103 protein-coding genes and 1 tRNA gene (2 of these 104 running past the window's edge) are annotated in these 112,652 nt (G+C 66.3%); 47 read left to right on the top strand and 57 right to left on the bottom strand.

The window, feature by feature from the left end; genetic code table 11:
• Window positions 1–203, bottom strand: partial view of an NUDIX domain-containing protein gene (locus AC5LXK_RS04480; protein WP_493390497.1) — the 5' end (the start) only. It extends 397 nt beyond the left edge of the window; only the first 203 of its 600 coding nucleotides appear in the window; its start codon is at window positions 201–203; its stop codon lies beyond the left edge, outside the window.
• Window positions 204–284: 81 nt separating this feature from the next.
• Here AC5LXK_RS04480 and AC5LXK_RS04475 point away from each other — a divergent pair, with 81 nt between their 5' ends.
• The 3 genes from AC5LXK_RS04475 (at window position 285) to AC5LXK_RS04465 (ending at window position 2,321) form a co-directional block, all read left to right on the top strand.
• On the top strand, window positions 285–1,040 hold the full coding sequence (locus tag AC5LXK_RS04475; RefSeq protein WP_493390496.1) for a DeoR/GlpR family DNA-binding transcription regulator: 756 nt from the start codon (window positions 285–287) through the stop codon (window positions 1,038–1,040).
• A gap of 130 nt (window positions 1,041–1,170) precedes the next feature.
• Entirely contained in the window at window positions 1,171–1,782 is a 612-nt protein-coding gene (locus tag AC5LXK_RS04470) for a chromate transporter (protein WP_493390495.1), read from the top strand.
• Entirely contained in the window at window positions 1,779–2,321 is a 543-nt protein-coding gene (locus tag AC5LXK_RS04465) for a chromate transporter (RefSeq protein ID WP_493390494.1), read from the top strand. The genes AC5LXK_RS04470 and AC5LXK_RS04465 overlap by 4 nt, the downstream gene beginning before the upstream one ends.
• Window positions 2,322–2,350: 29 nt before the next feature.
• Here AC5LXK_RS04465 and scpB read toward each other — a convergent pair whose 3' ends face one another.
• From scpB to AC5LXK_RS04450, 3 genes are all read right to left on the bottom strand, one after another.
• The gene (gene scpB, locus AC5LXK_RS04460; RefSeq protein ID WP_493390493.1) at window positions 2,351–3,160 is read right to left on the bottom strand and encodes a methylmalonyl-CoA decarboxylase; all 810 of its coding nucleotides are present in this window, start codon (window positions 3,158–3,160) and stop codon (window positions 2,351–2,353) included.
• Window positions 3,157–4,380 (bottom strand): CaiB/BaiF CoA transferase family protein, encoded by a 1,224-nt coding sequence (locus AC5LXK_RS04455; RefSeq protein WP_493390492.1) that lies wholly within the window; start codon window positions 4,378–4,380, stop codon window positions 3,157–3,159. Before AC5LXK_RS04455 ends, scpB begins: the two co-directional genes overlap by 4 nt.
• Before the next feature lie 62 nt (window positions 4,381–4,442).
• Window positions 4,443–5,765 carry an MFS transporter gene (locus tag AC5LXK_RS04450; RefSeq protein ID WP_493390491.1) on the bottom strand — a complete coding sequence of 441 codons (1,323 nt, stop codon included), beginning with the start codon at window positions 5,763–5,765 and terminating at the stop codon, window positions 4,443–4,445.
• A gap of 171 nt (window positions 5,766–5,936) precedes the next feature.
• Here AC5LXK_RS04450 and AC5LXK_RS04445 point away from each other — a divergent pair, with 171 nt between their 5' ends.
• From AC5LXK_RS04445 to AC5LXK_RS04435, 3 genes are all read left to right on the top strand, one after another.
• Entirely contained in the window at window positions 5,937–6,866 is a 930-nt protein-coding gene (locus AC5LXK_RS04445; RefSeq protein WP_493390490.1) for a LysR substrate-binding domain-containing protein, read from the top strand.
• A 126-nt stretch (window positions 6,867–6,992) separates the two neighbouring features.
• Window positions 6,993–7,334 (top strand): DMT family transporter, encoded by a 342-nt coding sequence (locus AC5LXK_RS04440; RefSeq protein ID WP_493390489.1) that lies wholly within the window; start codon window positions 6,993–6,995, stop codon window positions 7,332–7,334.
• A 108-nt stretch (window positions 7,335–7,442) separates the two neighbouring features.
• Window positions 7,443–8,072, top strand: a complete 630-nt coding sequence (locus AC5LXK_RS04435) for a LysE/ArgO family amino acid transporter (protein WP_493390488.1) — start codon at window positions 7,443–7,445, stop codon at window positions 8,070–8,072.
• Between the two features lie 3 nt (window positions 8,073–8,075).
• Here the strand turns inward: AC5LXK_RS04435 and AC5LXK_RS04430 are convergent, their stop codons facing one another.
• Together AC5LXK_RS04430 and AC5LXK_RS04425 are read right to left on the bottom strand one after the other, a co-directional pair.
• Window positions 8,076–9,236 carry an enolase C-terminal domain-like protein gene (locus AC5LXK_RS04430; protein ID WP_493390487.1) on the bottom strand — a complete coding sequence of 387 codons (1,161 nt, stop codon included), beginning with the start codon at window positions 9,234–9,236 and terminating at the stop codon, window positions 8,076–8,078.
• Between the two features lie 285 nt (window positions 9,237–9,521).
• The gene (locus AC5LXK_RS04425; protein ID WP_059904985.1) at window positions 9,522–9,866 is read right to left on the bottom strand and encodes a cupin domain-containing protein; all 345 of its coding nucleotides are present in this window, start codon (window positions 9,864–9,866) and stop codon (window positions 9,522–9,524) included.
• Window positions 9,867–10,169: 303 nt separating this feature from the next.
• Here AC5LXK_RS04425 and AC5LXK_RS04420 point away from each other — a divergent pair.
• Window positions 10,170–10,244, top strand: a tRNA-Gly gene (locus AC5LXK_RS04420).
• Between the two features lie 238 nt (window positions 10,245–10,482).
• Here the strand turns inward: AC5LXK_RS04420 and AC5LXK_RS04415 are convergent.
• Window positions 10,483–10,815, bottom strand: coding sequence for a hypothetical protein (locus AC5LXK_RS04415; RefSeq protein WP_493390486.1), 333 nt, complete (start codon window positions 10,813–10,815; stop codon window positions 10,483–10,485).
• A 253-nt stretch (window positions 10,816–11,068) separates the two neighbouring features.
• Here AC5LXK_RS04415 and uraD point away from each other — a divergent pair, with 253 nt between their 5' ends.
• Complete coding sequence (gene uraD / locus AC5LXK_RS04410) at window positions 11,069–11,677, top strand: 2-oxo-4-hydroxy-4-carboxy-5-ureidoimidazoline decarboxylase (protein ID WP_493390485.1); 609 nt, start codon at window positions 11,069–11,071, stop codon at window positions 11,675–11,677.
• Between the two features lie 191 nt (window positions 11,678–11,868).
• Window positions 11,869–12,636: a tRNA (guanosine(46)-N7)-methyltransferase TrmB gene (gene trmB, locus AC5LXK_RS04405; RefSeq protein ID WP_493390484.1), complete on the top strand. Its 768-nt coding sequence runs from the start codon at window positions 11,869–11,871 to the stop codon at window positions 12,634–12,636.
• 111 nt (window positions 12,637–12,747) lie between these two features.
• Here the strand turns inward: trmB and AC5LXK_RS04400 are convergent, their stop codons facing one another.
• The 3 genes from AC5LXK_RS04400 to AC5LXK_RS04390 form a co-directional block, all read right to left on the bottom strand.
• Entirely contained in the window at window positions 12,748–13,578 is an 831-nt protein-coding gene (locus tag AC5LXK_RS04400) for an undecaprenyl-diphosphate phosphatase (RefSeq protein ID WP_493390483.1), read from the bottom strand.
• An 81-nt stretch (window positions 13,579–13,659) separates the two neighbouring features.
• A complete protein-coding gene (locus AC5LXK_RS04395) occupies window positions 13,660–14,241 on the bottom strand; it encodes a DUF1439 domain-containing protein (protein WP_493390482.1) in 582 nt (193 codons plus the stop codon).
• A complete protein-coding gene (locus tag AC5LXK_RS04390; protein WP_493391184.1) occupies window positions 14,238–14,552 on the bottom strand; it encodes a YkgJ family cysteine cluster protein in 315 nt (104 codons plus the stop codon). Before AC5LXK_RS04390 ends, AC5LXK_RS04395 begins: the two co-directional genes overlap by 4 nt.
• Window positions 14,553–14,723: 171 nt before the next feature.
• On the opposite strand from AC5LXK_RS04390, the gene hemN reads away from it, so the two are divergent.
• From hemN to ureG, 16 genes are all read left to right on the top strand, one after another.
• Entirely contained in the window at window positions 14,724–16,115 is a 1,392-nt protein-coding gene (gene hemN / locus AC5LXK_RS04385) for an oxygen-independent coproporphyrinogen III oxidase (RefSeq protein ID WP_493390481.1), read from the top strand.
• A gap of 74 nt (window positions 16,116–16,189) precedes the next feature.
• Window positions 16,190–16,447, top strand: coding sequence for a hypothetical protein (locus AC5LXK_RS04380; RefSeq protein ID WP_174931116.1), 258 nt, complete (start codon window positions 16,190–16,192; stop codon window positions 16,445–16,447).
• Between the two features lie 104 nt (window positions 16,448–16,551).
• Complete coding sequence (locus AC5LXK_RS04375; RefSeq protein WP_493390480.1) at window positions 16,552–17,208, top strand: protein-L-isoaspartate O-methyltransferase family protein; 657 nt, start codon at window positions 16,552–16,554, stop codon at window positions 17,206–17,208.
• Window positions 17,209–17,222: 14 nt separating this feature from the next.
• Window positions 17,223–17,546 (top strand): rhodanese-like domain-containing protein, encoded by a 324-nt coding sequence (locus AC5LXK_RS04370; protein ID WP_493390479.1) that lies wholly within the window; start codon window positions 17,223–17,225, stop codon window positions 17,544–17,546.
• A 342-nt stretch (window positions 17,547–17,888) separates the two neighbouring features.
• Complete coding sequence (urtA, locus tag AC5LXK_RS04365; protein WP_493390478.1) at window positions 17,889–19,196, top strand: urea ABC transporter substrate-binding protein; 1,308 nt, start codon at window positions 17,889–17,891, stop codon at window positions 19,194–19,196.
• A 154-nt stretch (window positions 19,197–19,350) separates the two neighbouring features.
• A complete protein-coding gene (gene urtB, locus AC5LXK_RS04360) occupies window positions 19,351–20,970 on the top strand; it encodes an urea ABC transporter permease subunit UrtB (protein WP_493390477.1) in 1,620 nt (539 codons plus the stop codon).
• Between the two features lies 1 nt (window position 20,971).
• Window positions 20,972–22,159 (top strand): urea ABC transporter permease subunit UrtC, encoded by a 1,188-nt coding sequence (urtC, locus tag AC5LXK_RS04355; protein WP_493390476.1) that lies wholly within the window; start codon window positions 20,972–20,974, stop codon window positions 22,157–22,159.
• Complete coding sequence (gene urtD, locus AC5LXK_RS04350; protein ID WP_493390475.1) at window positions 22,156–23,013, top strand: urea ABC transporter ATP-binding protein UrtD; 858 nt, start codon at window positions 22,156–22,158, stop codon at window positions 23,011–23,013. Before urtC ends, urtD begins: the two co-directional genes overlap by 4 nt.
• A 4-nt stretch (window positions 23,014–23,017) precedes the next feature.
• Window positions 23,018–23,710, top strand: a complete 693-nt coding sequence (gene urtE, locus AC5LXK_RS04345; protein ID WP_493390474.1) for an urea ABC transporter ATP-binding subunit UrtE — start codon at window positions 23,018–23,020, stop codon at window positions 23,708–23,710.
• Between the two features lie 173 nt (window positions 23,711–23,883).
• Entirely contained in the window at window positions 23,884–24,759 is an 876-nt protein-coding gene (locus AC5LXK_RS04340; RefSeq protein WP_493390473.1) for an urease accessory protein UreD, read from the top strand.
• 236 nt (window positions 24,760–24,995) lie between these two features.
• The gene (locus AC5LXK_RS04335; protein ID WP_006491064.1) at window positions 24,996–25,298 is read left to right on the top strand and encodes an urease subunit gamma; all 303 of its coding nucleotides are present in this window, start codon (window positions 24,996–24,998) and stop codon (window positions 25,296–25,298) included.
• Window positions 25,299–25,306: 8 nt separating this feature from the next.
• Window positions 25,307–25,612 carry an urease subunit beta gene (locus tag AC5LXK_RS04330; protein WP_493390472.1) on the top strand — a complete coding sequence of 102 codons (306 nt, stop codon included), beginning with the start codon at window positions 25,307–25,309 and terminating at the stop codon, window positions 25,610–25,612.
• A gap of 31 nt (window positions 25,613–25,643) precedes the next feature.
• A complete protein-coding gene (gene ureC, locus AC5LXK_RS04325; protein WP_493390471.1) occupies window positions 25,644–27,350 on the top strand; it encodes an urease subunit alpha in 1,707 nt (568 codons plus the stop codon).
• A 17-nt stretch (window positions 27,351–27,367) separates the two neighbouring features.
• Window positions 27,368–27,973, top strand: a complete 606-nt coding sequence (gene ureE, locus AC5LXK_RS04320) for an urease accessory protein UreE (RefSeq protein WP_493390470.1) — start codon at window positions 27,368–27,370, stop codon at window positions 27,971–27,973.
• Window positions 27,960–28,640, top strand: coding sequence for an urease accessory protein UreF (locus AC5LXK_RS04315; protein ID WP_493390469.1), 681 nt, complete (start codon window positions 27,960–27,962; stop codon window positions 28,638–28,640). The genes ureE and AC5LXK_RS04315 overlap by 14 nt, the downstream gene beginning before the upstream one ends.
• Before the next feature lie 16 nt (window positions 28,641–28,656).
• On the top strand, window positions 28,657–29,304 hold the full coding sequence (gene ureG / locus AC5LXK_RS04310; protein ID WP_124449119.1) for an urease accessory protein UreG: 648 nt from the start codon (window positions 28,657–28,659) through the stop codon (window positions 29,302–29,304).
• Window positions 29,305–29,370: 66 nt separating this feature from the next.
• Here the strand turns inward: ureG and waaA are convergent, their stop codons facing one another.
• The 4 genes from waaA to AC5LXK_RS04290 form a co-directional block, all read right to left on the bottom strand.
• A complete protein-coding gene (waaA, locus tag AC5LXK_RS04305; protein WP_493390468.1) occupies window positions 29,371–30,729 on the bottom strand; it encodes a lipid IV(A) 3-deoxy-D-manno-octulosonic acid transferase in 1,359 nt (452 codons plus the stop codon).
• A 37-nt stretch (window positions 30,730–30,766) separates the two neighbouring features.
• The gene (kdoO, locus tag AC5LXK_RS04300; protein WP_493390467.1) at window positions 30,767–31,651 is read right to left on the bottom strand and encodes a Kdo hydroxylase KdoO; all 885 of its coding nucleotides are present in this window, start codon (window positions 31,649–31,651) and stop codon (window positions 30,767–30,769) included.
• A gap of 24 nt (window positions 31,652–31,675) precedes the next feature.
• Window positions 31,676–32,671: a lipopolysaccharide heptosyltransferase I gene (gene waaC / locus AC5LXK_RS04295; RefSeq protein ID WP_493390466.1), complete on the bottom strand. Its 996-nt coding sequence runs from the start codon at window positions 32,669–32,671 to the stop codon at window positions 31,676–31,678.
• 175 nt (window positions 32,672–32,846) lie between these two features.
• Window positions 32,847–34,241: a phosphomannomutase/phosphoglucomutase gene (locus AC5LXK_RS04290; protein WP_493390465.1), complete on the bottom strand. Its 1,395-nt coding sequence runs from the start codon at window positions 34,239–34,241 to the stop codon at window positions 32,847–32,849.
• 255 nt (window positions 34,242–34,496) lie between these two features.
• On the opposite strand from AC5LXK_RS04290, the gene AC5LXK_RS04285 reads away from it, so the two are divergent.
• Genes AC5LXK_RS04285 through AC5LXK_RS04265 form a run of 5 tightly spaced genes read left to right on the top strand, consistent with a single transcriptional unit; the run spans window position 34,497 to window position 39,925 of the window.
• On the top strand, window positions 34,497–35,753 hold the full coding sequence (locus AC5LXK_RS04285; RefSeq protein ID WP_493390464.1) for a lipopolysaccharide biosynthesis protein: 1,257 nt from the start codon (window positions 34,497–34,499) through the stop codon (window positions 35,751–35,753).
• Window positions 35,750–36,574 carry a glycosyltransferase gene (locus AC5LXK_RS04280; RefSeq protein ID WP_493390463.1) on the top strand — a complete coding sequence of 275 codons (825 nt, stop codon included), beginning with the start codon at window positions 35,750–35,752 and terminating at the stop codon, window positions 36,572–36,574. The genes AC5LXK_RS04285 and AC5LXK_RS04280 overlap by 4 nt, the downstream gene beginning before the upstream one ends.
• A 42-nt stretch (window positions 36,575–36,616) precedes the next feature.
• The gene (locus AC5LXK_RS04275) at window positions 36,617–37,753 is read left to right on the top strand and encodes a glycosyltransferase family 4 protein (protein ID WP_493390461.1); all 1,137 of its coding nucleotides are present in this window, start codon (window positions 36,617–36,619) and stop codon (window positions 37,751–37,753) included.
• 15 nt (window positions 37,754–37,768) lie between these two features.
• The gene (galE, locus tag AC5LXK_RS04270; protein WP_493390460.1) at window positions 37,769–38,791 is read left to right on the top strand and encodes a UDP-glucose 4-epimerase GalE; all 1,023 of its coding nucleotides are present in this window, start codon (window positions 37,769–37,771) and stop codon (window positions 38,789–38,791) included.
• Window positions 38,792–38,818: 27 nt separating this feature from the next.
• On the top strand, window positions 38,819–39,925 hold the full coding sequence (locus tag AC5LXK_RS04265) for an MraY family glycosyltransferase (RefSeq protein WP_493390459.1): 1,107 nt from the start codon (window positions 38,819–38,821) through the stop codon (window positions 39,923–39,925).
• A 92-nt stretch (window positions 39,926–40,017) separates the two neighbouring features.
• On the opposite strand, the gene AC5LXK_RS04260 is transcribed toward AC5LXK_RS04265, so the two are convergent.
• From AC5LXK_RS04260 to AC5LXK_RS04245, 4 genes are read right to left on the bottom strand one after another with little or no spacing between them, the layout of a single operon-like run.
• Window positions 40,018–41,892, bottom strand: a complete 1,875-nt coding sequence (locus AC5LXK_RS04260; RefSeq protein WP_493390458.1) for a polysaccharide biosynthesis protein — start codon at window positions 41,890–41,892, stop codon at window positions 40,018–40,020.
• Between the two features lie 12 nt (window positions 41,893–41,904).
• Window positions 41,905–42,921: an MraY family glycosyltransferase gene (locus AC5LXK_RS04255; protein ID WP_493390457.1), complete on the bottom strand. Its 1,017-nt coding sequence runs from the start codon at window positions 42,919–42,921 to the stop codon at window positions 41,905–41,907.
• Between the two features lie 5 nt (window positions 42,922–42,926).
• Window positions 42,927–43,892 (bottom strand): UDP-glucose 4-epimerase family protein, encoded by a 966-nt coding sequence (locus tag AC5LXK_RS04250; RefSeq protein WP_493390456.1) that lies wholly within the window; start codon window positions 43,890–43,892, stop codon window positions 42,927–42,929.
• On the bottom strand, window positions 43,889–44,749 hold the full coding sequence (locus AC5LXK_RS04245) for a glycosyltransferase family 2 protein (protein ID WP_493390455.1): 861 nt from the start codon (window positions 44,747–44,749) through the stop codon (window positions 43,889–43,891). The genes AC5LXK_RS04250 and AC5LXK_RS04245 overlap by 4 nt, the downstream gene beginning before the upstream one ends.
• Here AC5LXK_RS04245 and AC5LXK_RS04240 point away from each other — a divergent pair.
• On the top strand, window positions 44,711–47,377 hold the full coding sequence (locus tag AC5LXK_RS04240; protein WP_493390453.1) for a glycosyltransferase: 2,667 nt from the start codon (window positions 44,711–44,713) through the stop codon (window positions 47,375–47,377). The genes AC5LXK_RS04245 and AC5LXK_RS04240 overlap by 39 nt on opposite strands.
• A 72-nt stretch (window positions 47,378–47,449) precedes the next feature.
• Here AC5LXK_RS04240 and AC5LXK_RS04235 read toward each other — a convergent pair whose 3' ends face one another.
• From AC5LXK_RS04235 to rfbB, 10 genes are all read right to left on the bottom strand, one after another.
• Complete coding sequence (locus AC5LXK_RS04235; RefSeq protein WP_493390452.1) at window positions 47,450–49,351, bottom strand: glycosyltransferase family 2 protein; 1,902 nt, start codon at window positions 49,349–49,351, stop codon at window positions 47,450–47,452.
• Between the two features lie 55 nt (window positions 49,352–49,406).
• Window positions 49,407–50,771: a glycosyltransferase family 4 protein gene (locus AC5LXK_RS04230; protein WP_493390451.1), complete on the bottom strand. Its 1,365-nt coding sequence runs from the start codon at window positions 50,769–50,771 to the stop codon at window positions 49,407–49,409.
• A gap of 35 nt (window positions 50,772–50,806) precedes the next feature.
• The gene (locus AC5LXK_RS04225) at window positions 50,807–52,108 is read right to left on the bottom strand and encodes a glycosyltransferase (protein ID WP_493391183.1); all 1,302 of its coding nucleotides are present in this window, start codon (window positions 52,106–52,108) and stop codon (window positions 50,807–50,809) included.
• Window positions 52,095–53,189, bottom strand: coding sequence for a DegT/DnrJ/EryC1/StrS family aminotransferase (locus AC5LXK_RS04220; protein ID WP_493390450.1), 1,095 nt, complete (start codon window positions 53,187–53,189; stop codon window positions 52,095–52,097). The genes AC5LXK_RS04225 and AC5LXK_RS04220 overlap by 14 nt, the downstream gene beginning before the upstream one ends.
• A gap of 128 nt (window positions 53,190–53,317) precedes the next feature.
• Window positions 53,318–54,631, bottom strand: coding sequence for an ABC transporter ATP-binding protein (locus tag AC5LXK_RS04215; protein WP_493390449.1), 1,314 nt, complete (start codon window positions 54,629–54,631; stop codon window positions 53,318–53,320).
• Entirely contained in the window at window positions 54,621–55,427 is an 807-nt protein-coding gene (locus tag AC5LXK_RS04210; protein WP_493390448.1) for an ABC transporter permease, read from the bottom strand. The genes AC5LXK_RS04215 and AC5LXK_RS04210 overlap by 11 nt, the downstream gene beginning before the upstream one ends.
• Before the next feature lie 76 nt (window positions 55,428–55,503).
• Entirely contained in the window at window positions 55,504–56,400 is an 897-nt protein-coding gene (rfbD, locus tag AC5LXK_RS04205) for a dTDP-4-dehydrorhamnose reductase (RefSeq protein ID WP_493390447.1), read from the bottom strand.
• Window positions 56,397–56,945: a dTDP-4-dehydrorhamnose 3,5-epimerase gene (gene rfbC / locus AC5LXK_RS04200; protein ID WP_493390446.1), complete on the bottom strand. Its 549-nt coding sequence runs from the start codon at window positions 56,943–56,945 to the stop codon at window positions 56,397–56,399. The genes rfbD and rfbC overlap by 4 nt, the downstream gene beginning before the upstream one ends.
• Window positions 56,930–57,823, bottom strand: coding sequence for a glucose-1-phosphate thymidylyltransferase RfbA (rfbA, locus tag AC5LXK_RS04195; RefSeq protein WP_493390445.1), 894 nt, complete (start codon window positions 57,821–57,823; stop codon window positions 56,930–56,932). The genes rfbC and rfbA overlap by 16 nt, the downstream gene beginning before the upstream one ends.
• 11 nt (window positions 57,824–57,834) lie before the next feature.
• On the bottom strand, window positions 57,835–58,896 hold the full coding sequence (gene rfbB / locus AC5LXK_RS04190) for a dTDP-glucose 4,6-dehydratase (protein ID WP_493390443.1): 1,062 nt from the start codon (window positions 58,894–58,896) through the stop codon (window positions 57,835–57,837).
• A gap of 343 nt (window positions 58,897–59,239) precedes the next feature.
• On the opposite strand from rfbB, the gene AC5LXK_RS04185 reads away from it, so the two are divergent.
• Entirely contained in the window at window positions 59,240–60,079 is an 840-nt protein-coding gene (locus AC5LXK_RS04185; protein ID WP_493390442.1) for a symmetrical bis(5'-nucleosyl)-tetraphosphatase, read from the top strand.
• Window positions 60,080–60,111: 32 nt separating this feature from the next.
• On the opposite strand, the gene AC5LXK_RS04180 is transcribed toward AC5LXK_RS04185, so the two are convergent.
• The 8 genes from AC5LXK_RS04180 to AC5LXK_RS04145 all read right to left on the bottom strand — a co-directional run bounded on the left by AC5LXK_RS04180 (window position 60,112) and on the right by AC5LXK_RS04145 (window position 66,715).
• A complete protein-coding gene (locus AC5LXK_RS04180; RefSeq protein WP_493390441.1) occupies window positions 60,112–60,969 on the bottom strand; it encodes a lysophospholipid acyltransferase family protein in 858 nt (285 codons plus the stop codon).
• A gap of 19 nt (window positions 60,970–60,988) precedes the next feature.
• Window positions 60,989–62,275, bottom strand: a complete 1,287-nt coding sequence (locus tag AC5LXK_RS04175; RefSeq protein WP_493390439.1) for a dihydroorotase — start codon at window positions 62,273–62,275, stop codon at window positions 60,989–60,991.
• Window positions 62,276–62,327: 52 nt separating this feature from the next.
• The gene (locus AC5LXK_RS04170) at window positions 62,328–63,359 is read right to left on the bottom strand and encodes an aspartate carbamoyltransferase catalytic subunit (RefSeq protein WP_006476735.1); all 1,032 of its coding nucleotides are present in this window, start codon (window positions 63,357–63,359) and stop codon (window positions 62,328–62,330) included.
• Window positions 63,360–63,432: 73 nt separating this feature from the next.
• Window positions 63,433–63,945, bottom strand: coding sequence for a bifunctional pyr operon transcriptional regulator/uracil phosphoribosyltransferase PyrR (pyrR, locus tag AC5LXK_RS04165; RefSeq protein WP_493390438.1), 513 nt, complete (start codon window positions 63,943–63,945; stop codon window positions 63,433–63,435).
• The gene (gene ruvX, locus AC5LXK_RS04160) at window positions 63,932–64,381 is read right to left on the bottom strand and encodes a Holliday junction resolvase RuvX (RefSeq protein ID WP_006476737.1); all 450 of its coding nucleotides are present in this window, start codon (window positions 64,379–64,381) and stop codon (window positions 63,932–63,934) included. The genes pyrR and ruvX overlap by 14 nt, the downstream gene beginning before the upstream one ends.
• Window positions 64,378–64,956, bottom strand: coding sequence for a YqgE/AlgH family protein (locus AC5LXK_RS04155; RefSeq protein WP_006491354.1), 579 nt, complete (start codon window positions 64,954–64,956; stop codon window positions 64,378–64,380). Before AC5LXK_RS04155 ends, ruvX begins: the two co-directional genes overlap by 4 nt.
• 182 nt (window positions 64,957–65,138) lie before the next feature.
• Window positions 65,139–66,440, bottom strand: coding sequence for a FimL-related protein (locus tag AC5LXK_RS04150; protein ID WP_493390437.1), 1,302 nt, complete (start codon window positions 66,438–66,440; stop codon window positions 65,139–65,141).
• Window positions 66,441–66,544: 104 nt separating this feature from the next.
• On the bottom strand, window positions 66,545–66,715 hold the full coding sequence (locus tag AC5LXK_RS04145; RefSeq protein WP_004186709.1) for a rubredoxin: 171 nt from the start codon (window positions 66,713–66,715) through the stop codon (window positions 66,545–66,547).
• Window positions 66,716–66,969: 254 nt separating this feature from the next.
• Between AC5LXK_RS04145 and AC5LXK_RS04140 the strand changes: the two genes are divergently transcribed.
• Window positions 66,970–67,836 (top strand): hydroxymethylpyrimidine/phosphomethylpyrimidine kinase, encoded by an 867-nt coding sequence (locus AC5LXK_RS04140; RefSeq protein ID WP_493390436.1) that lies wholly within the window; start codon window positions 66,970–66,972, stop codon window positions 67,834–67,836.
• Window positions 67,837–68,022: 186 nt separating this feature from the next.
• On the opposite strand, the gene groL is transcribed toward AC5LXK_RS04140, so the two are convergent.
• The 4 genes from groL to AC5LXK_RS04120 all read right to left on the bottom strand — a co-directional run bounded on the left by groL (window position 68,023) and on the right by AC5LXK_RS04120 (window position 71,802).
• The gene (groL, locus tag AC5LXK_RS04135) at window positions 68,023–69,663 is read right to left on the bottom strand and encodes a chaperonin GroEL (RefSeq protein ID WP_493390435.1); all 1,641 of its coding nucleotides are present in this window, start codon (window positions 69,661–69,663) and stop codon (window positions 68,023–68,025) included.
• A gap of 46 nt (window positions 69,664–69,709) precedes the next feature.
• Window positions 69,710–70,003 carry a co-chaperone GroES gene (locus AC5LXK_RS04130; protein ID WP_059235800.1) on the bottom strand — a complete coding sequence of 98 codons (294 nt, stop codon included), beginning with the start codon at window positions 70,001–70,003 and terminating at the stop codon, window positions 69,710–69,712.
• A gap of 669 nt (window positions 70,004–70,672) precedes the next feature.
• Window positions 70,673–71,455 carry a response regulator transcription factor gene (locus tag AC5LXK_RS04125; protein WP_493390434.1) on the bottom strand — a complete coding sequence of 261 codons (783 nt, stop codon included), beginning with the start codon at window positions 71,453–71,455 and terminating at the stop codon, window positions 70,673–70,675.
• 119 nt (window positions 71,456–71,574) lie between these two features.
• Entirely contained in the window at window positions 71,575–71,802 is a 228-nt protein-coding gene (locus AC5LXK_RS04120) for a hypothetical protein (RefSeq protein WP_493390433.1), read from the bottom strand.
• A 208-nt stretch (window positions 71,803–72,010) separates the two neighbouring features.
• Here AC5LXK_RS04120 and AC5LXK_RS04115 point away from each other — a divergent pair, with 208 nt between their 5' ends.
• Window positions 72,011–72,694, top strand: a complete 684-nt coding sequence (locus AC5LXK_RS04115) for a GntR family transcriptional regulator (RefSeq protein WP_493390432.1) — start codon at window positions 72,011–72,013, stop codon at window positions 72,692–72,694.
• Between the two features lie 233 nt (window positions 72,695–72,927).
• Here the strand turns inward: AC5LXK_RS04115 and AC5LXK_RS04110 are convergent, their stop codons facing one another.
• From AC5LXK_RS04110 to AC5LXK_RS04100, 3 genes are all read right to left on the bottom strand, one after another.
• Window positions 72,928–73,836 carry an EAL domain-containing protein gene (locus tag AC5LXK_RS04110; protein WP_493390431.1) on the bottom strand — a complete coding sequence of 303 codons (909 nt, stop codon included), beginning with the start codon at window positions 73,834–73,836 and terminating at the stop codon, window positions 72,928–72,930.
• Window positions 73,827–78,500: a YadA-like family protein gene (locus tag AC5LXK_RS04105; protein WP_493391182.1), complete on the bottom strand. Its 4,674-nt coding sequence runs from the start codon at window positions 78,498–78,500 to the stop codon at window positions 73,827–73,829. The genes AC5LXK_RS04110 and AC5LXK_RS04105 overlap by 10 nt, the downstream gene beginning before the upstream one ends.
• Before the next feature lie 712 nt (window positions 78,501–79,212).
• Complete coding sequence (locus AC5LXK_RS04100) at window positions 79,213–79,512, bottom strand: H-NS histone family protein (protein ID WP_493390430.1); 300 nt, start codon at window positions 79,510–79,512, stop codon at window positions 79,213–79,215.
• A 488-nt stretch (window positions 79,513–80,000) separates the two neighbouring features.
• On the opposite strand from AC5LXK_RS04100, the gene AC5LXK_RS04095 reads away from it, so the two are divergent.
• Window positions 80,001–80,711: a response regulator transcription factor gene (locus tag AC5LXK_RS04095; protein ID WP_493390429.1), complete on the top strand. Its 711-nt coding sequence runs from the start codon at window positions 80,001–80,003 to the stop codon at window positions 80,709–80,711.
• 5 nt (window positions 80,712–80,716) lie between these two features.
• Here AC5LXK_RS04095 and AC5LXK_RS04090 read toward each other — a convergent pair whose 3' ends face one another.
• From AC5LXK_RS04090 to AC5LXK_RS04075, 4 genes are all read right to left on the bottom strand, one after another.
• On the bottom strand, window positions 80,717–81,160 hold the full coding sequence (locus tag AC5LXK_RS04090) for a hypothetical protein (protein ID WP_493390428.1): 444 nt from the start codon (window positions 81,158–81,160) through the stop codon (window positions 80,717–80,719).
• Between the two features lie 3 nt (window positions 81,161–81,163).
• The gene (locus tag AC5LXK_RS04085) at window positions 81,164–81,313 is read right to left on the bottom strand and encodes a hypothetical protein (RefSeq protein WP_493390427.1); all 150 of its coding nucleotides are present in this window, start codon (window positions 81,311–81,313) and stop codon (window positions 81,164–81,166) included.
• 316 nt (window positions 81,314–81,629) lie between these two features.
• Window positions 81,630–81,767, bottom strand: a complete 138-nt coding sequence (locus tag AC5LXK_RS04080; RefSeq protein ID WP_493390426.1) for a hypothetical protein — start codon at window positions 81,765–81,767, stop codon at window positions 81,630–81,632.
• A 175-nt stretch (window positions 81,768–81,942) separates the two neighbouring features.
• Window positions 81,943–83,493, bottom strand: coding sequence for a tetratricopeptide repeat protein (locus AC5LXK_RS04075; RefSeq protein WP_493390425.1), 1,551 nt, complete (start codon window positions 83,491–83,493; stop codon window positions 81,943–81,945).
• A gap of 927 nt (window positions 83,494–84,420) precedes the next feature.
• Between AC5LXK_RS04075 and AC5LXK_RS04070 the strand changes: the two genes are divergently transcribed.
• From AC5LXK_RS04070 to AC5LXK_RS04045, 6 genes are all read left to right on the top strand, one after another.
• Complete coding sequence (locus AC5LXK_RS04070) at window positions 84,421–85,887, top strand: carbohydrate porin (RefSeq protein ID WP_493390424.1); 1,467 nt, start codon at window positions 84,421–84,423, stop codon at window positions 85,885–85,887.
• A gap of 77 nt (window positions 85,888–85,964) precedes the next feature.
• Window positions 85,965–87,098, top strand: a complete 1,134-nt coding sequence (locus AC5LXK_RS04065) for a hypothetical protein (RefSeq protein ID WP_493390423.1) — start codon at window positions 85,965–85,967, stop codon at window positions 87,096–87,098.
• Window positions 87,099–87,109: 11 nt separating this feature from the next.
• A complete protein-coding gene (gene efeB, locus AC5LXK_RS04060; protein ID WP_493390422.1) occupies window positions 87,110–88,408 on the top strand; it encodes an iron uptake transporter deferrochelatase/peroxidase subunit in 1,299 nt (432 codons plus the stop codon).
• A 65-nt stretch (window positions 88,409–88,473) separates the two neighbouring features.
• Window positions 88,474–89,508 (top strand): iron ABC transporter substrate-binding protein, encoded by a 1,035-nt coding sequence (locus tag AC5LXK_RS04055; protein WP_493390421.1) that lies wholly within the window; start codon window positions 88,474–88,476, stop codon window positions 89,506–89,508.
• 2 nt (window positions 89,509–89,510) lie between these two features.
• Window positions 89,511–91,109 (top strand): ABC transporter permease, encoded by a 1,599-nt coding sequence (locus AC5LXK_RS04050; RefSeq protein WP_493390420.1) that lies wholly within the window; start codon window positions 89,511–89,513, stop codon window positions 91,107–91,109.
• 28 nt (window positions 91,110–91,137) lie between these two features.
• Window positions 91,138–92,187: an ABC transporter ATP-binding protein gene (locus AC5LXK_RS04045; RefSeq protein ID WP_493390419.1), complete on the top strand. Its 1,050-nt coding sequence runs from the start codon at window positions 91,138–91,140 to the stop codon at window positions 92,185–92,187.
• Between the two features lie 13 nt (window positions 92,188–92,200).
• Here the strand turns inward: AC5LXK_RS04045 and AC5LXK_RS04040 are convergent, their stop codons facing one another.
• The 5 genes from AC5LXK_RS04040 to AC5LXK_RS04020 all read right to left on the bottom strand — a co-directional run bounded on the left by AC5LXK_RS04040 (window position 92,201) and on the right by AC5LXK_RS04020 (window position 98,783).
• Window positions 92,201–92,716 carry an SRPBCC family protein gene (locus AC5LXK_RS04040; protein ID WP_493390418.1) on the bottom strand — a complete coding sequence of 172 codons (516 nt, stop codon included), beginning with the start codon at window positions 92,714–92,716 and terminating at the stop codon, window positions 92,201–92,203.
• 44 nt (window positions 92,717–92,760) lie between these two features.
• Window positions 92,761–93,393 (bottom strand): LolA family protein, encoded by a 633-nt coding sequence (locus tag AC5LXK_RS04035; RefSeq protein ID WP_493390417.1) that lies wholly within the window; start codon window positions 93,391–93,393, stop codon window positions 92,761–92,763.
• A 277-nt stretch (window positions 93,394–93,670) separates the two neighbouring features.
• The gene (locus AC5LXK_RS04030) at window positions 93,671–96,166 is read right to left on the bottom strand and encodes a beta strand repeat-containing protein (RefSeq protein ID WP_493390416.1); all 2,496 of its coding nucleotides are present in this window, start codon (window positions 96,164–96,166) and stop codon (window positions 93,671–93,673) included.
• Between the two features lie 525 nt (window positions 96,167–96,691).
• On the bottom strand, window positions 96,692–97,936 hold the full coding sequence (locus AC5LXK_RS04025) for an NAD(P)/FAD-dependent oxidoreductase (protein ID WP_493390415.1): 1,245 nt from the start codon (window positions 97,934–97,936) through the stop codon (window positions 96,692–96,694).
• 67 nt (window positions 97,937–98,003) lie between these two features.
• A complete protein-coding gene (locus tag AC5LXK_RS04020) occupies window positions 98,004–98,783 on the bottom strand; it encodes an ABC transporter substrate-binding protein (protein WP_493390414.1) in 780 nt (259 codons plus the stop codon).
• 381 nt (window positions 98,784–99,164) lie between these two features.
• Between AC5LXK_RS04020 and AC5LXK_RS04015 the strand changes: the two genes are divergently transcribed.
• The 5 genes from AC5LXK_RS04015 to AC5LXK_RS03995 all read left to right on the top strand — a co-directional run bounded on the left by AC5LXK_RS04015 (window position 99,165) and on the right by AC5LXK_RS03995 (window position 104,503).
• Entirely contained in the window at window positions 99,165–100,127 is a 963-nt protein-coding gene (locus AC5LXK_RS04015) for an ornithine cyclodeaminase family protein (protein ID WP_493390413.1), read from the top strand.
• Window positions 100,124–100,918, top strand: coding sequence for a helix-turn-helix transcriptional regulator (locus AC5LXK_RS04010; protein ID WP_493390412.1), 795 nt, complete (start codon window positions 100,124–100,126; stop codon window positions 100,916–100,918). Before AC5LXK_RS04015 ends, AC5LXK_RS04010 begins: the two co-directional genes overlap by 4 nt.
• Before the next feature lie 183 nt (window positions 100,919–101,101).
• Window positions 101,102–101,833: a DsbA family oxidoreductase gene (locus AC5LXK_RS04005; RefSeq protein ID WP_493390411.1), complete on the top strand. Its 732-nt coding sequence runs from the start codon at window positions 101,102–101,104 to the stop codon at window positions 101,831–101,833.
• 130 nt (window positions 101,834–101,963) lie between these two features.
• Window positions 101,964–103,403 carry a DHA2 family efflux MFS transporter permease subunit gene (locus AC5LXK_RS04000; protein WP_493390410.1) on the top strand — a complete coding sequence of 480 codons (1,440 nt, stop codon included), beginning with the start codon at window positions 101,964–101,966 and terminating at the stop codon, window positions 103,401–103,403.
• A gap of 311 nt (window positions 103,404–103,714) precedes the next feature.
• Entirely contained in the window at window positions 103,715–104,503 is a 789-nt protein-coding gene (locus tag AC5LXK_RS03995) for a sulfite exporter TauE/SafE family protein (RefSeq protein WP_493390409.1), read from the top strand.
• Window positions 104,504–104,574: 71 nt separating this feature from the next.
• On the opposite strand, the gene AC5LXK_RS03990 is transcribed toward AC5LXK_RS03995, so the two are convergent.
• The 5 genes from AC5LXK_RS03990 to AC5LXK_RS03970 form a co-directional block, all read right to left on the bottom strand.
• Window positions 104,575–105,012: a hypothetical protein gene (locus AC5LXK_RS03990; protein ID WP_493390408.1), complete on the bottom strand. Its 438-nt coding sequence runs from the start codon at window positions 105,010–105,012 to the stop codon at window positions 104,575–104,577.
• Window positions 105,012–105,569: a nucleotidyltransferase domain-containing protein gene (locus AC5LXK_RS03985; protein ID WP_493390407.1), complete on the bottom strand. Its 558-nt coding sequence runs from the start codon at window positions 105,567–105,569 to the stop codon at window positions 105,012–105,014. Before AC5LXK_RS03985 ends, AC5LXK_RS03990 begins: the two co-directional genes overlap by 1 nt.
• A gap of 278 nt (window positions 105,570–105,847) precedes the next feature.
• Window positions 105,848–107,683 carry a S10 family peptidase gene (locus AC5LXK_RS03980; RefSeq protein WP_493390406.1) on the bottom strand — a complete coding sequence of 612 codons (1,836 nt, stop codon included), beginning with the start codon at window positions 107,681–107,683 and terminating at the stop codon, window positions 105,848–105,850.
• Between the two features lie 612 nt (window positions 107,684–108,295).
• The gene (locus AC5LXK_RS03975) at window positions 108,296–110,386 is read right to left on the bottom strand and encodes a D-(-)-3-hydroxybutyrate oligomer hydrolase (protein ID WP_493390405.1); all 2,091 of its coding nucleotides are present in this window, start codon (window positions 110,384–110,386) and stop codon (window positions 108,296–108,298) included.
• Window positions 110,387–110,524: 138 nt separating this feature from the next.
• A complete protein-coding gene (locus AC5LXK_RS03970) occupies window positions 110,525–110,890 on the bottom strand; it encodes a BON domain-containing protein (protein ID WP_122944612.1) in 366 nt (121 codons plus the stop codon).
• 437 nt (window positions 110,891–111,327) lie between these two features.
• Between AC5LXK_RS03970 and AC5LXK_RS03965 the strand changes: the two genes are divergently transcribed.
• A protein-coding gene (locus tag AC5LXK_RS03965; RefSeq protein ID WP_493390404.1) for a TAXI family TRAP transporter solute-binding subunit crosses the window boundary here: on the top strand, window positions 111,328–112,652 show its 5' portion. The gene runs 121 nt beyond the window's last position; the window shows 1,325 of its 1,446 coding nt (coding positions 1–1,325); it begins with the start codon at window positions 111,328–111,330; the stop codon falls past the right edge of the window.

Raw genomic sequence — 112,652 nt, 5'->3', positions numbered from 1 at the left:
TGCCGCGTCAGCAGCACGTCGCCCGTGCCGGCATGGCGCAGCAGGATCGTCGCGCCGTTGCCGCGATCGTAGGTCTCGCGGCTCATGCGCTGCCACGTCCCGTCGCGGCGCAGGAAATCGAACGTCACCTTCTTCAGCACATACCAGTCGTCGGACAGCACCGTCGTATCGACGATGCGAACCCGGTCACGCGTTGCAGCCATTGCAGCCTCCCGTTCGACAAAGGACGGCGCCCATGGTAACGTGCATATTCGTGCAATTTCAAGAATTTTCGTGCAACCACGATGCTGACGACACAACGCAAGAAGGCGATCCTCGATGCACTCGCGCGCGACGGCCAGGTGCTGGCCGTCGAGCTGAGCGTGCAATTCGGCGTATCCGAAGACACGGTGCGCCGCGACCTGCGCGAGCTCGCGGCCGAAGGCCTGCTGCAGCGCGTGCATGGCGGCGCGTTGCCGGCGTCGCCGGCTGTCGCGCCGTTCGCGCAGCGCGAGGCGCTGGAGACGAACGAGAAGCGGCGCATCGCGCGACGGGCCGCGGAGATGATCGCGCCCGGGCAGGTGGCGATCGTCGACGGCGGCACGACCTCGGCGCTGCTCGTCAGCCAGTTGCCGGCCGACCTGCGCGCGACGATCGTCACGCACAGCCCGAGCGTCGCGGTCGCGCTGGCCGCGCATCCGTCGATCGACGTGATCCTGATCGGCGGGCGGCTCTACAAGCATTCGATCGTCGCGGTCGGCGCGGCGGCGATGGAGGGCATCGCGCGCATCCATGCGGACCTTTACTTCATGGGCGTCACGGGTGTCCATCCGGTCGCGGGGCTCAGCACCGGCGATTTCGAGGAAGCGGCGATCAAGCGCGCGCTGGCCGAACGTGCGGCCGAGACCGTCGTGCTCGCATCCCAGTCGAAACTGCGCGCGGCATCGCAGTTCGTGATCGGCGAGATCACGCTCGCGCAGACGGTCGTCGTCGAGCAGGAAACCGACCCCGCGCTGACGAAGCCGATCGAGGCCGCGGGCGTGACCGTGGTGCGCGCGTAGCGGCATCGCATTCGTGCCTGCCCAATCGATGACGGGTGTCGTTACGCCGGCACCGAGCCCATGTCAGCATGCTGACAGGCACCGCTTGCTAACATGAGCGATCGCCCGCTCGCCACGCGCTACCCGCCCGATGCCCCCGCCCTCCGTCACGACTCCTCCGGCCCCGCCCGCGGGCGATGCGCCGCCACCTGGCGTCTTCGCGCTATTCGTCGCGTTCTCGCAGATCGGCCTCACCAGCTTCGGCGGCGGCCTCAGCGGGCGGATGATGCGCGACTTCGTGTACGAGCGGCGCTGGCTCGACGAAGAGGCGTTCCTCAACGGCCTCGCGCTGTCGCAGGCGTTGCCGGGCGTCAACGTGAAGAACCTCGCGATCTGGATCGGCTACCGGCTCGCCGGATGGCGCGGCGCAGTCGCCGGCTTCACCGGCATCATCGCGCCGCCGGCCGTGCTGATCGTGCTGTTCGGCATCGCGTTCTCGACCCTCACGCGCTTCCCGCTCACGCATGTCGCGCTCGCCGGCGCGGCGGCCGCGGCAATCGGGCTGTCGATCTCGATGGCGATCACCGCCGTGCGCCGGCTGCCGCGCCGCATCCTCCCGTTCGCGGTGATGGCGCTCACCTTCGTGTCGGTTGCCGTGCTGCACTGGCCGCTCGTCTGGACCGTGCTGATCGGCGGCACGCTGAGCGTCGCGCTCGAATACCGCCGCGCGGCCGCCCCGCCGGCCGGGAGCGACGCACGATGACCACTTCGGCACGCTACGCCGCACTGTTCGGCGTGTTCGCGCCGCTGTCGATCGCGACGATCGGCGGCGGGCAGGCGATCATCGCGGACATCCAGCGGCAGGTCGTCGATGTGCATCACTGGATGACCGCCACGCAATTCGTGAACGACTTCGCGATCGCGCGGATGGCGCCGGGCCCCGGCTCGCTGCTGGCGACGCTGATCGGCTGGCAGGTGGCCGGCTTCTGGGGCGCGGTGATCGCGACGCTCGCGCTGTTCGGCCCGACCGCGTTCCTGATCTACGGCGTCGCGCACCTGTGGCGGCGCCACCAGGGCGCGCGCTGGCAGATCGCGCTCGAAACCGGCCTGCGCCCGGTTGCGGCCGGCATGATCCTCGCGTCGGTGTGGGTACTGCTGCAGGCGCTCGACGGCGGCTGGGCCGCGCGCGCGATCGCGGTTGCGTCGACGCTGTGCGTGATCTACACGCGCCTTCATGCGCTGCTGCTGATCGCGATCGGCGCGTTGCTGCTCGTCGGCGTGCATGCGCTCGGCGGCATCTAGCGCACGCCACCGCCGCACGCCAGATACCTCTAGACGCCGCGAAACTGCGGCGCGCGGCGCTCCGCGAATGCGCGCAGCCCTTCGTCGAAATCCGCGCCTTCGCACGCCTGCCGGCGCAACTCGGCAATCCGCTCGAACGCGTCGGCCGGCAGCGGCCGCGCATCCTGCAGCACACGCAACTGCTCCTTCACCGCATGGACCGCGAGCGGTGCCTTCGCGGCGATCGTGCGCGCAACGTCGAGCGCCGCGTCGTCGACACCGCCCGCGTCGGCCAGCCGGTTCACAAGCCCGTGATGCGCGGCACGTTCCGCATCGAGCGGCTGCGCGCAGAAGAACATCTCCTTGAGCACGTGGATCGGCAGGTTGTCGTAGAAGCGCAGCAGGCCGCTCGTCGAATACGGCAAGCCGATGTTCGCGGGTGTCATCGCGAAACGCGCGTCGCGCGCCGCGACAACAAGGTCGCAGCTCATCGCGAGATCGACCGCCCCGCCCCACGCCGACCCGGCCACCGCCGCGATCACCGCGCCCGGATAGGTCCGCACGCGCCGCAGCGCGCGTTCGAGCGGCTTGCCGTATGCGAGCGGATCGCGGTCGTCGGCCAGTTCGCGCAGGTCGTGCCCCGCACTCCACACGTCGCCGCTGCCGTCGTTCGACAGGATCACGACGGGCGGCGGGCGGTGTTCGGCCAACGCATCGAGGCGCGCAACCAAAGCGTCGAGCAACGGCGCGTCGAGCGCGTGCCGCCGCGCAGGATTCGAGAAGCGCACGCGCGCGATCCGCTCGCCGACCATGTCGACCGTCACGGCCGACGCGCTGTCGTGTTTCGTCACGTCGGTCATTGCACGGCCTCCGCCACGGCTTCCGCCTGGAAGATCGCACGCCCGGCCAGCAGTTCGTCGATCGCGTCGCCGCCGTAGCCCGCTTCGCGCAGCACGTCGACCGTATGCTCGCCGAGCAGCGGCGGCGCATGGCGCGTGCGCGGCGCCGGCACGTCGTCGCCCATCCCGCCGAGCGGCGTGACGACCTGGCGCAGCATGCCGAGCGTCGGATGCGCGACCGGCTCGACCAGCCCGCAATGCGCGAGCTGCGGATCGGCGAACACTTCGTCGAGCGTATTGATCGGTCCGGCCGGCAGCCCGGCTTCGACGAAACGCTGCGTCCATTCGCGCTTGCCGCGCGTGCGCAGCCGGCTTTCGAGCAACACTTTCAGTGCGTCGCGGTGCTCGACGCGCGCATCGTTGGTCGCGAAGCGCGGATCGTTCGGCAGCTCGGGCAGATCCAGCAACTGGCACAGCCGCAGCCACATGTCGGTCGTGATCGGCGCGAGGTTGAGCGGGCCGTCTGCCGTCTGGAACACGCCGTACGGCGCGATCACCGCATGCGCATTGCCGGTGCGGCGCGGCACGTCGCCGAGGCTCAGGTAGCGTTGCCCGTGCACGCTCAGCAGCGAGACGAGGCTTTCGAGCAGCGACGTGCCGACATGCTGGCCGCGCCCGGTACGCTCGCGCTCGAACAGCGCGGCCATCACACCGGTCGCCACCCACATCCCCGAGCTGAGATCGCCGATCGCGGTGCCCGTGCGGGTCGGTTCGCCGTCCGGAAAGCCGGTGAGGCTCATCAATCCCGCATAGCCCTGCGCAATCTGGTCGAAACCCGGCCAGTCGCGCAGCGGGCCGCGCGGGCCGAACGCGGTGACGCTGCCCATCACGAGCCGCGGATCCTGCGCGCTCAGCGCGGCATAGCCGAGCCCCATCGCGTCCATCGTGCCGGCCTTGAAATTCTCGATCACGACGTCGGCCTGCGCGATCAGGCGCCGCACGACGTCGATGCCGGCCGGCTGCCGGAAGTCCACGCAGATGCCGCGCTTGTTGCGGTTGCAGGACAGGTAGTACGTGCTCACGCCGCGATCGAACGGCCCCCATGTACGACTCATGTCGCCGTTGGGCCCCGACTCGACCTTGATCACGTCGGCGCCGAGATCGGCGAGCACCATCGAGCAGAACGGCCCCGACAGCGCGCGACTCAGATCGACGACCTTGATTCCCTTCAATGCCTGCATTCCGGACTCCTGATATGGATGACTGGGTATGGCGTGTGCGCGAACGCGCGGCGCGGTGCCGCTCATTCGGGCAGCGTCTGATGGCGCGTTTCGACCGCGAACGGCAGGATCAGGATGCCGAGCCCGAACACGGCCGCGGTCCATGCGATCGGCACGCCGAGCGATCCGTAGCCGTGAATCGCGGCGCCGAGCAGGAAGTTCACGCCTGCGCCGATGAAGCGGCCGACCGACGCGTTGAACGCGAACGCGGTGGCGCGCACACGCGTCGGGTACTGCTCGGGCAGCCACAGCGAGAAGATCGCGAAGTTGCCGCCGAAGAAGCCGAGGAACGCGAGCGACACCATGAAGGCCGTGAGCCCGTTCGGCTGGTAGAACGCCCAGCCGAACGCGAACACGATCGATGCGGCCATCCCGGCGAAATACACGCCGAGCGCAGTGCGCCGGCCGAGCCGTTCCGACAGCCACGGTGCAATCAGGCAGCCGGCGATCGTCGCGCACGACAGGATCGCCGCGCCGATGGACGCGAGCCGCAGCGCACCGACGTGATCAATGCCCGCGCGCGCCGCCAGCGTGCTGACCGCGCTCGCCTCGTAGACGGAGCCCGCCCACAGCCCGACGATCGCGACGCCGACGAGGCTCGCGCTCGTCAGCGTGCGGCGCCGGAACGCCGGCGCGAAGATCTCGCGCAGCGGATGTGCGCGCCGCGCGTCGGCCACGTTGCCGTCGCGTGCGTCGTGCCGGCGCCACTGCCCCGGCTCTTTCACGCGCATCACGGTGAACACCGCGAGCAGCGCGGGCGCGAGCCCGCACAGGAACATCGCGCGCCAGCCGTAGGTCGCGCCGACCGTGTAGTTCAGGCAGGCCGCGATGAAGAAGCCGAAGTAATAACCTGTCTGCAGGTAGCCGGCGCCCATTTTGCGGCGGTCCTCCGGCCAGCTCTCGGCGACGTAGGTGCCCGCGAGCGCCCATTCGCCGCCGACGCCGATCCCGGCGATCAACCGGCACGCGGCCAGCGCCCATACGTCGTGCACGAACGCGGCCGCGCCGGTGAACACCGAATAGATCAGGATGCTCGCGGCAAGCGTACGCACGCGGCCGAAACGGTCGGCGAGCGGCCCCCAGATGAACGACAGCCCCCAGCCGATCAGGAACAGCGCGAACAGGATCGAGCCGTACATCCCGAGATTCGCCGGCGTCGCCGCGATGCCGGAGGCCGGCAGCAGTTCGGTCAGTGCGGGAATCAGCACGAGCGCGTAGATCACCGAATCCACGCCGTCGAGCACCCAGCCCGCGTAGACGGCCCAGAAGCCCTTCACCTGCTCGCGCGTGAGCGGCGTACGCCGCGGCTTCGCGCCGGCCGCCGGCGCGTCGATCGCCTTGAACATCTTCGTCTCCTTGCCGGCGTGAACCGGCACGTTCGCCGCGTCCGGTCCGGGATGGCCGGCAGTCGGGCTCTTTTGTGAGACGAGTATAGAAACACCATCGATCGCAGAAAAATATGATATTCATCTTGCTCGATCGGATTTACTTATGGCTTGAAACGGGAGACGGCGGCGATGGACTTGAGACAGTTGCGCTATTTCGTGAAGGTCGTCGAATGCGGGAACGTCACGCATGCGAGCGAGGCGCTGCACGTCGCGCAGCCGGCCGTCAGCCAGCAGATGCGCAATCTCGAGCAGGATCTCGGGATGCAGCTGCTCGAGCGGAGCGTGCGCGGCGTCGCACCGACCGCCGCCGGCCGCACGCTGTACCAGCACGCGCTCGAACTGCTGCGCCAGGCCGACGGCACGCGCGAGCTGCTGCGGCGCGACGCCGATACGCCGCAGGGCCGCGTGACGGTCGGCATGCCGTCGAGCACCGCGCGCGTGCTGGCCATTCCGCTCGCCCGCGCGGTGCGCGACCGCTATCCCGGCATCATGCTGGAACTGATCGAGGCGCCGAGCGCCGATCTCGACACGCTGCTCGAACGCACGCGGCTCGATCTCGCGATCGTCGTCGACGCGGTCGACACGCGCGGCATCGCGATCCACCGGCTGCTGACGGAAACGCTGTACCTGATCACGTGGCCCGGATTCCCGGTGCCGGACGACCCCGTGCCGCTCGACGCGATCGCGCGGATGCCGCTCGTGCTGCCGAGCGCGCCGAACACGATCCGCAACCGCGTCGACTGGGCGATGCGCGAGGCCGGGCTGTCGTACGAGATCAGCTTCGAGGCGAGCTCGACCGGGCTGCTGTTCGCGGCCGTGATGGCGCAGCTCGGCGTGACGATCCTGCCGTGGACGGCCGCGCACGTCGAGATCGAGGAACGCAAGCTCAAGCTGTCGACGGTCGCGCACCGGCTGTTCGCGCGCGACCTGTCGCTGTGCCGGCACGATACCGCGCTCGTCAGCAACGCGGTGCAGAAGGTCCAGGCCGAGATCGTCCGGCTGTTCGACACGCTCGGGCAGCGGCCCGAGTGGGCAGCCGGGAATGCCGGGCGCGCGTGACCTGCGCAGCGCGGCGTACCTTGTGCCGGCCCGCGGCGCGGACTAAGCTCCTTTCATCCTGGGTACCGCTGACACCTCCACTTCTCCTCGCCGCTCGGTATAAGCGTCGGGGGAAGGAGGCCGTTCGTGTCCCCGTTCCAGTCTGCCTGGCTTCTGCTGGGCGTCAGTGTCCTCGCCGAAGTGCTCGGCTCCGTCGGCCTGAAATTGTCGGCCGGTTTTTCCCGTCCGCTGCCGTCCACGATCACCGTCGTCTGCTATGCATGCGCGGTGTGGCTGATGGCGCTCGCGACGAAGCGGCTCGAAATGGGGCTCGCGTATGCGAGCTGGGCCGCCGCCAGCACGGCGGCCACCGCGGTGATCGGCATCGTCTGCTTCGACGAATCGGTGTCGTCGCTGAAGCTCGCCGGCATCGCGCTGACCGTCTGCGCGCTCGTCGCGCTCAATCTCGGCGAGGCGGCAACCCGGTGAGCGGTGCGCGGGTGCCGGGGGGGGCATTGACAACGCCCCCCAGCGCCCCTTAACGTTGCTCGCATCGTAACCATCACCGGTTCAGCTTAAGAGGTTGTCGGCCCGCTCGTGCTCGACACCTCCGCCTTCCTCGAAGGCCTGCTGCTTGGCGCCGGCCTGTTCACGTCGGTCGGCCCCAAGGACGCCTTCGTCATCAAGCGCTCGATCTCGAGCCCCCATCTGCTCTCCATTGCCCTCGTTTGCGCAGGCAGCGACGCGCTGCTGATCGTGCTCGGCGCGCAGGGGTTGTCGTCTTTGCTGTCGCGGCATCCCGCCGTGGTGTCGGCCGCGCTGTGGGCCGGTATCGCATATCTCGCCGGTTACGGTCTGCTCGCGTTGCGTTCGGCGATCGTGAGGCAGCAGCCCGGGTATGTCGACGGTTCACGCGCACGCAGCGACGAGCCCACGCTGTCACGCACCGTGCTGGCAACCGCCGCCGTCTCGCTGCTCAACCCGTATGCGTGGATCGATACGGTGCTGCTGATCGGCACCGTGATCGTGAGTCACACGCCCGCGGCTCGCGCGCCGTTTGCGATCGGCGCGATCACTGCTTCGCTCGTCTGGTTCCTGATGCTCGTCTATGGCGCCCGCGCGTGCCGTGCGTGGTTCGCTCGTACGATCGCGTGGCGGGTGCTCGATGGCTTTGTTGCGGTGATGATGCTGGGGTTCGCGGTGCGCTTCGCGATCGACGCGCTTTAGGCGTCAGCGGCCCGATATCGCCTGGAATGTGTCGTACGCCTGGGTATGCAGTTCGAAACCGATACCCGGCGCCTGCGGCACGCGTGCGTATCCGGCGTCGACGGCTTCGCCATCGGCCAGCCCGCTGAACGGACGAAACGCGAACGGACTGACTTCCGCACCGCCAAGCCCGAGCGCCGCGACGACGTGCAGCGAGAACAGATGGCCGCCGTGTGGCCAGAACGCGTCGCGCCGCCAGCCGCGCGACACGAAGTGATCGACGATCTGCAGATAGCCCGGCAACCCGTAGCAATGCACGGGATCGAACACGAGCACGTCGCGATCGTTACGCAGTCCGCCATAGCGGTCGAGCAGCCTCGCTTCCGCGAGCGAGAACAGCGCTTCGCCGGCCGCGATCGGCGGCGCGTATCGCGTCGCGACGTCTGCCTGGAGCGGCAGGTCGAGCGGGTCGCAGATGTCCTCGAACCACCAGAGATCGAACGGTGCGAGCATCTTGGCAGCTGTGTGGGCGGTCGTCGCATCGTATGTGTTCATCGCGTCCACCGCGAGATGCGAAGCGCCCGCAAGATGCGCGGCAGCGGTTTCGATACGGCGCCGGTCCTGGTCGAGATCAGCGCCGCCGATCTTGATCTTCGCATGCGTGTAGCCGAGATCGACGATACGGCGCATCTCGTCCGACAGGCGCGCGAGATCGTCATGCGGATAACGGTAGCCACCGCCCGCGTACACGCGCACGCGTGGGGCTGCCGTGCGTCCAAGCCGGTCGGCAAGAAAACGATGAAGCGGCAGGTCGGCGATCTTCGCGGCGGCGTCCCAGATCGCCATGTCGAGCGTGCCGACCGCGACGCAGCGTTCGCCGTGTCCACCGGGTTTTTCGCCGGCCATCATCGTGCGCCACGCGCGGAACGGGTCGAGGTTCGTGCCGGCTTCATCGGCGAGCGTGTCGGCCGCGGCCAGCAGGCGCGGCGCGAACCGTTCGCGGATCAGGCCGCCCTGCGCGAAACGGCCGATCGATGCGTAGCCGTAGCCCGTCACCGGACGGCCCGCGCGCACGACATCGGTCACCACCGCGACGACACTCGTCGTCAGGCCGCCGGACGAAATCGCCGGATCGGCATAGCGGGAGACGGGGATCGCTTGCTCGCGGATCGCGGTGATGCGCATGGTCGGGGTTCCGGGAAAACATGCGGTGTTCGCAGGCCATGCGCGCATGACGGCCAGCGCGACTGGCGGATCGTCGCATCATAGGCGCTTGCGCGATGTCTTGCCGGCCCCCGGCGCGATCGCGCGGCATGGCGGAACCGGCCGGGCGTGCGACCACGCTCGGCGAACTGCTTCCGAACCGGAACGAGTTTGATTGAGCCGGAATCGCTCGCATGACCTCCCGGCTCCGTGACCCGGGAGGTATCGAGCGACGAAGGTATGCGTGGATCGAACCCGCAGGCTCGCTCAGGCAAAGACGAAGTACTTGCGCACCGTCTCCACCACTTCCCACGTCCCCTTCATGCCGGGTTCGATCACGAACACGTCGCCGGCCTTCAGGTGCACCGATTCCTCACCTTCCGGCGTGATGATGCAGTAGCCGTCGAGGAAGTGGCAGTACTCCCATTTCTCGTAGTTCACCTCGAACTTGCCCGGCGTGCAGATCCAGGTACCCATGATCTTGCTGCCGTCCCTGGAAAGGTACGCATTGAGGTTCACGGTATGCGGATCGCCGCCGATGCGCTTCCACTTGGTCGCGTCAAGGACCGGCGTCGGGCAGGTTTCGCGCAGAACGGTGATGAAATCGGACATGTCAGCTCCAGACTAACGAACGTATGAGAGGCTTGTTACGTTAGTTCGAAAGCGTTGTCGGGACTTGTATGCGTCCGACACCGACTCGTCTATTTTCGACACCGGCTTGTGTGCAGCAGGCGCGCCGCCAGCGCGTTGCATTCTGCCTCGGCGCTACGGCGCCGCCTTGCGTCACGGTCGATCCGTTCGCGGAGCCTGCGCATCGAGACGGGGCACCATCGGGAAATGCGAAACCCGTTTGCCAGCAGCCCCAAACGCCTCACTTGCAACACCGCCGCCAAACCCTGTAGAATTAGGCGTTCTGCGGGCGTCGTATAATGGCCATTACCTCAGCTTCCCAAGCTGATGACGTGGGTTCGATTCCCATCGCCCGCTCCAGTCTTTCTCAAACCCTTGCCGCGCAAAGCTTGCAGGGTTCCCAGGCAGTCACTGCCGCACTCCCAGCAATATCCGTCTCGAATGTGTGCCATCGCGCATGTCCGTCGCGTGCTCGTCTCAGGATCGCCCGATAGATCGCCCGCGACGAGAAGTCCGGTACCTGCTCCATCCGCAACTCGCTTCAGGCCGCCCTCGCCCGACCGCATGCGAAGGCCGCCCCATGCACGCAGCGCCTCCCTCATGCCGCCCGCAACATCACGATGACGAGGGGCAGGCACAGCAAGCCGTGAAGCACGATCGCGCAATACGCCGGCATCGCATTCGCTCCGGCGTCGCGGTTCGCATTCAGCAACGCACCGATCGCCCAGACGAGGCCGCCGAGCGAAACGATGCCGCACAGGACGACAACTGCCAGCGCGGTACCGATCGCACCGAATCCTGACGCCCCGGCAAACGCCTCCGGATTATTGAAGATCGAGATGCCGACGATGCCTGCGATCACGCACTCGGCAAGCGCAAGCGTCACCGGTCCGCTGCCGATCTTGCGACGGTCGGAAGTTGTGTCATTCATGGCTTTTCTCCCCAAAGGCCATTGGTCGTGGATCGCGCCGACGCGTCATTCCTCACTCAAGTTGCGAACGCAACCACATGTGGAACATGAAGCGTCATAGCGGCCGTCATCGTTTCTTGTCGTTCTGGCCGCGAGCAACCGGAACGAAACGCGCACTGTTCATTGTCGTCACGTTGCGCACGCGTCTCGCACATCCGGTCATGCCGGCTGCGTCGGCGATTCTACTCAATCACCCGGCAGCAGCGCATCACCCTTGCAATCGCGAACCGGGCACTCGCCGGACGTCGCCGAAGAAGCCTGGGCCGCGCGCCCGTTCGATTCGGTCGACGCGCTGCACGCCGCGATGATGGCCAACATCCGCTCCCGCGGCATCGACGCGAAGAAGGCGTTCTTCGACCGTCACCCGGAACTGTCGGCACAGGCGGTATGTGGTGGCGGGCTGACGCATGCATCGGTCAGCGAACAGACGAGCGCCGGCCTCGACGCGCTGACCGACGACGAGGAAATCCGCCTGCAGCGGATGAACCGCGCGAATCGCGAGCAGCACGGCTTCCCGTTCATCATCTGCGTGCGCCACTATACGAAGGCCGGCATCTTCTTCGAACCGGAAAGCCGCGTGTCGCGCGAGACTGCATTCGAACTCGACTACGCGCTGAACCAGATCAAGGCGATCACGCGCCGCCGGCTCGACCAGCGCGTCGCGCGATGCACAACGCATCCGTTCGCTGAAACGAGGGCCGAAGCGACATCCGCTTCGGCTCTCTCCATATGGTCCTCAACCCGGCGCACGTCGGCGCCGGGCCAACGGCGGCGCGGCCGCCGCCCGCCGCAACCTTGCCAGTCCGATCAAACCAGTCCATAATCCGGCTCTTTCCGGTTGGCTGAACGGGAAATCCTTAAGGATCAACGGCTTGACGGCGTATCGCCGCTCCCGTCGCCACGTTCCGCAACCGCGCGCCCAGCCGCCTCGTCGAAGGCGGCTTTTTTGTACCGCGCTGGCGCGTCCCGCGCGCCCGATGCCCTCGCCCGCAACCGAGCCTTTCTCTGTCACCGATGATGCACGACGATCCGAACGAAGCCGGCCTGCCGCCGCACGACGACGCCATTCCCGACGAAGCCGCCGAAGGCGCCGACGCAGCCAACTCGCTGCACCACCGCCGCATCCGCAGCTTCGTGACGCGCGCCGGCCGCGTGTCGACCGGCCAGCGCCGTGCGCTCGACGATCTCGGCCCGCGCTTCGTCGTCCCGTATGCGCCGGAGCTGCCCGACTGGGATGCCGTGTTCGGCCGCAGCGCACCGCGCATTCTCGAGATCGGTTTCGGGATGGGCGCATCGACGGCGGAAATCGCCGCACATCGCCCGGGCGACGACTTCCTCGGCGTCGAGGTGCACGAGCCGGGCGTCGGCGCGCTGCTGAAGCTGATCGGCGAACAGAACCTGCCGAACATCCGCATCATCCAGCACGACGCGGTCGAGGTGCTCGAGCACATGCTCGCGCCGGAAAGCCTCGACGGCGTGCACATCTTCTTCCCCGATCCGTGGCACAAGGCGCGCCACCACAAGCGCCGGCTGATCCAGCCGCTGCTCGTCGCGCATCTCGCGTCGCGCCTGAAGCCCGGTGCTTACCTGCACTGCGCGACCGACTGGCAGAACTACGCGGAGCAGATGCTGGAAGTGCTCGGCGCGGAGCCGACGCTCGAGAACACGGCCGCCGATTACGCGCCGCGCCCCGACTACCGCCCGGTGACGAAGTTCGAACGGCGCGGGCTGCGGCTCGGCCACGGCGTGTGGGACCTGGTGTTCCGCAAGCGCGCAGGCTGAGCCACGTCGCTGCGGCGGCACGCGCCGCCCTGCTCCAGATAAGGAAAAGCCCGACCGGCATCTGCCGATCGGGCTTTTTTCATTTGGGACGCGGTGGCCTGCCTGCCGGCTTCACGACCAGTTCAGCCAGCCGCTGTAGCCGACCAGCAGCACGAACAGGCCGAACGCGATCCGGTACCACGCGAACACCGTGAAATCGTGCGTCGCGACGTAGCGCAGCAGCCAGCGCACGCACACGAACGCACTGACGAACGCCGCGACGAGCCCGAGCGCGAACAGGCCGAGCGAATCGACGGTGAACGCCTGCCAGTCCTTGACGGTTTCGTAGAGCGTCGCGCCGAAGATGATCGGAATCGCGAGGAAGAACGAGAATTCGGTGGCCACGCGCCGGTCGAGGCCGAACAGCATCCCGCCGATGATCGTCGAGCCCGAGCGCGACATGCCGGGCACCAGGGCGAAGCACTGCGCGATACCCACCTTCAATGCGTCGAGCGGCGTCAGTCCATCGACCGACATCACGCGCGGCGGCTCGCTGCGTTCGCGCTGCCGCGCCTCGGCCCACAGGATGATCGCGCCGCCCACGACGAGCGCGAATGCAACCGGCACCGGCGAGAACAGCACGGCCTTGATCTTCTTCTCGAACAGGAGGCCGAGCGCAACCGCGGGAATCGTCGCGATCACGACGTTCAGCGTGAAGCGCCGTGCGTCGGGCCGGCTCGGCAGCCCGGATACGATGGAGGCGATCCGCTGCCGGTATTCCCAGCACACCGCGAGGATCGCGCCGAACTGGATCACGACGTCGAACGTCTTCGCGTGCGAATCGTTGAAATTCAGGAAGCTGCCCGCGACGATCAGGTGGCCGGTGCTCGACACCGGCAGGAATTCCGTCAGCCCCTCGACGACGCCGAGGATCAATGCCTTGCAGATCAGGATCCAGTCCATTCGTGGCCCAACTCCGAAATGGTCGAAAGGAATGGGCCACTCTTTCCACGCGCGGCCCGCCCGGCCACGCGTGGTACGTCGTCATTTTTCGACGATCGCCACGCGTATGCCGTTTGTAAGAATCGTAATTGTACCGGGTTCGTAGTTCACCCCGGCAAATTGCAGCTGTTCGGGCTTGAACGTATAGATCGGATAGTTGGTCAGCAGCTGCGTCGCGAGCAGGCCCGCGGCCGCGCCGACCTGCTGCGCGTACATCTGCGCGTCGCCGTCGAGCACGAGGCTGTCGACGGCGGGCGCCTTCAGCACGACCGAGCGGCTCGACGCGTCGTACGCGAGCTGGCCGGACACCGTGAACTTGCCGCTGACGGGTGCACGCAGGAACGGGCTCGCGAAATGCGCATCGAGCTGCACGGCGACGCGGTTCTGGTCGGGCAGCAGGTTGACGGCCGGGTTTGCGAGCGACACGTCGACGACCTGCGCGACCGTCTTCTGGTAAGGAAACTTGCGTGCGACAGCCTTCTGCACGTCGCCGCGCGAGAACGTGTAGTGGTCGGGAATGAACGGGAACGTCGATGCGCAGGCGGCGAGCGATACGCACACGCCGACGGCGCCGAGGGTGGCAGCGAGAAAACGGCGCCGGCCGGGCGCGCGGGGTGCGGTCATGCTGAATTCTCTCCTGGATGCGCGGGCCGCGTCGCGGCCTCGAGGCGCGTGAGCCATGCGAGCGCGTCGTCGCGCGACGCGCCGCACATGTCGGCGGACGGCTGCAGCCCCGAGCAGCACGCAGGGCGCTCGGGCCGGCCGAAGATCATGCAGCGCAGGTCGTCGCCGAGCTGCACGCAGCGCACGCCGGCCGGCTTGCCGTCGGGCATGCCCGGAATCGGGCTGGAAATCGACGGCGCGATGCAGCACGCGCCGCAGCCCTCGCGGCACGCGTGCGGCGGAACATCGGCACGCGCCGGGCGGACAGGTATTTCGACGGACACTCGGCTCTCTCGACGAACGACAAAAACGGTGCGGCAACCGGACGCGGCGTCCGGTAGCCCCACCCCGCATTGTGCCATCGCCAGATGCGACGTTATTACACAATGCAGCCGAATCGCGCGTTTATATACTCGAAAGCATCTAAAAAGAGCGAGACCGTCATGAGTTCTGGTTCTGCCGACACAATGTTCCGTCCCGATTTGCTCGCGAAATACGGCGCGAACGGGCCGCGCTATACGTCGTACCCCACCGCGCTGCAGTTCCGCGACGATTTCGACCCGGCCGACTACGTCCGCGCGGCCGGCGACCCCGGCGCGTCGTCGAGCGATCTGTCGCTGTATTTCCACATCCCGTTCTGCAACACCGCATGCTTCTACTGCGGCTGCAACAAGATCGCGACCAACAACCACCGCCGCGCCCGCCCGTATCTCGACCAGCTCAAGCGCGAGATGGCGCTGCAAGCGGCGCTGTTCGACCCGTCCCGCCCCGTCACGCAGCTGCACTGGGGCGGCGGCACGCCGACCTTCCTGTCCGACGACGAAACCGCCGAGCTGATGGCGGCCACCCGCGAGCACTTCGCGCTCGCGCCGGACGCCGACGCCGAGTTCTCGATCGAGATCGATCCGCGCACGGTCACGCCGGCGACGCTCGTCCACCTGCGCACGATCGGCTTCAACCGGCTGAGCCTCGGCGTGCAGGATTTCGATCCGGCCGTGCAGCAGGCGATCAACCGCGTCCAGCCGCTCGCGATGACGGCCGACCTGCTCGGCGCCGCCCGCGCGACGGGCTTCCATTCGGTCAGCGTCGACCTGATCTACGGGCTGCCGCACCAGACCGTCGCCGTGTTCGCGCGCACGCTCGAGACGATCATCGAGCTCGCGCCCGACCGCCTGTCGGTGTTCGGCTACGCGCACATGCCGCACCTGTTCAAGATGCAGCGGCAGATCGACGAAGCGACGCTGCCGCCGCCTGAAACGCGCATCGCGCTGCTCGGCCTCGCGATCGACATGCTGACGTCGGCCGGCTACGTGTACATCGGGATGGACCACTTCGCGCGACCGTCCGACGAGCTGGTGCGCGCGCAGCAGAACGGCACGCTGCAGCGCAACTTCCAGGGCTACAGCACGCGTGCGGACACCGATCTCGTCGGCTTCGGCGTGTCGTCGATCGGCAAGGTCGGCGACGTCTATGCGCAGAACGCGAAGGATCTGCCCGCCTACGGCGCCGCGCTCGACGCGGGCCAGCTGCCGATCGCGCGGGGCGTGCGGCTCACGCCGGACGACCGGCTGCGCCGCGACGTGATCACGCAGCTGATGTGCAACCTCGACCTGCCGTTCTCGCATGTCGAGGCCGCGCACGGCGTCCGCTTCGCCGACCATTTCGCGCGCGAACTCGACGCGCTGCGCCCGTTCGAGCGCGACGGGCTGCTGACGATCGCCCGCGACCGCCTGACGATCCACCCGGCCGGCCGGATGGTCGTGCGCAACATCGCGATGGCGTTCGACGCGTACCTCGGCCAGACGCCGCGGCAGCGCTACTCGCGCACGGTCTGAGCGCCGCGCCGGCCGCACGCGGGCGGCCGGTTTGATAGAGTGTGAGGCTTACCTCCGCTCCGCCAGCCTCCAAGATGCGCACCACCAAAGCGACCCACGCGGTCGAACGCCTGAAGACCCGCTCCGGCAACCCGCAATTCGCGGCCGTCGCGATGGCGGGCGGCCTGTTCTATCTCGTCGACCGCTCGGGCGGCACGACCGAGAAGCGCTGCGAGCCGCTGCCGCTCGACGAGTTCGTCAGGTTCGTCGACGAATTCGGCCCCAAAAAGCCGCGCAAGGCGAGCAAGCTCGATCTCGCATTCGAGGCGCAGATCAAGAAGAGCAAAGGGTAAAGGTCTGTTGCAGGCCGCCTGAAGGCTTCGCTGCCGCGCCGTTTGGTACAATCACGAAGTTTCTCTATCCCCGCTGATGGCCGACCAGGCTGCGTGACCACACCATGAATATCGAAAACGCGCGTTTCAACATGATCGAACAGCAGATCCGTCCGTGGGACGTGCTGGATCTGGATGTCCTGGGCCTGCTGTCGATCGTCAAGCGTGAAAACTACGTTCCCGCCCAATACCGCGATCTCGCGTTCGCCGATCTCGAACTGCCGCTGCCCGGCGGCGCCACCAAGATGCTGTTCCCGCGCGTCGAAGCGCGCGTGCTGCAGGAGCTGACGGTCAAGAAGCACGAGAACGTGCTCGTGATCGGCGCGGGCTCGGGCTACCTGGCCGCACTGTTCGCGCACCGCGCGCAACACGTGACGGCCGTCGAGGTCGATCCGGCGATCGCGAAGTTCGCGGAAGACAACCTGCGCAACGACGGCGTGACCAACGCGGAAGTCGTGCTCGGCGACGGTTCGCGCGGCTGGGCGGCCAAGGCGCCGTACGACGTGATCTGCGTCGCGGGCGGCCTGCCGGTCGTACCGCAGGAAATGCTCGAGCAACTGAAGATCGGCGGCCGCCTGTCGGCATTCGTCGGCGGCCGTCCGGTGATGAAGGCGCAGATCATCACGCGCATCGACGACAAGCAGTACCGCGTCGCCGACGTGTTCGAAACCTATGTCGACCACCTCGCCAACGCGATCGAGCCGTCGCGCTTCAAGTTCTGAGCGGCGGAGCCACCATGCAGATCCTGACGCCCGCGATGCTCGCGGAATGGCTTCGCGATTCGGCGCGCCCCGCGCCGGTCGTGCTCGACGTGCGTGAGCCGTGGGAAATCGCGACCGCGCAGATCGCCGGTAGCGTGTCGATCCCGATGCAGCAGATTCCCGCACGTAGCGAAGAGCTCGACGACGAAGCGGAAATCGTCTGCGTGTGCCATCACGGCATGCGCAGCGCGCAAGTCGCGATGTTCCTCGAATCGCGCGGCTTCACGAAGCTGTACAACCTGCAAGGCGGGATCGACGCGTGGTCGCGCGACGTCGACCCGGCCGTGCCGCGTTACTGATCTTTCCGGCGGCGCATCACGCGCCGCCTTGCCGACCGGCACACCGCCGCCGGCCGCACTGATTCGCCGAACGGGCACGCATCGCGTGCCCGTTTCTCTTTTCCCCGCTCCGTTTCCTTCGGTACGACCCCGACGCACCGTCGTGCACCATTTGCGCACGCGCCCCTGCACCGCAACGGACCGCGCATGCTGCACGACGCATCATCCGCACCACCCCGATGCCCGCCGACACCCCGCACAGGCACGCGGGGCGTGCATTCACGTGACTGGCACATGCCTTGCGTTACACGATGGCCGGCGCCGCCACGGCGCACGCACATCCAACACGACAAGGGGATCCCGATGAAACGTCGCAGTCTGTTGAAGTTCGGTTCGATGGCCGGCGCGCTCGCGCTGGCGGGCAAGAGCCCGTTCGCGCAAGCGGCCGATGCGGGCACCGGCCCGATCAAGGTCGGCATCCTGCATTCGCTGTCGGGCACGATGGCGATCTCGGAGACGTCGCTGAAGGACACCGCGCTGATGACGATCGCCGACATCAACAAGAACGGCGGCGTGATGGGCCGCAAGCTCGAACCGGTGGTGGTCGATCCCGCGTCGAACTGGCCGCTGTTCGCCGAGAAGGCACGCCAGCTGCTCACGCAGGACAAGGTCGCATGCGTGTTCGGGTGCTGGACGTCGGTGTCGCGCAAATCCGTGCTGCCGGTGTTCGAGGAGCTGAACGGGCTGCTCTACTACCCGGTGCAATATGAAGGCGAGGAAATGTCGCGCAACGTGTTCTACACGGGCGCCGCGCCGAACCAGCAGGCCATTCCTGCCGTCGAGTACCTGATGAGCGCGGAAGGCGGCGGTGCGAAGCGCTTCTTCCTGCTCGGCACCGACTACGTGTATCCGCGCACGACCAACAAGATCCTGCGTGCGTTCCTGAAATCGAAGGGCGTGAAGGACGCCGACATTCAGGAGGTCTACACGCCGTTCGGCCACAGCGACTACCAGACCATCGTCGCGAACATCAAGACTTTCTCGCAGGGCGGCAAGACGACCGTGATCTCGACGATCAACGGCGACTCGAACGTGCCGTTCTACAAGGAACTCGGCAACCAGGGGATCAAGGCGACCGACGTGCCGGTCGTCGCGTTCTCGGTCGGCGAGGAAGAGTTGCGCGGGATCGATACGAAGCCGCTCGTCGGCCATCTCGCCGCATGGAACTACTTCATGTCGGTGAAGAACCCGACCAACACGAAGTTCAAGGACCAGTTCGCCGCGTGGGTGAAGGCGAACAACCTGCCGGGCGGCGCGAAGCGCGTGACCAACGATCCGATGGAAGCGACCTACGTCGGCATCCACATGTGGAAGCAGGCCGTCGAGAAGGCGAAGAGCACCGACGTCGACAAGGTACGCGTCGCGATGATCGGCCAGACCGTCGCTGCACCGTCGGGCTTCACGCTCGCGATGGACGGCAACCATCACCTGCACAAGCCGGTGATGATCGGCGAGATCCGCGGCGACGGGCAGTTCAACGTCGTGTGGAAGACGAAGACGGCCGTGCGCGCGCAGCCGTGGAGCCCGTTCATCGCGGGCAACCAGGGCAAGCCGGACATCGTCACGTCGATCCCGGCATTCCTGCGCCGGCAGCGCGCGGCGCTCGCCTGACGCGGTGTGGCGCGGCGCGGCGCGCATCACGCATGACGCGCCGCCGCCCGCATGCCGATGCACCCGCCGCGCCGGCCGCGCTTGCCGTAACGAACCGCACGCGCCGGCGCAGCACCGCATGAATCCGCTTCCCCAAGCCCGACAGGATTTTCCGATGCCTACACGCTTTCGCCGAGCCATCCGCGCGATCGCGGCGTGTGCCGCCTTCGCGGGCATGCTGCCGCACGCCGCGTTCGCACTGACGCCGGCCGATACCGCCGCGCTCGCCGGCGACGACTTCGACGCGAAGACGGCTGCGATCGAGCGCCTTGCCGCCGATGCCGATCCGCGCGCCGTTACCGTGCTCAACGCGCTGTCGACCGGCGACGCACTCGCGACCGGCGACGGCCGCCTGCTGATCCAGACCGGCGACACCGCGCACGATGCGCTTACGCAGGCCGCCACGCCGGCCGGCGATGCACAGCCCGTGATGCTGAACAACCTGCTGCGCACGAAGATCGCCGGCGCACTGTCGGGCCTCGCCCTCGCGTCGCCCGACGTCGCCGCACGACGCGACGCGATCGATGCGCTGCTGAAGTCGCCCGACCCGGCGCTCAAGCCGATGATCGACCGCGCCCGCGCAAAGGAAACCGATCCGGCGCTGAAGCGCCGCCTCGACGCGCTGTGGGCGATCGCCGCGCTGCACGATGCCAATCCGGAGAAGCGCCTCGAAGCCGTGCAGGTGGTGGCCGCGCGACGTGATCTCGACATGATCGAGCAGTTGCGCCCGCTCGTCGCGAAAAATGCGGACGGCAGCTACGCGGAACCCGACGCGCGCGTGCGCGACGCCGCGCAGCAAGGGCTCGACGCATTGCACACGCTGCAGCGCCGCAGCGAGATCGTCGGCACCGTGTTCGCGGGCCTGTCGCTCGGCAGCGTGCTGTTGCTCGCCGCACTCGGCCTCGCGATCACGTACGGGCTGATCGGCGTGATCAACATGGCGCACGGCGAATTCCTGATGATCGGTGCGTACGCCACCTATGTCGTGCAGACGCTGATCCAGCGCTACGCGCCCGGCGCATTCGACTGGTATCCACTCGTCGCCGTGCCCGTGTCGTTCGCGGTAGCCGCGCTCGTCGGCATCGTGCTTGAACGGCTCGTGCTGCGACACCTGTACGGCCGCCCGCTCGAAACGCTGCTCGCGACGTTCGGCGTGAGCCTGATCCTGATCCAGGCGACGCGCATGCTGTTCGGTGCGCAGAACGTGCAGGTCGTGAACCCGTCGTGGATGAGCGGCGGCGTGACCGTGATGCAGAACCTGATCCTGCCGTACAACCGGCTCGCGATCCTCGCGTTTGCGCTCGCGGTGGTATTCGTCGCGTGGGCGGTACTGACGAAGACGCGGCTCGGCCTGTTCGTGCGCGCGGTCACGCAGAACCGCCGGATGGCCGCGTGCGTCGGCGTGAGGACCGCGCGCGTCGACGCGTATGCGTTCGCGTTCGGCGCGGGCATCGCGGGCCTCGGCGGCTGCGCGCTGTCGCAGATCGGCAACGTGGGGCCCGACCTCGGCCAGAACTACATCATCGATTCGTTCATGGCCGTCGTGCTCGGCGGCGTCGGGCAGATCGCCGGCACCGTGCTCGGCGGCTTCGGGCTCGGCCTCGCGAGCAAGGCGATCGAACCGTTCTGGGGCGCCGTGCTCGCGAAGATCGCGGTGCTCGTGATGATCGTGCTGTTCATCCAGAAACGCCCGCAGGGCATGTTCGCCCCGAAGGGCCGCAGCGCGGAGGCTTGACGTGACTTCATTCACCGATTCGATATCAAACCCGGTCGCCGACGCACCGAAGCCCGCTGCCGCCGCGCGCGCGGCGGACGGCTTCGCGCTCGGCCTGCCACCCCGCCCTGCGCTGCTGTCGCGCCGTGCGTGGCTCGCGCTCGTCGCGCTGTGCATCGCGATCGGCATCGGCGTGCCGCTCGCCGCACTCGTCGCACCGGAAGCGAGCGCGTTCCACCTGTCCGCGTACGCGATGACGCTCGCCGGCAAGCTGATGTGCTATGCGATCGCCGCGCTCGCGCTCGATCTCGTGTGGGGCTACTGCGGGATCCTGAGCCTCGGCCACGGGCTGTTCTTCGCGCTCGGCGGCTATGCGATCGGCATGTACCTGATGCGCGAGATCGGCCGCGACGGCAAGTACGGCAGCGACCTGCCCGACTTCATGGTGTTTCTCGACTGGCACCAGTTGCCGTGGTACTGGAGCGGCACGCAGCACCTCGCGTGGGCGCTCGCGCTCGTCGTGCTCGTGCCGGCCGTGCTTGCATGGATCTTCGGCTTCTTCACGTTCCGTTCCCGCGTGAAGGGCGTGTACCTGTCGATCATCACGCAGGCGCTGACGTTCGCCGCGATGCTGCTGTTCTATCGCAACGAGACAGGCTTCGGCGGCAACAACGGCTTCACCGACTTCAAGCGCATCGCCGGCTTCGCGATCACGTCGCCGGGCACGCGCACGGCGCTGTTGCTGCTGACGTTCGCGACCCTCGTGCTCGCGTTCATCGCCGCGCGCGCGATCGTCACGAGCAAGCTCGGGCGCGTCGTCACCGCGGTGCGCGACGGCGAGACGCGGCTGATGTTCCTCGGCTACAGCCCGCTCGCGTACAAGCTGTTCGTGTGGACCGTGTCGGCCGTGCTGTGCGGCATCGCGGGCGCGCTGTACGTGCCGCAGGTCGGCATCATCAATCCCGGCGAAATGTCGCCCGGCAACTCGATCGAAATGGCGATCTGGGTCGCGGTGGGCGGACGCGGCACGCTGATCGGGCCGATCATCGGCGCGTTTGCCGTGAACGGCGCGAAGAGCTTCTTCACCGCGTACTTCGCCGAATACTGGCTGTTCTTCCTCGGCCTGATCTTCGTGCTCGTGCCGCTGCTGCTGCCGCGCGGGATCATGGGCCTCGTCGAAACCTTGATCGCGAAGGTGAAACGCGCATGAACGGAACCGCCCTCTACCAGTTCACGCCGCCGCCCGAGGACGAATTGCTCGCCGTCAGCGGCACCGCATCGATGGGTCGCGTCGTGCCACCCGGCATCGATACGTCGCACGGCACGATCCTGTACCTCGAGGATATCGAGGTGAGCTTCGACGGCTTTCGTGCATTGAAGAAACTGTCGCTCGCGATCGACGCGGGCGAGCTGCGCTGCGTGATCGGTCCGAACGGCGCGGGCAAGACGACGATGATGGATGTCGTCACCGGCAAGACGCGTCCCGACGCCGGCAGCGTATTCCTCGGCCAGACACTCGACCTCGCACGGATGAGCGAACCCGAAATCGCGCGCGCGGGCATCGGCCGCAAGTTCCAGAAGCCGACCGTGTTCGAACAGCATCCGGTGTGGGAAAACCTCGAGCTCGCGATGCAGACCGACAAGGGCTGGCTCGCATCGCTGCGCGCACGGCTCGACCGGACCGCACAGGCGAAGATCGAAGAAACGCTCGCGCTGATCGGCCTCGAAAGCCACGCGTATCGCGCGGCCGGCGAACTGTCGCACGGGCAGAAGCAGCGGCTCGAGATCGGCATGCTGCTGATGCAGCGCCCCGCGCTGCTGCTGCTCGACGAGCCGGCGGCCGGGATGACCGACCACGAGACGATGGAGCTTGCCGAGCTGCTGAACACGCTGCGCGGCACCTGCTCGATGATGGTCGTCGAGCACGACATGGAATTCGTCGCGGCGCTCGCGGGCGACACGGGCCGCGTGACGGTGATGGCCGAAGGCGCGGTGCTCGCGCAGGGCACGCTCGACCAGGTCAAGCGCAACGATGCGGTGATCGAGTCTTACCTCGGACGATGATGCGATGCTGAAGATCGAAGCACTGAACCAGTACTACGGCGGCAGCCATATCCTGCGCAACGTGAACCTCGCCGCCGACGACGGCAAGCTCACCGTGCTGCTCGGCCGCAACGGCGTCGGCAAGAGCACGCTGCTGCGCTGCCTGATGGGCGTCGTCGCCGCGAAAAGCGGCAGCGTGTCATGGCGCGGCACGGCGCTCGGCGCACTGCCGCCGTATGCGCGCGTCGCGGCCGGGCTCGCGTACGTGCCGCAGGGCCGCGACATCTTTCCGCGGCTCACCGTCGAGGAAAACCTGCTCGTCGGCGCGGCGAGCCGCAAGGCGCCGTCGAAGGTGCCCGACCGCATCTACGAACTCTTTCCGGTGCTGAAGGACATGCGCGCACGGCGCGGCGGCGACCTGTCGGGCGGCCAGCAGCAGCAGCTCGCGATCGGCCGCGCGCTGATGAGCGAGCCGCAACTGCTGATCCTCGACGAGCCGACCGAAGGCATCCAGCCGTCGATCATCCAGGACATCGGCCGCACGCTGCGTCAGCTCGTCGACGAATCGAGGATGACCGTGCTGCTCGTCGAACAGTATTACGACTTCGCGCAATCGATCGCCGATCGCTACTGGGTGATGAGCCGCGGCGAGATCGTCGCGGGCGGCGACGCGCACGACATGGAGACGAACGGCGTGCGCGAACTGATCGCGGTGTGACGCGCGGCGCGACGGCAGGCACGGCAGGCACGGCAGGAGGCACAACGACAAACGGGCGACCAGCGTGCAAGGCTGCCGCACGCGGCGCTTTCACCGAACGCGGCATCTGCATTATTGTTCCGGTAGCATCCACGTTCTTCGCGCCCGTTTCCCTCGTTTCCCGTTCGCCGCCGATGTCCGCCCCCGATTCTCACGCCCCGCTGTCCCGCCCCGCCGTCGCCAAGTCGTGGCGCGGCCGCCTCGAACTCGGCTTCGAGCGGCACGGCGCCCGCACGACGCTCGCGCACCGGCTGCACGACGGCCCGCTGCGCGTGCAGCGGCCGCTGTACCCGGAAGGCGACGCGATCTGTCACGCGGTGATCGTCCACCCGCCGGGCGGCGTCGCGGGCGGCGACCGGCTCGACATCGACATCGCACTCGGCGACGGTACGCACGCGGTGCTGACGACACCCGGCGCAACCAAGTGGTACAAGTCGAACGGCCTCGACGCGACGCAGCGCATCGGCATCACGGCCGGCCGCGACGCGAAACTCGACTGGCTGCCGCAGAACAACCTGTTCTTCGACGCGGCGCATGCATCGCTCGACTTCACGGTGACGCTCGGCGCGGGCGCGAGCGCGATCGGCTGGGACGCGACGCAGCTCGGCCGGCAGGCAGCCGGCGAAACCTGGTCGGCCGGCCGCATCGTGTCGACCTCGGCGCTCGTCGATGCCGACGGCCGGCCGCTGTGGACCGAGCGCGCACTGCTCGACGCGCACGACCCGCTGCGCGGCGCGCTGCAAGGCCTCGCCGGCTTTCCCGCATACGGCACGCTGTGGGCCGCCGGCGCCGCTTGCGATGCTGCGCTCGCCGAATCGCTCGCAGCCCGGATGCCGTTCGACGACACGCTGCGTGCGGGCGCCACGTGCGTGACGCCCGGCGTCGTGCTCGTGCGTGCGCTGGCGACGTCGATGGAAGCGCTGCAGCGTCACTTTACCGATTGCTGGCTGCAGTTGCGGCCGATCGTGCACGGCGTCGACGCACGCCCGCTGCGCCTCTGGCAAACCTGAGCGCGTTCGCGCCGCGCACCGTTTCGGCGCAGCGCCGCGTCAGGCGCTGCACATCACCCATGCATCGCGCACCACGAACGCGCATCGCGCCGCGCTCCATCAACATGGCACGCGCCTTGCTGCTTACATAAGCGATACACAACGCACGCAAAACGGTGCGGTGCTACGATGACCCGCGCATCCGCCCGGTGGCGTGCGCACCGATAAAAATTACGTTTTCCTGAACGTTTGCCTTCATGAAACTGACTCCCCGAGAAAAGGACAAGCTGCTGATCTTCACGGCGGCGCTGCTGGCCGAACGCCGTCGTGCGCGCGGCCTGAAGCTCAACTATCCGGAGGCGGTCGCCTTCATCACCGCCGCGCTGATGGAAGCCGCACGCGACGGCAGGACGGTGGCCGAAGTGATGCACTACGGCACGACGCTGCTCACGCGCGACGACGTGATGGACGGCGTGCCGGAGATGATTCCGGACATCCAGGTCGAAGCGACCTTCCCCGACGGCACGAAGCTCGTGACCGTCCATCACCCGATTCCGTGAGGCCACGCATGATCCCCGGCGAAATCCTCACCGACGACGGCGAACACGAACTGAACGCGGGCCGCGCGACGCTGACGCTCGTCGTCGCGAACACCGGCGACCGCCCGGTGCAGGTCGGCTCGCATTACCACTTCTTCGAAGTCAACGACGCGCTGTCGTTCGATCGCGCGGCCGCGCGCGGCTTCCGGCTCAACATCGCAGCCGGCACGGCCGTGCGATTCGAGCCGGGCCAGACGCGCACCGTCGAGCTCGTCGCGCTCGCGGGCGAGCGCACCGTCTACGGTTTTCAGGGCAAGGTGATGGGGCCGCTGTAAGCCGCGCCCCGCTCTTCAGGAACAGCACGACATGACACTACGCTTGAGCCGCCGCGCGTACGCGGAAATGTTCGGGCCGACGACGGGCGACCGCGTCCGGCTCGCCGATACCGAACTGCTGATCGAGATCGAACGCGACTTCACGACCTACGGCGAGGAAGTGAAATTCGGCGGCGGGAAAGTGATCCGCGACGGGATGGGCCAGTCGCAGCGCGTGGCCGCCGACGTGCCCGACACGATCATCACGAACGCGGTGATCCTCGATCACTGGGGCATCGTGAAGGCCGACATCGCGATCAAGCACGGCCGCATCGCCGCGATCGGCAAGGCCGGCAACCCCGACATCCAGCCGGGCGTGACGATCGCGATCGGCGCGGCGACCGAAGTGATCGCCGGCGAAGGGCTGATCGTGACGGCCGGCGGCATCGACACGCACATCCACTTCATCAGCCCGCAGCAGATCGACGAGGCGCTCGCGTCGGGCGTCACGACGATGCTCGGCGGCGGCACGGGGCCGGCCACCGGCACCAACGCGACGACCTGCACGCCGGGCCCGTGGCACATGGAGCGGATGCTGCAGGCCGCCGACGGCTGGCCGATCAACCTCGGCTTTCTCGGCAAGGGCAACGCGAGCCTGCCGGAACCGCTCGTCGAGCAGATCGCGGCCGGTGCGATCGGGCTGAAGCTGCACGAGGACTGGGGCACGACGCCCGCCGCGATCGACAACTGCCTGTCGGTCGCCGACGACACCGACACGCAGGTCGCGATCCACACCGACACGCTGAACGAAGGCGGCTTCGTCGAATCGACGGTCGCCGCGTTCAAGGGCCGCACGATCCACACGTACCACACCGAAGGCGCGGGCGGCGGCCATGCGCCCGACATCCTGAAGGTGTGCGGCGAGGCGAACGTGCTGCCGTCGTCGACCAACCCGACGCGCCCGTACACGATCAACACGCTCGACGAGCATCTCGACATGCTGATGGTGTGCCACCACCTCGATCCGTCGATCGCCGAGGATCTCGCGTTCGCCGAATCGCGGATCCGCCGCGAGACGATCGCGGCCGAGGACATCCTGCACGATCTCGGCGCGCTGTCGATGCTGTCGTCCGACTCGCAGGCGATGGGTCGCGTCGGCGAAGTGATCATCCGCACGTGGCAGACCGCGCACAAGATGAAGGTGCAGCGCGGCGCGCTGCCGGAAGACGGCACGCGCAACGACAACTTCCGCGCGAAGCGCTATGTCGCGAAGTACACGATCAACCCGGCGCTCACGCACGGCATCGCACACGAAGTCGGCTCGATCGAGCCCGGCAAGTGGGCCGACCTCGTGCTGTGGGAGCCCGCGTTCTTCGGGATCAAGCCGTCGATGATCCTGAAGGGCGGGATGATCGCGATGGCGCAGATGGGCGACCCGAACGCGTCGATCCCGACGCCGCAGCCGGTCCACTATCGCGAGATGTTCGCGACGCGCGGCGGTGCACTCGCCCGCACGTCGCTGACCTTCGTGTCGCAGATGGCGGCCGATGCCGGCATCGCGGAGCGCTACGGCCTCGCGAAGCGGATCGTGCCCGTGCGCAACTGCCGCAACGTGACGAAGGCCGACATGGTTCACAACGCGTGGCGTCCTTCGATCAGCGTCGATCCCGAAACCTACGACGTGATCGCCGACGGCCAGTTGCTCACCTGCGAGCCGGCGACGGTGCTGCCGATGGCGCAGCGCTATTTCCTGTTCTGATCCCGGTTCCCGATTTCATGCGCACCCTCGACAAACGCATTGCCCCGAACGTGAAACTCGCCGCGTCGCTCGTCGCACGCGCGCCGACGCTCACGCTCGCCTACGACGCCCGCTGCAAGAGCCGCCTCGCGGCCACGCTCGACACCGGCGAGGACGTCGCAGTCCTGCTGCCGCGCGGCACCGTGCTGCGCGACGGCGACGTGCTCGTCGCCGACGACGGCGCGCTCGTTCGTATCGCCGCAGCTCCCGAAACCGTGCTGCTCGTGCGCGCGGCCGACCCGCTCACGCTGATGCGCGCCGCGTATCACCTCGGCAACCGCCACACACCGGTCGAGATCGGCGACGGCTACCTGAAGCTCGAAGCCGATCCGGTGCTCGCGGACATGCTGCGCCGGCTCGGCACGCAGGTCGAAGAAGCGCACACGCCGTTCCAGCCGGAAGCCGGCGCGTACGGCGGCGGCCACAAGCATGGGCACGACGCGACGTTCGCCGAGGATTACGCGCTTGCGCAGCAGGTGTTCGGCGAACACCACGGCCACTCGCATTCGCACGATCACGATCACGATCACGATCATCAGCATGGTCCCGGATGCAAACACGGCCACGGCCATGACCACCACTGAACTCGTCGCGCTGCTGCATCTCGCGTCGCCGGCCCTGCCGATCGGCGCGTACAGCTATTCACAGGGCCTCGAAGCGGCGCTCGACGCAAACCTGATCCGCGACGCCGATTCCGCGCGCGACTGGATCGCGAGCGGCCTGACCGACGTGCTCGCGCACGGCGAGCTGCCATTCCTCGCACACCAGCTTGCACGCTGGCATGCGCACGACACGCAAGCGCTTGCCGCCGAGAACGCGTGGTTCATCACGAGCCGCGAATCGGCCGAGTTGCGCCGCGAAACCGAACAGATGGGCTGGTCGCTCGCGCAACTGTGCGCATCGCTCGAATGGGGTGATGCGGCACGCCGCGCGACGCTTGCGTCGCTGTCGCCGGTCGCGCTGCCGACCGCGTTCGCGTACGCGGCCGCCGCCCACGACGCCAGCGCCGACGCGACGCTCGCCGCGTACGCATTCGGCTGGGTCGAGAACCAGACTTCCGCCGCGCTGAAGGCCGTGCCGCTCGGCCAGCTCGCCGGGCAACGCATCATCGTCGCGCTGCGCGGCGCGATCGACGCGGCCGTGCGCCGTGCGCTCGCGACGCCGCCCGACGCCGTCAACACGTTCGCGCCGCAGCTCGGCATCCTGTCCGCGCGGCACGAAACCCAGTACTCGCGGTTGTTCCGCTCCTGAACTCCATCGCCAGACCATGAACGCACCTGCTCCCTCCTCCGCCCGCCGCACGAAGAAACTGCCGCCGCTGCGCGTCGGCATCGGCGGCCCCGTCGGCTCCGGCAAGACCACGCTGCTCGAAATGCTGTGCAAGGCGATGCGCGACCGCTACGACCTCGTCGCGATCACGAACGACATCTACACGAAGGAAGATCAGCGGCTGCTGACGGTGGCCGGCGCGCTGCCCGAGGAGCGCATCATGGGCGTCGAGACGGGCGGCTGCCCGCATACGGCCATCCGTGAAGACGCGTCGATCAACCTCGAAGCCGTCGACCGGATGCTGTCGCGCTTCCCCGACGCCGACATCGTGTTCATCGAATCGGGCGGCGACAATCTCGCGGCAACCTTCAGCCCCGAGCTGTCGGACCTGACGATCTACGTGATCGATGTCGCGGGCGGCGAGAAGATTCCGCGCAAGGGCGGCCCCGGCATCACGAAATCCGACCTGCTCGTGATCAACAAGACCGATCTCGCGCCGCTGGTCGGCGCGAACCTCGACGTGATGGCCTCCGACACGCGCAAGATGCGCGGCGAACGGCCTTACGTGATGACGAACCTGAAAGCCCTCGAAGGCGTCGCCGACGTGATCGCGTTCATCGAGAAGAAGGGTTTGCTGACGGTCTGAACAGCGTAGCGGCGACAACCCGCGCCGCCGCCACGCATGCCCGGGCGGCATTGCGCCGCCTGTCGCCTACTCGTCGTCGGACGAATCCTGCGCGTCCTGCCGTGCACGCCCGCCGCGCTCGGCGGCCGGCAGCAGCGCCGCAAGCACGTCGACCGTGCGCGCGGTCGCGCCGCGGTGACGCGATGCGAATGCCGCGCCGGCCGCGCCCATCGCGATGCGCCGCGCCTTGTCGGCGAACAGCGCGTCGAGCACGTGCGCGAGATCGAGCGGATCGGCGACCTGCATCGCTGCGCCGGCCGAAACGGCATCCGCCGTCGCCTGCGTGAAGTTGAACACGTGCGGGCCGATCAGCACCGGCACGCCGACCGCACACGCCTCGATCAGGTTCTGGCCGCCGAGCGGCAGCAGGCTGCCGCCGATGAACGCGATGTCGGCGGCCGCATAGAACGCGCCGAGTTCGCCCATCGAATCGCCGAGCAGCACCGTCACGTCGCCCGGCAGCGGTTCGGCGGCCGGCTGGCCAGCGGCGAGCGCGGCCGTATCGGCGGCCCACACCGAGCGGCGCATGGACGTGAGCCCGCTGCGCGCGACGAGCGCCTCGACCTCGGCGAAACGCTGCGGATGACGCGGCACGAGCACCAGCAGCGCACCCGGCGTATGCATTTCCGCGAACGCCTGCAGCACCAGCGCCTCTTCGTTCTCGCGCGTGCTGGCGGCCACCCACACGGGCCGCGCGCCGATCGCGTCGCGCCACGCATGGCCGCGCGCCGCGAGTTCCGGCGGCGTCGTCATGTCGAACTTCAGGTTGCCGAGCACGGTCACGTTGCGCGCGCCGAGCGACGTCAGCCGCTCCGCATCGGCCGGGCTCTGCGCGAGCACGCGCGAGAAGCCGCCGAACACGTCGCGCGTCGCCGCGCCGAACTTCGCCGCGCGCCGGAACGAACGCGCGGACATCCGCGCATTGGTCAGCACGAGCGGTACATCCGCACGCCGGCACTCGTCGATCAGCGTCGGCCACACCTCGGTTTCCATCACGAGGCCGAGCGTCGGCCGCCAGGCGCGCAGGAAGCGCCGCACCGCGCCCGGCATGTCGTACGGCAGGTAGCAGCGCAGCACGCGATCGCCGAAGATCTGTTCGCCCGTCGCACGGCCGCTCGGCGTCATGTGCGTGAGCAGGATGCGCGCATCGGGGCGCGCGTGCATCAGCGCGTCGATCAGCGGCTGCGCGGCGCGCGTCTCGCCGACCGATACCGCATGCACCCAGATCAGCGGCGTGCGGTCGTCGCGCGAGCGGCCGGCCACGTGACCGAAGCGCTCGCCGATGTGCTCGCGGTAACCGCGCTCCTTGCGCGAGCGCACGTAGAGCCGGATGACCGCGGCCGGCGCGACGAGCCACCACAGTGCGCGATAGATCGCCCTCAGCATGCGGCGGCCCCCGTGTTGCGGAACAGCAGGTGCGCGCTCAAACCAGCGCCCTGCCCTTCAGGCGCTCGAGAATGCCGAGCGGCGCGCATTCGCGGCGGACCATCGCGTCGACCGGCAGGAAGAACGTCTGCTCGAGCATGAACTGGCCGGACATCACAGCGTGCGAAGTCTGATCGGAGAAACATATCCACACGCAACCCGGCGGGAACGGCATCGTCTCCTGCGGGCTCGTCTTCTGATAGTCGAGGTCGGCCTTCATGCTGTCGTGCAGGTTCAGCATCAGGTGGTCGTACGCGCTGCGCGGCGACTTCGTCACGTGCAGCAGGTTCAGCAGCCACGCGGCGCCCGGCAGTTGCGGCCTGATCAACGGCAGGAAGCGCTTCGCGACGTCCTCGAACGGCTCGCCGACGCGCCACACGCGCGGCACGCCGGCCGGGTTCACGTTCGTGAACACGCGCAGGATGCGCTCGCCGTAGTTCGGTCGCGACGGGAACGCGTCGACGTGCAGCCGGCTGTCGTCCTTGCGCCACGACGTCTCGCGCGTTTCGACCTGCATCAGCCGCAGGCTCGTCGGCGCGACGCGCAGCTTGCCGCGGTATTCGGGAAAGAGGCCGTCGACGAGCGTGCCGGCCTGCTGCTGGAAGCGTGCAACGAGCGCGCGCACGGCCGATTGCGTAACGCTGTCGCCGAGCACGCCGGCCAGCGCGCCGCCGTTCGGCGCGAGGCTGATGTTCTTGCGTTTCGGATCGGCGAGCGCCGGGTCGAGCAGCGCTTCCTCGCCGCCTTCGATCGCGAAGCGCAGGTTCGGAAAATACAGCACCTTGCCTTCCTCGACCGCGGCCAGCAACTGCTCGCGCGGCGCCGACAGGTTGTGTCCGCTCCAGTCGGCGGACGGGACTTCGATGATCTGGGATTCGCTCATGATCGGTTCGCGTGTGTGACAGCGTTACAGGAGACCGAAGCCCGCGAGCGCCGACTTCACCTGCGCGATCGACGGGGGCTGCCCCGCCGTGCCGAGATTGACGACGTTCGGCGACCAGTAGCCGCCGGTCCGCCAGGCCGTCGCGAAATTGTACAGTTCGACCGTCGGACGCTTCAGCGCGGCCGCGATGTGAACCAGACCTGTATCAACCCCGACGGTGGCGGCCGCGCCGTCGATCAGGCCGACCACGGCCGGCAGCGACAGCTTCGGCGGCACGATCGCCGCATCGCCGAACTCCTTCGCGAGCCGCTCGCTGGTCGCGCGCTCCGCGTCGTTGCCCCACGGCAGCACGAGCGATGCGCCGCGCCGCACGAGCGCCTGGCCGAGCTCGACCCAGGCGGCATCCGGCCACTGCTTGTCGGCGCGTGACGTCGCGTGAACGAACACGACGTACGGCACCGGCAGGTTCAGGCCGAGCGCGGCCACCGCGAGTGCCGCTGCGCGCGTATCGAGGCCGAAGTCGACCGGATCGGCCGGCGTCGGCGCCGGATTGCCCAGCGCGGCCGCGACGAGCTGCCGCGAGCGCTCGACGACGTGCGTGCGCGGCGCGATCGGCACGCGCTTGCGATAGAAGAAGCGCACCGGCCATTCGTAGCCGGCGCCGTCGGTGCGGTTGCCGAGCCCGACGAGCGGGCCGCGCGCCCAGCTTGCGACCCAGGCCGTCTTGATGAGGCCCTGGCAATCGATCACGAGATCGTACTGCTCGGCCGCGAGGCGCCGGCGGAACGCACGGATCTCGCGCCACGTGGCGCCCGAGAACGGCTTCTTGCGCCAGCGGCGCAGCGAGAACGGCAGCACGTCGCGCACGCCGTCGACGAGCCGCACGAGGTCGACGAAGCTTTCCTCGACGAGCCAGTCGATCTGCGCATCGGGATGGCGGCGCCGGATATCGGCGATCACCGGCATGTTGTGCACGACGTCGCCCAGCGACGACACGCGCACGATCAGGATCTTTTGCACGCTGAAAAAACGCCGGCTGGCAGCCGGCAACAAGCATAAAGGGGGGATTTTAGCTCGCCCGGCGGGCCAGACAGGCAAAAAGCGGCCGCACGCCCGTGGCGTGAGCCGCTTTTCGGGATGGACGCGACCGGTGAACCGGCCGCGGCGACGCTGGCTGCCCGCAGGCCGCCGGCGCTCAGAACGGCAGCTTGACGTCCGGCTTCGCGGCCGTCAGCACACGGCGGAAGTCTTCCTGGATGCGCTTGAGCCCTTCCTGCGTCTCGGCTTCGAAGCGCATCACGACGACCGGCGTCGTGTTCGACGAACGCGCGAGGCCGAAGCCGTCCGGGTACTCGACGCGCAGGCCGTCGATCGTCACGACTTCCTCGGCGCCGTCGAACTTCGCCTCTTTCTGCAGCTTGTCGATCAGGCGGAAGTTCTCGCCTTCGTCGAGCCACAGCTGCAGCTCGGGCGTGCTCATCGCATCCGGCAGCCCGTTGAGCAGCGCGCTCGGGTCGGCCGTCTTCGTGAGGATCTCGAGCAGGCGAGCGCCCGTGTAGAGGCCGTCGTCGAAGCCGTACCAGCGATCCTTGAAGAACACGTGGCCGCTCATTTCGCCGGCGAGCGGCGCACCCGTCTCGCGCAGCTTCGCCTTCACGAGCGAGTGGCCCGTCTTCCACATCAGCGGCTCGCCGCCCTTCGACTTGATCCACTGTGCAAGGTGACGCGTGCACTTCACGTCGTAGATGATCTGCGCGCCCGGGTTGCGCGACAGGACTTCTTCCGCGAACAGCATCAGCTGGCGGTCCGGATAGATGATCTTGCCGTCCTTCGTGACGACGCCGAGACGGTCGCCGTCACCGTCGAACGCGAAGCCGATCTCGGCATCGGTGTCCTTCAGCGCCTGGATCACGTCCTGCAGGTTTTCCGGATGGGCCGGATCCGGGTGGTGGTTCGGGAACGTGCCGTCGATGTCGGTGAAGCGCTCGACGAGCTCGCAGCCGAGCGCCTTGAACAGGCGCGTCGCGAGCGGGCCCGCGACGCCGTTGCCGGCGTCGACGACGAGCTTCATCGGGCGGGCCGGCTTGATGTCGCCGACGATGCGCGCGATGTACTGGTCGGCGACGTCGAATTCCTCGTAGGTGCCGCTGCCCGTCTCGAAGCGCTCGTCGACGATGCGGCGGTACAGCGCCTGGATCTGCTCGCCGTAGATCGCCGCGCCGCGCAGCACCATCTTGAAGCCGTTGTAGTCGGGCGGGTTGTGGCTGCCCGTGACGACGATGCACGAATCGACGCGGCGCTCGCCGCCCTTCAGCGCGAGCGGCACGTTCGCCGCGAAATAGCCGACCGGCGTCGGCACCATGCCGACGTCGACGACGTCGACGCCTGCCGCACGCAGGCCGTCGGCGAGTGCGCCGACGAGTTCCGGCCCGGACAGGCGGCCGTCGCGCGCGACGACGACCGCATCGCCGCCCTGCGCACGCACTTCGCTGCCGAATGCCCGGCCGATCCCGCGCGCCGTGTCGACGTCGAGTGTCTTGCCGACCACGCCACGGATGTCATATGCCTTGAAGATGGATTGGGAGATCATCGATTCTCTTCTCTCTCAGTTGCGTGCATGGAAAATTGTCTGGCCTGCGTGGCGGCCTCTCGCCGGTGCCGCGCATGATACATGCCTGCCGGCGGAACACGGAGCGGAACGGCTGGAGCGGCCGCGATCCCACTTATAATCGCGGGTTTCGATGACGCGCATGTCGCCCATTTTAATGCCTAGCCGTCCCGCCGCCGCCAACCTGCTGCCTCCGGGCGCCCTGCCGGCCGCCCCGCGCGCGCGCCGCCACAGCGCATGCTGAAGCGCTTCGGCAACCCGGACGTCGCGAAAGCCGTCTCGAACCTTGTCTGGCTGGGGCTCGAACGGCTCACGCAGATCGGCGTCGCCATCGCGATCAGCGGCCTGCTGGCCCGTTATTTCGGGCCAGATGTGTTCGGCAAATGGCAGTATGCGAATACGCTTCTCCTGGTACTGGCGCCGCTCACCTGGGTGTGCGGCGCGGAAATCCTGGTCCCGACCATCGTCCAGCGCCCGCCCGCCCAGCTCGGCGCGGTGCTCGGCAGCGCATTCGCGCTGCGCATCGCCGTATCGGCCGCCGCGCTCGTCGCGACCTGGATCGCGATAGCCGCCGGCGCGTTCGACCCGCTGGTCGGCGCGATGCTCGCCGGCCTCGCCGTCACGATGGTGTTCCGCGAGCCGTTCGTCGGCGTGATCAACGCGTGGCTGCAGAGCATGACGTACAGCAAGCCGCAGCTCGTCACCAGCATGGTCACCGCGCTCGCCAAGGCGCTGCTCGTCTGGCTGCTGGTGCGCGCGGCCGCCGGCCCCGCCCGCTTCGCGTGGCTGTGGGCGCTCGAGGCCGCCGCGATCGGCTTCGCGCTGCTGCTGTACTACCGGCATCGTAACGGCGGCGCGCTCGGCTGGACGTTCGACAAGCCGCTGTTCAGGCACTTTGCAACGGCCGGCACCGTGTTCTGGCTCGGGCTCATCTGCATGTACCTGTTCCTGAAGCTCGACCGCCTGATGCTCGAGCGCCACGTGTCGTTCGCCGATCTCGGCCGCTATTCGGCCGCGCAGCAGCTCAACGAGAACTGGATCACGCTCGCGCTGATGCTCGCGCAGACGATCGCACCCGCATTCGTCTACCGCGTGCAGGACGTCGCGCGGCTGCGCCGCAACATCGTCCGGCTGATCGTGATGACGGCCTGCCTGATGACGGCCGGCGCGCTCGTGCTCGACGCGGCCGCCCCGCTGATCGTCGGCAAGGTGTTCGGCCACGGCTACGAGGCGTCGGTCGACATCTTCCGCTGGGCCGTCTGGCTGTCCGTGCCGGCCGGCATCGAGGCGATAGGCAATCTTATCGTTCTCAAATATCAAGCAAAATTCGTGTTGCTGTCGAAATGGCTGCTCGCGCTGGCGATCGCCGCGCTCGTCAACCTGTTCGCGATCCCGCGGCTCGGCCTGTACGGCGCGCTCGTCGGGCTGGCGGCCGGCTACCTGGCCGCCGCCGCCGTCAACTTTTATTACATCTGTTTCAAGCTGCGAACATGACGTCCCCTGATTGCCCGCCCCCGCTCGACGACGTGGCCGTGCTGATGCCGGCCTACAACGGGCACGACGACGTCGTCCGGACCCTCGCGTCGTTTCGCGAGGATCCCCCCGTGCACGTGCTGATCGTCGACGACGGCAGCACGCCGCCGATCGCCGCGCCCGACCTGCCGGGCCTCGCGATCGACGTGCTGCGCATGCCGCAGAACGGCGGCATCGAACGCGCGCTCGCGGCCGGCATCGACGCGCTCGCGGCGCGCGGCTTCCGCTACGCGGCACGCATCGACGCGGGCGACCTCGCCGCGCCGCAGCGCCTCGCGAAGGAGCGCGCGTATCTCGGCGCGCACCCGAACGTCGCCTGCGTCGGCATGTGGACGCAGGTCGTGTCGCGCGGCGGCGAGCCGCGCTTCATGCTGACGCCGCCCGCCGATCCGCGCACGCTGCGCCGTACGCGCTTCCTGCGCTCGCCGCTCGTGCATCCGTCGGTCATGCTGCGCATCGACGCCGTGCGCGAAGTGGGCAACTATCGCGCGAAATACCGCGCGGCAGAGGATCTCGATCTTTTTTTGCGGTTAATGCAGCGCTACGATTGCGCGAACCTGCCGGAACTCGGCCTGTATTACGAGCTTAACGAGGGCGGGATCAGTGCGACCAAACGCCGGCGCCAGCTGGTGTCGACGCTCACGCTGCTGCTGAGCCACTTCAACGCGCTGAACCCGTACGACTGGGCCGGCCTCGCCAAGAACCTGCTGCATTTCGTGACGCCGTACCGGACGCTGCAGCGGATCAAGCAGACGCTGTTCGCCGCGCGGCCGTCCGCCTGACGCGCACCCGGCATTTTCGACGCTTTATTTTTTCTTTTTTTCATGTCCGCCACCTCCCCGCTGCGCATCGCGCTCGTCTGCAACACGGCCTGGGCGATCTACACGTATCGCCACGGGCTGATCCGTGCGCTCGTCGCGCGCGGCGCCGAGGTCATCGTGATCGCGCCGCACGACCGCACGGTGCCCCTGCTCGAGCAGATGGGCTGCCGCTACGTGGCGCTCGTCGTCGCGTCGAAAGGCACGAGCCCGCGCGAGGATCTCGGCACGCTGGTCGCGCTGGTGCGTCACTATCGCGCGCTGAAGCCCGATCTCGTGTTCCATTACACGATCAAGCCGAACATCTACGGCTCGGTCGCCGCGTGGCTCGCACGCGTACCGTCGATCGCGGTGACGACCGGACTCGGCTACGTCTTCATCCAGAAAAGCCGCGCGGCGAGCGTCGCGAAACGCCTGTACCGGTTCGCGTTCCGCTTCCCGCGTGAAGTATGGTTCCTGAACCGCGACGATCTCGCGACCTTCACCGATGAGAAATTGCTCGCCCATCCCGACCGCGCGCGGCTGCTGCACGGCGAAGGCGTCGATCTCGAGCAGTTCTCGCCCGTGCCGCTACCCGCCGGCGACGCGCCCGTCTTCATCCTGATCGGCCGGTTGCTGTGGGACAAGGGCGTGCGCGAATACGTGGAAGCCGCGCGCGTCGTGCGCGCCCGCTTCCCGAACGCGCGCTTTCAGCTGCTCGGGCCGCTCGGTGTCGACAACCCGAGCGCGATCGGCCGCGCGGATGTCGATGCGTGGGTCGACGAAGGTATCGTCGAGTATCTCGGCGAAGCGCACGACGTGCGCCCGCATATCGCGGCGGCCGACTGCGTCGTGCTGCCGTCATACCGCGAAGGCGTGCCGCGCACGCTGATGGAAGCGTCGGCGATGGGCCGCCCGATCGTCGCGACCGACGTGCCGGGCTGCCGCGATGTCGTCGCCGACGGCGAAACGGGTTTTCTGTGCCGCGTGCGCGACAGTGCAAGCCTCGCGGAGCAACTGCTCCGCATGATCGAACTCGGAACGGCCGGACGCGGCGCGATGGGCATGCGCGGCCGGCAGAAGGTCACGGCGGAATTCGACGAGCAGCAGGTCGTCGAATGCTACCGGCGTACCATCCATTCGTTAACCGGTATCACCCTCTGAAGGAGCGCATCAGCAATGACCGCTAAAGGCACCATCCTCGTCACCGGCGGAGCGGGCTATATCGGCTCGCATACGACCGTCGAGCTGCTCGGCAACGGCTACGACGTCGTGATCGTCGACAACCTCGTCAACAGCAAGTCCGAGTCCGTGCGGCGCATCACGCAGATCACGGGCAAGACGCCCGCGTTCCACCAGGTCGACGTGTGCGACGAAGCCGCGCTCGCGAAGGTGTTCGACGCGCATCCGATCACCGGCACGATTCACTTCGCCGCGCTCAAGGCCGTCGGCGAATCGGTCGAGAAGCCGCTCGAGTACTACCAGAACAACATCGGCGGCCTGCTCGCCGTGCTCAAGGTCATGCGCGAGCGCAACGTCAAGCAGTTCGTGTTCAGCTCGTCCGCGACCGTGTACGGCGTGCCCGAACGCTCGCCGATCGACGAATCGTTCCCGCTGTCCGCGACGAACCCGTACGGCCAGTCGAAGCTGATCGCCGAACAGATCCTGCGCGACCTCGAAGTCTCGGACCCGACGTGGCGAATCGCGACGCTGCGCTACTTCAACCCGGTCGGCGCGCACGTGAGCGGGCTGATCGGCGAGGATCCGGCCGGCATCCCGAACAACCTGATGCCGTATGTCGCGCAGGTCGCGGTCGGCAAGCTGGAAAAGCTGCGCGTGTTCGGCGCCGACTACCCGACGCCGGACGGCACGGGCGTGCGCGACTACATCCACGTCGTCGATCTCGCGAAGGGGCACATCGCCGCGCTCGACGCGCTGGCGAAGCGCGACGCGAGCTTCGTCGTGAACCTCGGCACGGGCCAGGGCTACAGCGTGCTGGAAGTCGTGCGTGCGTTCGAGAAGGCATCGGGCCGCCCGGTGCCGTACGAACTCGTCGCGCGCCGCCCGGGCGACATCGGCGAATGCTATGCGAACCCGCAGGCCGCCGCCGACATCATCGGCTGGCGTGCAACGCTCGGTATTGAGGAAATGTGTGCCGACCACTGGCGATGGCAGGAGGGGAACCCGCGCGGTTTTGTATAATCCGCTGTCCATTTTTCGAGCGATCCCATGCTCAGCTTCGCGTCCGGCTTCATCGTCTCCCTGCTCGTCACGCTGTTCATCGTGCGTTACGCGCACCTTCACGAGAAATTCTCGATCGACAGCGACCTGGCCGGCGTGCAGAAATTCCACGTGCGGCCCGTGCCGCGAGTGGGGGGCATCGGGATCCTCGCCGGGGTCGTCATTGCCGCGCTGGTGCTGTCCCGGCACTATCCGACGATCTCCGGCAGCATTCTCGGCATTGCTGCCTGCGGGCTGCCGGCGTTCCTGTCCGGCCTCGTCGAGGACCTGACCAAGCGCGTGTCGCCGCGCGCGCGGCTGCTCTGCACGATGGGCGCGGCCGCACTCGCCTTCTGGCTCATGAACATCGCGGTCACGCGCATCAGCGTGCCGCCGCTCGACTTCCTGCTCGGCTACGTCGCCATTTCGGCGTTCGTCACCGTGCTCGCGGTCGCGGCGCTCGCGAACGCGATCAACATCATCGACGGCTTCAACGGCCTCGCGTCGATGGTCAGTTTCATGATGTTCGCATCGCTCGCATACGTCGCGTTCCAGGTCCGCGACCCGGTCGTGATGTCCGCCTCGATCATCATGATGGGTGCCGTGCTCGGCTTCTTCCTGTGGAATTTCCCGGCCGGGCTGATCTTCCTCGGCGACGGCGGCGCGTATTTCATCGGCTTCATGCTCGCGGAACTCGCGATCATGCTCGTGATGCGCAACCGCGAGGTGTCCGCGTGGTACCCCGTGCTGCTGTTCATGTATCCGATCTTCGAGACCTGCTTCTCGATCTACCGGAAGAAATTCATCCGCGGCATGTCGCCCGGCATTCCGGACGGCGTGCACCTGCACATGCTCGTGTACAAGCGACTGATGCGCTGGGCCGTCGGCACGAAGCACGCGCACGACCTCACGCGCCGCAATTCGCTGACGTCGCCGTACCTGTGGCTGCTTTGCCTCGTCGCGGTGATTCCGGCGACGCTGTTCTGGCGGCACACGGTGCACCTGTTCGTGTTCGTCGTGCTGTTCGCGCTGACCTACGTGTGGCTGTACATCAGCATCGTGCGGTTCCGCGCGCCGCGGTGGATGGTGGTGCGCAAGCACCGGCACAGCCGCTGAGCCGCTCACGGCCCGACATGAAAAAAGCGCCCCGCGGGGCGCTTTTCTTTTGAGCGGCAGCAACTGCACTTCACGCAGCCGCGGCACGGCCATCAACGGTTCGATGCGACCCGTACGCTCTTCAGGGCCGGCACGCTGGCCGTCTGGTACTCGGGCACCCAGCGCCGCAGGTCGCGCCGCACTTCGTCGTCGGGCAGCACGCGATGCTGCATCAGCCACGGCAGCAGTTCGTCGAGGAAATTGTCCGGCGTTTCGCGCGCCCGTGCGATCCGCAGCTTCGGGTGCGGCGTACGCGTCGTCGCCTCGTCGTCCGCGAGCAGTTCTTCGTAGAGCTTCTCGCCCGGCCGCAGCCCGGTGAACTCGATGCGGATCTGTTCTTCCGAGAAGCCGTACAGGCGGATCAGGTCGCACGCGAGGTCGACGATCTTCACCGGCTCGCCCATGTCGAGAATGAAGATCTCGCCGCCATGCCCCATGCTCGACGCCTGCAGCACGAGCTGCGACGCTTCCGGGATCGTCATGAAGAAACGCGTGATCTCCGGGTGCGTGACCGTCACCGGGCCGCCCTTCGCGATCTGCTGCTGGAACTTCGGAATCACGCTGCCCGCGCTGCCGAGCACGTTGCCGAAGCGAACCGTCTCGAACTGCGTGCGCCCGCTCGTCTGCTGCAGCGCCTGGCAGGCCATTTCGGCGAGGCGCTTGCTCGCGCCCATCACGTTGGTCGGATTGACGGCCTTGTCGGTCGAGATCAGCACGAAGTGACGCACGTCGTGCCGGATCGCCGCACGGGCCACGCGATAGGTGCCGAGCACGTTGTTGCGCAGCGCCTGCCACGCGTTGTGCTCCTCCATCAACGGCACGTGCTTGTAGGCGGCCGCGTGGAACACGATGTGCGGCGCGTGGCGCGACATCACCTGGTCGAGCAGCAGCGAATCCTTCGCATCGCCGATGATCGGCAGCACGGGCAGATCGGGAAAGCGCTCGCGCAACTCCTCGGTCAGCCGGTACATCGCGTATTCGGACAGGTCGAACGCGATGAGCTGCGCGGGCGCGAAGCGCAGGATCTGCCGGCACAGCTCGGAACCGATCGAACCACCCGCGCCCGTCACCATCACGACGCGGCCGCGCAGCAGCGCCTCGACGTGCGGCGTGTCGATCGTCACGGCGTCGCGGCCGAGCAGATCCTCGAGATCGATGCTCCGCACCTGCGACAGGAAGCCCTGCCCCGGCATCAGCGCGGTCAGCGACGGCAGCACCATCGCCTTTATGCCGGCCCGTACGCACAGCGTCGCGACGCGGCGTTGCACCTCGACCGACGCCGACGGAATCGCGATGATCGCGCATTCGACCTTCATCGCGTCGGTCCAGTGCTTGAGGTCGTTGAACGAGCCCAGCACCTTGTAACCGTAGACCTCGCGGCCCTGCTTGGTGACGTCGTCGTCGAGCAGGCCGACGAGGCGCCATTCGCCGGAGCGCGACAGTTCACGCGCCAGGCTCGCGCCGGCCGTGCCGGCGCCGAGCACCAGCACCGGCTTGCCCTTCCCGACGAGCCCGCCGTACAGGTAATACTCCTTCGTCGCGCGATACAGCGCGCGCGCGCCGCCCATCGCCAGGAACAGCATCAGCGGCGACACGAGCAGCACCGAGCGCGGAATGATCGGCACCGGCTGGAACATCACGGCGCCGATCATCACGATCACGCCGCCGCCGCCCACCGCCTTCGCGATGCGCATCAGGTCGGGCAGGCTCGCGAACACCCACAGCCCGCGATACAGGCCGAACACGTGAAACATCAGCGCGTAGACGGGCAGCACCCACGTCAGCGCCATCAGCGCGCCGCCGAGGAAATCGGGCGGAACGCTACCGTTGAAGCGGACGAGATAGGCAAACAACCATGCTGCGAGGACCGCCAGCAGGTCGAACAGAAAAGCACTCAGTGACAGCCAAGATGCTTTGGATCGCAACATCGGCGGGAGACCTCAAGATTTGTTTTCGGTAGCCGTACCGACCCGGCGCCAGCGCGCGTCGATCGCGCAACCGATACACGCCAACACGCCATACCAGGCGACAAACAGCCCCCACTGCTGCAGTGTAGGCCGCCCCAACGCCCACAGGCCTGTGATTATGCCCACGAGCATCACGAGGTACCAGTAAATGGCGGTGCGTCGATGACCGGTGCCGGAGCGCACCATACGCTGATAGTAATGCTCCCGGTGCGCCTGCCAGAACTTTTCCCCGCGTAACAAACGTCTCGCGAGTGTTACAGATGCATCTGCAATAAAGGGCGAGAACACCATCGCCGGGAACCAGATCGGCCAGGCACCGCCTCGCCAGCCCCAGTAGCCGAGCGCGCCCGCCATGAAGCCGAGTGGAATCGAGCCCGCGTCGCCGAGAAACAGCTTCGCCGGATGGAAATTCAGCAGCAGGAAGCCGAATGCGGCACCCGCGATCGCCGCACCGCCCACGACGAGATCCGGTGCCGGCTGCGCACCGGCCAGTGCGGCAGCGGCATAGGCGCCGAAGCCGAACAGCGCCATGCCGCCTGCGAGACCGTCCGCGCCGTCCATGAAGTTGTACAGATTGGTCAGCCAGACCATCCCGAAACCGACGCCGGCCAGGAGCCACCACGGCGCGGCAGCCGGATAGACGACGATCAGCGCGACGACCGCGGCGAGGTGCGCGGCGAACCGGACCCGCGCCGGCAACCCGCGCCGATCGTCGAGCTGCGACAGCGCGGCCAGGCCGGCGACAGCCACGGCCACCAGCCACATCGACGGCGCGAGCCACAGCATCGCGATCACGCAAACGGGCACGATGCCCCAGCCGCCGACACGCGGCGTCGGCAGCGTATGCAGCGAACGGTCGTTCGGAATATCGGTCGCGAGACGCCAGGCCAACCCCGTGGCGAGCAGCGTCCGCAGGATGAGCGTCGAGGCGACGGCGGCGGCCAGAGCCACTCCGGTCGCCGTGAGCCACGTGGTAATCGCGGGATGCATATTGTCTATTTCTGTATGTCGCGCGAACGATACCATGCGGCGGTCGCTTCGAGGCCCTGCCGCGTCGTATGGGGCGGTTGCCAGTCGAGCACGCGCTTCATGCGGCCGGCATCGAGCTGCAGGCTGCCCGTCAGGCGATCGACGGCGGCGCTGCGGCCGGTGAGCCGGCCGAGCGCGCGCAGCAGCGCGACGGGTACCGGGAACAGCCGCGCCGGCCGGCCGAGCGCGTCGCCGACCATCCGCAGCAATCCGGCGACCGACGGCGCGTCGTCGTCGGCGACATGAAAACATTCGCCCGCGGCCCGCGGATCGATTGCGCAGCGCAGCAGCGCGTCCGCAAGATTGTCGACGTAGACGAGGCTGCGACGCGCAGCAATCGCGCCCAGCGGGAGCGGCAGCCCTCGCGACACGGCGTCCATCATCCGCAGGAAGTTCGCACGCACGCCCGGGCCGTAGACGAGCGGCGGACGGACGACGACTACATCGATACCCACACGCGCGCCGAATTGCCCGAGTACCTGTTCCGCGCGCAATTTCGAACGCCCGTAAGGATCCTGCGGTGCGGGCGCGGCGTCCTCCGCGAGCGGCACGCCGCGATCGCCCTCGCCGACCGCCTTGATGCTGCTGGCGAACACGAAGCGACGGGCGCCATGCGCACGCGCCGCCTCGGCCACACGCAGCGTTCCCGCGACGTTGGTCGCGTCGAACGCGGCATCCGGATCGGGCGACTCGTCGCGCATCACGTGGACGCGCGCAGCCAGGTGGATCACGCAATCGGCTTCGAGATCGGCCGGCCACGCATCGATGAGCCCGGCGAAATCCGGTGCGTCATGCACCCATTCGCGCACCCCGTCGACACACCCGCCGGGGCGGCGCACCAGCGCCGTGACCGTATGTCCTGCCGCGAGCGACAGCCGGCAGACCGCGCGGCCGACGAAGCCGTTCGCGCCCGTCACGACGACGCGGCTCACCAGAGCCTCCAGCCGAAGCGGTTGTAGAACTTGAACGCCGACGCCGCGAACATGCGGATGTGCGCGGAGCCCTTGCGGGACGCGCCGCCGCCGTGGTGGATCACGCGCGCCAGCGGCACGTAGACGGTGCGTGTGCACTGGCCGGTGCGCAAGCTGAGGTCGTAATCCTCGAAGTACAGAAAATAGCGCGGATCGAAGCCCTGCAGGCCCGCGAGCACGTCGGTACGGAACAGCATGAAGCAGCCGCTGACGATCGGCGGATCCCACACGACGTCCGTTTCGTTGATGCGGTCGCGCATCTCGTAGCTGGCCAGCCGACGCTCGAACGGCGGACGCAAGGCCGACGGCAGGAACCCCCTGACCAGCAGATCCACCAGCGCCGGATAGCGGCGGCACAGATACTGGATCCGGCCCGATTCGTCGCCGATGCGCGGCGTCAGCAAGCCGGCTTCGGGATGGGAATCGAGAAAATCGAGCGCCTGCACGAGCGCATCCGGCTCGAGGTCGATATCCGGGTTCAGGATCAGGTGATAGCGGCTGTGTGTCGCTTTGATCGCGAGGTTGTGTCCGCGTCCGTAGCCAACGTTGCCGTGACCGGACAGTACGCCGTACCCGATGCCGGCCTGCTCGAACGCGACGCGCTCCGCCGCGAGATCCGGCAAGCCGCCGTTATCGACCACGCACACGCTGATCGCGCTGCCGCCGCGCACGACCTGGAGACGCGCACATGCCGCGAGAAGACTGGAGAACGTCCGAGCGAGGAGCGCCTCGTCCGGGTGGTACGTCACGACGGAAATCGACAGGACTTCGTCGACGAAATGGGGAGAACGAGTGGATGCTTGCGGATGAGATGTCACGTGCTGACTATCGTTAACATTTGGCGCGAGGGGAATCCATCAGTGTGCGCAGCGATGTCTGCCCACGCAACCGGGATTGCCATTTGTAGCAATTATGCCGTGGCGGCGGGCGCCACGGGCGTACCGACCGGAAAAAGGGCCGCAAGACAGGGCTGCGCTGCGCCACGCCGACCGGCTCCGGCCGGCGCCGAAACGCCAAATGCTTCTGTATATAATGCGTCACCTCGATACGCATCCCGCCAGCTGCACCCTATGTTTGATATTTCGGTGATTCTCAACGCTCACAATGAGGGCGGCATCATCAACCGGACGCTCCGGTCCCTGGCTGAAGCGGCAGACTTCGCAAGAGCCCGCGGTATCACCCTGGAAATTGTCGTCGTCCTTGATAACCCGAACGAAGCGACCCGCGCCGTCATCGCATCGGCTGATCTCTCCAGTTTCGACGGAGTCCAGACGATCGAGGTGTCGAACCGTTCGTTGGGTCTGAGCAGAAACTCCGGCTGCGAGATCGCGCAAGGCGAGTATTTCGCCACGGCCGATGCCGACGATCTCGTCTCGTTCAACTTCTTCGTCGAAGCACTGGCCGCGGCCAAGCGCTACGGCAACGATGCGCTGCTGTTCCCGCAGTACCTGATCGCATTCGGTTCGATGTATTTCATTACCGAGTACGGCGAAGCGGACCTGATGCCGTTCCTGCTCGCGGACATCCATCCGTACGTGTCGCGCGTGTTCTTCCATCGCTCGACGTTCGAGCGCCTCAGGTACGTTCACTGCGACACGCAACGTGGCCACGCATTCGAGGACTGGCACTTCAATTCGTGTGCGATCGCGCTCGGGATGAAGGCGCACTACATCCCCGACACCGTTCTTTACTATCGCCAGCGCCAGCAGAGCATCATGGCTGCCGCGCGCACCCAGAGCGTCGAACTCGAAACGCCGGATACCGACCTGTTCGACCCGGCCGTTTACCTGCGCGTGTTCGCCGACGACTATCGTGCGTATCGTGCCGGCGAACGCATGCTGCCGCCGTGGTATGACGTCAAGCAGAAATTCCTCGGCAGCCGGCTGCTGTCCGACATGACCGAGGCAGCCAACCGGATCGACCCGGCCGTCGACACGCTGTCGCTGCGGCACGGCAGCCAGACGAGCGCGATGTGGTCGACGCCCGAACCGTCCGCGGTCTACTACGAGATGTGCGAGGCCATTCGCGACGCCGGCCCGATCACGGACGTGTTCCTGATCCCGTTCCTGCCCGCCGGCGGCGCGGAGCGCTACATCCTCGACGTGATGAACGGCCTGCTGGCATGCGGCGCGTCGAAGCGCATCCTCGTGCTGTCCGGCGAGCCGATGGAGAAGCATGCGTGGCTGTCGCGGCTGCCCGACGCGGCGATCTTCGTCGACGTCGCAGTGCTCGGCAACAAGCTCGACGACCGCCAGCGCGATCGCATCACCGCACGCCTGATTCGCGCCGCGGCGCCCGACGCCCGGCTGCACGTTCGCGCGTGCGTGTTTTCCCATCGCATGCTGAGCCGTCATTTCGCGCAGTTCGGCGGGCGTGACGTCACGTACTACCGGTTCTGCGACACGCGTGTCTACGAAGACGACGTATCGATCATCTCGGGCGGCGCGGTCGAGTTCCTGACGAACAACATCCAGCACATCACGCGGATCGTCACCGACAACGGCCAAACAGTCGTCGACGACGAATTCATCTTCGGCGCCAGCGCGTCCCGCTGGAACAACCTTCCCGCGCTGCTGCACGGCGTCAAGGAACCGACGCTCCACGCGACGCCGCGCCGCCGCCTGCTGTGGGCATCGCGGCTGGATGGCCAGAAGCGGCCGCAACTGGCCGTCGCGCTGTCGAAATACTTCGCGCAGAGCGGCACCGGCATCACGCTCGACCTGTACGGCGGCATCACGCCGGGGTTCGAAGTCGACCTGGCCGGCGCAAGCTACAAGGGGCCGTTTTCGGCGTTCGCGGATCTTCCGCTGCACGAGTACGACGCGCTCGTCTATACGTCGTGGTTCGACGGGTTGCCGAACGTCATTCTCGAAGCGATGGGCTCGGGGCTCCCGGTCATCGCGCCGAACATCGGCGGTATCGGCGAAGCCGTGGTCGACGGCGAGACCGGCCTCCTCATCGAGGCATCGAACGACCTCGACGAAGCCGTCGACGCGTATCGCGCAGCCATCGAGCGCCTATACGCCCAACCCGGTCTGCTCGGTGCGCTGTCGAAGCGCGCGTCCGACTACGTTCACGACAAGCACGGCGACGCACAGTACGTCGCGAACATTCAGCGGATATTCGGTATGAATGCCTCCCATCAAGAGTCCTCCCCGCCTGCCCAGGCGCCTGCCGGCCAGGCCGCGTCATCCGCGGAAAACCAGGAAGAACTGCGTCGCCTGAGGCGCGAGCTCGCGGACGCACGCGCGAAGCTGCTCGTCCACGCACGCGAAGCCGACGTCCTCCGCAGCGAGTCGGTCGAACTGCGGCAATACGCGAACCAGTGGGTCGCGTTTCAGCGCGCGCGCATTTTCATCGTCTATCGCGCCTATCTGCGCCTGCACCGGATTCCGGTGCTGGGCCCGCTGCTGCGGGCGATCATGCGGCCGTTTACGGGGAAGTAACCACGGCGCCCGGCACCGCGCCGGGCAAACCGTCAGACCGGGCGCGCGTGCAATGCGCGCGCCCTGCCCCGGTCAATCGGGCAGCGCCTGCCCTCGCGCCACCATCACGCCGGGCTCCACATACCCGAGCAGGCCCGCATAGGTTTCGGCGCTCGTCCACACGATGCGGTCGAAGTACGAATTGAATTCCCGCAGGAAATTGAGCACTGGCGGCGGCGCATCCGCCACGACGACCATCTCGCATCGCAGCCCCTGCCGCCACATGTCCTTCAGTTGCCCGATCGACGGCATCGACTTCGCGTCGCTCGAGAAACGCGTGACCGGCCCGGTTCGGTCGCGTCCGTCGTAAAGCCACCTGCCGGCAAACTGCCGTCGGACGATATTGGTTCGCCTGAACTGGCCGACGCTATCCGATGACGTGACGGAGCGCGTATGGATCCGGTGCCGATAAAGCGGCTCATGGAGGTAATGGAAGCTGCCGAATTCCGCGATCTTCAGCGCCAGCTCCCAGTCCTGAATGCCGGAATAGGCGTCGACCGACCCGCCGGACTGCAGATACGCGCCGCGCCGAATCACCTTCAGATGCGATGCGACCATGCCGTCGAGCAGGTCGTCCTTGATGCTCGCGTCGTTCCTGAACGCAATGGCCGGATAGCCGCCGTAGTCCGCGCGCCGAATCTCGCCACCGCTTTCGTCGATGTCAAGCCGGTCGGTGAACAGGTAGTCGCACGGCTCCTGCGCCAGCACCTGTGCGACGCGGGACAGCGCGCCGGGCGCCAGTGCATCGTCGCAATCGACGAACGCGACGTATTCTCCGGCGGCCTGTTCGACCGCTTCGTTCTGCGTGCGCGAAATGCCCTTGTTTTCGCCGTTGAGGACGATCCGCAGGTTCGGGTGACTGCCGTGCAGCGCACGCAGCAGCGCGGTCGTGCGCGCATCGGGAGAACAGTCGTCGACGCAGATGATCTCGAATGCGACGCCCTGCTGTTCGATCACGGACAGCAGGCAACCGTCGATGTAGTCGAAATGGTTGTATGCCGGGATCACGACGCTGATCAGCGGTGTCGCCGACGTCGGCATCTTCGCGATGGCGGCCTGCAGTCGTGCAAGCTTCTGCGCGTGCGGATCAGCGGGAGCGACCGGCGACGCGACGGCACCCGATCCGGTTTCATGCGCGTGGCCGCGCAACTGCGCGATTTCCTCGACGTATGCCGGATGCTTTCGATAGAAATTCTCGAACCAGTCGACCGCGGATTCGAAGAACGCCGGTTCGCGTGCGGACACCATCGCGTCGATCTTGGCGGCCGCATGCAGCCAGCTCTTGCCCATCCTCACGTACGACCGGCGCATGCTTTGCGCATGCTGCCGGTAAATCGCATTGTGCGCGTTGAGGTAGGCCATGCGTGCGCCGCGCGCACTCAGGCCGCACCAGAACAGCCAGTCTTCCTTCGCACGCGCGGACGTGTCGAACGGCGCGTCCATCAGCACGGTCCGGCGAAACAGCGCGCAGTGGATCGGAATCGCGAAGCCGCGCTCCCATTTGTACAGAAAATCGGACAGGCCAAGCGCCGAGTGCGCAATCGCTTCGTCGTTCTTCGAAAAGACCGAGCGGGTATCGTCGCACAACAGGAAGTTGGACACCGATACGTCGAGCGCATTCGCCACCTGGAAATGCGCCACCTGCAGGTCGAGCTTCGGCGGAACGATGAGGTCGTCCGCATCCAGCAATTGCACGAATGCGCCGGTCGCGGCCGCGATACCCGTGTTGCGCGCGCCCGAAAGCCCCGCATTCTGCTGCGAAATCACCCGCACCGCGGGCGACAGCGCTTGCGCCGCACGCAGATGAATATCGGTCCTGGGTGCCGTGCTGCCGTCGTCAACGACGATGATTTCCAGCGGCCCGCGATACGCGTCGAGCACCGACGAAATCGACTCGTTCAGATACTGCGCCTGATTGAAACAGGGGATTACCACCGATACGAGCGGCAACGACGGATCACGCGAGTCGTCAGCGCCCGATTCTTTCCGGTCAGATCCCATAACCTTCCAACTCCTTGACATGCTCGACGAACCGCTGCCACGTATGGCGTCCGTCGATCAGCTCGACGAGCGCGCGGGCGCGCGTTTCGGCTTCCTGCGAATTCGAAATGACTGACTCCATCGCCGCGCGATAATCCGCGACCTCCGGCTTCTCGGACAGCGGATACCCGGTCGAATCCGATATCAGCTCGCCCACGCCGCCGACCGTCGGCGCGATGACCGGCACACCCAGTGTCCCGATCTCGAGCAGGATGTTCGGCATGCCTTCCCACTTCGACGTGAAGATGAAGCCCGTGTATGCGCGTTCGCGCACGAGTTCTTCCGGGGACGTGAACGGCCCCATCAGATGCAGATTCGCGAGATCGGGCAGCTGCTCGCTGACGTTCACGACCGCCTGGCCATAGACATAGAAGTCGATGTGCGGGCATGCCTGCACGAGCGCCAGCAACAGGTCGACGCGCTTCTCCTTGTCGAGCCGCCCGGCCCACAGAAACGCCGGGCGCTGCCCCGCCAGATCCTGCCCGCGGCTCGCGATGCGCGCGAGCGCACGCGTCGTCCACCCATCCGTCGCCATGCGGCTGGGGTTGTACACGGCGTGCAGCTTGTCGCCCTGCTGCCCGAGGTTGTATTCGGCGCGCGCATCGGTCACGAAGCGCTGGTTGTCGGACAGCAGCGCGGTCAGCGCCGGCAGGCCCGGCTGCAGGAAATAGGCCGCATAGCCGGTCTTGCTCTTACCGTCCTCGGCAAACTGGAACGCAAAGATACTGGCGAACAGGCGCGTGACTTCCTTGAGCCGGCTTCCCTGCGAGATGATCGCGTTCCACGCGACTTCGCTGTTGATGTTGTGGAACACGGCGGGCCGGATCGCCAGCAGCATGTCGTAGAGAAGCGCCTGCTTCAGTGCATACGAATCGTCGTCCGTGAATTCGCGCAGGACAACCACATGCACACCGTCGATCCGCGCGACGCGTTCGTCGACCAGGTCGCGATCGGCGACGACGATCAGGATCTGCCGATCGGGATGGATCTCGCGCAACGCTTTCGAGAAATTGAGCGCGACGTTCTCCGCGCCGCCCGTTCCAAGGAACGGCACTGCAATGACATGGCTGACGTTTCGCACACCCCGCTGTGCGAGATCGAGCAGCAGGTGCTGCAGACGCGACTCGCGCGCATGGTCGAGCAACTTTTCGCGCCGGACCGCCGAGCGCAACGCCTGACGAATCGACTTGCCCTGACGCAACGACGTGATAACCGGCGAAATGGCCTTGCGAACGCGCCACTTCGCCTCCTGGCTCACCGGCAGGCGATGGTAGACGCGTTGGGCAAAGTACAGAAGATGCTGGTATCGCGGCATGGTTAGATATCTTGAATCATTCGCTGGTGCACGGGCTATCGGCTCAGACGCCGGTACAGATTATCCGCCTTGCCCCAGATGGTGCCCCTGACACGATCGAGTTCCGTCTGCGCGTCGGCCAGGCTGGCGGCAAGCCGCTCTTCCCGCTCGGCCGCGGCACGCAACTCGGCTTTCGCACGTTCGAGTTCCGCGGCGATGTGCCCGCGCTCGGTACGCGCCTCATCCAGTTCGACAAGCGCGCGATCGCGTTCGCCGCGAATCAGCAGTTGAAACGTCGTGGCGCCATCGGTCGGGTGCGCGTCCACCGACGCCGCCCCCTCATACTCGCCTTCCGGCCTCGACAGGCGCTCGCGAACCTCGGCAAAAGCCTGCGGCGACCAGCCGGATGCGAGTCTCGTCACGAACGCGGTCAATTCGCCATTGAAGAACAGATGCGGCGGAATCCTGAACGTGTCCTCGTGACGGTCGTACACGCGCAGCATCTCGATCAGCTCCAGAAACCGCCGCCAGTCGCCGTCGATTTCGAAGAAGCGCCCGACGAACGACTCCATGCTTTTGCGGAGCAGATCGAAGCGCCCGATCCGCTCGAGGTACGGATGCACGACACCGCCGGAGATGTCCGCATACTCCCACATCAGCGCATCGCGATTGCGATGCGTGATGTTGCCGCCGTGCGCACGATACAGCAGGAGTGCGTCCTTCATCACATGGAACCGTGCGCCGCCGGCGAGCGAACGCAGCCAGAAATCCCAGTCCGGCGAGTAAGTCAGATCCTCCCGGAACAAGCCGATACGGTCGTGCGTGGACTTCCTGACCAGCACGGTCGAATGGCACAGGTGGTTCTCCCACACCCAGCTGTCGGGTGCATTCAGGTCGAGGTCCTGATTGAACCACGGCGCATAAAAGCACTTGTCGGCATCGACCGGCTGGCTCGACGCATCGATCTCCGCCATGAAGCTGCCGCAGATGTCGACATCCGGATGGGCGTCCAGGAACGCCACCTGCGCCGCCAGCTTCTCGGGCACGAACACGTCGTCGGAATCCAGGCTCGCGATGAACTCGCCGCACGCGAGACGCAGCGCCGTGTTGTACGCCGCGCACGCACCCTGGTTTCGCTCCTGGCGCACCGCGCGAATCCGCGGGTCGTCGAACTGCTGGATGACCTCCCAGGAATCGTCGGTCGAACAGTCGTCTACGATGATCAGCTCCCATGACGTATACGTCTGGGACAGCACCGACCGAATCGTCTCCCCGATGAATCTGCCGTAGTTGTAAGACGTCGTGAGAACGCTGACACGCGGCCGCGATTCCCCGGTCGAATAATTATTGTTTGCCATTGCAGATGTATTGAATGATATCGACGATGCGATTCGCCCCGTCTTCCCCGAGTTCGCCGTACAACGGCAACGCCAGCACTTCGCGGGACACGCGCGTCGCAACCGGCAGGCGGCCCGGATCAGCGCTCGGCAGCGCGCGGTAGCAATTGTGCTCACTGCAAAGCGGGTAGAAATAGCGCCGCGAAAACACGTTGAACTGCTTCAGCGTGTCGTACAACTGGTCGCGCGATACGCCGCATGCCTGCGGGTTCACGCGCACGATGAAATACTGCATGCTGTGGCCGACGTTCGGCGGCAGCCGGAAGCACGTGATGCCGGGAATCTCGTCCAGGCGGCTCAGGTAAACCTGCGCGACGCGCTGCCGTGCGGCATGCTCGGCATCGTAATGGGCGAGATTGACGAGGCCCAGTGCCGCCTGCACTTCGTTCATCTTGCCGTTGGTGCCCGGCATGATGACTTCGGTTTCGTTCAAGATTCCGAAATTCTTCAGCAGATCGACGCGCCGCTTCATCGCCTCGTCCGCCATCGCCAGCCCGCCGCCCTCGGCCGAGTGAAACAGCTTCGTCGCATGGAAGCTGTACATCGTCGCGTCGCCGAACTCGGCGACCGGCCTGCCGTCGATTTCCGTGCCGAACGCGTGCGCACCGTCGTAGAGCACCTTGACGCCGTACTGCTCGCGAATGCGCTCGAACGCCTTCACGTCGCACGGCATCCCGTAGACGTGGACGCCGAGTACGCCCGTCGTGCGCGGCGTGATCAGGGCTTCGGCCACGGCCGGATCGATGGTCAGCGTGTCCTCGTCGATGTCGCAGAACACCGGCGTCACGTTGTTCCAGTGCAGCACATGCGGCGTCGCGGGAAACGTGAACGGGGTTGTGATGACTTCACCAGCGAGCCGCAGCGCCTGGCAGGCGACGAGCAGCGCGCTCGTCCCGTTGTTGAACAGCGAGAAGTGGCGGGCGCCAAGCCGCTTCGCGAGCGCCGCTTCCAGCGCGATGTGCTTCGCACCGCCGTTGGTCAGCCACGCGCTGTCCCAGATGTCTTCCAGTTGCGACGTGAATTCGCCGAGTGGCGGCAACATCGGTCTCGTCACATAGATCGGATTGGCGAAACCATCCGGCTTTTGTCTCATAGGGCGCTCCTGATTGATTCCTCGTGCGGATCCGCACGCCAGCCCCGGCGCCGGATCCACTGCCGGCCAACGCTGCGTCAGGCCACCGTCTTCGACAACAGCCGCGTCTGGACCTTGTTGTCCAGATGCACGGCGCCATACAACGGCAGGTAGGTGCCGCGCGAGACGTTGAACTGCACGGCGATCGGCACATGATCGCACGTGTCGACCTGGCCGATACTCAGGTCGGTCGGCACCGACGTCGCCGCACTGATGCTGTAGTCGCCGCCGCGCAACGACACCTTGAACGTCCAGTCGACCACGTGGACTTCGCCCGCGTGCAGGTCGTACAAATGCGCATGTTCGAGGCCGGTGTCCGAGTAGGCGATATCGAACCCGTTCTTGTCGCGCAGGTGATAGCCGAACGCGAGCAGCGGCAGATCTTCCTCGATGCTCACGACCATTCTCAGCGTCACAGTGTCGCCATACGTGACCTGGCGCGTCGCACGGCCCTGTTCGTTCAGCAACTGCACGTTGACGAAGCTCGCACGGCCGTTTCGGATCCGCTGGAATGCCGCCTGCTTCTGGAACTCGTCCGCACCGTCGTTGAGGTCGGCATCGAGCTCGGCGATCTGCGCCGCAGGCGCATCGGCGTCCTCGATCACGTGCTGCTTCTTGCGGACGTAGGACGAGTAATACGATTCGATCACGTGGTCCGTCGAGCCGACGGCCAGCATGTTGCCGTGATCGAGCAGGATCGCGCGGTTGCACAGCGCCTTCACCGAGCCCGGATCGTGACTGACGAACAGCAGCGTCGTGCCGCGATCCATCAGCTTCTTCATCACCGCCATGCACTTCGCCTGGAACAGTGCGTCGCCGACCGACAGTGCTTCATCGACGATCAGGATGTCCGGGTTGACGTGAATCGCGACCGAAAACGCCAGGCGCACGTACATGCCCGACGAATAGGTCTTCAACGGCTGATTGACGAAATCGCCGATCTCGGAGAAATCGACGATCGCCGGATACTTCTCTTCCAGCTCCTCCTCGCTCATCCCGAGAATCTGGCCGTACAGCATCACGTTCTCGCGGCCGGTGAATTCGGGATTGAAGCCCGACCCGAGTTCGAGCAGCGCGGCGACCTTGCCGTTCGTTTCGACCTGGCCGGCGCTCGGCGAGAGCGTCCCCGAGATCACCTGGAGCAGCGTGGATTTTCCGGAGCCGTTGTGGCCGACGATCCCGATCGTCTCGCCACGTGCGATGTCGAACGAGATGTCGCGCAGCGCCCAGAATTCCCGGTAGTACTGCTTGCGGGCACCGAACAGCATCTGCAACAGGCGCGCGCGCGGGCTATCGTAAATATGAAAGACCTTGCTCAGGTCCTTCACGCTGACTGCGAGATCAGAGGACATCTGCGAATCCTTTCCTCGTGCGATTAAACCATTGGTAGCCCAGCGCCGCGACGCCGACACTGACGACCATCATCAACAACACACCGGTCCAGCTCGGCACGGTTCCAAAGATCACGACGTTGCGGCTTTGCTCGATGACGAACGCGAGCGGATTCATCCCGACGATACGCTGGTAATGGGCCGGTAACGAGCTCACCGGGTAGAACACCGGCGTCAGGAACATCAGCACCGTCGTCACGAGCCCGATCGACTGTCCGATGTCCTGGATGAACACGCCCAGCGACGCCAGGAACCAGCAGACGCCGAGGGTAAACAGGATGAACGGCAACACGATCAGCGGGAAATACAGGATTGTCGCGTGCACGGGGAAGCCCAGCACGAGCATCGCGAGCACCAGCACGCAGAAGCTGATCCCGGCGTGGAACAACGCGACGAGCAACGCGACGACCGGCAGCACCTCGAGCGGGAACACAACCTTCTTCACGTAGTTCGCGTTACTGATGATGAGCGACGGCGCGCGGTTCACGGCTTCCGAGAACACCTGAAACATGATCATCCCGACGAACAGCACGACGGCGAATTCGGTCTTCGAATCGGATCCGGTATTCCAGCGCGCCTTGAAGATCACGCTGAACACGAACGTGTAGACGGTCAGCAGCAGCAACGGGTTGAAAAACGACCACAGCAGGCCGAGCACCGAGCCGCGATAGCGGCCGACCACCTCGCGGCGCGCCATTTGGAGGATCAAGCGGCGATGCCGCCAGATGGGAAGTGATGGTTGAATGAGTTCCCGCATGGCAATCTCTAGCTAGGTCATGCCGCACGCTCGATGCGGCATGAATTGTGATGTGCGCCGCCCGGGCCGGGCGGCATCAGGCGTCGAACAGTTCCGCGAGGACGAGCGCAAGCCCGTCCGACCACTGCGGTCGATGCAATCCGAAACGCTCGTCGAACCGCGTGTTGTCGAGCACTGAAAAGGTCGGACGTGCAGTCTTCGCCGGATACTCGGCCGCAGGGATCGGCTTCACCTCCCGGATCGACAGATCGATTTGCGGGGACAGGCGTCGGGCGCCGGCAAAAATGGCTTCGGCAAACGCGTGCCAGGTCGTCTCGCCCTGCGCCGTCATGTGATACAGGCCACTCGCGAACGATCCCGCCCGACGCTCGGCAAGCGCCTTCACCGCCGCATGCGCGGTCAGGTCGGCAATCATGCGCGCGCTCGTCGGCGCGCCGAACTGGTCGCTGACGATGGACAGCGTTTCGCGATTCGCGCCCAGCCGGAGCATCGTGCGCAGGAAGTTCTGCCCGCGCGACGCGTACACCCACGACGTGCGGAACACGAGCCAGTCGCCGCCGGCTTCGGCAATCGCCTGTTCGCCGGCCAGCTTGCTCGCGCCATAGACGTTCAGCGGACGCACCGCGTCGCTTTCGACATACGGTGCCCGCTTGCTTCCGTCGAACACGTAGTCGGTCGAGAAATGGATCAGCAATGCGCCGTGCTTGCGGGCCGCCTGCGCAAGCGCACCCGCCGCATCGCGATTGATCGCGAACGCGGTATCGGGCTCGTCCTCGGCGCGATCCACCGCCGTATAGGCAGCCGCATTGACCACGAGATCGGGCGCGAGCGCGTCGACGTACGCGCCGACGGCCGCCGCGTCGCCGAGATCGACGACGTGTCGCGTCGCGGCGACCACCTCACCCAGCGGCTGCAGCGCGCGGACGAGTTCCCACCCGACCTGCCCGTTCGCGCCCGTCACGAGAATCTTCATGCGTAGGTCTCCAGATCCGCCAGCACGGTGCCGGCGAGATCCTTCGGCGCAACCACCGGATCGCCGTCGAGCGGCCAGTCGATGCCGACCTGCGCATCGTTCCACAGCAGTACGCGTTCGAATTCGGGATACCAGAAATCAGTCGTCTTGTACTGAAACGTCGCCGTCTCCGACATCACCAGGAAGCCGTGCGCGAATCCGGCCGGCACCCACATCTGCAGGTGGTTTTCCGCAGACAATACGCTGCCGACCCATTTGCCGAACGTCGGCGACGAACGACGCAGGTCGACGGCGACGTCGAACACCGCACCTTCGACGACGCGGACCAGCTTGCCCTGCGCATGGCTGATCTGATAGTGCATGCCGCGCAGCACGGATTTGCCCGAGCGCGACTCGTTGTCCTGAACGAACTCGACATCCGCAACCTGCTCACGGAATTCCCGCTGATTGAAGCTTTCGAAGAAGTACCCGCGAGCGTCGCCGAAAACCCTGGGCTCGATCAGCTTGACGTCCGGAATTGCCGTGGAAGTTACCGTGATTGCCATAGGATCTTGTCCGTCAGTAGATTCTTCAGATATTGCCCGTACCCGTTCTTGGCGAGCGGCGCGGCGAGTTCCAGCAAACGCTCGGCATCGATCCAGCCCAGTCGGTAGGCAATTTCCTCGGGACACGCGACCACGAGGCCCTGACGCTTCTGTAACGTCGCAATGAAAGCCGCGGCCTCCATCAACGAATCGTGCGTGCCCGTATCGAGCCACGCATAGCCGCGCCCCATGATCTCCACCTGCAGCTTGCCCGCGGCAAGATAACGGGAATTGACGTCGGTGATTTCGAGTTCGCCGCGCGCCGACGGCTTGATGTCGGCCGCGATGTCGCACACGTCGTTATCGTAGAAATACAGGCCCGTCACGGCGTAGCGCGAGCGCGGCTGGAGCGGCTTCTCCTCGATCGACAGCGCGCGCATCTGGTCGTCGAATTCGACGATGCCGTAACGCTCCGGATCCTGCACGTGATAGGCAAACACGGTCGCGCTTTCGGTACGCGCGTTGGCCGCGAGCAGTTGCTTGGCGAGATCGTTGCCGTGGAAGATGTTGTCGCCCAGCACGAGCGCGCTCGGATCGTTGCCGATGAAGTCCCGCCCGATGACGAACGCCTGCGCGAGCCCGTCCGGCGACGGCTGAACCGCATACTGCAGGTTCATCCCCCACTTCGACCCATCGCCCAGCAACGCCTGGAAGCGCGGCGTATCCGCCGGCGTCGAGATGACCAGTACGTCGCGAATGCCCGCGAGCATCAGCGTCGAAAGCGGGTAGTAAATCATCGGCTTGTCGTACACCGGGAGCAACTGCTTCGACACCGAGTAGGTAATCGGATACAGCCGCGTGCCCGAACCGCCGGCGAGGATAATGCCTTTACGTGCCATCGATCAGACCCTCACGTGCGTTGCGCGTAATTGGTTTCGACCCACTTGCGGTAATCGCCTGACGCGACTTCGTCCGCCCATGCCTGGTTGTCGAGGTACCAGCGCACGGTCTTCGCGAGCCCCGTCTCAAACGTCTCGGCGGGCTTCCAGCCGAGCTCGCGCTCGAGCTTGCGCGCATCGATCGCGTAGCGGCGGTCGTGGCCCGGGCGGTCCTTCACATAAGTGATCTGCTCGCGATACGAACCCGCCGCCTTCGGCCGCGCCGCGTCGAGCAGATCGCACAGCGTATGCACGACGTCGAGGTTCTTCTTCTCGTTCCAGCCGCCGATGTTGTACGTCTCGCCCGGCACGCCCCGCGCGAGCACTTCGCGGATCGCGCTGCAGTGGTCGCCGACGTACAGCCAGTCGCGCACGTTCTGGCCATCGCCGTAGACCGGCAGCGGCTTGCCCGCGAGCGCATTCGCGATCATCAGCGGAATCAGCTTCTCCGGGAACTGGTACGGACCGTAGTTGTTCGAGCAGTTCGTCGTGAGCGTCGGCAGGCCGTACGTATGGTGATACGCGCGCACCAGGTGATCGGAACCGGCCTTCGTCGCCGAATAGGGGCTGTTCGGCGCATACGGAGTCGTCTCCGAGAACTGCGGATCGGTCGCGGACAGCGACCCGAACACCTCGTCGGTCGACACGTGCAGGAAGCGGAACGCCGCCTTGTCGGTATCGTTCAGGCCGTTCCAGTGCGAGCGGGCCGCCTCGAGCAGCGTGAACGTGCCCACGACGTTGGTCTGCACGAAATCAGCCGGCCCGTGGATCGAACGGTCGACGTGGCTTTCGGCGGCAAAATGAATCACGGCACGCGGCTTGTGCTCGGCGAACAGCGCATCGAGTGCCGCGCGATCGCAGATGTCGACCCGGGCAAACACATGATCCGGATGCCCGTCCAGCGGTGCCAGCGTACGCAGGTTGCCCGCATAGGTCAGCTTGTCGACATTGAGCACAGCCTCGCCGGAAGCAGCCATCCAGTCGAGTACGAAATTGGCACCGATAAAACCTGCGCCGCCGGTAACCAGGATCATGAAACTTCCTCTAGTCATAATGTGCGGCGCGCCTGGCAGACGCTCATCGCACTTCTTGTCATGTCACAGTGGCCAAGTCTCGGCCGATCAGGCCCGGCATTTTAACCGGTCGCCATGGCCGGCAAAGTCACGAGATGTTAATTTCGGAGCGAAAATGTCAATTATAGGAATCCAGTCGGCGCCAACTCCATGCTGCTAACAACTTGAAACAGCGCCCCGGCCCTTTGCGTCACGAAAAATCACATGCCCTGCGGACGGTCCGATGTGGAACGACCGTTGCATCACGCGCGTGTTTGTGCGATTTTTTTCTCAGTTCATCCCGATTCGTCACGATCCGACCCTCATGCTTCCGACCCCCATCGCCATCGGCGACATCCAGGGCTGTCATTCCGCTTTCCGGGCGCTGTACGACAAGCTTTCGGCACCCGCCGACACGCCGTTGTGGATCGCCGGCGACGTCGTCAACCGCGGGCCGGGCTCGCTCGCCGCGCTACGCACGCTCGTCGACCTCGGCCCGCGTGCGACCGTCGTGCTCGGCAATCACGACCTCCACCTGCTCGCGGTCTCGGCCGGGTTGCGCACCGAACGCCCGGGCGACACCATCCGCGAGATCCTCGATGCGCCGGATGCCGACGCGCTGCTCGACTGGGTCCGTCACCGCCCGTTCGTGCATGCGGAGCACGGGATGCTGCTCGTGCACGCGGGCGTGTTGCCGCAATGGGATACCACGCTCGCACTCGAACTCGCGGACGAGCTCCAGCGCGCGCTGCGCGCGCCCGACTGGCGCGAGTCGCTGCAGAAGCTGTACGGCAACGAGCCCAATCAATGGCATCCCGATCTCAAGAAGCGCGACCGGATGCGCGTCGCGTTCAACGCGTTCACGCGCCTGCGCTTCTGCACGCCCGACGGCGCGATGGAGTTCAAGGCGAACGGCGGCCCGGACAGCGCGCCGCCGGGGTACCTGCCGTGGTTCGACGTGCCGGGACGCCGCACGGAGGACGTGACGGTCGTGTTCGGGCACTGGGCCGCGCTCGGACTGATGCTGCGCGACAATGTCGTCGCGCTCGATTCGGGATGTGTGTGGGGGAATCAGCTGTCGGCCGTGCGGCTGACGGCCGATCCGGCGCAGCGCACGGTCACGCAGGTGCAATGCGAAGCGTGCCGTTCGCCGGGCGGCGAGTGACGACCGGCCGATTCGCGTGACGCAGCGACGCGTCAGCCCTCGCGACCCGGCACGGGCGCGTCAGCTGCCGCCTCGCCTGCCGTGTCGCCACCGAGCTCGGTCGCCGGATACGCATGCTTCTGCAGTTCCGCCAGCGATTCGGCCGTCGGCTTGCCGACCTTCTCCTGCAGCAACGCGAGCGCGGCCGCGATCGCGTCGCGCGCCGCGGCGGACGTGGCCCGCCGGTCGCCGCCCGGTGCGATCGGATCGCACACGTACAGGTGCGCGACGAGCGGGCCGCCGCGCAGCACCATGTCGAGCGACTTGCCGAGCGACAGATCGCCGGTGTAGGCCGGCGCGACCGACTGCCGCCGGTGCGCATCCTCGTACATCAGGCAGATCGGCTGCACCGCGCAGCCGGCCGATACCGCGGACTGGAACAGGTTCGCATGGAACGGCAGCAGTTCCTGGCCGTCGGACGTCGTCCCCTCCGGAAACACGCACATCAACCCGCCGTTGCGCAGCCGTTCGGCCATCTCGTGCATGATCCGCATCGCCTCGGTACGCTTCTCGCGCTGCAGGAACACGGTGTCGAGCTTCTCGGCGAGCCAGCCGACGACCGGCCACTGCCGCACCTCGGCCTTCGACACGAACGGCGTCGGCCGCCACGCGTTGACCGTATAGATGTCGAGCCACGACACGTGATTGCCGACCACGAGCGCGCTCGCATCGAGCCGCGCGCCGTCGTTGTGGACGACGAGGCGCATCCCGCAGATCCGCAGCATCCTGATCGACCAGCGGCGCGTCATCTCGGCGCGGCGCGCGGGTGTGACATGCGAAAAACGCAGCGCGACGATCGCCATGCCGCGCAACAGGTGAAAGACGAGACGCAGCTTGCGAATGGCGGTCATGGCGAAGGTCCGGCGTGGTTCAGTGGCGCTCGAACGCGACCTGCCCGGCCACGAGCGTCGCGCGCACGGTGGCCGGCAGTTCGTAGCCGAGGAACGGCGAGTTGTGGCCCTGGCTCTTCAGCGCACGCGGCTCGACACGCCAGTGCGCACGCGGGTCGAACACGCACAGGTCGGCCGCGGCGCCTTCGGCCAGACGGCCTGCCGGCAGCTTCAGCACGTCGGCCGGCGCGGACGTGATGCGGCGCAGCGCCTGCGCGAGTGGCGTGCGCGTCTCGTCCGCCCACTTCAGCGTCAGCGACAGCAGCAGTTCGAGCCCCGTCGCGCCGGGCGTCGCTTCGCCGAACGGCAGCAGCTTCTCGTCGTCGTCGACCGGCGTGTGGTCGGAGCAGATCGCATCGATCGTGCCGTCGGCGAGCGCCACGCGGATCGCTTCGCGATCGCGCTCGCTGCGCAGCGGCGGATCGAGCCGGAACTGCGAATCGAAATAACCGATGTCGACGTCGATCAGGTGCACGTGATTCACGCCGACGTCGCACGTCACGGGCAGCCCTTCGGCCTTCGCCGCGCGCACGAGCGCCAGGCCGGCCGCGGACGACAGCCGCGCGAGGTGCACGCGCGCGCCCGTCACGCGTACCAGTTCGAAGATGGTGTGCAGCGCGATCGTCTCGGCCGCGACCGGCACGCCGGACAGCCCGAGCCGCGACGCGAGCGGCCCGCTCGCGGCGACGCCGCCGCGGCCGATGAACGCGTCGAGCGGACGCAGCCACGTGGTGTAGCCGTAGGTGCTCGCGTACTGCAGCGCGCGCAGCAGCACCTGCGTGTCGCGCACCGGCACGTTCGCATGCGTGAAGCCGACGCAGCCGGATTCGGTCAGCGCGACCATCTCGGTGATCACTTCACCCTTGAGGCCGACCGTCAGCGCGCCGAGCGGATGCACGTTCGCCTGGTGCAGGTTGCGCGCGCGGAACTTGAGCATTTCGACGAGGCCCGGCTCGTCGAGCACGGGGTCGGTATCCGGCGGGCACACGAGCGTCGTGACGCCACCCGCGACGGCCGCGGCCATCTCGGACGCGAGCGTCGCCTTGTGTTCGTAGCCGGGCTCGCGCAGCCGCGCGCACAGGTCGACGAGGCCGGGCGCGACGATCAGGCCCGACGCGTCGATGGTCTTCGCGGCGTTGAAATCGGCCGGCGCCTTGCGGTCCTCGGCGATCGAGACGATCTTGCCGGCCGCGACAAATACGTCGGCCTGACGCTCGGTGCCGGCGACCGGATCGACCAGCGTGCCGCCTTTGATATGAATCTTCATGCGCTGTCTGTGAATGCGTTGATTGCTTGAATAAGGATGCGCGAAAGCGGGCTCAGTCGCTGTTGCCGGCGACGATGCCCATCACCGCCATCCGCACGGCGATGCCGAACGTGACCTGGTTGAGGATCACCGACTGCGGACCGTCGGCGACCTGCGAATCGATCTCGACGCCGCGGTTCATCGGCCCCGGGTGCATCACGATCGCGTCGGGCGCGGCGAGCGCGAGGCGCTCGGGCGTCAGGCCCCACGTCTTGAAGTATTCCTGCGCGGACGGCAGCAGCGCGCCGCTCATCCGCTCGTTCTGCAGGCGCAGCATGATGATCACGTCGACGCCCTTCAGCCCTTCGTCGAGGTTGTGGAACACCTTCACGCCCATCTGCTCGAGGCCGCCCGGCAGCAGCGTGCGCGGGCCGATCGCACGCACTTCCGGCACGCCGAGCGTGGTGAGCGCGTGGATGTCGGAGCGCGCGACGCGCGAGTGCAGGATGTCGCCGACGATCGCCACGCGCAGCTTCGTGAAATCGCGCTTGTAGTGGCGGATCGTGTACATGTCGAGCAGGCCCTGCGTCGGGTGCGCATGGCGGCCGTCGCCGGCATTGATCACGTGCACGTGCGGCGCGCAGTGCTCGGCGATCAGGTACGGCGCGCCGCTCGATGCGTGGCGCACGACGAACAGGTCGGCATGCATCGCCGACAGGTTGTTGATCGTATCGAGCAGCGATTCGCCCTTGCTCGTCGACGACGCGTTGATGTTCAGGTTCAGCACGTCGGCCGACAGGCGCGTCGCCGCGATCTCGAAGGTCGTGCGCGTGCGCGTCGAGTTCTCGAAGAACAGGTTGAACACGGACTTGCCGCGCAGCAGCGGCACTTTCTTCACTTCACGGTCCGTCACGCTGACGAACTGCTCGGCCGTATCGAGGATGTGGTTGACGATCGAGCGCGGCAGGCCCTCGATCGACAGCAAATGCTTCAGCTCGCCGTTTTTCGTGAGCTGCGGGTTGCCCTTCAGGAAACCGTAGCGGAACCGGTCGGGGCTCGCGGCCGCAGCGGGATTGCCGGTGCGGCCAGTGGTGTCGGTGGTCATGATGTGCGTGATTCCAACTATGCAAACGGGCCGCGGTGCGAACCAGCGGCCCGGGATACGGTTCGCGTGTCGTTCAGGCGCCGTGCGTTTCGACGCGCAGCGTGAACTGCGCGTCGTCGCGCGCGAGCACGAGCGTCGCGCCTTCCGGCACGGCGAGCGTGCCGCCCGCGAAGCGTGCGGCGACCGGCAGCTCGCGGCCGCCGCGATCGGCGAGCACCGCGAGCTCGACCGCGGCCGGACGGCCGTAGTCGTACAGCTCGTTGAGCGCCGCGCGCACGGTGCGCCCGGTGTACAGCACGTCGTCGACGAGCACGATGCGCGCGCCGTCGACCTCGAACGGCAGCGACGTCGGGCCGGCCTGGCTGTGCAGCCCCTTCTTCGCGTAATCGTCGCGATGCAGCGCGACGTTCACGACGCCGAACGCCGGTGCGCCGAGATCGCGCGCGAGGCGCTCGGCAAGCCAGGCGCCGCCGCTGTGAATGCCGGCCAGCCGCGGGCCGCCCGGTTCGGCAAACGCCGTGCCGTACGCGGCGCGGATCTGGTCGAGCAGGACGCGGTAAAGCGCCTCGGCGTCAATGGTGCTCATGGTCGGACAATTGATCGAGATACTGTTGAAGGATGACGCGCGCGGCTTCGGCATCGAGCATGTCGGTGCGCGCACGGCCGCGCACGTTGCGCTCGCGCAGCCCGGCCTCCGCCTCGACCGACGAATAGCGCTCGTCGACCCACGTGACCGGCAGCCCGAAGCGGCCGTTCAGCTGGTTGCCGAAGCGCTTCGCCTGCTGCGTCATGTCGTGCGGCGTGCCGTCCGGATGCATCGGCAGGCCCACGACGAGCGCGTCCGGCCGCCATTCGGCCAGCAGGTCGCCGACCGCCTTGAAGCGGTGTTCGCGGTTCAGGTTCTGGATCACGACGAGCGCACGGGCCGAGCGCGTCAGCGCGTTGCCGATCGCGACGCCGATACGCTTCTCGCCGTAGTCGAACGCCAGGAGCGTCGCATCGCGCGCACTCGCGCCACTCATGCGTGCCCTGCTTCGCCGGACAGCATCGACGAGCTGACGCCGAGCAGGCCGAGCGCGGCTTCGAAGCGTTCTTCGGCCGGCGTGTCGAACACGATGCGCGGATCGGCGGCCACGGTCAGCCAGCCGTTGCGGGAAATTTCTTCCTCGAGCTGCCCTGCGCCCCAGCCCGCATGGCCGAGCGTCAGCAGGAAGCGTTTCGGGCCGGTGCCCGTCGCGACCGCCTCGAGCACGTCCTTCGACGTCGTCATCTCCAGCCCGCCGTCGACCGACATCGACGAGTTGTAGCTCGCGCCCTCGACCGGCTCGTGCAGCACGAAACCGCGCTCGGTCTGGACCGGACCGCCGAAGTACACGGGAATGTGCAGCAGCGGCTCGATGTCGAGCTTCAGGTCGATGCGGTTGAACAGCGATTCGAGGTCGATGTCGGTGGGACGATTGATGACGAGGCCGAGCGCACCGCGCTCGCTGTGATCGCAAAGATAGACCACCGTTCCCGAGAACGTCGGATCGGCCATGTTGGGCATGGCGATCAGGAACTGGTTGGTGAGATTGATGCGATCGGAAGGCTTTGACATGGTTTGAATTTTAGCAAAGACGCCGCGACCTGACCGGGCCGCGATCAACAAGCAACGCCGCGCCACGCTGGCAACGGCGCGCGCGGATCACACGGCACTCTAACACGCGCGCGGGCGCTGTCGGGAGCGTGTTGCAGGCCCGTGCGGCAAGGGCCGCCGCCGCGTGTCCGTCCCCTTGTTCGTCAGGTCCGGCCGAGCGCCGTGCCGAGCGCTTCGGACGCCGCGGTGAGGTCCGGCGGCGCGACGCCGGCCGCGATCTTCAGGAGCGCCGCACGCAGCATGTCGGATGCGTGGCCGTGCGCGTCGAGGCCGCCGTCGGCGAGCGGCACGCCGTGCGCCGCACGGCGCCATGCGAGGCCGAGCGTATCGGCCAGCAGCGCCGCGTGGCCGAGCCCGAGCGCACACGCGGCCGTGCCGACCCGGTAGGCGGCGCCGGACGCGTGCCACGCGGCACCCGCGTCGGCCCTGGCCGGATCGGCCGCGAGGTCGACCATCGACGCATCGGCGGTCTGCAGGAAATCCTCATAGGCATGCGCGTTGACGGTCACGACACCGAGCGCGCGGGTCGGCGCGACGGCGACCGCGTCATGCTCGGCCCGCGCCGCATCGGCCTCCCACAACGCTTCTGACGCGGGCGTGCCGGCGACGTGCCAGTCGACCGTCAGCCCGTAGTCGTGCAGTACGTCGACAAGCGCGACGTCCTCGGCCGCGGCGCCGAACAGCGCGAAATCGCGCCACAGCAGCGCCACCGTTTCGCGCACGAGCTCGGGCGGCGCGGCCCGTCGGCCCTGCGCGTGCTCGCCGAGCAGCAGGTTCGTCCGCGCGAGAAAGCGCTTCAGCTCGGGCGCGCCGCTTGCGCGCAGCGCGCGCAGGCAGGCCACCGCTAGCCGCCAGAAATCGTAAGGCCCGTCGTCGGTGAGTGCGACCAGCATCGCGTCGAGCTCGTCGAGTGCCGCGGCGCTCGCGCCGTGCTCCGCACGCAGCACACCGAGCAGCGCCTGCTCGTAGCGGGCGCGGATACGGGTCGCGAACGCATCGGGCAGCACGCGCAGCGTGGCCGGCGGCACCGCGCGGCCGACGAGCGCGAGCGCGTCGGGCGGTGCGCTTGCGCGCAGGTCGGCGGCGCTTTGCGCGCGCAATGCGCGGAAATGGTCGAGGAGAACCGGCGAGCAGGCGAGCTCGCGCAGGTTGTGGCGTCCGACGGCCGCGCGGAAATCGCGCAGCGCGGCACGCCAGCCGGCCGAAGTCGGCTCGGCGGCGGCGAGCGGCGCGGCGGCCGACAGCTGCCCGGCGAAACGCGCGGCCGGCAGCCAGCCGGCCTCCGCCAGCACGGCAGCGGCCGCGGAAAGCGGTGCCGCTGCGTCGTCGTGCCGCTCGAATGCGTCGGCGGCCGCCGCAAGCCATGCGTCGGCCGCGCGCACGGCCCCGCCACGCGGGTTGGGCAGTGCGTCAGGGTGGGGAACGTTCGCCGGATCGGACGTCATGGACACGCGCGCCTGTCATCGTCAAGTCGCTCGCACGAACCGCGGCGCGCGAGCGCCGGGCCGATGCAAGGCCTGAGCGGGGTGTCCGTGGGCCAGAGGTCCGGTCAGATCTGGACCATCTCGAAGTCTTCCTTGCGGGCGCCGCACTCGGGACACGTCCAGTTGATCGGGACGTCTTCCCAGCGCGTACCCGGGGCAATGCCCTCTTCCGGCAGCCCGGCTTCTTCGTCGTAAATCCAGCCACAAATCAGGCACATCCAGCTCTTGTATTCCATCTTAAGCCGCGTCGGGAAAAGTCGGTAAATTCGGGAGCCATGATGGTACCGTGTCGGGGCCGGACTGCCTAGCAATCACGCTGGAGGACGACGACTACGTTGCGCTGCGCTAAAAAATCCGTCGTGCGGGCCGGATTCCACCGCATAATGGTCGAAAAGTGCGGCCTGCCGGGCAACACAGGGCCGAAAATGCCCATTCGCCTCGCCGTCCGCATCTCCGTCGCTTTCCCGTTTTTCTCTTGCCCCATTTTTACATGTCCAGCAACGCCCCTCCGATCGTCCTTACCTTCGGCCTGTCCGATCCCACCGGCGGCTCCGGCCTCCAAGCCGATCTGATGACCCTGGCGAGCATGGGCTGTCACGGCGTGTCCGTCCTGACCGGCTATACCGTGCGCGACTCGGCTGCCTGCGACGAAGTGACCGGCCTCGACCCCGACGTCGTCGCCGCACAGGCGCGCATGCTGCTCGAAGACATGCCGGTCGCCGCGTTCAAGATCGGCGCGGCGACGCGTGCGGAAGTCGTCAGCGCGATCGCCGAAGTCGTCGCCGACTACGACGGCGTGCCGCTCGTGCTCGCACCGGACTTCACGCTCGACGACGAGCACGTGCTCGCGGCCGACGACCTGCGCGAATCGATCGCCGACCTGCTGGCGCCGCAAACCACGCTGCTGGTCGCCGACTACGCGACGCTGATCGCGCTCGCGCAGCCGGACGGCGACGCCGAGGCGCCGAATCTCGATGCTGCCGTGTCGCATTTGCTGTCGCAGGGCTGCGAATACATCCTGTCGTCGGAAACGGGTTCGCACCGACTCGTCAACACGCTGTACGGCGAGGAAGGCCAGCTTCGCGAAGACATGTGGGATCGCTCGCCGCACCGGCTGATGGGCATCACCGACACGCTCGGCGCGGCCATCGCGGCGCTGCTCGCGAACGGCCAGGAGCCGCCCGAGGCCGTCCGCGAGGCGCAGGAATACCTGTACCAGTCCGTGCGCGACGCGTTCCGGCCCGGCATGGGCGCATACCTGCCCGACCGGTTCTTCTGGGCGCGCAGCAACGACGATGCGGACACGCCGCCGGCCGTGAAGGCCGACCCGGCACCAAGGACGTCGCACCGGCATTGAATCGCGATGCGGCGGGCAGGCCCCGCCGCCGCACGCCGCGCCGCTTCTGGGCGTGACGTATCCGGTTGCCCCGCGCACGCATCGAAATCCTCGCCCAAATAAAAAAAGACCCGCATCGCTGCGGGTCTTTTCTTTTGGCTGGAACGCGCATCGCTGCGCGCTCCGGACACCATCGACCGAAGTCGATTACATGTCCATGCCCATGCCGCCCATGCCGCCCGGCATGCCGCCCGGCATCGGTGCGTCTTCCTTCGGCAGTTCTGCGACAGCTGCGTCCGTCGTCAGCAGCAGGCCTGCAACCGACGCTGCGTTCTGCAGTGCGGTACGCGTAACCTTGGTCGGGTCGACGACACCGGCTTCAACCATGTCGACGTACTCGCCCGTTGCTGCGTTGTAGCCGTAGTTGCCCTTGCCTGCAGCCACTGCCGCCACCACGACGCTCGCTTCTTCGCCACCGTTCGTGACGATCTGGCGCAGCGGTTCTTCCATTGCACGCAGCACGATCTTGATGCCGGCGTTCTGGTCGGCGTTCGCGCCGGTCAGGGTCGCGATCGCGGTGCGAGCGCGGATCAGCGCAACGCCGCCGCCTGCCACGATGCCTTCTTCCACAGCTGCGCGCGTTGCGTGCAGTGCGTCTTCGACACGTGCCTTCTTTTCCTTCATTTCGACTTCGGTCGCAGCGCCGACCTTGATCACTGCAACGCCGCCGGCCAGCTTGGCCACGCGCTCTTGCAGCTTTTCACGGTCGTAGTCCGACGTCGCTTCTTCGATTTGCGCGCGCACTTGCTTCACGCGTGCTTCGATGTTCACGGCTTCGCCTGCGCCGTCGATGATCGTCGTGTTTTCCTTGCCCACTTCGATGCGCTTCGCCTGGCCCAGTTCTGCCAGCGTTGCCTTCTCGAGCGTCAGGCCGGTTTCTTCGGCGATCACCTGGCCGCCCGTCAGGATCGCGATGTCTTCCAGCATCGCCTTGCGACGATCGCCGAAGCCAGGCGCCTTGACCGCAACGGTCTTCAGGATGCCGCGGATGTTGTTGACGACCAGCGTTGCGAGCGCTTCGCCTTCGATGTCTTCGGCGATGATCAGCAGCGGACGGCCAGCCTTCGCGACTTGCTCGAGTACCGGCAGCAGATCACGGATGTTCGACACCTTCTTGTCGTGCAGCAGCACGAACGGGTTGTCGAGGACGGCGACTTGCTTTTCCGGGTTGTTGATGAAGTACGGCGACAGGTAGCCGCGGTCGAATTGCATGCCTTCGACGACGTCGAGTTCGTCGGCCAGCGACTTGCCGTCTTCGACGGTGATGACGCCTTCCTTGCCGACCTTGTCCATCGCTTCAGCGATACGATCGCCGATCGACGTGTCGCTGTTCGCCGAGATCGAACCGACCTGTGCGATTTCCTTGTTCGTCGTGCACGGCTTGCTGATCTTCTTCAGCTCTTCGACAGCCGCTGCGACTGCCTTGTCGATGCCGCGCTTCAGGTCCATCGGGTTCATGCCCGATGCGACGTACTTCATGCCTTCGCGAACGATCGATTGCGCGAGGACGGTTGCCGTCGTCGTGCCGTCGCCTGCGTTGTCGCTGGTCTTGGAAGCAACTTCCTTGACCATTTGCGCGCCCATGTTCTGGAGCTTGTCCTTCAGCTCGATTTCCTTCGCGACCGACACACCGTCCTTGGTGACCGTCGGGCCGCCGAAGCTGCGCTCGAGCACCACGTTGCGGCCCTTCGGACCCAGCGTGACCTTGACCGCGTTGGCGAGAATGTTCACGCCTTCGACCATCTTCGAACGGGCGGAATCGCCGAATACGACGTCTTTAGCTGCCATCTTCTAACTCCTTGAATTCTTGGGAATATGTACCGTCGGTGGACGCTTACTTGGCGTTGACCACGGCCATGATGTCTTCTTCGCGCATGACCAGCAGTTCGTTGCCGTCGACCTTCACGGTCTGGCCTGCGTACTTGCCGAACAGGACGCGATCGCCGACCTTCACGTCGAGTGCGATCGGTGCGCCCTTGTCGTCACGCTTGCCCGGGCCGATGGCCAGGACTTCGCCCTGATCCGGCTTTTCAGCAGCGGCGTCGGGGATGACGATGCCCGAGGCGGTCTTGGTTTCCTGATCCAGGCGCTTGACGATCACGCGATCGTGCAAAGGACGAAGGTTCATATTCACTCCTCTCTTGACTGAGATTGAAGAACGCTTAGGGAATCTGCCCGGCGGATCGCCCGGCAGAGAATTGTTAGCACTCTCGTGCAGCGAGTGCTAATTATATGGACGGGTTTTGACAAATTCAAGAAGGGGGATCGGCGGTTTTTTTCGGGTGTCGACGCTCGCTCGAACTCGCGCTTTGCTCACTGGGGCGCAGCCCTGCGATGACCTCAGCGACACAAGGCAAACCCAAATATGTCACGCAAAAACAATGACTTGGATACGAGCACAGCCGACAGACGGGGAACCCGGGAAGATGCCGCAAGCTGCTTGCGCGGTCCGGCCCCACGGAGATACCCGGCGGCCACGATCCCTCAGGGATATCCCGCGTACCGGGCAAGTTCGGGCAAATTATATGGGGCCTGATGTCTTGTCGCGATCACGACGAGGATGCGCCGCCACACCTTCGTCCCCTCGGAACAAAAGAAGTTCATCACCTTGCAGCTTCACGGCCCGCGCCCGGCGCAAAGTCGTGGGCACCCGACCAGACTTCCGTGGAGATGAACGAATCACGGCGGAGTCGCGATCGCCGGGGCGAAGCGAGGCTGTCCGCCGGATAACTACGAAGCGCAAAGAGCAGCCCGGATCACCTTCGCCCCATTAGACGGACGCATCTCCCGGAACGCCCTAAACCAGCGCAGAAGCAGGACTCTCGGAAATGGTTCGCTGCGAGGCCTGGCCGGGCACCGAAACGGGCACCGAAAAATTCTCCCCCATCGAAAACTCGTCGACCCTGTCGAGCCGGTAGCCATGCGTATAGACGGCATTCAATTGAAGCCCGTTTTCCGGACGAAGCGCCAATTTTTGTCGAAGCCGATAGATGTGGGTGTCGAGACTCCGCGACGTGCCATCGAGCGCCCGCCCCCACGCCAGCGTCGACAAGGCATCCCGGGAAAGCACGCTCCCGATGTTGGTGAACAGGAAATTTGCCAGCGCAAATTCCTTTGCCGTCAAATCGATGATTTTGCCGTGCACGGTGATCGTGCGCGCCAGCGGATTCAAAACATACGCGCCGACCTCGACCCTGCTACCGGGTTTCTTCTTGTGGCCCTTTCGACGCAACAGTGCGTTGACGCGGGCGACCAATTCGATCTCGCGGAACGGTTTGCCGATGTACTCGTCGGCGCCTGCGTCCAGCGCGGCGGCGACATCCGCTTCAAGCGTTCTCGCGGCGAGGAACAGAACGGCCGGTTCTTCCCCGACGTTGGCCCGAATCCAGTGCAGCAGATTCAGGCCGTCGGCATCCGGAATTCGCCAGTCGAGCACGATGAGCTCGACCACCTCCTTTTTCAGAAACCGAACCGCTCGCGCGCTATCGCGCACCCGGAAAATTTCCCGATCGGATCCTCGCAGCGCCTTTTCAAAGGCCGACGCCTGATCCGGATCCTCTTCCACCAACAAGATACCCATAACACCCCCAGCCTTCGTCATCCCGAATGATTTTCATCGCACTCCAAATCGATCGCCCGAATAAACAGGTCTGAACGTATGTCTTGTTTTTGATAATTGCCGACCGATTGAAACCAACCTCACCCAACATCAACCTCGAAACCGCGCCGATACACGATCTTCCCGCCCTGTCCGCCATCAATTTCCAAGGCACCCCCGTTTCGTTCCGAACACAAGGAACGGCATCGATGCTGCGGGTTGGCAGACTGCCGCAAAAAGAACATCGCGAGACTGCCAGGCACGCCGGCACCTGGATTGATCACACTCGTACCGACCTCGACAGCAATCGATGCGTCGAGCAAATTCATCGTCACCTGGTATGACGTGACTCATTCAACCATCAACCATGCCACTCAGATGTTACTAACATATCAGTAGAATATCGAAGCACTTTCCAGAGATCAAAGGGGGTAAACCCCGTTCCTCGAACGCTCCCTTTTTCCGAGTTTTGAGTTGAAAACAGGGGGGGACCTGACTAATATGTTAGTAATATTCCTCAGGCAATCACTCAGGCACATGAACGGACTGACGGGTAGCACCCTTGCCGAACAGGCTCACCAGAAACTCGAAGAACTCATCGTCACGCTGGAGCTTGCGCCCGGCAGCGTCTGGTCCGAGGCATCGCTCGCAGAAAAGCTGAATACCGGGAGAACGCCGGTTCGCGAGGCCGCCCAACGGCTGGCTGCGTCACATCTTCTTCAGATCGTTCCGAGGCACGGCATCATGATCACCGCCCCGAACATTCACGATCAGTTGCTTGTGCTCGAAACGCGCCGCGAACTCGAACGGCTTGTCGCACAACGCGCTGCGCGGCGAGCGTTGCCCGAGGAGCGCGAGCAGATCCGCGAAATCGCCAAAAAACTCGACGCGGCAGGCGAATCACGAGACGTCGTCGCATATTTGAGATCCGTCTATACCGCCAATCGGCTCATCGCGCAGTTTTCACGCAATCGATTCGCAGCCGAAGCCATTGCGCCATTACATGCGCTGTCACGGCGCTTTTACTTCATGTATCACAAGCAGCTGGATGATTTGCCGGCGGCAAGCCTGCAGCACACGAGAGTCGCGCGTGCAATCGCCGACGGCGACGAGCAGGAGGCCGGACGGTCGTCGGATTTGATGATGGACTATATCGACGCATTTACACGAGACTGCTTCACTCGTGACTTTGAACCGCACCATTCGCGCGTATCGGCCTGATCGTACTTTTCAGTTTCGATTCGCGATATCGATTGAAGGTCGCGCCCGTCGCGCCGAGTGCTAAATCCGCTCCCTGGCGGGCTCCGACCAAGTGGATATGGGCGATACGCATGTTTCAGGACTGCAGATGATCCAGCACAGCCTGACGAGCGCATCATGGAAACAACGGTTCGCCCTCGATATATACAGGAAGACGTCGCTGCATCCCCTGCTCACCAGGAACAGCGCCCCCTTCACCCGGAAATTCCGCATCGTTCGATCAATCGATCCACCTGCTCCTCTCGAACGGGTTCGGAGATGTAGTACCCCTGGCAATCAATCTGCGCCATTTCTTTCAGCCACTCGAACTGAGCCCTGGTTTCGACACCCTCCACAACAACGTTCTTCTTCAGGCGGCTCCCCAGTTCGACGAGCGCTTCGACCATCACTCTCGATTCGGAATTTTCATGAACATTGCGCATGAAGGATCGATCCAGCTTGAGTGTATCGACTGCCAGGCCATGCAGTTTGGTCAACGACCAGCATCCTGAGCCAAAATCATCGATGGCCACACTCGCCCCAAGATCTCGAATCGATGCCACGGCTGCGGCAAGCGCCTCCATCGGGCCGGGATCGATGGACTCCGTCAGTTCAATCTGAAAATTCGCGGCACGGGCGGCGTAAGCATCCAGAACGCGCGCGAGTCTTCCTGCCATCTCCGGCCGCGTGATTTCATGAGCGGGTAAATTGACGGACAGCGATAAATCGCCATAGCCGAGTGCAGCCCAACTGGCGAGCACGCGCGCGGACTCCGCGATCACATAATCAGTAAATCGACATGTCAGATGCGAATTCTCGACAAGGTCAATGAACGCCGCCGGCATCAACACGCCCTGTTCCGGATGCCGCCAGCGTATCAACGACTCGAACCCGGACAGCAATCCCGTCTGGAGGCGGAGCTTGGGTTGATACACAAAGAAGAACTCCTTGCGCGCCAATCCACGCTCCGCGTCTTCGGCAAGATCATCGGTATTGCAACGCACGGCCGTACCATCCACAGCGATCTCCAGTGCTCGCCCCCGAAACGTCAGGGCCTGCTGATACAGCCTTGTTCCCGCTTCGGCCTTTCCGTCGGCCGTGCGCGAACATGCGACTACTTCCACTGGTACAGCATGCCGGCGCCGATCACCTTCTGAGCGCCGCTGAAGCCACCGTTGACCGATGCCTTCAGGTTGTCCGTGATGCGAGCCTGCATGCTGACCGCCATGGCCTTCTGACCGAGGAAGGTCGATGTCCCCACGCCCATCCCGAAGTTGGCGTCGCGATCGAGTTGCGGGATCGACGCCATCGCACCGACGGCCGCGATACCCTGCCTCGCCATCTGGTCGGTCTGCTGCAGTTGCGAACCCAGCGAGCTGATCTGCGCCTGCTGGCCCGACAGTGCGGTCGACAGCGTCGACTGCACTGCGTTGAGCTGGTTCACGTTGACCGCATCGGTGCCTTGCGTGCCCGGCGCGACGTTGATGATCTGGCGCTGCTGCGTGTCGCTGCCGACCGATACGACGTTCTGACGGCCGCCGTCGTTCGAGTTCGCGCCGATCGCCACCGAGTTCGAGCCGGCCGTGACGGTCGGCTTGTCGGAGCCGGTGCCGTTCATGTCGGCGGCAATACCCTGGTTCGCGGTCTGCGGCGTGTTGTTCATCAACGTGGACAACTGACTCAGCTGGTTGTTGATGTTCGTCACGCCGGTCGACAGCGAGCTCACGTTCGCATTCGTCGCGTTCAGGCCGGTGGACAGCGAACCGACGCTGGCCGCGGTCGACGTCGACAACGCGCTGATCGCGGTCGAGGTCGAGGTGGACAGCGCCCCTACCGAGCTGTTCGTCGAACTCAGGCCGGTGGACAGCGAGCTGACGCCGGTCGACAGCGCGTTGACCGCGTTGTTCGTCGCGTTGAGCTGGCTGCCGTTGATCGCGTCCGTGCTGGTAGCCGAAACCTGGCCGGCGGCGACGTTCGTGATCTGGCGTTCCGCGCCCGGCGAACCGACGCTCAGCACGCCTACCGGGTTGGCACCGGCGACCGAGTACGTCACGCCGCCGACCGTGACGCTCGACACGCCGACCGCGTTACCGGTCACCGAGTTCGCGCCGAGCGCGATCGAGTTGGCGACGTTCGCGGTGGCATTCGAACCGATCGCGAGCGAATCGGCGCCGCTGGCCGTGGCGCCCGAGCCGTAAGCCTGCGCGCCGACGGCACTGGCCGTGGCCAGGTTGCCCAGTGCAATCGTGTTGTCCGCGGTAGCCTGGCTCGAATTGCCGATTGCGAGCGCGCTGTTGCCGGTTGCCGTGCTCGCGTTGCCGAGCGCCACCGCACCCGTACCGGTCGCGGTGTCGTTCGCGCCCATCGCCACCGCGCCCGTGCCTGTCGCGACGCTCGGGTCGCCGATCGCAACCGCGCCGTCGCCGCTCGCCGTATTGCCGGAGCCGATCGACACCGCCTTTCCGCCCGTTGCAGATGCGCTCTGGCCGATTGCGACCGCGCCGTCTGACTGTGCGTTCGCGCCGTAGCCGACCGCGACGCTGCTCGCGCCGGCGGCAGTTGCGGCTACGCCGGCGGCCAGCGAGTAGATACCCGTCGCGGCGCTGTTCGCGTAGTTCGCCCCTTGCGCACCGCCATCGTTGACGCTGTAGTAGTGCGTTTTCGCGGCTTCGATCGCGGTTGACGTCGAGGTGGACAACGACGAGACCGAACTGTTGGTCGAACTGAGGCCGGTGGACAGCGAGCCGATGCCGGTCGACGCCGAGGTGGAGAGCGACAGGATCGTGCTGTTGGTGGAGCTCAGGCCGGTCGACAGTGAGCTGATGCCCGTCGAGGTCGAGGTAGACAGGGACGAGACCGAGCTGTTCGTCGACGACAAGCCTGTCGACGTCGACGTCGACAGCGACGACACCGAACTGTTCGTCGAGCTCAGGCCGGTCGACAGCGAGGTGAAGCTCGTCGAGGTCGAGGTGGACAGGGACGAAATCGAGCTGTTGGTCGATGACAGGCCCGTTGAAGTCGAGGTCGACAGCGACGAGACCGTGCTGTCGGTCGAGCTCAGGCCGGTCGACAGCGACGTGATGCTCGTCGAGGTCGAGGTGGACAGGGACGAGATCGAGCTGTTCGCCGAGGACAGACCCGTCGAGGTCGAGGTGGACAGCGACGAGATCGAGCTGTTCGCCGATGACAGGCCCGTCGAGGTCGAGGTTGACAGCGACGAAATCGAGCTATTGGCCGACGACAGGCCCGTCGACGTGGATGTCGACAGTGACGAGATCGAGCTGTTCGCCGATGACAGGCCCGTCGAGGTCGAGGTCGACAGCGACGAGATCGAGCTGTTCGCCGATGACAGGCCCGTCGAGGTTGAGGTCGACAGAGACGAGATCGAGCTGTTCGCCGATGACAGACCCGTCGAGGTTGAGGTCGACAGCGACGAGATCGAGCTGTTCGCCGATGACAGCCCCGTCGAGGTTGAGGTCGACAGCGACGAGATCGAGCTGTTCGCCGATGACAGACCCGTCGAGGTTGAGGTCGACAGCGACGACACCGTACTGTCGGTCGAGCTCAGACCTGTCGACAGCGAAGTGATTGAACTATTCGCGGACGAGAGCCCAGTCGACGTAGACGTCGACAACGACGTGATCGAGCTATTCGCCGACGACAGACCCGTCGACGTCGACGTCGACAACGACGTGATCGAACTGTTGGCCGACGACAGACCCGTCGAAGTCGAGGTCGACAGCGACGACACCGTGCTATCGGTCGAGCTCAGACCTGTCGACAGCGAAGTGATTGAGCTATTCGCCGACGACAACCCGGTCGACGTCGACGTGGACAACGACGTGATCGAACTGTTGGCCGATGACAGACCCGTCGACGTCGACGTCGACAGTGACGTGATCGAACTGTTCGCCGATGACAAGCCCGTCGACGTCGACGTCGACAACGACGTGATCGAGCTGTTCGCCGACGACAGACCCGTCGAAGTCGAGGTCGACAGCGACGACACCGTGCTGTCGGTCGAGCTCAGACCTGTCGACAGCGAAGTAATTGAACTATTCGCGGACGAAAGCCCGGTCGATGTTGACGTAGACAAGGACGAGATCGAGCTGTTCGCAGACGACAACCCGGTCGACGTCGACGTCGACAACGACGTGATCGAACTGTTGGTCGACGACAGGCCCGTCGACGTTGAAGTCGACAGCGACGACACCGTGCTGTCGGTCGAGCTCAGACCTGTCGACAGCGAAGTAATTGAACTATTCGCGGACGAAAGCCCGGTCGATGTTGACGTAGACAAGGACGAGATCGAGCTGTTCGCAGACGACAACCCGGTCGACGTCGACGTCGACAAGGACGTGATCGAACTGTTCGCCGACGACAGACCCGTCGACGTCGACGTCGACAACGACGTGATCGAACTGTTCGCCGACGACAACCCCGTCGACGTCGACGTGGACAGCGACGTGATCGAGCTATTAGCGGACGACAGGCCAGTCGAGGTCGAGGTCGACAACGACGAAATCGAGCTGTTCGCAGAAGACAGACCCGTCGACGTTGACGTCGACAGCGACGACACCGTGCTGTCTGTCGAACTCAGACCTGTCGACAACGAAGTGATGGAGCTATTCGCAGACGAAAGCCCCGTCGACGTCGACGTGGACAGCGACGTGATCGAGCTATTTGCCGATGACAGGCCCGTCGACGTCGAGGTCGACAATGACGAAATCGAGCTATTGGCAGAGGACAGGCCCGTCGAAGTCGACGTCGACAGCGACGACACCGTACTGTTGGTCGAACTCAGACCTGTCGACAGCGAAGTGATTGAACTATTTGCAGACGAAAGCCCGGTCGACGTCGAGGTGGACAACGACGAGATCGAGCTATTCGCCGACGACAGACCCGTCGACGTGGACGTCGACAGCGACGTGATCGAGCTGTTGGCCGACGACAAACCCGTCGACGTCGAGGTAGACAACGACGTGATCGAGCTATTCGCCGATGACAGGCCGGTCGAGGTCGACGTCGACAGCGACGATATCGAGCTATTGGTCGACGACAGGCCCGTCGATGTAGACGTCGACAACGACGTGATTGAGCTATTCGCGGACGACAAGCCGGTCGACGTCGACGTGGACAACGACGTAATCGAGCTGTTCGCCGATGACAGACCGGTTGAGGTCGAGGTCGAAAGCGACGAGATCGAGCTGCTCACCGACGACAATCCCGTCGACGTCGACGTGGACAGAGAAAACAGTTGGCCGCCGTTGATCGCGTCCGTGCTGGAGGCGGAAACGCTACCGGCCTGAAGGTTGACGATCTTATAACCGGACACGCTTACATTGCTGCCATTCAGGATGATGCTTCCCGGGGCAAACAGTTCGATCGACTGCCCTGGTATGCTGCCGGTGAGGGACGGACTTGCGCTAGTGGCGTTGTTGACAGTGATCCATGTGGAATTCGCGCTAGCCGCCGAATTGTTTCCCGGCCCCGCTGACGTGCCCCCCATGAAAAGCACGTCGCTGCCAGAGACGCAGCCCATGTTATAACTCGTGGTGTTTTCGCCAGAGGGCGAGTAGCCCGCGGTCGACGCGTTGCCACAAACGACAAATGCCGCAGCATGCACAACCGGCAGCGCGACGAATCCCCCTCCCCAGGCCAACACCGCGGCGACCAGTCCCCGCACTGCCGTGCTCGTCCCACTCTTCTTCCGCCCTTTGGCAATTTCCGAGGCGGCCACATAGGTACCCGTTTTCTCGCACCAAACGCTCTTGTAAATCTTGTTCATTTTGATCTCCCTGTTGTTCCATTTGGCCGATCTGTACTCGCGCCTAAAAACAACTGCGGCTCTTGTGAAAGAAACACCCTGCCCCGCGGACGCGCGGGAAAACTGTTCCGGCGACTTGTGCGCCTCCGGATACGGCACCCGTCCCCCGCCCGTCGGGCCGTTGCCGAAGGTGCCGTGCAGTACGATGTCGGCACGGCGCCGTATTTAATGTCGGAGGCTGATTTCAGCGAGTGGCGACGAAGTCACGACGTATTTTTAATTAGTACAACTACAATTAACACCTAGCGTCTCCCAACCCTTTCCTGCAGGCACACCACTCCATTCCGGAGAAATCACGGAATTAATTCTATGATTTGCGAAATTAACTCGTCGCCTTGATGAGAAACATCATCAAGTACATGATGAAAAATAGTCACCGACCATTTGATCAAGAAACCATCCAATTCACACCCACATCAACACCCATCTTTCTTGCGAGACGAATCACACCTGGAACACCCCAGAGAGCGGAAATCTTCTAAAATTAAATAAAATTAAAAATAATTTCCCACATCACATCGCGAAAAACCACCTGCACAGCGCCCGAACCTCAGCATCGAACGCATCTGAAATTCCGTGTTTATTTCTTTATTCACTTACAACGCATCCGCACGATGCAGGCACTGCAGGCATCCGGTACGAGGCCTGCACTTCGCGACGGAATTCGAATTATTCAATCCTTGCGATCGAAACTGGGGATCTCGAACTGCTCACGATCTTTATCTCGGATCCATTCGGGTGCTCGTCCTACTCCCGACCAGGTCGCTCCGCTAACTGGATCAAAGTACCGTGGCCGCCGTTTGGTGACACGGCGCAGGACATCGGCAGGAAAAACATCTTCCGGAGCAAATCCAAACTCGCGAATGCAATACTTGATCTCGAGCAAGATCGCCTCCGCAGCAATACGCCGCTCCTCGGCAATCTGAGACTCCAGCTTTGATTTATTTTTCAGATATTGCCGATACGACTCCATGTTGCCCACTTTAATAATTTCAGAGCGTCACACATCACGGAAGAAGAAATATCTAAAAAGCAGATCGCTCGATAACATCGTACGATTCGATTCATCTCCGGCTACCTGCCGCATCGCATTTCCGACACCAGCGACAGTCAATGATCTGCCCCTGCGCCGACGCGCGATCAACTCCGCCTTCGGATACATCCGGATCGAATCAACCACTTGCCTCAACAACCCACACATCCAATCGTATATCGTCGACCCGAGGAAATTATCAACATTTGTCACACAGAAATCACCCGGGGCAGTCGAATTCGTTCATAAAAGTTGACAAAAGGACCGTCTAAAAATGTCACTCTATTGAGCAAATCCGGTCTGTCGCCTGGCCACGCGACACTCATCCCAACTGTTGCAGTTACCTTTCGATTCGACCACGCGAACAAACCAACGCCTATGCAGACATGCATGCGCGGATTCGATAAATGCGATGGAAAATGGTACCCATGAGAATTCTTGCCGTTGACGACGAGCCAGTGCAGGCGGCGCTTCTTCGCGACACGCTGATCGTCGAGGGATTCGATGTACGGAACGCCACCATTGGCGCAGAAGCCATCCGTTTCCTGGAGACCGATACCGTCGATCTCGTCGTGCTTGACTGGAACTTGCCGGACATCTCCGGACTGGAAGTCCTTGCATGGATACGCAGACGCATCGGCAGAGATCTTCCCGTGCTGTTTCTGACGAATCGCGTACGTGAAGAGCAGCTTGTTGTCGCGCTCGATGCGGGCGCCGACGACTACATGGTCAAACCGATCCGTCGCCATGAACTGATCGCCCGTGTGCGCGCTCTGCTGCGACGCGCCTACCCAGCCAACTCGGCGCCGACTTCGATCAATATCGGCCGCTATCGGCTGGATCTCGTGACCGAGACCGCTTTCCTGAGCGACGAGCCGATCAAGCTGACGTCCAGGGAATTCAGCGTTGCCGTTGCGCTATTTCAGAATTGCGGCCGCGCAATGCCGCGAGACGCATTGATCAAGACGATATGGGGACGCCATAGCGACCATATTTCCCGAACACTCGACACGCACATCTATCGGGTACGCTCCAAGTTGCGCATCGGTCCCGAAAACGGCGTTCGGCTCCGCGCTGTCTACAATCACGGCTACCGTCTGGAGCTCATCGATTCGCATCATTCGGGCAATACCGAATAGCCGGCTCATGCCATCCTCTCGATTTTCAGCGCCGCACGTGCACCGGCATCGTTGCCGTGAGGATGTCTTTCCGTTGGCGTCACGCCACGGCATGCCGTCCAGAGCGACGACGTTGCGTACGCTGCGTTCGACCGATTGATGTCCACACCGGCGCCGAAGCAGGATTTTCGATCGACGAAAGCCATCGCGAATGCTTGTCGGCCCGAATCGACGACGAAGCCCGCCGATCCCCGCACCGCTCCGCATCCTGCTGCGTCGTGAACACGCGCTCGTACGGTTGACAATCGAAAGGATTTGCCGCCAGACACACCAAGCGCCGGTTGCGCAGTAACGTGGTCGAGCTTGCTGTCGTCGCTCCCGGCACGCCACCGCTGGACGTGTTCGTCAAAAAACTCGAACGTATGCCGCACGACTGGTTCATCCCAACGCGCCCTCGCCAGCGTATTCATCTCCTATGTCCGCTCGAGACCGTTTTCCAGAAGCGACTGAACGTCGACGTTGGAAAGCAGTACTCCATATGCCATCGCGCCCATCTCCGCAGGTGCGGCCAATTGCCAGGCGAGCGCCGTGACGGCAAGAATCCGATACAAGGCGTGTTGCATTTTTCAATTTCATATTAGAGACCACGAATCGCATCCACCGCCCCGTTACATAACTGCCAGAAATCAAATCGGAGCCGGGCGGAACGCGAAGTGTCGCGCCGCACATTCGTGCGCTCGTGACCGACACCAGAGGCTGCACACGCCACAAGCTACTTCGCCCCCGCGCGGCGCGGCTCGACGATCGACTTCATCGAGCTATGAATCGGTCGAGAGGCAAGTAGTGCACGCTCACCACGTATGGGGTGATCGACAAGCCAGACCACGCAGACAGCCAGTGCGATGGCGCTCCCCCACAGCGTCAACAAAACGCGCATGGTCACTTCACCTCGGCCTGATTCGTCACGGCCGGTGTGATTTTTTGCTGCGGTGCCGGCGCGGTTTCCAGGATGATCACCAGTGTCATGACAAGTCCGCTGATCACCAGTCCGCACATGCCGAGCATCGCTTTATTCATTTCACTACCACTGCATCGTTAAACGGAGCGCTCCGCGCGAGTTGCGCCTGGTGCCTCGACTCGATCGCGCCATGGTCGCCTGCACGATACGCGTTGGTGATTGCCGGGTCGATGCAGATAACCCGCTCAGCAACCGCGTGCCGAATGGCGGCGGCGATACGTTCCACACGAGATTTCATTTCACTTCAATCGACAGGTCCGTGGCTGCGACCACCAACTCTGACAGAACACGCTCAATTACCTCGGCCCAGTTTCCGCGCGTGGTTTGGGTAAAGATTCGCATGCCGGGATACCAAGGACTATCGTCACGATTGCGCAACCAGCGCCAGCAGCCCGAATACCGGTTCAGTAACCACACGCGCTTGCCCATGGCCGCCGCCAGATGGGCAACCGCCGTGTCAGCTGAAATGACGAGATCCAGCGTATCGACGAGGGCTGCCGTGTCGGCAAAGTCGTGTACCTCGTGCATCCAGTCGATGACGTGTGGGTACTTCTCGTGAGAAAGCACTTTCGTCATGTCATCTGCTTTCTGAAGGCTGATCCAGTGCGCACCAGGCCAAGCAAGCAATGGCGCCATCGTCTCCTGGTTGATACTGCGCAGGCGATCGACGGACATGCCTGAATGCCCCCCCGCCCAGACCACCCCTATACGTGGCAAGGCATCTGGCCGCAACGCTGCCACTTTCGATGACCATTTTCTCGAGCGTCGCCGATCGGCGCACAAATAGGGCAGGTCAGCGGGAATGTTGTCTACTCGAGTTCCGAAGGCCATCGGCAACGACAAGAGCGGGCAATACCAGTCCCATCGAAGTGCGTCGAACGGTTTGTCGTCGAGCAGCGTCAGATTAGGCCACCGCGAGCAGAATGAATCGGTCAGCAACCGGCGCAGTGGTTTCGGGCATAAAAATCCAACTGCTGTGAAATGTCCGAGCGCCATTTCGAGATATCGGCAAAATTGCAACGTATCGCCAAAACCCTGCTCGGCCAAAACGAGAAGGCGGTTTTCGCCTGGTGGCAACCGTTGCCCCAGCCACCGACTGATCGGCAAAGCAGGCGGCTTGAGCCCGGCAGCCAAATCGTCTTCCTTCATGGTTACCCATCGGTGCTCGAAATGTGGCCAGGCTTCCGTATAGTTGCCGGCGCAAAGCAATGCATACCCGAGATTGCCGCGGGCCACGGCGTTTTCTGGATCCAGCGCGACTGCTTGGCGATACGCATCTATCGCGAGGTCGGTTCTTCCTAATCGGTAGAAACACACTCCCAGATTGATATGGGCATCCGCATACGCCGGATTTCGTTCGATCGCGCGCCAGGAAATATCGACGGCGTCCTCCAGCTTGTCATCCAGCAACAAGGCCGTACTCAGGTTGTACAACAACTTCGAAGTCTCCCGGTCCGGCAGGCAATCTGCGGCAACCGTCAAACCTCGTCGTGCATTTGCTATCGCCTGCGGAAACGCCTTCAATCGTATTTGCGCAACGCACCGGCTATTGTAGAAAGCGGCGTCAGGAGACGCATCGATAGCACGCGAGAACCAGTTCTCGGCCTCGGCGACCTCATTCAGCGACAAGGCGATCAACCCTCTCAGGTGCAGGACCTCACCCCTTGACGAGGATGCCTTCAGAACGGCTTCGACGAGTTGAAGAGCAAGTTCAAGCTGGCCCGTGTTATAGGCATCAACGGACTTTTGATAGCATGACTGAATATCTTCGATACTCGATTCCATACAAACTCCGATCAGCAACCCGCAGTAGCGAACGCTCCGCAACGCCGTCGGGACGCTGAGGCTGGACATTCACATCGCTGAATACTGACTTTCCAGCGGCGCACCCCGCTCCCCGAAACCCCTCGACGAGAAAAAAGGCCAAGCGCGAGCTTGGCGTCAATTCCGAGGGGAAGTGCTCCCGTTAGGGGAGCAACAACGATGGTACTCGTCCGCACACGGCCGGATTTGAACGATTGTCACATTCAGAAAGAGGGATCATGTGCCGCATTCGGCAATCGTGGCCATTGGCCTGCGAGAACCGACCGTTCAGGATCAAGCGCGCCTCCCCGGCTCGACGATGGACGCGCGCTCCGCGCGGAAACCGCGTCCCGGCAACAGGGTTCGTCCGAATTTGAACGAGTCTCGACGACCGGCGTCGGAGCCCGCACGAAAACGGCAGAAACCCTTTCAACGCAAACCCTGAGAAATGCCCGCCGGCCCGGCGGGCAGGCCCGCACCCTCATGAACGCCGCCCGGCACCGGCCCGGACACATGGAAAGCACGGAGTTCTTTCGGCTCGCGACATCGCATAATGAATCGGGTAGCGACGCCGATTACGCCCACTGGAATGCGCCATCCGGCGCCCGCCGGACGCCTCCTGCGCCGCCTTCCGCAGCGCCACCGATTCGCATCGTTTCATTCATTTTCATTACACCGACATTTACGGTTTACCTCTCCACTAAACACACAACGCGCGTTACCCGTAAGCCCTTGGATTACATTCAGTAATTTAGATGCGAATCATTCTCGTTTACATTGACTTTCCCATTTGACACTCCTACGATGCGCCGCGTTGCGTTCATCTTCGTGCATGGACCGAACCGTGCCGAATGTCCGGAAAGCAGCCGACAAGCAGGACTCCAGACTAAATAGAATCAGGGATTTGATATGAAGGTTGCGTCGTTCGATGGAGACCGTATCCGTGCCCGGATGCGCCCCGCCACCTGTGCGGCCGTGCTCGCTTGCGCGTCGTTCGCGAGCGGCGCCGCGTTCGCCGACGTGCCGGTCGACGCGCAACCCGAGGCACCCGAGGCCGACCTGGCGATCCAGGCGAAGCCGACCGACCTGTGGACCGGTGTCTGGACACGCCAGAACCTGCTCGGCGACATGGGCGGCATCCGCCCGTGGCTCGGCAAGTACGGCGCAACGCTGCAGATCACCGAAACCAGCGAATACCTCGCGAACCTGCGCGGCGGCCTGAACCGCGGCGGTACGTACGACGGGCTGACGACGGCAACGTTGACGGTCGACACGCAGAAGGCGATCGGCCTGCCCGGCGGCACGTTCAACGTCAGTGCACTGCAGATCCACGGCAGCAACCTGAGCGCACGGAATCTCGGCACGCTCAACACCGCGAGCGGCATCGAGGCGCAGGACACGACGCGCCTGTGGGAGCTCTGGTACCAGCAGTCGTTCCTCGACAAGCGCGTCGATGTGAAGATCGGCCAGCAGAGCCTGGACCAGGAATTCATGGTCAGCACGTATGCGAACACGTTCGTCAACACGATGTTCGGCTGGCCCGCGCTGCCGTCGTACGACCTGCCCAACGGCGGCCCCGCCTACCCGCTCGCGGGCCTCGGCGTGCGCGTGCGCGCACAGATCACGCCGAAGCTCACCGCGCTCGCGGGCGTGTTCGACGGCGATCCGCTCGGCAACAACCCGAGCAACCTGAGCGGCACGAACTTCAATCTGCACAACGGCGCGCTCTACATCGGCGAACTGCAGTACGCGCTCAACCAGCCGTCCGACGGCGAAATGGATACCGGCCACTCGAACGGGCTGCCCGGCACCTACAAGATCGGCGTCTGGTATCACAACGGCAGCTTCGCGGACCAGAACACCGGCACCGACGGCCTGTCGCTCGCGAATCCCGCGTCGAACGGCAACGCGCAGCAGCATCACGGCAACTACAGCTTCTATGCGGTGGCCGACCAGATGATCTGGCGCCCCGACCCGACCGGCGCGAAAAGCCTCGGCGTGTTCGCACGCGTGATGGGCGCGCCGGGCGACCGCAACCTGGTGAGCTTCTCGGCCAACGCGGGCATCGTGCTGAAGGGGCCGTTCGACGGCCGCGACAACGACAGCGTCGGCCTCGGCGTCACGTACATCCAGGTCGGCAGCCATACGACCGACCTCGACCAGACCGCGCAGTCGTTCGCGACCGGCCCGTACGGCGTACGCACCCGCGAAACGACGCTCGAAGCGACCTACCAGTACCAGGTCAACCCGTGGTGGGTGATCCAGGCCGACGCGCAGTACACGTTCAACGCGGGCGCCGGCCAGAACCCGAGCGACGCGACGCAGCCGCTGCGCAACACGTTCGTGCTCGGCGCGCGGACGACGATCACGTTCTGAGCGACGCGCCCACGCCACCCGCGCCTGTCGCCCATTTTCGCGCGCCGCCCGGTCGGCACGCACCCCAGGAGACTCACATGATTCAATCCGCCCCGCTTCGCCGCCTCGCGACGGGCGCACTGGCCGCCGCCACGCTGACGGCTGCCGCCGGCGCATTCGCCGAGCCGCAAGGCTTTCTCGAGACGCTTCATCGCCACACCACGCTCGTCAACACGGTGCCGGACAACGGCGACCAGAACCCGTACGCGATCGCGGTCGCGCCGGTGTCGGCCGGCTCGATCCAGGCAGGCGACGTGCTCGTCGACAACTTCAACAACGCCGCGAACCTGCAGGGCACCGGCAGCACGATCGTCAACTACCGCCCGTCGACGAAGCAGCTGAGCCTGTTCGCATCGATCCCGCGCGACCTGAAGGCGTGCCCCGGCGGCGTCGGCCTGTCGACCGCGATGACGATGCTGAAGTCCGGCTGGGTGATCGTCGGCAGCACGCCGAGCAACGACGGCACGACCAACACCAAGGGCGCCGGCTGCCTGATCGTGCTCGATCCGCAAGGCAAGATCGCGTCGACGTGGTCGACCCCGAACATCAACGACCCGTGGGGCAACATGGCCGTGGTCGACCACGGCGACACCGCGACGCTGTTCGTCAGCATGGCCGGCTTCGGCGTCGGCGGCGCGGACGGCACCCCGCCCGTCTACAAGCAGGCAACCGTGCTGCGCCTCGACCTCGACGTGCCGGCCGGCAAGCCGCCCGTCGTCAAGCAGGAGACGATCATCGCGAGCGGCCTCGGCGCGCAGGCCGACAAGGGCGTGTTCCTGGTCGGCCCGACCGGCCTCGCGCTGTCGGGCGACCAGAAGAAGCTGTATGTATCGGACGCGATCGGCAACCGCATCGTCGAGATCGACGATCCGCTCACGCGCGACACCAGCGCGGGCGTCGGTCGCCAGGTCACCGCCGACGGTTTCCTGCGTCGCCCGCTCGCCCTCGCGACCGCGCCGAACGGTCACCTGCTCGCGACCAACGCGCAGAACGGCCAGGTGGTCGAAATCGACCCGGTCGCCGGCAAGCAGATCTATGCACGCTGGATCAACACCGACAAGGCACAGTCGCCCCCCGGCAACGGCAACCTGTTCGGTATCGCAATGACGCCCGAAGGCGACGGCTTCTATTACGTCTCGGACGACGTCAACACGCTGTTGCTCGCGAAGTAATGGAGCCAACCATGGCAGACGATCCCAACCAGCCGCCACGTCCCGCGCGACGCGGCTTCCTGAAGGCGGGCGGTGCTGCGGTAGCCGCCGGCCTCGCGGCAGCGTCGATCCCGGCCGCCAAGGCCGCCGATGCGCCCGCCGCCGCACCCGCCTCCACGCACGACGGCATCGAGCCGTTTTACGGCCAGCACCAGAGCGGCATCGCGACGCCGCAGCAACGCCACGCGTATTTCGCGGCGCTCGACCTGACGACGGCGCAGCGCGCGGACGTGATCGCGCTGCTGAAGACCTGGACCGACGCCTCGGCGCGCATGGCGCGCGGCGACACCGCGCTGCCGCTCGCCACGACCGGCAGCGACGAGGTCGCGCCGGCCGACGGCGGCGACGCGCTCGGCCTCGGCCCCGCGCGCCTGACCCTCACGTTCGGCTTCGGGCCCGGCCTGTTCGCGCTGGCGGGCAAGGACCGCTACGGCCTCGCGAAGCATCGCCCTGCCGCGCTCGTCGACCTGCCGCGTTTCAACGGCGACCAGTTGCTGCCCGAGAAGACCGGTGGCGACCTGTTCATCCAGGCCTGCGCAGACGACGCGCAGGTCGCGTTCCACGCGGTGCGCCAGCTCGTGCGCCTCGGCGCGAAGGCGACCCAGATGCGCTGGGGCCAGGCCGGCTTCACGTCGGGCAAGCCGGGCGAGACGCCGCGCAACCTGATGGGCTTCAAGGACGGCACGATGAACCCGTCACGCGACGATCCGGCCGCGATGAACGAATTCGTGTGGGCCGGCAGCGAAGGCCCCGCATGGATGAACGGCGGCACCTACACGGTCGTACGCCGGATCCGCATCACGCTCGAACACTGGGACAACACGGAGCTCGGCTTCCAGGAGCAGGTGGTCGGCCGTCAGAAGTACAGCGGCGCGCCGCTCGGCCAGAAGCACGAGTTCGAGGCGCTCGACCTCGACGCGGCCGACAAGGACGGCAACTCGGTGATCCCCGACAACGCGCACGCGCGGCTCGCGTCGCCGCAACTCAACAACGGCGCGCAGATCCTGCGCCGCGCGTATTCGTACAACGACAGCACGAGCTTCTACATCGAACGCTGGCCGCCGTGGCGCCAGCAGACCGAGTATGACGCGGGGCTGATGTTCGTCGCGCACCAGCGCGACCCGCGCAAGGGCTTCATTCCGATCAACGAGAAGCTCTCGAAGCTGGACATCATGAACCAGTTCACCACGCACGTCGGCAGCGCGATCTTCGCGTGTCCGCCGGGCGCGCAGCCTGGTTCGTACATCGGCGCCGCGCTGTTCGAGGCATGACGGCGCGCAACACAAGCAATGGCACTCCTTCCCGGCCCGGCCGGATGCAACCTGCTAATAACGACATGAACACTTCTCCCGTTAGCCGCCCGCTGCGGCACCTGATCGCCGCGGCCTCCGCCACGCTGATGCTGACCGGCGCGCTGCACGCCACGCACGCGCATGCCGCGACGCTCACGCTGTACAACGCGCAGCACGAACAGCTCGTCAACCAGCTCGTCAAGGACTTCGAAGCACAGAGCGGCATCACCGTGAAGGTGCGCTCGGGCGAAGGCCCCGCCATCGCCGCGCAGATCGTCGCGGAAGGCGACCGCACGCCGGCCGACGTGTATTTCACCGAGAATTCGCCGGAACTCGTGCTGCTCGACCGCAAGGGCCTGCTCGCGAAGACCGACGGCGCCGCGCTGCAGGCCGTGCCCGCGCGCTTCAACCCGGCCGACGGCAACTGGGTCGGCGTGCTCGCGCGCGAGAACGTGCTCGTCTACAACACCGCGAAGATCCAGCCGCAGCAACTGCCCGCCTCGCTGCTCGATCTCGCGAAGCCGGAATGGAAGGGCAAGGTCGGCATCGCGCCGAGCGATGCGGACTTCCTGCCGCTCGTAAGCGCGGTACTCGCACTGCACGGCGAAGCCGCGACGCTGCAATGGCTGAAGGGCCTGAAGGCCAACGCGCAAGTGTTCGACGACGACGAAGGCGTGACCGCGGCCGTCAACCGCGGCGGCGTGCTGACCGGCATCATCAACAACTACTACTGGGACCGCCTGCACGCCGAACTCGGCGACAAGTCGACCCGCAGCGCGATCCATCACTTCGGCAACGGCGACGTCGGCGCGGCCGTCAACGTGTCGGGCGCCGCGGTGCTGAAGGCATCGAAGCACCAGCCGGAAGCGCAGAAGTTCGTCGCGTACCTCGTCAGCGAGCGCGCGCAGAAGCTGATGGCGAATGGCCACATCAGCTTCGAGTATCCGCTGCATCCGGGCGTCGCCCCCGATCCGATCCTGAAGCCGTTCAACGAACTGAGCCCGCCGTCGCTGACGTTCGAACAGCTCGGCGACGACAGCCAGGCCGGCAAGCTGCTGCGCCAGGCCGGCCTGCTCTGACCATGAGCGACGCCGTGTCAGACACGGCACGCAGCGCGCGTGACGACGAGCGCACCGCGACGCGGCGCCGCCCGTCGCGCGCACTCGTCGCCGCGGCCGCCTGCGGGCCGCTCGCGATCCTGCTGCCGCTCGGCTTCACGCTGTACCGCGCCGCAACGTTCGGCCTCGACGATGCGATCGAGCTGCTGTGGCGCCCGCTCGTCGGCGAACTGCTCGTCAACACGCTGTCGATCACGCTCGCCGCGACGCTCGCGTGCACGCTGCTCGGCACCGCGGTCGCGTGGTTCATCGAGCGCACCGACCTGCCCGCGCGGCCGCTGTGGACCGCACTCGCCGCGGCGCCGCTCGCGGTACCGCCGTTCATCACGAGCTATGCGTGGGTGTCGCTGAGCCTCGACCTGCAGGATTTCTTCGGCGCGCTGATCGTGCTGACCTCCGCGTACTTCCCGCTCGTCTACCTGCCCGTGGCCGCCGCGCTGCGCGAGCTCGATCCCGCACTCGAGGAAAGCGCGCGCACGCTCGGCTGCTCGCCGTGGCATACGTTCTTTCGCGTGGTGCTGCCGCAGCTGCGCCCCGCGCTCTGCGGCGGGATGCTGCTCGTCGCGCTCGGCGTGCTGTCCGAGTTCGGCGCCTTCCAGTTGCTGCGCTTTCGCACGTTCACGACCGAGATCTACGCGGAATACCGCACCGCATTCGACGGCGGTGGCGCATCGCTGCTCGGCTGCGTGCTGATCGCGCTGTGCCTGCTGTGTCTCGCGATCGAGGCACGCGCGCGCGGCCATGCACGCTACGGCCATACGCACCGCGCCGCCCGCCGCGTCGCGATGCGCTACCCGCTCGGCGCTCTGCGCGGCCCCGTCACCGTCGCATTCGCCGCGCTCGCGGCCGCGACGCTCGGCGTGCCGCTCGCGATGATCGGCTACTGGCTCACGCAACAGGGCGCGGCGGCCGTCACGCCGGCCGACGTGTCGCCCGAGCTGCTGTGGCAGGCCACGCTCGCGTCGTCCGGCTACGGCCTGACGGCGGCGGCCGTCACGACGCTGCTCGCGCTGCCGCTCGCGTTCCTGCTGGTCCGTCATCCCAGCCGCATCGCGACGTTCCTCGAACGCACCGCGATGACCGTGCAGGGCGTACCCGGCATCGTCGTCGCGCTCGCGATCGTATCGATCACGGTGCGGCTGCTGCAGCCGCTCTACCAGAGCGCGCCCGCACTCGTCGGCGCGTACGCGATCCTGTTCCTGCCGCTCGCCGTCGTCAGCGTGCGCGCGGCGCTGTCGCACGTGCAGGTCCGACTCGAGGAAACCGCGCGCGCGCTCGGCCTCGGCTGGCGTGCGACACTCACCCGCGTGGTGCTGCCGCTCGCTGCGCCCGGCCTCGGCGCGGCCGCGACGATGGTGTTCATCTCGGTGGTGACGGAACTCAACGCGACGCTGCTGCTGTCGCCGATCGGCACGCGCACGCTCGCAACGCAGGTGTGGAGCGATACGGCGACGCTCGCGTTCGCAGCCGCAGCCCCTTATGCGGCGCTGCTCGTCGCGCTGTCGCTCGGCGCGTCGGGACTGCTGTTCCTGCTGCTCGGCCGCGCGTCGGTACGCGACTGAGCACCGCTCTATTTCCCCGGAACCGCCCATGAGCGAATTACGCATTCACGGCCTGTCCAAATCGTTCGGATCGCATACGGTCCTGCACGACATCGACCTCACGGTGCGGCGCGGCTCGCGCCTCGCGCTGCTCGGCCCGTCCGGCAGCGGCAAGACGACGCTGCTGCGCGTGCTGTGCGGTTTCGAGCGCGCCGAGCGCGGCACCGTCGAGATCGACGGACGCCGTGTGGCCGCACCCGACGTGCACCTGCCGCCCGAACAGCGCCGGATCGGCTACGTGCCGCAGGAAGGCGCGCTGTTTCCGCATCTGTCGGTGGCCGACAACATCGCGTTCGGGCTGCCGCGCGCGGCGCGCCGGCGCCATCATCGTGTCGACGAACTGCTCGAGATGGTCGGGCTGCCCGCGTCGTACGCGAGCCGAGCGCCGCAGCAACTGTCCGGCGGCCAGCAGCAACGCGTCGCGCTCGCTCGGGCGCTGGCGCCCGAACCGTCGCTCGTGATCCTCGACGAACCGTTCTCCGCGCTCGACACATCGCTGCGCCACGAAACGCGCAGCGCGGTCGCAGACGCGCTCGCCGCCGCCGGTGCGACATCGGTGCTCGTCACGCACGACCAGCCCGAGGCAATGACGCTCGGCGACGAAGTGGCGGTGATGTGGCAAGGCCGGCTCGTGCAGACGGCCGCGCCGCAGACGCTGTACCGGCAGCCCGTCACGCGCGACATCGCGTCGTTCGTCGGGCAGGCCGTGCTGCTCGCGGGCCGCGTACGCGACGCGCGCATCGCGTGTGCGCTCGGCGAGCTGCCGCTCGTCGCTCCGCTGCCCGACGGGCCGGCCGACGCGATGCTGCGTCCCGAGCAGATCGGCATCGTGCCGGTTGCGCAGGCCGGCGCGGCGCCCGGTCATACGGCGCGCGTCGAGGCCGCGCAGTTCGCGGGCCAGGATGCCGACGTGCTCGCGCGCCTCGATGCCGATCGCGACGTACTCGTCCGCGTACGCGTGCCGGGACACCGGTGCCCGGCTGTCGGCGAACGCGTGGCGCTGGTGGTGGACGGTGCCGTGATGGCGTACCCGCGCTGAACGGCGCGGATCGTCACGCGTCGGCGCAGCCCGCGCCCGGCAGCGGCCGGAAGGTGCGGCCCTCGGTCTCGACGGCCGCCCCCAGCCGCCGCGCGAGCCCCTTCGCGCCTTCGCGCATCACGACGTCGTGGTTCCATCGGAACAGCGGCCGCGCGACAGGCTCCAGCCAGTTCATCCAGCGTACGTGCGTGCGGATGTGCCAGTCGTAGCGCACGACGGTGCGCGCACCGTCGGCGGCGAACATCCAGCGTCCGTCGCCGTCGATCGCGCCGCTCGCGCGGCCTTCGAGCGCATGCGGCCGCTCGACGCGCCGCACGCGCATGTCGAAGGTCAACCGGTAGGGCAACGCGCCCTTCCACGTATACCGGTGCAGCGCACCGACACCGTGGGCGTCGCCAGGCTCGAGCTCGACGGTGCGCACGGCGCCCTTCCACCAGTCGGGCCAGCGGTCGACCTGGTAGATCGCGTCCCAGACCGCCGCGAGCGGCGCGTCCACGTGCCACGTCGTCGAGAACCGGTATTCCGCCATGCAGCCTCCGGCATGTGCGTCAGGGATTCGAAGCGGCGCCCCCGTCAGGGCGTGAAGAAGCGCTCGGGAAACGCGACGTCGATCTCCACGTCGTCGAGCGTCACGGTTTCGAGCGGCACGTCGTCATCGTCGGCGAAGCTGACGACCTTCAGCGGAAAGCCGTCCTCGGTGTCCAGCCACAGCCGGTAGCGATGCACGCCATCGACCACGTGCGCGGGCGCGCCGGTGACCGATACGCGCAGCGCGTTGCGGCCGCCGACGGTCTCCTCGCCTTCGGTCACCGTCGCGCCGCCCTGTTGCAGCGCATGAACGTTGCGCAGCAACTCGCCGACGTCCGACCGGTCGACCCGGTGGCCGCTGCGGTCGCGCACGAGCGGATTGGATGGCGACAGCGTCAGCGCGGGCGGCGCATGCGCGCCGAACGGCCGCAGCCGCACCTTGCCGTCGCCGGGATCGTACGCGAGCACCGCGCCGTGATGCGGCGACACGAAATCCATCCGGACGAAGCCCGGCTTCAGGTACGCGTAGCGGATCTCGGTGTGTTCGCCGCCGCGCGCCGACGAGCGGATCGTCGCGCGATACGAGCGGACGTGATCGAAATGCGCCTGGGCGACGGTCACGGGGTCGGCTGTCATGCTCGCTCCTATCAGGCTCGCGGCCAGCAACGCGGCAAACACTGTGCCTCCTCGACGCCGGGCGCCCGCTTCATGCAATCGCAGCCGTTGCGGGCTGGAACGCGGGCCGGCGTGTTGCCCGTCACCCGCGGCCGCCGCGGGCGGAACGGAAAACCGGCGTCATGATGCCGATTATCCGCCGCACTGCCGTCACGCGGGTCTCATGATGTCGTCGATGCCGTCACCATGAAAAAACGCGGCACGACATCCCTGTCATGCCGCGTTGCGCGACCCGTTGCGCACGACGGCCGCGAGCGCGCCGCCGTGCGTGTCCGGCGGGTTACTTCGGCAGTGCGCCCGTCAGCGACTGGAGCAGCGACGTCACCGGTGCGAGCGGATTGTTCGCCGAATTGGCGCCCGAATGAGGCGTCACGGACAGGCCCGGCGCGGAACCGAGTGCCGTGCCCACCGACGTGCCGACCGCATTGACGACCGTCGCCGTCGAGTTGGCCCCCGTCGTCAGCAGCGAGCCGACCGCGCCCGCCGTGCCGCCGGCTGCATTCGCGCCCGAGCCGAGCAGGCTGCCGCCTGCCGCTGCCGTCGAACCGGCTGCGCCCGACAGCGCGCCGGCCGCCTGGCCGAGGGCTGCCGGACCGCCCGCGAGTGCACCCGTCACCGAGCCGAGCGCGCCGGTCAGTGCGCCGGCCGGGTTGCCGCCGCCCGTCAGGCCGTTCACGAGATTCGTGATCGGTGCGATCGGGCTGTTGCCCGCCGCGCCCGACAACGTGCCGACCACCTGGTTCACGACACCTTGCACCGGCGCCAGCGGGTTGGAACCGCCGAGGTTGCCGAGCGCGCCCGTCACCGAGTTCAGCGCGCTCGTCAATGCACCGGCCGGATTGCCGCTGCCGAGCGTACCGACGACCTGGTTCACGACACCCTGCACCGGTGCCAGCGGGTTGGTGCCGCCGAGCGTGCCGACGACCTGGTTCACGACGCCCTGCACCGGCGCCAGCGGGTTCGAGCCGCCGAGGTTGCCGAGCGCGCCCGTCACCGAACCGAGTGCGCCGGTCAGTGCGCCGGCCGGATTGCCGCCCGGCAGCGCGTTCTGCAGGCCGTTGACGAGGTTCGTGATCGGCGTGATCGGACTGCCGCCGCCTGCACCCGACAGCGTGCCGACGACCTGGTTCACGACGCCCTGCACCGGCGCCAGCGGGTTTGCACCGCTGAGCGCACCCGTCACGGAGTTCAGCGCGTCCGTCAGCGCACCGGCGGGATTGCCGTTGCCAAGCGTGCCGGCGAGTTGCGTGACGACGCCTTGCACCGGCGCCAGCGGGCTCCCTGCGCCGCCGACGTTGCCGAGCGTACCCGTGATCGTGTTGACCGCGTTGCTCAGTGCGCCGGCCGGGTTACCGCTGCCGAGCGTGCCCGTGACCTGGTTCACGACGTTCTGGATCGGCGCAATCGGGTTCGCGCCGCCGCCGAGGTTGCCCAGTGCGCCCGTCACCGTGCCGAGTGCGCCGGTCAGTGCGCCGGCCGGGTTACCGCCACCGATGCCGCCCAGGGCACCCGTTACCGTGCCGAGTGCCCCGGTCAGTGCACCCGCCGGGTTGCCGCCGCCGATGCCGCCCAGGGCACCCGTTACCGTACCGAGTGCCCCGGTCAGTGCGCCCGCCGGGTTGCCGCCGCCGATGCCGCCCAGGGCACCCGTTACCGTGCCGAGTGCCCCGGTCAGTGCGCCCGCCGGGTTGCCGCCGCCGAGTGCGCCCGTCACCTGGTTCACCACACCTTGCACCGGCGCGAGCGGATTCGAGCCGCCACCGATGCCGCCAACGCCGCCCAAGGCACCCACGGCACCCAGAGCGCCCGTGACCGTGCCGACGGCACCGGTCAGCGCGCCTGCCGGATTGCCGGCGCCGAGCGCACCCGTTACCTGGTTCACGACACCCTGAACCGGCGCCAGCGGATTCGAACCACCGCCAATCCCGCCCAATGCGCCCGTCACCGTGCCCAACGCGCCCGTCAGTGCACCGGCCGGGTTCCCGCCGCCGAGCGCGCCCGTCACTTGATTCACCACACCCTGGACCGGCGCCAGCGGATTCGAACCACCGCCGATACCACCCAGTGCGCCCGTCACCGTGCCCAACGCGCCCGTCAATGCACCGGCCGGATTGCCGCCGCCGAGCGCGCCCGTCACCTGATTCACCACACCTTGCACCGGCGCCAGCGGATTCGAACCACCGCCGATCCCGCCCAGTGCCCCCGTCACCGTGCCCAACGCGCCCGTCAGTGCACCGGCCGGATTGCCGCCGCCGAGCGCGCCCGTCACCTGATTCACCACACCTTGCACCGGCGCCAGCGGATTGGCCCCGCCGCCGATCCCGCCCAGTGCCCCCGTTACCGTGCCAACCGCATTGCTCAGCGTCCCCGTCGCCGTGTTCAGCGCGCCCGTCAGTGCACCGGCCGGATTGCCGCCATTCAGCGCCCCCGTCACCTGGTTCAACACGCCCTGTACCGGCGCGAGCGGCTGCACCGTGCCGCCGCCACCGCCGAGTGCGCCCGTCACCGCCCCCACGGCGCCCGACAGCACTTGACCGGGATCGCCCAGCGACGTCTGGATCGCACCCGCCCCACCCGCCGCCACCGTAACCGAGCCCAACGGCGACGTGCCCGTCGCGACCAGCCCGACCGACACGCTGTTGGTCGGCGGATTGACGATCACTTGCGGAATCGGCAGCGCATCGAGGGCCCCCGCCATCGCGGAACCCGAAGCCAGTACCCCGAACACCGTCGCGACCGACAGCGCCACACCCGTCAATTTAAGATTTTGTCCCATCTTTATTTTCCCCATCTCGGTTGGCACTACGTTGATAAAGCATGGGGACGGATTGCACGAAGCGTGCCAATTCAAAAAAGCGTATTGATTCGTCTGCTCATTGACGGGCAATAACGCTTTTTTAATCGGTTTCAGAGGAAATACGCAGGCCGGGAAGCCTTAATGGTCTGATGAAAAAGAGCATCGGCACATCGATGTAACGTAACGTTTGCGAGCCCCGTAGTAACGTGTTCCGGTACATCGCGCGTAACGCCGGAACGCCCGATCGCGATGGCGCCCCATACCGTCACGGCCGGCTGCCCATTACCCGTTTCAGCAATATGAAAATGCATTGATTAATCGCGAATTTGTCGATTTTATTTATCTCGCGATATTCTTTCTTGCCGATTACGCAGATCATTTCCGCTTGCGTGGATTTCGATAATCCTGACGATGAAATGAAAAACTGTGAAGTGCGCGCATTGCCGCCGGCGCGTGCGGAGCAGCGCACGCCGGCGGCCGACGCCGCATTGCCGTGCGACAGGTTCAGCCGAAGCGCGCGGGCCGATAAGGATGGGGATCGATATAGGTCGGCGCGCCCGTCATCATTTCGGCAAGCAGGCGCCCGGTCGCGGGGCCGAGCGTGAGCCCGTGGTGGCAATGGCCGAACGCGAACCACAAATGACGATGACGCGGCGCAGGCCCGATCACCGGACGCATGTCGGGCGTGCACGGCCGCATCCCGAGCCAAGGCTCCGGATCGAGCCGTTCGCCGATGCCGAATGCATCGCGCGCCAGCGGCTCGGCGCGCGCGAGCTGCACGCCGGTCGGCGGCGCACCGCGCAGTGCGATCTCGACGCCCGTTGTAAGCCGCAGGCGGCCGCCCTCCATCGGCGCGACGACGAAACCCTCCTCGGTGTCGCACACGGGCACATTCAACGGCGTGCGCGTCGGCTGGTAATGCATGTGATAGCCGCGCTTCGCGCGCAGCGGAATCCGGTAACCAAGCGGCGCGAACACGTGATCGGACCACGGCCCGAGCGCAACCACGGCCGAGCGTGCCGAGATCGGCCCGTGTTCGGACCCGACCTGCCAGCCGCCGTCCACCTGCACGAGCGTCTTCGCATCGCCGAACGCGAACGTGCCGCCGTCGCGCTCGAACAGCCGCGCGTAGGCCTTGGTCAACCCGCCCGGGCTCGACACGGTCTTCGGGTCCTGCCAGTGGAATGCGCCGCAGAATGCGTCGCCGATGCCGGGCTCGCGCGCGCGCAACGCTTGCGCGTCGAGCACGGTCATCCGCAGCCCGTGCGCGTCGGCCACACGCTGCTGCGCACGCGCTTCCGCGTCGAACAGCACGGGCGAACGGAATGCCTCGATCCATCCGCCGTCGTGCACGAGCGGTTGCGCGTCGGTGCGCGCGAGCAGTGCGTCGTGCTCGACGACGCTCGCCGCGACGAGCGGCAGCAGGTCGCGCGCGGCGGCCGCGAGCCGCTGCGGCGACGATTCGCGCCAGAAGCGCGCGAGCCAGCCGGCATACGCGGGTAGCGCGCGATAGTCCCAGTACAGATCAACCGAGCGGTTGCGCGCATAGTGCAGCAGCGTGCCGAGCCGGCGCGGAAACGCATACGGCACGACCGAAGAGCGCTCGATCAGCCCCGCATTGCCGTGGCTCGTTTCCTCGCCGGGCGCGCGCCGGTCGACGAGCGCGACGCGCAGCCCGCGATCCTGCAGGTGCAGCGCCGACGACACGCCGACGATGCCGGCCCCCAGAACGATGACGTCGAAATCCATGGTTCCCCGCCCTGCGTCGAGATTCGATGCGCCGCGCGCCGGCGCCACGGCCGGCGCGCGACGGTGCTTACTTCGCGATGATGTCGCGCTTGAAGTACTTCTGCGACAGCGCGCTCAGCGTGCCGTCCTTCTTCAGCGCATCGAGTGCGCCGACGATCTTCGCCTGCAGCGCCTTGTCGTTCTTGCGCATCCCGAAGCCGGTGCCCTCGCCGAGCGTCGCCGGATCCTTCAGCGGCTCGCCGACGATCTGGTAATCGCGTCCGGCCGGCTTGTCGAGGAAGCCGTCCTGCGCGGTCTGCGCTTCCTGCACGGCTGCGTCGAGACGCCCCGCGACGAGATCGGCATAGATCTGGTCCTGATCCTGGTACGACACGACGGCCACGCCGGCATTGGCCCAGTGCGCCTTCAGGAAATCCTCCTGCGACGAGCCCTGCAGCACGCCGACATGCTTGCCGCGCAGGCTCGCGATGTCGGGTTTCAGCGGCGAGCCGTGCTTCGCGACCATCACGATCGGCACCACGTAGATCGCCGGCGTGAAGTCGATGCTCTGCTTGCGCTTCGCGGTGATGTTCATCGCCGAGTTGATCGCGTCGAACTTGCGCGCCTGCAGCGCCGGAATCAGGCCGTCGAACGAATTCTCGACCCACACGCATTTCATGTTCAGCTTCGCGCACACCGCGTTGCCGATGTCGACGTCGAACCCCTGCAGCTGACCGGCCGGCGTCTTGCTCTCGAACGGCGGATAGGCCGCTTCGATCCCGAAGCGCAACGTGGTCTGTTCCGCATGGGCGGTGACGGCCGCGCATGCGAGCGCCGCGGCGGCGCAGAGGGAAAGCTTCCAGTTCATGACGGTCCTTCCGTTCTGGATTGAGACGATGGAGATCGGTCGCACGACGCCCCTGGCCGGGCGCCGGATCGGCATTCGATGCAGATGGCCGCCGCGTGGCGACGCATCGTGTCCTGCACGCGAAATATAGACTCAAAGTCTACTATAGACTATAGGGGATACGAGAATCCTGCGCCTGTCTCGCTCCGCCAAAATTTCGAAGACCACCATAATTGCCGTTGATTTCACGGCATTTTTCATAAAACCGGCACCGACACGAAGCCTCGAAAAAGAAAAAACCTCCCTATTTCATTTGTCTATATTAGACTTTTCGTCCATCACGAACATCGCCGGACAGCGTCTTTCGAGACTTTCTGTCCAGCACCGACCGGAGATGTCCCCATGACGCAAACCGTCCCGACCCTGCCGCTGACCGTCGACGAAGCCGCCGTGCGCACGGCGCTGCCGTCGCTCGACGTGCTCGGCACGCTGCGCCGCATGTTCGCGTCGCTCGCCTCGGCGCGCGCGGTGCAGCCGCCGCAGACGCTCACGCTGTTTCCCGACCAGGCCGGCGATTTCATCACGTATCTCGGTGCGCTCGCCGACGCGCAGGTATTCGGCGCGAAGCTGTCGCCGTACGTCGCGACCGGCGGCAAGCCGATCGTCACCGCGTGGACCGCGCTGATGTCGATGCAGACCGGCCAGCCGCTGATGTGGTGCGACGCGGGCCTGCTGACCGTCGAACGCACGGCCGGCACGACGGCGCTCGCAGTCGACTGCCTCGCGCCGCGCGACGCACGCCATCTGGCGATCGTCGGTGCGGGCGCGGTCGGCCTCGCCCACCTGCGGCACACGGCGGCACTGCGCGACTGGGAGACGATCCGCGTGTACTCGCCCGCGCTTGCCGGCGATGCCGCGCAACAGGCGACGCTTGCGCAGCTCGACCCGCGCGCACGCGCAGCCGCGAACGTCGAAGCCTGCGTACGCGACGCGGACGTCGTGATGCTGTGCACGTCGTCGGGCACGCCCGTGATCGGCGACGGAATGCTCACGCGCCCCGCGCTCGTCACGTCGATCAGCACGAACGTCGCGCGTGCGCACGAAATCCCGCCCGCGTGGCTGCCCGACATGGACGTGTACTGCGACTACCGGCACACGACGCCCGCGAGCGCCGGCGAGATGCAGATCGCGACGGTCGACCACGGCTGGGATGCCGGCCGGATCGTCGGCGACCTGCCCGCGCTCGTCGCCGGCACCTGCGCAGCGCCGTCGCGCACGCGTCACGCGTTCTTCCGCTCGATCGGCCTCGGGCTCGAGGACATCGCGATCGCGCACGCGCTGTACACGCACCTGACGCGCACATGAGCGGCATGCGCACGCGGGGCCGATACAATGGCGCAACCGCCGCGGCGGCCGCGCGCGGGCGCACGGACATGCCGGCCACCGGAGCGCCGGCACGCCGGCCCGGTGCGCTGCCCGGCCCCCGTCCACCCGAGATGGCGACACCGATGCGCAAGAAGAAATCCCCGGTCAAAGACCTGCTGCTCACCCGCTATGCGCCGATCGCCGACGGTATCGCCGCACTGTTCTTCCCGTACGCGGAAGTCGTGATCCACGACCTGCACGACCAGACCGTGCTGTATCTCGCGAACAACCTGTCGAAGCGCGAGATCGGCGACGATTCCGCGCTCGAGGAAATCGACCATTCCGCGCGCGAGCGCGTGATCGGACCGTACGAGAAGCTGAACTGGGACGGCCGGCGCATGCGCTGCGTCAGCAACGTGCTGTTCGACGACGAAGGCCGCCCGGCCGGGATGATGTGCATCAACTTCAACATCGCGGTGTTCGACGAGGTGCGCGCGACGCTCGACCTGTTCATCAAGGGCGCGGGCGTCGTCGCGCAACCCGACGAGCTGTTCCGCGACGACTGGCAGGAGCGCATCAACACGTTCCTGCACGGCTGGCTGCGCGAGCGGCAGGTCGGGCTGAACGGGCTCACGCGCGAACTCCGGCGCGAACTCGTCGAGGCGCTGTACGCGGAAGGCGCATTCCGCGGCAAGAGCGCGGCGAACTATGTCGCGAACGTGCTCGGGATGGGGCGCGCGACGGTCTACAAGCACCTCAAGCACCTGAAGGAAACCCGGGGCGACGCGTAGGCGGACCGCGGCGGGCGCTGCGACGGCCCGCATCGGTCATCGCTACCGGGACGTCGTTTCCATGTCTATGCTTCGTGATACGCCGGCCGCGGCCCCGTTCCGTGCGGATCCTCGCATGGCGAAGCGTCGAAGCCATAAAATGATATAGTCTCGGTTACACTTTTTTGCCGCCCGGAACCGCCCATGACGACCGCTCCCGCCCCGACTGCCCGCCCGACCCTGACCGTCGAAATCTGGTCCGACCTGATCTGCCCGTGGTGCTGGATCGGCAAGCGCCGCTTCGACGAGGCGCTTGCCGCGTTCGCGCACGCCGACCGCGTCGACGTCGCGCTGCGCGCGTACCGGCTGATGCCCGGCCAGCCCGTCGAGCCGGTCGAGGCGATGCTCGCCGGCAAGTACCGGATGGCACCCGCGCAGGTCGACCAGATGCTGCGTCAGGTGACCGATGCGGCCGCGAGCGTCGGGCTGCGCTACGACCTGCCCGGCACGCTCGTCGGCGACACGCTCGACGGCCACCGGCTCGTGAAGCTCGCGGAAGCGACGGGCCGCGCGCACGCGCTGACCGAGCGGCTGTACCGCGCGTATTTCTGCGAGCACGGCTCGCTGTTCGATCATGCCGAGCTGACCGAATTCGCGGTCGAAGCCGGGCTCGAGCGCTCGGCCGTCGAAGCCGTGCTGCGCAGCGACGCCTACCGCGACGAAGTCGAAGCCGACATCGCGCGCGCCGCGCAGATCGGCGGCCGCGGCGTGCCGCTGTTCGTGTTCGGCGGCCGCTACGCGGTGTCGGGCGCGCAGCCGGCCGACGCATTCGCACAGGCGCTCGACCAGGCATGGCGCGACGGCATCGTCGAACTCGACGGCAGCGACGCGGCGGCCTGCGGCCCCGACGGTTGCGAGCTGCCGGCGCGCTCGTAACGCGCGCTCCCGCCCCGGCGCGTTCCTCGCGCGCCACTACGCGACGCTCCTGCCACAAACCGGCAGGAAGCCCGCGCCGATGACGTCTACAATGCATCCTTTCAGATAACTATCAGAAGGCTGCAAGCCCATGACCCACGGGATCCACGGCGAGAAGCGCTGGTACGCGCTGATCGTTCTCTGTCTCGGCGTGCTGATGATCGTGCTCGACAGCACGATCGTGAACGTTGCACTGCCGTCGATCAGCACCGACCTTCATTTCACCGAAACGGCCCTCGTGTGGGTCGTCAACGCGTACCTGCTGACGTTCGGCGGCTGCCTGCTGCTCGGCGGCCGGCTCGGCGACCTGTACGGCCAGCGGCGCATGTTCCTCGCAGGCCTCGTCGCGTTCACGCTCGCGTCGCTCGCCTGCGGCCTCGCGCAATCGCAGGCGATGCTGATCGCCGCGCGCGCGGTGCAGGGGCTCGGCGGCGCGGTGGTGTCGGCCGTGTCGCTGTCGCTGATCATGAATCTCTTCACCGAGCCCGCCGAGCGCGCCCGCGCGATGGGCGTCTACGGCTTCGTGTGCGCGGGCGGCGGCAGCATCGGCGTGCTGCTCGGCGGGCTGTTGACGAGCTCGCTGTCGTGGCACTGGATCTTCCTCGTCAACTTGCCGATCGGCGTCGCGGTCTATGCGATGAGCGCCGCGCTGCTGCCGCGCATGCGTGCGCCGGCCGGTACCGCACGGCTCGACGTCGCGGGCGCGATCACCGTGACCGCGTCGCTGATGCTGGCCGTGTACGGGATCGTCGGCGGCAACGAGGCCGGCTGGCTGTCGACGCAGACCGTCGTGCTGATCGGCGCGGCCGTCGTGCTGCTTGCGCTGTTCATCGCGATCGAGTCGCGCGCCGCGCATCCGCTGATGCCGCTGTCGCTGTTCGCCGCGCGCAACGTCGCGCTCGCGAACGCGATCGCGGTGCTGTGGGCGGCCGCGATGTTCGCGTGGTTCTTCCTGTCCGCGCTGTACATGCAGCGCGTGCTCGGCTACGGGCCGCTGCAGGTCGGCCTCGCGTTCCTGCCGGCGAACCTGATCATGGCCGCGTTCTCGCTCGGGCTGTCCGCGCGCATCGTGATGCGCTTCGGGATCCGCGGCCCGATCGCGGCGGGCCTGCTGATCGCGGCCTGCGGCCTCGCGCTGTTCTCGCGCGCGCCGGTCGACGGCGGTTTCGTGTGGCACGTGCTGCCCGGCATGACGCTGCTCGGCATCGGCGCGGGCGTCGCGTTCAACCCGATGCTGCTCGCCGCGATGAACGACGTCGACCCGGCCGATTCCGGGCTCGCGTCGGGGATCGTCAACACCGCGTTCATGATGGGCGGCGCGCTCGGGCTCGCCGTCCTCGCGAGCCTCGCCGGCGCCCGCACCGACGCGCTCGCCGCCGCGCAGGCCACGCCGCTCGACGCGCTGAACGGCGGCTACCACGCGGCGTTCGCGTTCGGCGCGACGTTCGCCGCGGTAGCCGCGCTGATCGGGCTCGCACTGCGCATCCGGCCGCAGTCCGCCATCGAAGGCGCCGGCTCCGCGATGCACTGACCGGCGACAGGCAACAAGCCGGCAACCGGCATCGAACCGGGCGCGCAGTATCGCGCCCTTTTTTAAGCGCGCTGGTTGCGCGACGTATGCGCCCGGTTCGTTCCCGTCTTTCAGGCCAATGGCCATCCTCGCCCCCCACCGAAGCGCGAACGCCCTTTTCACGCCCGCCTGGCCGCCCGCCGCACGGGCCTGCCCGGCCGATTTTTAACGCAGTCGTACATCGACCCGTCACTTTTGCGACAATGGCGGACTTTGACGCGCGCGCCGCAGCCGCGCGCCGCCGCCGAACGCCGCATAACCGCCCGCTTCCGATGTCGCTTCCTCATATCGATCTGCTGTACTCCCTGTCCGGCCTGTTCGTCGGCATTCTCGTCGGCCTGACGGGCGTCGGCGGCGGTTCGTTGATGACGCCGATCCTCGTGCTGCTGTTCGGCGTGCATCCCGCGACGGCGGTCGGCACCGACCTGCTGTACGCGGCTGCGACCAAGGCCACCGGCACGCTCGTCCACGGCATGAAGGGATCCATCGACTGGCGCATCACGGGCCGTCTCGCGGCGGGCAGCGTGCCGGCCGCGGCGCTCACGCTGTGGTGGCTGCACACGCACGGGATGAACGCGCCGGGCACCGCGCGGATGATCCAGCTCGTGCTCGGCATCGCACTGCTGCTCACGTCGCTCGCGCTGATCTTCCGCCCGCAACTCACCGCGTTCGCCGCGCGCAACCCGCTCGCGCCGAGCCCCGCGCGTACGCTGTGGTCAACGGTGTTGACGGGTGCCGTGCTCGGCGTGCTCGTGTCGATGACGTCGGTCGGCGCCGGCGCGATCGGCGTAACCGTGCTCCTGCTGCTGTATCCGACGCTCGCGACGACCCGCATCGTCGGGTCCGACATCGCGCACGCGGTGCCGCTCACGCTGATCGCCGGCATGGGCCACTGGCTGCTCGGCTCGGTCGACTGGTCGATGCTGCTGTCGCTGCTGCTCGGCTCGATGCCCGGCATCGTGCTCGGCAGCCTGCTGTCGGCGCGCGCGCCCGAGCGGCTGCTGCGCAACCTGCTCGCCGCGACGCTCGTCGCGGTTGGCGTGCGGCTCGTGCTCGCATAAGCGGCTTCCAGCATCCCCTAACGAAAAACGCCGTCACGGCCCCCCTGTCTTGACGGACTTCCAGGCGGATCTCACGACACACCGGTCAGCGTACGTGCGACTGGCAGGTATTTCGCCAGGATGGCCAGCATGGTGGCGGCCTCTGCTTTCGACACCGGCGGAAACGGCGAAACGTCCGACGTACCGTTGCGCCGCTCGTGTGCCCTCGTGATGAAGGCAAACTCCTGGGCACTCACGCCCAGCGAAGTGGATACACGCTGGATGGCCAGGTTACGGCCGGCATCCTTGGTTCGCACCTCGTAGAACTCCAGGATGGCCTGTACTACCTGAAAATAGCCCTCGTAGGCCAAGGTAAATACCTGCAGATGCCGGGTGGGATCCAGTTCGTCGGCGGTGGCCTTGTAATCCGCGGCGTTGCGCAGGAAGCCCTCTATTGCCCCGGGTGTCGGCGCAACCGCGTCAAAGGCTTTCGTCTTGATGAGGTTTTCGTATTCGGGTGGGCGCGACATCAGAGAATCCTCAACGTGGGGCCTTGGGCGATCTGCGCGATGACTGGATCGGCATCTACCAGCGCAGCCCATTCGGCGGGCTCGTATAACGAGAAGTTGATGGGGCGCAGCAGATCCTGCTCGGTCGCGTGCAGGGCTTCGGATAGCTCAAGGAGTCGGACGTTGCCGATGACGATCAGGTCGATGTCGCTGCGGCCGCTATCGGTGCCCTTGGCGACCGAGCCAAACACGAAGGCCGTAGAGATATGCTCGGCAAAAGGCGACAAGGCTTCCTTCAACGGCTCCGCTACGGCAAACGACTTTCGTGCGATCTCGACCAATTCCGGATAGAGGATGAATGCGGTGTTCGCGCGGATGCTCCGTTGTCGTCCTCGTCGGGCATCCTCCTCGAGTACGCCAGCCTCGATCAGCCGGTCCACCTGCTTTTGAGCACTCCCACGCCCGCTGTTTGCCAGACGCAACAAATCCTGCAGCGTAAAACTGCGGTCGGGTTGCAGTAGCGTGGCGCCCAGCACGCGCTGCATGCCGGGCGTAAATAGAAAATCAGCGAGACCCACAAAATCCTCAAATTGGGGATGATCGTCCCTATTATGAGGATATTTATGAAAATCCTCAATAGAGGGCTTTTCGTCCCCCTTTTAAGGATCGTGCGACACCGTCACTCGTGCCTTGCGGCCAACACGCGTCGCCAGACAAGACGATGCCCCGGGAGTCCATGACTCGCGGGGCATCGTAAAGCACTCTACTGCGGCGCCACCACCGCACGCGGCCCGAAGTGCCGGGACGCATGACCGGTGCGTTTTTCACGTCAGGCGGCGTACGCCGCCCGCGGCGCTTACTGCCCCTGCTGCTGCAGCTTCTGTTGCTTGAGCTGCTGCGTGCGCGCCTGCAGCTTCAGCACGCGTTGCAGTGCGGTGCGGTTCGCGAGGATACCGTCGTAGAAGTTGGCGAGATCGCCCTTCAGCGCGGTCCGCGACGCGTCGTTCAGGTAGATCATGTGGCCCGACGGGTAGTTCTTGATCGTCAGGTTCTGTGCCTTGAGCGTCGGATCGAGCGGCATCTGCGCGAGCGTCAGCTCCGTCTGGTGGAACGGCGTGACGGCGTCGAAATAGCCGTTCGCCGACAGCACCTTCAGGTCCGGGTTCACGCTCATCGTCGATGCCAGGTCGCCGGCCGTGTACAGTGTATTGCCGCCGCCCTTGTTCGCGCCGGTCGGGTCGATGTGGCTGAAGTCCCAGTTGTTGAAGACCTGGTCGTTCAGGTCCACGAACGACGACGTCGACGTGTACTTGAGGTCGGTGTTGATGTAGCTGTTCCACAGCACCGTGTACGCGCCGCCGACGTTCGTGATCGACGGATCGTTGCTGCCCGAGTTCGGCAGGATGTACGGCGCGATGCCCTTGCCCGTGAAGTTCGCGCGACCGTCGTACTGGCCGATCTGCGTGCCCGGCACGACCGTCAGGAAGAACGTGTACGGCGGGTTGTCGTCCGACGACGGCACGTTGCCGAGCGCGGCCGGGTTGCCGAACGTCTGGATCAGCGACGTCGGATCCGTGCCGATGTACGAACCCATCTGCTGCGCGGTCTGCAGGTTCAGGTTCAGCCGCACGTTCACGAAGCCGCCGTCCTGCGGGTTCGGCTTCTGCGCGAGCGGGGCGAGCGTGTTGTCCGCGTAGTTGCGGGCCTGGATCATGTACGCGTCGAGATCCGTCGGCGTCGGGTTGAGCGTCGTCTTCTTCCAGTAGAACGCGTCGGCCGCGAGCGTCGGGAACGTGCCCGGCGCGGACAGCGAATTCGCGTAGTCGAGGATCGACGACTGCAGCGTGATCCCGTTTAGGTCGATGCCGTCCTCATGCAGCACCCACGACACGACCGCGCTGCGCGCGGTGCCGTACGACTCGCCGTACAGGAACTTCGGCGAATTCCAGCGCGAGTACTTGGTCAGGTAGCGCTGGATGAAACGGTCGATCGAACGCGCGTCCTGGTCGGTGCCCCAGAAGTCCTTGTTCTTCGCCGGGGCGATCGCCGTCGAGTAACCGGTGCCGACCGGGTTGATGAACACGAGGTCGGTGCGGTCGAGCAGGCTGTCCGGGTTGTCGAGCAGCTTGTACGGCGCGGGCGGCGTGAAGTTCGGGAACGACGACTGCAGGCGTTTCGGCCCGTACGAGCCGAGCAGCAGGTAGACCGACGACGAGCCGGGACCGCCGTTGTAGAAGAACGTGACCGGGCGCGGCTTCGACGGGTCCGGATTGTCCTGCGTGTACGCGACGTAGAACATCTTCGCGTTCGGGGCCGACGTGGTCGGATCGATCGTCGTCAGGTGGCCCGTGGTGGCCGTGTACTTGATCGTCTTGCCGCCGATCGTGACCTGGCGGTGCACGACCGCGGCGCCTTCCGTCGAATCCGTGACCGCGTCGTTCGGCCCGGTGCCGTACACGTCGGTGTCGACGTACGGCTGGTCGGCCGCGGCGGCGGCCGTGGCGTTGGTGCTGGCCGACGTACTGCCGCTGGACGTCGCGGCCGCGGCGGCGGCCGACGCGGACGGGCTGGGCCCGTCGTCACCGCCGCACCCCGTGACGAGCAGTGCTGCGGCCGCTGCTGCGGCGAGCGGCATGCTCAAAGTCGTTCCGAATAGCGCGAAACCGTCTTTCAAGGACTTCCGTGTCGTCATTATTGCCTCTCGAACAGAACGATAAATACCGCCGGTCGCAAAGGATCATTTGCGCCGGCGCTCCGCACCGGGAATGCATTCGTTATGCGACGCACTCCGAGTTTTTTACCGAGTCGGCAAATACCGATCGGCATGATTTACCCCACCCATTTTTTTGCAACCGCACAATGGAATTCGCTCCATTGCAAACGACAATTCAATAATCCGCAGCAATGCGAATTCATTCCGCGGATTCTCATCCACACAAAATCGACGGCAAAACAATGCCCAGCAAAGCCCGCCCGGCAAGGCGCCTTCGCTTGAAAAAGACGAACAATCCCCCTCGGCGAGATACCGATTAATCGCGGAACGGCGATCAATCGCGGCTCGAGCCGATTTAATAAAATCGAAAGGATCGATTAACTAAACGGAAAGGAATATTCTCGTATCTGGAATTTATTAAATTAAGTGAAAATACCGGCGCATATTAGGTTCCAGATTTACCGCCGTAAAGTAATAATTTGTTACAGCGCTCGCCATTCGAAAAAAGGCAGTACGGGACCGATTCCAGACGACCAAAAGAAAAAAGCCGGACGACTGTCCGGCTTCGCGGGGGCGGTGCGGCGGGCGCCGTCAGAGCGGCACGTCGATCGTGCCGGCGCCGGTCGTGATCGCGTTCGCGCCCGGCGCGGCCGAGATCGGCGGCAGGTTCGCGCTCGTCAGCGCGGGCGCGGCGCCCGGCGTGCCGCCGCGCTGCACCGTGCGGATCACCTGCGACGGCGGCAGCGGCGCACCGTTCTTCAGGTGCTTCCACATCAGGTTGAGCGCCTGCAGGTTGTAGTAGTGAACCGGCACGAAGCGCGTATCGAAGCCCGGCACCGGCAGGAACGCGTCGAAGTGCTGGCCGTTCGTCACCTCGTAGAACACGAGCTGGCTGCGCCCGCCTTCGCTGATGCCGTTCTGCGCGACATACGCGCGCGATGCATGGTTCACCGGCACGAGCGCGTCGCTGCGACCCTGCACGATGATCGCCGGCTTGCCCTGCAGGTTCGCGTTCACGCGCACCGCGTCGACGTTCGCGGGCATCCCGAGCATCCCGTTCGTCCACAGCTGGCGCAGGCACAGCGCGCCCGCGAAGCTCGCATCGGGCGTCGCGAGCCGGTGGTCGGCGCCGGCGCCGTTGTTGAACACGAGGTCGATGCCGGCCGTCGGCGGCACGCCGTTGCCGACGCCGAACACGGCGGGCATCGGTGACGCGGCGGGCGGCGCGACCGCGCCCGTCGCCGGGTTCGTCGTCGCGAAGCTGAAGTTGCACAGGTTGTCGGTCACGCGCGAGCGCGTGTACGCGTTCGCATAGGTGACCGCGATCGCCGGAATCGCCTGCGAATCCCACATCGGCGCCTGCAGCAGGTCGGAATCGGGCAGATAGCCGGCCGCATGGAGCTGCGCGAGCGCGTCGGCCGCCTGGCTCTGCGTATCGGCGCCCGACACGAGCCCGGCCGCGGCGAGCGTCGCGCAGCGCTGCGTACGGATCGACTGCGTGGTCGCGGCCGGCAGCCCGCTCAGGTACGGTGCGCCGGCGAGCGACGCCGACGCGGCCGCGCACGGCTGCAGCAGGTTCGCCAATGTCGCGTAGTCGGCCAGCGGCCGGCCGAACGACGGCACCGGCTGGCCGCCCGTGCGCACGACCGCATTCGGCGCCATCCGCACGTTGATCTGCGGCTCGCCGACCACGACTGCGGTAATCCAGCCCCGGCTGTCCTGCTCGGCCGCCGCGAGCGACGCGCCGCCGCCGTTGCTGACCGACGCGGCGATCGTCGTGATGTCGCCCGCGCGATAGCGCACGCCGTGACGCGAGCCGTCGATCAGCGGTCCGAACTGCTCGTTGAGCGCCCAGTACGCGAACTCGACCGACTGCAGCGTCACGCGCCCCCAGTCCTGCTCGGGATTTTGCTGCGAATGCGCGTGCTTGAATGCATAGCGGTTCGGGAAGCGGTTGTTGAACGCGGCGAGATCGCCGCTCGTCACGTTCGCGGTGAACAGGCTCGCGGTGCCGGCCAGCACCGCGTTCGCGAGCGTGCCGTCGATCAGCGTGACGGTGTCGGAGCCGAGCTCGTGCGCGCCGTTGCCGCCACCCTTGTCGTTGTAGGCCACCGCGCAGCCGCGCTTGAGCGCCCACTCGCCGGCCGCGGAAATCGCGCCGTACACGCCCCGCGAGCCCGACGACGTCGCGGTGACGATGCACGGCTGGGCGGGATCGAAACCGGCGGGCACCTGCACGAGCAGCGTCACGTTCTTCGTGCCGCTGCCGTCGTCGGAGTACGCGAGATATTCGGTGCCGGGGATCTTGCCTTCGCCGAGCGTGTCGTTGCCGTCGAGGTCGACGTTCGGCCCCCAGAAGCGGCCGTAGCCGCCGTTCGCGCTCATGTCGACGAGCGCACGGTAGTTCGACCAGATCGCCAGGCGGCGCAGCTCGGCGCTCGTCGGCCGCGCCGCGTTCGCGAAACCGGGTGCGCTCGCCGAACCGAGACCCGTCTTGCCGAGGCCGGCCGTCAGCAGGTCGTCGCTCACGCCATCGTAGGCCGTCGTGCGCACGCTGCCGGACACGAAGCCGGGCAACCGGTTGCGCTCGGCCGAGTCGTCGCCGTTGCAGGCGCCGAGCATCGCGACCGCGGCCAGCGCCGCGCCCCACACCACCCGCCTGCCCCACCCGAGCCTCGTCATCGCCGCCCTCTCGATATCGTTATCGGTCCGCCGCCGCGTCGCGCGCGGTGTGCGGCCTCTGAAGCGCAAACGGGCCCCGGCATGCCGGGGCCCGCCTGAAAACGGGCGCACGCGGCGCTCGCGCGCCGCCGCCCGGCGTTACTGCTGCTGAACCGTCAGCTTGTTCGCGACCGACGTCACGCCCTTCACGCCCTTGGCCGCGGCTTCGGCCTTGTCGATCTGGTCCTGGGCCGGCATCGTGCCTTCCAGCGTGATCGCGCCGCCCTTCGAGCGCACGACGAGATTCGACACATTCACGCCGCTTTCCTTCGAAATCGCCTTGCGCACCGCGTAGCCGAGCTTGCGGTTCGCCTTCTTCGCGGTTTTCGCGGCAGCCTTCGGCGCGCTCGTCGCGGCCGCCGGCGCTTCCGTTGCCGCCGCATCGCTCGACTGCGCATACACGCTGCCCGACAGACAGGCCGCCACGGCGGCGACGCCCAACGCTCTCAACACGATCGACTTCATGCTATCTCCTTATCACTCCGGAACGGCCGTGCACAGTACGGCCGGATACCCCCAAAAACAGCCGGCCCACGCGCGAACGGGCGGGACAGCCGGTGTTTTCCACGGCGATACGAGAGAGGCGACACGGGCCGGCGGCCGGCGCGCGCGATAGCGGGCCGGCCGGGCCGGACAGCCGCCGGCCGGACGCGCCCGGTCTCATTGCGTGCCGGGTCGCGCGCGAATCGGGCGCGGCTGCGTCGCACAATGTAATCCAGCGCCCGCCGAAGCGCAAAGCTTTTGACGCGGGGCGGGCCGCCGCTGTCGCCGCCGCGCCGCGCGGGGCCGCCCGACTCGCGCACGCACGGCGAACCGGGTACCATCGCCGCGAGAATCCGCATCGTCCACGGCGACCGTCCGACCGTCATCGATGCGTCACGCCAGCGTCATCCGCCGACCCCATGAAGCCTGCCCGCCCTCGCCCGCCACGCCGCATCCTCGCCCGTTTCGTCGCGGTGTCGTGGCGCGACCTCGCGCTGTCGATCGGCCCGACCGTGCTGCTCGCCGGCGCGGCCGTCTGGCTCGCGGTCAAGCTGATCCAGCCGGCGCCGCCGTCCACGCTCGTGATTTCGTCCGGGCCGCCCGGCAGCACGTATTGGAACGCCGCGCAGAAATACAAGACGATCCTCGCGAAAAACGGCGTCACGCTCGACGTCGAATCGTCGGAAGGGTCCGCGCAGAACCTCGCGCGGCTGTCGAACCCGAACGCGCCGGTCGACGTCGGCTTCGTGCAGAGCGGCATCGGCCCGAAGGAGCGCGACGAGCACCTCGTGTCGCTCGGTAGCATCGGCTACGTGCCGCTCGCGATCATGTACCGCGGCCCGGTCGTCGCGCGCCTGTCCGACTTCAAGGGCAAGCGGCTCGCGCTCGGCACGGAAGGCAGTGGCGCACGCGAACTGAGCCTCGCGCTGCTGAAGATGAACGGCATCGTGCCGGGCGGCTCGACCGAGCTGCTGCCGACCGCCGGCGAGGACGCCGCGACCGCGCTGCTCGACGGCAAGATCGACGCGGCGTTCCTGTCCGGCGATTCCACGCAGATCCCGGTGATGGCGAAGCTGTTCCGCGCACCGGGCGTCCACGTGTATTCGTTCACGCAGGCGGAGGCGTACGCGCGGCGCTTTCCGTACCTGACCGCGATCACGCTGCCGATGGGTGTCTACGATCTCGGCCACAACCTGCCGCCCGCCGACATCCACACGGTCGCGCCGACGATCGAGCTCGTCGCGCGCGACTCGCTGCATCCCGCGCTGTCCGACCTGCTGATCGAGGCCGCGCGCGAGGTGCACGGCCACGCGACGATCCTGCAGCACGCGGGCGAATTCCCGTCACCCGTCACGCGCGGCTTCCCGCTGTCCGACGATGCCGCGCGCTACTACAAGTCGGGCAAGACCTTCCTGTACCGGCGGCTGCCGTTCTGGGTCGCGAGCCTCGTCGACCGGCTGCTGGTGGTGGTCGTGCCGCTGATCGTCGTGCTGATCCCCGGGCTGCGGCTCGTGCCGTCGCTGTACGGCTGGCGCGTCCGCTCGCGCATCTACCGCTGGTACGGTGCGCTGATCGCGCTCGAGCGCAGCGCGCTCGGCGAGCACACGGCCGAGGAACGCGTCCAGCTGCTCGACGAGCTCGACGACATCGAGGAAGCCGTGAACCGGATGAAGATGCCGCTCGCGTACGCCGGCCAGTTCTACGTGCTGCGCGAGCACATCGGCTTCGTGCGCGAGCGGCTCAC

Source organism: Burkholderia pulmonis, assembly GCF_984667975.1.
The sequence above is the reverse complement of the archived record's forward strand: the minus strand, read 5'-3'. Positions and strand labels throughout refer to the sequence as shown.

What these genes read in the sequence shown, in the direction of transcription:
- AC5LXK_RS04475 (WP_493390496.1), top strand. Translation starts at nt 285, where the DNA reads ATGCTGACGACACAACGCAAGAAGGCGATCCTCGATGCACTCGCGCGC.
- AC5LXK_RS04470 (WP_493390495.1), top strand. Translation starts at nt 1,171, where the DNA reads ATGCCCCCGCCCTCCGTCACGACTCCTCCGGCCCCGCCCGCGGGCGAT.
- AC5LXK_RS04465 (WP_493390494.1), top strand. Translation starts at nt 1,779, where the DNA reads ATGACCACTTCGGCACGCTACGCCGCACTGTTCGGCGTGTTCGCGCCG.
- scpB (WP_493390493.1), bottom strand. Translation starts at nt 3,160, where the DNA reads ATGACCGACGTGACGAAACACGACAGCGCGTCGGCCGTGACGGTCGAC.
- AC5LXK_RS04455 (WP_493390492.1), bottom strand. Translation starts at nt 4,380, where the DNA reads ATGCAGGCATTGAAGGGAATCAAGGTCGTCGATCTGAGTCGCGCGCTG.
- AC5LXK_RS04450 (WP_493390491.1), bottom strand. Translation starts at nt 5,765, where the DNA reads ATGTTCAAGGCGATCGACGCGCCGGCGGCCGGCGCGAAGCCGCGGCGT.
- AC5LXK_RS04445 (WP_493390490.1), top strand. Translation starts at nt 5,937, where the DNA reads ATGGACTTGAGACAGTTGCGCTATTTCGTGAAGGTCGTCGAATGCGGG.
- AC5LXK_RS04430 (WP_493390487.1), bottom strand. Translation starts at nt 9,236, where the DNA reads ATGCGCATCACCGCGATCCGCGAGCAAGCGATCCCCGTCTCCCGCTAT.
- AC5LXK_RS04425 (WP_059904985.1), bottom strand. Translation starts at nt 9,866, where the DNA reads ATGTCCGATTTCATCACCGTTCTGCGCGAAACCTGCCCGACGCCGGTC.
- AC5LXK_RS04415 (WP_493390486.1), bottom strand. Translation starts at nt 10,815, where the DNA reads ATGAATGACACAACTTCCGACCGTCGCAAGATCGGCAGCGGACCGGTG.
- trmB (WP_493390484.1), top strand. Translation starts at nt 11,869, where the DNA reads ATGATGCACGACGATCCGAACGAAGCCGGCCTGCCGCCGCACGACGAC.
- AC5LXK_RS04400 (WP_493390483.1), bottom strand. Translation starts at nt 13,578, where the DNA reads ATGGACTGGATCCTGATCTGCAAGGCATTGATCCTCGGCGTCGTCGAG.
- AC5LXK_RS04395 (WP_493390482.1), bottom strand. Translation starts at nt 14,241, where the DNA reads ATGACCGCACCCCGCGCGCCCGGCCGGCGCCGTTTTCTCGCTGCCACC.
- hemN (WP_493390481.1), top strand. Translation starts at nt 14,724, where the DNA reads ATGAGTTCTGGTTCTGCCGACACAATGTTCCGTCCCGATTTGCTCGCG.
- AC5LXK_RS04380 (WP_174931116.1), top strand. Translation starts at nt 16,190, where the DNA reads ATGCGCACCACCAAAGCGACCCACGCGGTCGAACGCCTGAAGACCCGC.
- AC5LXK_RS04375 (WP_493390480.1), top strand. Translation starts at nt 16,552, where the DNA reads ATGAATATCGAAAACGCGCGTTTCAACATGATCGAACAGCAGATCCGT.
- AC5LXK_RS04370 (WP_493390479.1), top strand. Translation starts at nt 17,223, where the DNA reads ATGCAGATCCTGACGCCCGCGATGCTCGCGGAATGGCTTCGCGATTCG.
- urtA (WP_493390478.1), top strand. Translation starts at nt 17,889, where the DNA reads ATGAAACGTCGCAGTCTGTTGAAGTTCGGTTCGATGGCCGGCGCGCTC.
- urtB (WP_493390477.1), top strand. Translation starts at nt 19,351, where the DNA reads ATGCCTACACGCTTTCGCCGAGCCATCCGCGCGATCGCGGCGTGTGCC.
- urtD (WP_493390475.1), top strand. Translation starts at nt 22,156, where the DNA reads ATGAACGGAACCGCCCTCTACCAGTTCACGCCGCCGCCCGAGGACGAA.
- urtE (WP_493390474.1), top strand. Translation starts at nt 23,018, where the DNA reads ATGCTGAAGATCGAAGCACTGAACCAGTACTACGGCGGCAGCCATATC.
- AC5LXK_RS04340 (WP_493390473.1), top strand. Translation starts at nt 23,884, where the DNA reads ATGTCCGCCCCCGATTCTCACGCCCCGCTGTCCCGCCCCGCCGTCGCC.
- AC5LXK_RS04335 (WP_006491064.1), top strand. Translation starts at nt 24,996, where the DNA reads ATGAAACTGACTCCCCGAGAAAAGGACAAGCTGCTGATCTTCACGGCG.
- AC5LXK_RS04330 (WP_493390472.1), top strand. Translation starts at nt 25,307, where the DNA reads ATGATCCCCGGCGAAATCCTCACCGACGACGGCGAACACGAACTGAAC.
- ureC (WP_493390471.1), top strand. Translation starts at nt 25,644, where the DNA reads ATGACACTACGCTTGAGCCGCCGCGCGTACGCGGAAATGTTCGGGCCG.
- ureE (WP_493390470.1), top strand. Translation starts at nt 27,368, where the DNA reads ATGCGCACCCTCGACAAACGCATTGCCCCGAACGTGAAACTCGCCGCG.
- AC5LXK_RS04315 (WP_493390469.1), top strand. Translation starts at nt 27,960, where the DNA reads ATGACCACCACTGAACTCGTCGCGCTGCTGCATCTCGCGTCGCCGGCC.
- ureG (WP_124449119.1), top strand. Translation starts at nt 28,657, where the DNA reads ATGAACGCACCTGCTCCCTCCTCCGCCCGCCGCACGAAGAAACTGCCG.
- waaA (WP_493390468.1), bottom strand. Translation starts at nt 30,729, where the DNA reads ATGCTGAGGGCGATCTATCGCGCACTGTGGTGGCTCGTCGCGCCGGCC.
- kdoO (WP_493390467.1), bottom strand. Translation starts at nt 31,651, where the DNA reads ATGAGCGAATCCCAGATCATCGAAGTCCCGTCCGCCGACTGGAGCGGA.
- AC5LXK_RS04290 (WP_493390465.1), bottom strand. Translation starts at nt 34,241, where the DNA reads ATGATCTCCCAATCCATCTTCAAGGCATATGACATCCGTGGCGTGGTC.
- AC5LXK_RS04285 (WP_493390464.1), top strand. Translation starts at nt 34,497, where the DNA reads ATGCTGAAGCGCTTCGGCAACCCGGACGTCGCGAAAGCCGTCTCGAAC.
- AC5LXK_RS04280 (WP_493390463.1), top strand. Translation starts at nt 35,750, where the DNA reads ATGACGTCCCCTGATTGCCCGCCCCCGCTCGACGACGTGGCCGTGCTG.
- AC5LXK_RS04275 (WP_493390461.1), top strand. Translation starts at nt 36,617, where the DNA reads ATGTCCGCCACCTCCCCGCTGCGCATCGCGCTCGTCTGCAACACGGCC.
- galE (WP_493390460.1), top strand. Translation starts at nt 37,769, where the DNA reads ATGACCGCTAAAGGCACCATCCTCGTCACCGGCGGAGCGGGCTATATC.
- AC5LXK_RS04265 (WP_493390459.1), top strand. Translation starts at nt 38,819, where the DNA reads ATGCTCAGCTTCGCGTCCGGCTTCATCGTCTCCCTGCTCGTCACGCTG.
- AC5LXK_RS04260 (WP_493390458.1), bottom strand. Translation starts at nt 41,892, where the DNA reads ATGTTGCGATCCAAAGCATCTTGGCTGTCACTGAGTGCTTTTCTGTTC.
- AC5LXK_RS04255 (WP_493390457.1), bottom strand. Translation starts at nt 42,921, where the DNA reads ATGCATCCCGCGATTACCACGTGGCTCACGGCGACCGGAGTGGCTCTG.
- AC5LXK_RS04240 (WP_493390453.1), top strand. Translation starts at nt 44,711, where the DNA reads ATGGGGAGAACGAGTGGATGCTTGCGGATGAGATGTCACGTGCTGACT.
- AC5LXK_RS04230 (WP_493390451.1), bottom strand. Translation starts at nt 50,771, where the DNA reads ATGCCGCGATACCAGCATCTTCTGTACTTTGCCCAACGCGTCTACCAT.
- AC5LXK_RS04225 (WP_493391183.1), bottom strand. Translation starts at nt 52,108, where the DNA reads ATGGCAAACAATAATTATTCGACCGGGGAATCGCGGCCGCGTGTCAGC.
- AC5LXK_RS04220 (WP_493390450.1), bottom strand. Translation starts at nt 53,189, where the DNA reads ATGTTGCCGCCACTCGGCGAATTCACGTCGCAACTGGAAGACATCTGG.
- AC5LXK_RS04215 (WP_493390449.1), bottom strand. Translation starts at nt 54,631, where the DNA reads ATGTCCTCTGATCTCGCAGTCAGCGTGAAGGACCTGAGCAAGGTCTTT.
- AC5LXK_RS04210 (WP_493390448.1), bottom strand. Translation starts at nt 55,427, where the DNA reads ATGCGGGAACTCATTCAACCATCACTTCCCATCTGGCGGCATCGCCGC.
- rfbD (WP_493390447.1), bottom strand. Translation starts at nt 56,400, where the DNA reads ATGAAGATTCTCGTGACGGGCGCGAACGGGCAGGTCGGGTGGGAACTC.
- rfbC (WP_493390446.1), bottom strand. Translation starts at nt 56,945, where the DNA reads ATGGCAATCACGGTAACTTCCACGGCAATTCCGGACGTCAAGCTGATC.
- rfbA (WP_493390445.1), bottom strand. Translation starts at nt 57,823, where the DNA reads ATGGCACGTAAAGGCATTATCCTCGCCGGCGGTTCGGGCACGCGGCTG.
- rfbB (WP_493390443.1), bottom strand. Translation starts at nt 58,896, where the DNA reads ATGATCCTGGTTACCGGCGGCGCAGGTTTTATCGGTGCCAATTTCGTA.
- AC5LXK_RS04185 (WP_493390442.1), top strand. Translation starts at nt 59,240, where the DNA reads ATGCTTCCGACCCCCATCGCCATCGGCGACATCCAGGGCTGTCATTCC.
- AC5LXK_RS04180 (WP_493390441.1), bottom strand. Translation starts at nt 60,969, where the DNA reads ATGACCGCCATTCGCAAGCTGCGTCTCGTCTTTCACCTGTTGCGCGGC.
- AC5LXK_RS04175 (WP_493390439.1), bottom strand. Translation starts at nt 62,275, where the DNA reads ATGAAGATTCATATCAAAGGCGGCACGCTGGTCGATCCGGTCGCCGGC.
- AC5LXK_RS04170 (WP_006476735.1), bottom strand. Translation starts at nt 63,359, where the DNA reads ATGACCACCGACACCACTGGCCGCACCGGCAATCCCGCTGCGGCCGCG.
- pyrR (WP_493390438.1), bottom strand. Translation starts at nt 63,945, where the DNA reads ATGAGCACCATTGACGCCGAGGCGCTTTACCGCGTCCTGCTCGACCAG.
- ruvX (WP_006476737.1), bottom strand. Translation starts at nt 64,381, where the DNA reads ATGAGTGGCGCGAGTGCGCGCGATGCGACGCTCCTGGCGTTCGACTAC.
- AC5LXK_RS04155 (WP_006491354.1), bottom strand. Translation starts at nt 64,956, where the DNA reads ATGTCAAAGCCTTCCGATCGCATCAATCTCACCAACCAGTTCCTGATC.
- AC5LXK_RS04150 (WP_493390437.1), bottom strand. Translation starts at nt 66,440, where the DNA reads ATGACGTCCGATCCGGCGAACGTTCCCCACCCTGACGCACTGCCCAAC.
- AC5LXK_RS04145 (WP_004186709.1), bottom strand. Translation starts at nt 66,715, where the DNA reads ATGGAATACAAGAGCTGGATGTGCCTGATTTGTGGCTGGATTTACGAC.
- AC5LXK_RS04140 (WP_493390436.1), top strand. Translation starts at nt 66,970, where the DNA reads ATGTCCAGCAACGCCCCTCCGATCGTCCTTACCTTCGGCCTGTCCGAT.
- groL (WP_493390435.1), bottom strand. Translation starts at nt 69,663, where the DNA reads ATGGCAGCTAAAGACGTCGTATTCGGCGATTCCGCCCGTTCGAAGATG.
- AC5LXK_RS04130 (WP_059235800.1), bottom strand. Translation starts at nt 70,003, where the DNA reads ATGAACCTTCGTCCTTTGCACGATCGCGTGATCGTCAAGCGCCTGGAT.
- AC5LXK_RS04125 (WP_493390434.1), bottom strand. Translation starts at nt 71,455, where the DNA reads ATGGGTATCTTGTTGGTGGAAGAGGATCCGGATCAGGCGTCGGCCTTT.
- AC5LXK_RS04120 (WP_493390433.1), bottom strand. Translation starts at nt 71,802, where the DNA reads ATGAATTTGCTCGACGCATCGATTGCTGTCGAGGTCGGTACGAGTGTG.
- AC5LXK_RS04115 (WP_493390432.1), top strand. Translation starts at nt 72,011, where the DNA reads ATGAACGGACTGACGGGTAGCACCCTTGCCGAACAGGCTCACCAGAAA.
- AC5LXK_RS04105 (WP_493391182.1), bottom strand. Translation starts at nt 78,500, where the DNA reads ATGAACAAGATTTACAAGAGCGTTTGGTGCGAGAAAACGGGTACCTAT.
- AC5LXK_RS04100 (WP_493390430.1), bottom strand. Translation starts at nt 79,512, where the DNA reads ATGGAGTCGTATCGGCAATATCTGAAAAATAAATCAAAGCTGGAGTCT.
- AC5LXK_RS04095 (WP_493390429.1), top strand. Translation starts at nt 80,001, where the DNA reads ATGAGAATTCTTGCCGTTGACGACGAGCCAGTGCAGGCGGCGCTTCTT.
- AC5LXK_RS04090 (WP_493390428.1), bottom strand. Translation starts at nt 81,160, where the DNA reads ATGAATACGCTGGCGAGGGCGCGTTGGGATGAACCAGTCGTGCGGCAT.
- AC5LXK_RS04085 (WP_493390427.1), bottom strand. Translation starts at nt 81,313, where the DNA reads ATGCAACACGCCTTGTATCGGATTCTTGCCGTCACGGCGCTCGCCTGG.
- AC5LXK_RS04080 (WP_493390426.1), bottom strand. Translation starts at nt 81,767, where the DNA reads ATGAATAAAGCGATGCTCGGCATGTGCGGACTGGTGATCAGCGGACTT.
- AC5LXK_RS04075 (WP_493390425.1), bottom strand. Translation starts at nt 83,493, where the DNA reads ATGGAATCGAGTATCGAAGATATTCAGTCATGCTATCAAAAGTCCGTT.
- AC5LXK_RS04070 (WP_493390424.1), top strand. Translation starts at nt 84,421, where the DNA reads ATGAAGGTTGCGTCGTTCGATGGAGACCGTATCCGTGCCCGGATGCGC.
- AC5LXK_RS04065 (WP_493390423.1), top strand. Translation starts at nt 85,965, where the DNA reads ATGATTCAATCCGCCCCGCTTCGCCGCCTCGCGACGGGCGCACTGGCC.
- efeB (WP_493390422.1), top strand. Translation starts at nt 87,110, where the DNA reads ATGGCAGACGATCCCAACCAGCCGCCACGTCCCGCGCGACGCGGCTTC.
- AC5LXK_RS04055 (WP_493390421.1), top strand. Translation starts at nt 88,474, where the DNA reads ATGAACACTTCTCCCGTTAGCCGCCCGCTGCGGCACCTGATCGCCGCG.
- AC5LXK_RS04050 (WP_493390420.1), top strand. Translation starts at nt 89,511, where the DNA reads ATGAGCGACGCCGTGTCAGACACGGCACGCAGCGCGCGTGACGACGAG.
- AC5LXK_RS04045 (WP_493390419.1), top strand. Translation starts at nt 91,138, where the DNA reads ATGAGCGAATTACGCATTCACGGCCTGTCCAAATCGTTCGGATCGCAT.
- AC5LXK_RS04040 (WP_493390418.1), bottom strand. Translation starts at nt 92,716, where the DNA reads ATGGCGGAATACCGGTTCTCGACGACGTGGCACGTGGACGCGCCGCTC.
- AC5LXK_RS04030 (WP_493390416.1), bottom strand. Translation starts at nt 96,166, where the DNA reads ATGGGACAAAATCTTAAATTGACGGGTGTGGCGCTGTCGGTCGCGACG.
- AC5LXK_RS04025 (WP_493390415.1), bottom strand. Translation starts at nt 97,936, where the DNA reads ATGGATTTCGACGTCATCGTTCTGGGGGCCGGCATCGTCGGCGTGTCG.
- AC5LXK_RS04020 (WP_493390414.1), bottom strand. Translation starts at nt 98,783, where the DNA reads ATGAACTGGAAGCTTTCCCTCTGCGCCGCCGCGGCGCTCGCATGCGCG.
- AC5LXK_RS04015 (WP_493390413.1), top strand. Translation starts at nt 99,165, where the DNA reads ATGACGCAAACCGTCCCGACCCTGCCGCTGACCGTCGACGAAGCCGCC.
- AC5LXK_RS04010 (WP_493390412.1), top strand. Translation starts at nt 100,124, where the DNA reads ATGAGCGGCATGCGCACGCGGGGCCGATACAATGGCGCAACCGCCGCG.
- AC5LXK_RS04005 (WP_493390411.1), top strand. Translation starts at nt 101,102, where the DNA reads ATGACGACCGCTCCCGCCCCGACTGCCCGCCCGACCCTGACCGTCGAA.
- AC5LXK_RS04000 (WP_493390410.1), top strand. Translation starts at nt 101,964, where the DNA reads ATGACCCACGGGATCCACGGCGAGAAGCGCTGGTACGCGCTGATCGTT.
- AC5LXK_RS03995 (WP_493390409.1), top strand. Translation starts at nt 103,715, where the DNA reads ATGTCGCTTCCTCATATCGATCTGCTGTACTCCCTGTCCGGCCTGTTC.
- AC5LXK_RS03990 (WP_493390408.1), bottom strand. Translation starts at nt 105,012, where the DNA reads ATGTCGCGCCCACCCGAATACGAAAACCTCATCAAGACGAAAGCCTTT.
- AC5LXK_RS03980 (WP_493390406.1), bottom strand. Translation starts at nt 107,683, where the DNA reads ATGACGACACGGAAGTCCTTGAAAGACGGTTTCGCGCTATTCGGAACG.
- AC5LXK_RS03975 (WP_493390405.1), bottom strand. Translation starts at nt 110,386, where the DNA reads ATGACGAGGCTCGGGTGGGGCAGGCGGGTGGTGTGGGGCGCGGCGCTG.
- AC5LXK_RS03970 (WP_122944612.1), bottom strand. Translation starts at nt 110,890, where the DNA reads ATGAAGTCGATCGTGTTGAGAGCGTTGGGCGTCGCCGCCGTGGCGGCC.